Annotated in this window: 72 protein-coding genes, 2 tRNA genes and 1 pseudogene; 25 read left to right on the top strand and 50 right to left on the bottom strand. The window is 56.0% G+C overall.

Annotation, left to right across the window (positions count from 1 at the left end; translation table 11 throughout):
• The 3 genes from ACZM8Y_RS04695 to ACZM8Y_RS04685 form a co-directional block, all read left to right on the top strand.
• The coding region (locus tag ACZM8Y_RS04695; protein WP_489501613.1) for a hypothetical protein at positions 1 to 185 on the top strand (185 nt) is incomplete at its 5' end.
• A gap of 16 nt (positions 186 to 201) precedes the next feature.
• Positions 202 to 495, top strand: coding sequence for a hypothetical protein (locus ACZM8Y_RS04690; RefSeq protein ID WP_487479849.1), 294 nt, complete (start codon positions 202 to 204; stop codon positions 493 to 495).
• Positions 496 to 550: 55 nt separating this feature from the next.
• Positions 551 to 979, top strand: coding sequence for a hypothetical protein (locus tag ACZM8Y_RS04685; RefSeq protein ID WP_482333539.1), 429 nt, complete (start codon positions 551 to 553; stop codon positions 977 to 979).
• Between the two features lie 130 nt (positions 980 to 1,109).
• Here ACZM8Y_RS04685 and ACZM8Y_RS04680 read toward each other — a convergent pair whose 3' ends face one another.
• The 4 genes from ACZM8Y_RS04680 to ACZM8Y_RS04665 are packed head-to-tail and all read right to left on the bottom strand — an operon-like array spanning position 1,110 to position 11,070.
• Complete coding sequence (locus ACZM8Y_RS04680) at positions 1,110 to 6,320, bottom strand: DEAD/DEAH box helicase (RefSeq protein ID WP_482333540.1); 5,211 nt, start codon at positions 6,318 to 6,320, stop codon at positions 1,110 to 1,112.
• Positions 6,313 to 7,350 (bottom strand): hypothetical protein, encoded by a 1,038-nt coding sequence (locus ACZM8Y_RS04675; protein ID WP_487479851.1) that lies wholly within the window; start codon positions 7,348 to 7,350, stop codon positions 6,313 to 6,315. The genes ACZM8Y_RS04680 and ACZM8Y_RS04675 overlap by 8 nt, the downstream gene beginning before the upstream one ends.
• Entirely contained in the window at positions 7,347 to 9,455 is a 2,109-nt protein-coding gene (locus ACZM8Y_RS04670; protein ID WP_482333544.1) for a hypothetical protein, read from the bottom strand. The genes ACZM8Y_RS04675 and ACZM8Y_RS04670 overlap by 4 nt, the downstream gene beginning before the upstream one ends.
• A 22-nt stretch (positions 9,456 to 9,477) precedes the next feature.
• Positions 9,478 to 11,070 (bottom strand): hypothetical protein, encoded by a 1,593-nt coding sequence (locus tag ACZM8Y_RS04665; protein WP_482333546.1) that lies wholly within the window; start codon positions 11,068 to 11,070, stop codon positions 9,478 to 9,480.
• Positions 11,071 to 11,480: 410 nt separating this feature from the next.
• Between ACZM8Y_RS04665 and ACZM8Y_RS04660 the strand changes: the two genes are divergently transcribed.
• Both ACZM8Y_RS04660 and ACZM8Y_RS04655 read left to right on the top strand, forming a co-directional pair.
• Entirely contained in the window at positions 11,481 to 11,795 is a 315-nt protein-coding gene (locus ACZM8Y_RS04660) for a DUF4143 domain-containing protein (RefSeq protein ID WP_482333548.1), read from the top strand.
• 382 nt (positions 11,796 to 12,177) lie between these two features.
• A complete protein-coding gene (locus ACZM8Y_RS04655) occupies positions 12,178 to 12,942 on the top strand; it encodes a Fic family protein (RefSeq protein ID WP_489501610.1) in 765 nt (254 codons plus the stop codon).
• Positions 12,943 to 13,131: 189 nt separating this feature from the next.
• Here ACZM8Y_RS04655 and ACZM8Y_RS04650 read toward each other — a convergent pair whose 3' ends face one another.
• The 5 genes from ACZM8Y_RS04650 to ACZM8Y_RS04630 all read right to left on the bottom strand — a co-directional run bounded on the left by ACZM8Y_RS04650 (position 13,132) and on the right by ACZM8Y_RS04630 (position 20,381).
• Entirely contained in the window at positions 13,132 to 15,885 is a 2,754-nt protein-coding gene (locus tag ACZM8Y_RS04650) for a DUF927 domain-containing protein (RefSeq protein WP_487479852.1), read from the bottom strand.
• Positions 15,886 to 15,935: 50 nt separating this feature from the next.
• Positions 15,936 to 17,765 (bottom strand): AAA family ATPase, encoded by a 1,830-nt coding sequence (locus ACZM8Y_RS04645; protein WP_482334663.1) that lies wholly within the window; start codon positions 17,763 to 17,765, stop codon positions 15,936 to 15,938.
• Positions 17,766 to 18,273: 508 nt separating this feature from the next.
• On the bottom strand, positions 18,274 to 19,968 hold the full coding sequence (locus tag ACZM8Y_RS04640) for a DUF6538 domain-containing protein (RefSeq protein WP_487479853.1): 1,695 nt from the start codon (positions 19,966 to 19,968) through the stop codon (positions 18,274 to 18,276).
• Positions 19,969 to 20,050: 82 nt separating this feature from the next.
• Positions 20,051 to 20,140, bottom strand: a tRNA-Ser gene (locus ACZM8Y_RS04635).
• Between the two features lie 19 nt (positions 20,141 to 20,159).
• Complete coding sequence (locus ACZM8Y_RS04630; RefSeq protein WP_489501608.1) at positions 20,160 to 20,381, bottom strand: hypothetical protein; 222 nt, start codon at positions 20,379 to 20,381, stop codon at positions 20,160 to 20,162.
• An 18-nt stretch (positions 20,382 to 20,399) separates the two neighbouring features.
• On the opposite strand from ACZM8Y_RS04630, the gene ACZM8Y_RS04625 reads away from it, so the two are divergent.
• Positions 20,400 to 22,013: a Na/Pi cotransporter family protein gene (locus ACZM8Y_RS04625; protein ID WP_302552694.1), complete on the top strand. Its 1,614-nt coding sequence runs from the start codon at positions 20,400 to 20,402 to the stop codon at positions 22,011 to 22,013.
• Between the two features lie 1,133 nt (positions 22,014 to 23,146).
• Here the strand turns inward: ACZM8Y_RS04625 and ACZM8Y_RS04620 are convergent.
• The 3 genes from ACZM8Y_RS04620 to ACZM8Y_RS04610 are packed head-to-tail and all read right to left on the bottom strand — an operon-like array spanning position 23,147 to position 28,187.
• Entirely contained in the window at positions 23,147 to 25,450 is a 2,304-nt protein-coding gene (locus ACZM8Y_RS04620) for an FAD-dependent oxidoreductase (protein ID WP_482333297.1), read from the bottom strand.
• An 11-nt stretch (positions 25,451 to 25,461) separates the two neighbouring features.
• Positions 25,462 to 27,093 carry a glutamate synthase-related protein gene (locus tag ACZM8Y_RS04615; protein ID WP_482333299.1) on the bottom strand — a complete coding sequence of 544 codons (1,632 nt, stop codon included), beginning with the start codon at positions 27,091 to 27,093 and terminating at the stop codon, positions 25,462 to 25,464.
• Positions 27,081 to 28,187 carry a class II glutamine amidotransferase domain-containing protein gene (locus tag ACZM8Y_RS04610; protein ID WP_487479854.1) on the bottom strand — a complete coding sequence of 369 codons (1,107 nt, stop codon included), beginning with the start codon at positions 28,185 to 28,187 and terminating at the stop codon, positions 27,081 to 27,083. Before ACZM8Y_RS04610 ends, ACZM8Y_RS04615 begins: the two co-directional genes overlap by 13 nt.
• 504 nt (positions 28,188 to 28,691) lie before the next feature.
• On the opposite strand from ACZM8Y_RS04610, the gene ACZM8Y_RS04605 reads away from it, so the two are divergent.
• Positions 28,692 to 31,364: a mechanosensitive ion channel family protein gene (locus ACZM8Y_RS04605; protein ID WP_482333303.1), complete on the top strand. Its 2,673-nt coding sequence runs from the start codon at positions 28,692 to 28,694 to the stop codon at positions 31,362 to 31,364.
• A 380-nt stretch (positions 31,365 to 31,744) separates the two neighbouring features.
• Positions 31,745 to 31,882, top strand: a complete 138-nt coding sequence (locus ACZM8Y_RS04600; protein WP_489501604.1) for a hypothetical protein — start codon at positions 31,745 to 31,747, stop codon at positions 31,880 to 31,882.
• A 388-nt stretch (positions 31,883 to 32,270) separates the two neighbouring features.
• On the opposite strand, the gene ACZM8Y_RS04595 is transcribed toward ACZM8Y_RS04600, so the two are convergent.
• The 6 genes from ACZM8Y_RS04595 to ACZM8Y_RS04570 form a co-directional block, all read right to left on the bottom strand.
• A complete protein-coding gene (locus tag ACZM8Y_RS04595) occupies positions 32,271 to 33,668 on the bottom strand; it encodes an outer membrane homotrimeric porin (RefSeq protein WP_479858260.1) in 1,398 nt (465 codons plus the stop codon).
• Between the two features lie 158 nt (positions 33,669 to 33,826).
• Positions 33,827 to 34,270, bottom strand: coding sequence for an HMA2 domain-containing protein (locus ACZM8Y_RS04590; protein ID WP_337431532.1), 444 nt, complete (start codon positions 34,268 to 34,270; stop codon positions 33,827 to 33,829).
• Positions 34,267 to 36,369 carry a heavy metal translocating P-type ATPase gene (locus tag ACZM8Y_RS04585; RefSeq protein ID WP_482333306.1) on the bottom strand — a complete coding sequence of 701 codons (2,103 nt, stop codon included), beginning with the start codon at positions 36,367 to 36,369 and terminating at the stop codon, positions 34,267 to 34,269. Before ACZM8Y_RS04585 ends, ACZM8Y_RS04590 begins: the two co-directional genes overlap by 4 nt.
• Before the next feature lie 179 nt (positions 36,370 to 36,548).
• Entirely contained in the window at positions 36,549 to 36,797 is a 249-nt protein-coding gene (locus ACZM8Y_RS04580) for a DUF6110 family protein (protein WP_005029800.1), read from the bottom strand.
• 211 nt (positions 36,798 to 37,008) lie between these two features.
• Positions 37,009 to 39,258, bottom strand: a complete 2,250-nt coding sequence (gene feoB, locus ACZM8Y_RS04575; RefSeq protein WP_302552702.1) for a ferrous iron transport protein B — start codon at positions 39,256 to 39,258, stop codon at positions 37,009 to 37,011.
• Complete coding sequence (locus ACZM8Y_RS04570; protein WP_302552703.1) at positions 39,255 to 39,488, bottom strand: FeoA family protein; 234 nt, start codon at positions 39,486 to 39,488, stop codon at positions 39,255 to 39,257. Before ACZM8Y_RS04570 ends, feoB begins: the two co-directional genes overlap by 4 nt.
• Positions 39,489 to 39,881: 393 nt before the next feature.
• On the opposite strand from ACZM8Y_RS04570, the gene ACZM8Y_RS04565 reads away from it, so the two are divergent.
• Positions 39,882 to 41,255: an MATE family efflux transporter gene (locus ACZM8Y_RS04565; protein ID WP_302552704.1), complete on the top strand. Its 1,374-nt coding sequence runs from the start codon at positions 39,882 to 39,884 to the stop codon at positions 41,253 to 41,255.
• Positions 41,256 to 41,279: 24 nt separating this feature from the next.
• Positions 41,280 to 41,840 (top strand): metal-dependent transcriptional regulator, encoded by a 561-nt coding sequence (locus ACZM8Y_RS04560; RefSeq protein WP_302552705.1) that lies wholly within the window; start codon positions 41,280 to 41,282, stop codon positions 41,838 to 41,840.
• A 462-nt stretch (positions 41,841 to 42,302) separates the two neighbouring features.
• On the opposite strand, the gene ACZM8Y_RS04555 is transcribed toward ACZM8Y_RS04560, so the two are convergent.
• The 18 genes and pseudogenes from ACZM8Y_RS04555 to ACZM8Y_RS04470 all read right to left on the bottom strand — a co-directional run bounded on the left by ACZM8Y_RS04555 (position 42,303) and on the right by ACZM8Y_RS04470 (position 58,326).
• Positions 42,303 to 42,929, bottom strand: coding sequence for a class I SAM-dependent methyltransferase (locus ACZM8Y_RS04555; protein ID WP_482331506.1), 627 nt, complete (start codon positions 42,927 to 42,929; stop codon positions 42,303 to 42,305).
• An 823-nt stretch (positions 42,930 to 43,752) separates the two neighbouring features.
• Positions 43,753 to 44,598: an energy transducer TonB gene (locus ACZM8Y_RS04550; RefSeq protein WP_489501603.1), complete on the bottom strand. Its 846-nt coding sequence runs from the start codon at positions 44,596 to 44,598 to the stop codon at positions 43,753 to 43,755.
• Entirely contained in the window at positions 44,567 to 44,953 is a 387-nt protein-coding gene (locus tag ACZM8Y_RS04545) for an ExbD/TolR family protein (protein ID WP_302552708.1), read from the bottom strand. Before ACZM8Y_RS04545 ends, ACZM8Y_RS04550 begins: the two co-directional genes overlap by 32 nt.
• Complete coding sequence (locus ACZM8Y_RS04540) at positions 44,946 to 45,584, bottom strand: MotA/TolQ/ExbB proton channel family protein (protein WP_302552709.1); 639 nt, start codon at positions 45,582 to 45,584, stop codon at positions 44,946 to 44,948. The genes ACZM8Y_RS04545 and ACZM8Y_RS04540 overlap by 8 nt, the downstream gene beginning before the upstream one ends.
• Positions 45,585 to 45,666: 82 nt before the next feature.
• Positions 45,667 to 46,179: a flavodoxin family protein gene (locus ACZM8Y_RS04535; RefSeq protein ID WP_308771895.1), complete on the bottom strand. Its 513-nt coding sequence runs from the start codon at positions 46,177 to 46,179 to the stop codon at positions 45,667 to 45,669.
• Positions 46,176 to 46,709, bottom strand: a complete 534-nt coding sequence (gene hutX / locus ACZM8Y_RS04530) for a heme utilization cystosolic carrier protein HutX (RefSeq protein WP_302552711.1) — start codon at positions 46,707 to 46,709, stop codon at positions 46,176 to 46,178. Before hutX ends, ACZM8Y_RS04535 begins: the two co-directional genes overlap by 4 nt.
• A gap of 132 nt (positions 46,710 to 46,841) precedes the next feature.
• The gene (locus ACZM8Y_RS04525) at positions 46,842 to 48,245 is read right to left on the bottom strand and encodes an ABC transporter ATP-binding protein (RefSeq protein WP_487479856.1); all 1,404 of its coding nucleotides are present in this window, start codon (positions 48,243 to 48,245) and stop codon (positions 46,842 to 46,844) included.
• Positions 48,245 to 49,027 (bottom strand): energy-coupling factor transporter transmembrane component T family protein, encoded by a 783-nt coding sequence (locus tag ACZM8Y_RS04520; protein ID WP_302552713.1) that lies wholly within the window; start codon positions 49,025 to 49,027, stop codon positions 48,245 to 48,247. The genes ACZM8Y_RS04525 and ACZM8Y_RS04520 overlap by 1 nt, the downstream gene beginning before the upstream one ends.
• Complete coding sequence (locus ACZM8Y_RS04515) at positions 49,005 to 49,556, bottom strand: MptD family putative ECF transporter S component (RefSeq protein ID WP_479859737.1); 552 nt, start codon at positions 49,554 to 49,556, stop codon at positions 49,005 to 49,007. The genes ACZM8Y_RS04520 and ACZM8Y_RS04515 overlap by 23 nt, the downstream gene beginning before the upstream one ends.
• A 136-nt stretch (positions 49,557 to 49,692) precedes the next feature.
• Complete coding sequence (locus ACZM8Y_RS04510; protein WP_489501602.1) at positions 49,693 to 51,444, bottom strand: TonB-dependent receptor; 1,752 nt, start codon at positions 51,442 to 51,444, stop codon at positions 49,693 to 49,695.
• Positions 51,445 to 51,551: 107 nt separating this feature from the next.
• Positions 51,552 to 51,671, bottom strand: a pseudogene (locus tag ACZM8Y_RS04505) (TonB-dependent receptor plug domain-containing protein); the annotation flags it as partial.
• A gap of 167 nt (positions 51,672 to 51,838) precedes the next feature.
• A complete protein-coding gene (gene hutW / locus ACZM8Y_RS04500) occupies positions 51,839 to 53,233 on the bottom strand; it encodes a heme anaerobic degradation radical SAM methyltransferase ChuW/HutW (RefSeq protein WP_489501601.1) in 1,395 nt (464 codons plus the stop codon).
• Between the two features lie 139 nt (positions 53,234 to 53,372).
• Positions 53,373 to 53,834 carry a Fur family transcriptional regulator gene (locus tag ACZM8Y_RS04495; protein WP_302553894.1) on the bottom strand — a complete coding sequence of 154 codons (462 nt, stop codon included), beginning with the start codon at positions 53,832 to 53,834 and terminating at the stop codon, positions 53,373 to 53,375.
• Positions 53,835 to 53,987: 153 nt separating this feature from the next.
• Positions 53,988 to 54,434, bottom strand: a complete 447-nt coding sequence (locus ACZM8Y_RS04490) for a flavodoxin (protein WP_302553895.1) — start codon at positions 54,432 to 54,434, stop codon at positions 53,988 to 53,990.
• A 24-nt stretch (positions 54,435 to 54,458) separates the two neighbouring features.
• Positions 54,459 to 54,890 carry a peptidylprolyl isomerase gene (locus tag ACZM8Y_RS04485; protein ID WP_302553896.1) on the bottom strand — a complete coding sequence of 144 codons (432 nt, stop codon included), beginning with the start codon at positions 54,888 to 54,890 and terminating at the stop codon, positions 54,459 to 54,461.
• Positions 54,887 to 56,110 carry a DUF2325 domain-containing protein gene (locus ACZM8Y_RS04480; RefSeq protein ID WP_487479859.1) on the bottom strand — a complete coding sequence of 408 codons (1,224 nt, stop codon included), beginning with the start codon at positions 56,108 to 56,110 and terminating at the stop codon, positions 54,887 to 54,889. The genes ACZM8Y_RS04485 and ACZM8Y_RS04480 overlap by 4 nt, the downstream gene beginning before the upstream one ends.
• A 401-nt stretch (positions 56,111 to 56,511) precedes the next feature.
• Entirely contained in the window at positions 56,512 to 56,649 is a 138-nt protein-coding gene (locus ACZM8Y_RS04475) for a hypothetical protein (RefSeq protein WP_302553898.1), read from the bottom strand.
• A gap of 222 nt (positions 56,650 to 56,871) precedes the next feature.
• Entirely contained in the window at positions 56,872 to 58,326 is a 1,455-nt protein-coding gene (locus tag ACZM8Y_RS04470; RefSeq protein ID WP_482331538.1) for a diguanylate cyclase domain-containing protein, read from the bottom strand.
• On the opposite strand from ACZM8Y_RS04470, the gene ACZM8Y_RS04465 reads away from it, so the two are divergent.
• The 4 genes from ACZM8Y_RS04465 (at position 58,306) to ACZM8Y_RS04450 (ending at position 63,466) form a co-directional block, all read left to right on the top strand.
• Positions 58,306 to 58,743, top strand: coding sequence for a hypothetical protein (locus tag ACZM8Y_RS04465; RefSeq protein WP_487479860.1), 438 nt, complete (start codon positions 58,306 to 58,308; stop codon positions 58,741 to 58,743). The two genes, ACZM8Y_RS04470 and ACZM8Y_RS04465, sit on opposite strands and share 21 nt — an antisense overlap.
• Positions 58,744 to 58,808: 65 nt before the next feature.
• Positions 58,809 to 60,956 (top strand): polyphosphate kinase 1, encoded by a 2,148-nt coding sequence (ppk1, locus tag ACZM8Y_RS04460; protein ID WP_482331543.1) that lies wholly within the window; start codon positions 58,809 to 58,811, stop codon positions 60,954 to 60,956.
• 27 nt (positions 60,957 to 60,983) lie between these two features.
• Entirely contained in the window at positions 60,984 to 61,877 is an 894-nt protein-coding gene (locus tag ACZM8Y_RS04455; protein WP_482331547.1) for an HD domain-containing protein, read from the top strand.
• Positions 61,856 to 63,466: a Ppx/GppA phosphatase family protein gene (locus tag ACZM8Y_RS04450; protein WP_479860040.1), complete on the top strand. Its 1,611-nt coding sequence runs from the start codon at positions 61,856 to 61,858 to the stop codon at positions 63,464 to 63,466. Before ACZM8Y_RS04455 ends, ACZM8Y_RS04450 begins: the two co-directional genes overlap by 22 nt.
• A 640-nt stretch (positions 63,467 to 64,106) precedes the next feature.
• Here ACZM8Y_RS04450 and mgtA read toward each other — a convergent pair.
• Complete coding sequence (mgtA, locus tag ACZM8Y_RS04445) at positions 64,107 to 66,809, bottom strand: magnesium-translocating P-type ATPase (RefSeq protein ID WP_479859785.1); 2,703 nt, start codon at positions 66,807 to 66,809, stop codon at positions 64,107 to 64,109.
• 1,506 nt (positions 66,810 to 68,315) lie between these two features.
• On the opposite strand from mgtA, the gene ACZM8Y_RS04440 reads away from it, so the two are divergent.
• Complete coding sequence (locus tag ACZM8Y_RS04440; RefSeq protein ID WP_482331560.1) at positions 68,316 to 68,465, top strand: hypothetical protein; 150 nt, start codon at positions 68,316 to 68,318, stop codon at positions 68,463 to 68,465.
• 93 nt (positions 68,466 to 68,558) lie between these two features.
• On the opposite strand, the gene ACZM8Y_RS04435 is transcribed toward ACZM8Y_RS04440, so the two are convergent.
• On the bottom strand, positions 68,559 to 68,846 hold the full coding sequence (locus tag ACZM8Y_RS04435) for a hypothetical protein (RefSeq protein ID WP_489501600.1): 288 nt from the start codon (positions 68,844 to 68,846) through the stop codon (positions 68,559 to 68,561).
• Positions 68,847 to 69,553: 707 nt separating this feature from the next.
• Here ACZM8Y_RS04435 and ACZM8Y_RS04430 point away from each other — a divergent pair.
• The 3 genes from ACZM8Y_RS04430 to ACZM8Y_RS04420 all read left to right on the top strand — a co-directional run bounded on the left by ACZM8Y_RS04430 (position 69,554) and on the right by ACZM8Y_RS04420 (position 72,006).
• Complete coding sequence (locus ACZM8Y_RS04430) at positions 69,554 to 70,324, top strand: helix-turn-helix transcriptional regulator (protein WP_482331570.1); 771 nt, start codon at positions 69,554 to 69,556, stop codon at positions 70,322 to 70,324.
• Positions 70,325 to 70,396: 72 nt separating this feature from the next.
• Positions 70,397 to 71,068 (top strand): B3/B4 domain-containing protein, encoded by a 672-nt coding sequence (locus tag ACZM8Y_RS04425; RefSeq protein ID WP_482331576.1) that lies wholly within the window; start codon positions 70,397 to 70,399, stop codon positions 71,066 to 71,068.
• A 68-nt stretch (positions 71,069 to 71,136) separates the two neighbouring features.
• A complete protein-coding gene (locus ACZM8Y_RS04420; protein WP_479859949.1) occupies positions 71,137 to 72,006 on the top strand; it encodes a DMT family transporter in 870 nt (289 codons plus the stop codon).
• Between the two features lie 1,049 nt (positions 72,007 to 73,055).
• Here ACZM8Y_RS04420 and ACZM8Y_RS04415 read toward each other — a convergent pair.
• From ACZM8Y_RS04415 to ACZM8Y_RS04405, 3 genes are read right to left on the bottom strand one after another with little or no spacing between them, the layout of a single operon-like run.
• Positions 73,056 to 74,906 carry a cytochrome c3 family protein gene (locus ACZM8Y_RS04415; RefSeq protein ID WP_482334485.1) on the bottom strand — a complete coding sequence of 617 codons (1,851 nt, stop codon included), beginning with the start codon at positions 74,904 to 74,906 and terminating at the stop codon, positions 73,056 to 73,058.
• Positions 74,903 to 76,258 carry a c-type cytochrome gene (locus tag ACZM8Y_RS04410; protein WP_482334483.1) on the bottom strand — a complete coding sequence of 452 codons (1,356 nt, stop codon included), beginning with the start codon at positions 76,256 to 76,258 and terminating at the stop codon, positions 74,903 to 74,905. The genes ACZM8Y_RS04415 and ACZM8Y_RS04410 overlap by 4 nt, the downstream gene beginning before the upstream one ends.
• A gap of 1 nt (position 76,259) precedes the next feature.
• On the bottom strand, positions 76,260 to 77,435 hold the full coding sequence (locus ACZM8Y_RS04405; protein WP_482334481.1) for a hypothetical protein: 1,176 nt from the start codon (positions 77,433 to 77,435) through the stop codon (positions 76,260 to 76,262).
• A gap of 326 nt (positions 77,436 to 77,761) precedes the next feature.
• On the opposite strand from ACZM8Y_RS04405, the gene ACZM8Y_RS04400 reads away from it, so the two are divergent.
• Positions 77,762 to 78,073 carry a c-type cytochrome gene (locus ACZM8Y_RS04400; protein WP_479859003.1) on the top strand — a complete coding sequence of 104 codons (312 nt, stop codon included), beginning with the start codon at positions 77,762 to 77,764 and terminating at the stop codon, positions 78,071 to 78,073.
• A gap of 401 nt (positions 78,074 to 78,474) precedes the next feature.
• Here the strand turns inward: ACZM8Y_RS04400 and ACZM8Y_RS04395 are convergent, their stop codons facing one another.
• The 7 genes from ACZM8Y_RS04395 to ACZM8Y_RS04365 all read right to left on the bottom strand — a co-directional run bounded on the left by ACZM8Y_RS04395 (position 78,475) and on the right by ACZM8Y_RS04365 (position 89,402).
• Entirely contained in the window at positions 78,475 to 84,990 is a 6,516-nt protein-coding gene (locus ACZM8Y_RS04395; RefSeq protein ID WP_489501598.1) for a hypothetical protein, read from the bottom strand.
• A gap of 578 nt (positions 84,991 to 85,568) precedes the next feature.
• Positions 85,569 to 85,757: a hypothetical protein gene (locus ACZM8Y_RS04390; RefSeq protein WP_479858575.1), complete on the bottom strand. Its 189-nt coding sequence runs from the start codon at positions 85,755 to 85,757 to the stop codon at positions 85,569 to 85,571.
• 169 nt (positions 85,758 to 85,926) lie between these two features.
• Entirely contained in the window at positions 85,927 to 86,280 is a 354-nt protein-coding gene (rplT, locus tag ACZM8Y_RS04385) for a 50S ribosomal protein L20 (RefSeq protein WP_005030649.1), read from the bottom strand.
• Positions 86,281 to 86,367: 87 nt separating this feature from the next.
• Positions 86,368 to 86,565, bottom strand: a complete 198-nt coding sequence (rpmI, locus tag ACZM8Y_RS04380) for a 50S ribosomal protein L35 (RefSeq protein ID WP_005030647.1) — start codon at positions 86,563 to 86,565, stop codon at positions 86,368 to 86,370.
• A 150-nt stretch (positions 86,566 to 86,715) separates the two neighbouring features.
• The gene (gene infC, locus ACZM8Y_RS04375) at positions 86,716 to 87,300 is read right to left on the bottom strand and encodes a translation initiation factor IF-3 (protein WP_337430933.1); all 585 of its coding nucleotides are present in this window, start codon (positions 87,298 to 87,300) and stop codon (positions 86,716 to 86,718) included.
• Positions 87,287 to 89,227, bottom strand: a complete 1,941-nt coding sequence (thrS, locus tag ACZM8Y_RS04370; RefSeq protein ID WP_479858576.1) for a threonine--tRNA ligase — start codon at positions 89,225 to 89,227, stop codon at positions 87,287 to 87,289. The genes infC and thrS overlap by 14 nt, the downstream gene beginning before the upstream one ends.
• A gap of 99 nt (positions 89,228 to 89,326) precedes the next feature.
• Positions 89,327 to 89,402 (bottom strand) — tRNA-Val (locus ACZM8Y_RS04365).
• A 200-nt stretch (positions 89,403 to 89,602) separates the two neighbouring features.
• On the opposite strand from ACZM8Y_RS04365, the gene ACZM8Y_RS04360 reads away from it, so the two are divergent.
• A complete protein-coding gene (locus tag ACZM8Y_RS04360) occupies positions 89,603 to 89,866 on the top strand; it encodes a hypothetical protein (protein ID WP_302554166.1) in 264 nt (87 codons plus the stop codon).
• Positions 89,867 to 90,110: 244 nt separating this feature from the next.
• On the opposite strand, the gene ACZM8Y_RS04355 is transcribed toward ACZM8Y_RS04360, so the two are convergent.
• Complete coding sequence (locus ACZM8Y_RS04355; RefSeq protein WP_479858577.1) at positions 90,111 to 91,820, bottom strand: GMC family oxidoreductase; 1,710 nt, start codon at positions 91,818 to 91,820, stop codon at positions 90,111 to 90,113.
• 14 nt (positions 91,821 to 91,834) lie between these two features.
• Positions 91,835 to 92,566 carry a gluconate 2-dehydrogenase subunit 3 family protein gene (locus tag ACZM8Y_RS04350; protein ID WP_302554164.1) on the bottom strand — a complete coding sequence of 244 codons (732 nt, stop codon included), beginning with the start codon at positions 92,564 to 92,566 and terminating at the stop codon, positions 91,835 to 91,837.
• 1,377 nt (positions 92,567 to 93,943) lie between these two features.
• Here ACZM8Y_RS04350 and ACZM8Y_RS04345 point away from each other — a divergent pair.
• The 5 genes from ACZM8Y_RS04345 to ACZM8Y_RS04325 all read left to right on the top strand — a co-directional run.
• Positions 93,944 to 95,032 (top strand): tyrosine-type recombinase/integrase, encoded by a 1,089-nt coding sequence (locus ACZM8Y_RS04345; RefSeq protein ID WP_302293624.1) that lies wholly within the window; start codon positions 93,944 to 93,946, stop codon positions 95,030 to 95,032.
• Between the two features lie 67 nt (positions 95,033 to 95,099).
• Complete coding sequence (locus ACZM8Y_RS04340; RefSeq protein ID WP_482333587.1) at positions 95,100 to 96,560, top strand: RNA-binding domain-containing protein; 1,461 nt, start codon at positions 95,100 to 95,102, stop codon at positions 96,558 to 96,560.
• Entirely contained in the window at positions 96,557 to 97,438 is an 882-nt protein-coding gene (locus ACZM8Y_RS04335; RefSeq protein WP_482333585.1) for a hypothetical protein, read from the top strand. The genes ACZM8Y_RS04340 and ACZM8Y_RS04335 overlap by 4 nt, the downstream gene beginning before the upstream one ends.
• 235 nt (positions 97,439 to 97,673) lie before the next feature.
• A complete protein-coding gene (locus ACZM8Y_RS04330) occupies positions 97,674 to 97,883 on the top strand; it encodes a helix-turn-helix transcriptional regulator (RefSeq protein ID WP_072335615.1) in 210 nt (69 codons plus the stop codon).
• Positions 97,883 to 98,877, top strand: a 995-nt coding sequence (locus ACZM8Y_RS04325; protein ID WP_489501597.1) for a toprim domain-containing protein, incomplete at its 3' end; no start/stop codon positions are given. The genes ACZM8Y_RS04330 and ACZM8Y_RS04325, both read left to right, overlap by 1 nt.

The raw sequence follows: 98,877 nt of genomic DNA, 5'->3' as shown, positions 1-98,877 counted from the left end.
GTTTAAGTGAAAAAAGAGAACCTGAATACGACAATGGAATCGTCATTGACAGAAATAAAGAAGATTTCTCTATGAAAAGAGATGTAGCATTTCGCTCTGGAAGCTATCTTGCTAAAACCTTCAGCAAAGATGGCCTTGAGAAACATGCATGGCGATATGGGTATTCAAGGCTTCCTAGGCCATAACAAAAGGAGAAAAATCATGTTTGGAGATGAAGTATTCTTTGAGCAATTGCGTAAGGAACTGCCCCCAGTTTTTACAAGAGAATTTGCTTCAGAGAAGATTGGAAGAATTTTTTCCGCGAAAAGCATGTCGAATGCTGATGCTCTTGGAACTGGTCCTGCTGTGAAAGTTAAGATTGGCAAAAAAATCGGATATGAAAGAGATTCTTTTCTTCAATGGCTACGAGGAAAAATGAAACATGGCGCTCCTGATATAAAAAAAGAAAACACTTTCCATTATATGCCCAATTCAACACCATTCAGAACATTTTGACTTGGACTAGGCGATGGAGTGCTTTTCAAAACCATTTTTACAGGAGAAAATTTCTATGTTTGATGTTTTGAATTCAATTTCTGTTCATGTACTTCAGCTTCCCACCGATAAGAATGGAAGGATTGCAATTGTGTCTGCAAGTATAGTCATGCCAGATGGAAGAATCGTAAGTGATGTTTGTTCCGCATCTCCTCGTTCTCCTTTTGAAAACGAGGATACTCTTGAAATCGCTAAAAACAGGGTTATAAACGTTGTTAAACAAAAAGCTGAACCTATATCCAAAATCATCAAAACATCTCTCAAAATGCCTCTCAGGACGATAAGAATAGATTCCGGGGAGGAGGAGGCAAGCCTGCCAGCCGTAACCAGCTCTCCCTCATTCGCAACAAGGCTCAGGAACAAAGGAAAAATCCCGAAGAGCTTGCTGCTTCCCGTTTGGGCAAACAGTTACAAGACCTCAAGGGATACGAGGCTGATAGCCTGATCAAAGAACTCCTTACCAAACCACGCTAGTCCGACAACAGGGTATCCGAATACCATCGGATACCCTATTTTCTCAACTATCTGCCCAATGCACCATATTGGCAGCACAACCCATTTCGCGTATGCCTGTCTCAAAAAGCCAACATTTCGTTCAAGGCCCGTGGACGAGCGTGTTTCATCTCTGCATCGCTTATACTGATAAGATTCTCCCCACTAGGCCTTGACCACATGGCCGGATAGATCTCCAGCCTTTTTAGTCTGTCGCAGGAGTTCAAAAAGTATTGCTCTCCCTTCTTTTCGAGTCGGAGATGTTCTTCCTCCAGTACGGGTAAAAACGGCCTGAGCAGTTTCTCATAGATATCGTTCCCGAGAGGTTCTGCCCGTTTTCCCGTCATTCCCCAGCGTAGGAGATCAAGGGCGGCAAAACGATCTAGTACTCCGTGAACGTGTCGATTACGGTAGTGTTGTAGACAATGCTGGCAGGCATCATCGCAGGAACACGCCAGCAAGAATGCCTCTGTATCCTTGAGTATCTCCCCCATGCGAGGTGCCAAACCTACAGCATAACCAGCACCACTGGAGAGATTGTCATACAGATACAAATCGACGAAAACGCCCTTCCCATTCTCCCGAATACGATACCCGCTGACAAGTTCCGTAAATTCTATATCCAACTTCTGGCTGACCTGGAGCCGTAGAGCTTCGGATAGTGACTGTGCGGCCCGTTCCAGCCATGGACTCTTTCGACAGGTATCCAGTTTTTGGCTATCCAGTGCACACTCCAGGACAAGCATGTCTGTAATAAAATCATAGCCAATATTTACCTCCATGGTGTCAGTATGCGGACACGGTTTTGAAGAAAACGGCAATAGATAAGGACGTGTCATCTTCTTCAAAGAATCCAAGTGAATCGCAGGAACAGCAGCTCCGCAATCTCGACAGACCACAAATCCCTTATCCCTGCCGTTATTCATCATGATGATGCGTTGGCCTGGGCGGACGGACATGCGGAGACAAGTACACCCGTCTACCTGTTCCATGTTGTCAGCAGGTAATGTTGAATACAACGGCTGTCCTGCCCATGAAAATGTCTCATCAAGTTGAAATACAGAAATATTCTTTGCATTTACGGGAGCAAATCCCCATGGCCGGAGCATGGGACGACCTTCTTCCAACTGCTTTTCGCCGCAGAAAGGACAACGCTTTTCATCGTCGGATGCCAAACCAAACCAGTTGCAACTTGGGCAGCGGACAATGGGTTTCAGATATGTATGATCTTCAAAGAACGGGCGGGCTGGACTGCGCCAATTTTTTTTGTCCCCGCTTATACTTCGTTCACTGTGAAAACTATACAATCCACCAATTTGATAAGTATTTTTGTCAACCACGATGGCTCGCCCCGGGGCATATTCGCTAATGGCAATATCCAGCCCACGGGAGACCTGATAGCAAGGCTTTGCCTTTTCATCCATGATGTTCACACTCACGACATTTTTGGGGAAGGAGTACGTGGGAATGACACCTTCTTCATAAAGAGCATCGAGCATGCTCATGGGTTTCGCGTTCCATCCTTCCGAGACATAGAACTCGGGATGCTTTTGGCATTTTTCACGAAGTAGAGTCAGAGCTTTGTGCAGGTTCTGGTAGAATTCTTCCTTTGCTATCTCAGCTGTCTGATCTAGCAGGATACCACCCCGTACTACAGGCCAGATGTCCAAAAATTCCAAGAAGGTTTCCATGTGGGAATCCATAAACTCCACTACAGGGAACTCATCCAGACCTCCTAGCCCATTTTGTTCAAAATAGCATTGCAGAGAGACCATGGCCAAATGTCGATGCAGTAACCGTGGACTCAGTGTGTCCAGCCACGGACGGCGGGGATCACCTCGAAACATGGGAGAAGGATCGTGAAAGTACAGTGTGTCATGGGGGCCGTTTTCGCAGAAGGTAACAATGGTAGACAACGCGGCCCCACGACGCCCAGCGCGTCCGGCTCGCTGCTGATAATTTTCTCTCAAGGGTGGAATATTGCGCAACCCCACAGCTACGAGAGAACCGATGTCGATACCGACTTCCATGGTGGTCGTGCTGCTCAGGATATCCACTGGGGCGTCCCCCTCTTCAAGAATATCCTGAAAGCGCAATTCATATTCTTCTGTACGTGACCACATGGCGTCACGCTGATCCTTGTATGAGAGTTGGGCCGTGTGCTCTTCCGTATCAATGATGCGAATGGACTTTCCCTCAAGTGCAGCTTTCATCTGGCGTCTCCAGAGCTCCATGGCCTCAAGCTCTTTCGCCTCAAGCGGATGGAGAGAAGGGCTGCCACAGTTGGGGCACTTCTCCCGAAAAGGAAAGGCCGTCAATTCGGAACAGCGGATGCAACGAAACCAGGTATGCTCCAGATCAAAGCCAATACGGACGTGCCTGAGATTGATGTACTTTCGATTTTGGTCCATCACTCCACAGTCGAGAAAATACTCCTCAAGCACATTCCGCCATTTCTTCATAACCGGATCATTTCTTTTCCAACCCATGATGCCCTGTATCGTCCGAGAAAATTTCCAGTTTTCCGGGAGACCACAACCTTGGAAGGGAAGGAGCAATTCTTCCCGAACTTCGTTCCCTATCCGATGTCCCAAGGCCATACTGTCACGGCAGACATCCAGCATCCAAGCATTGAACAGCTCACGAAAGAGCTGTGGAGACACTGTGATTCCAGAATCTTCCAAATCACCCAGAGCGTACTCAAAGCTACGCTGTTCCGGCTCGATCCATGCCATCGCCATATCAGTAATCGTATTGTATCCTCCGCAAAATTGCCTGAGGAATTGAACTTGCATCTGCGGCGGCGCAGATTCGATTTCCAGATCAATCTCTCGTCTCTTCTTGGCCAGACGAGCCGCTTTTTCGCACGCTCTCCAAAAGATCAAGCGATCCGTTCCGCTAAACATGCGTACGTTATGCTGCGCCGCCTCTAAGGCAAAATATCCATATATTTCACTCAATGTATGCGGTTCCTGCTCTTGCGCCATTCGTTGCATAGCCAATGCAAAGAGTTGGCGTGCCGCCATGCTGTCAGAAGCGTCCGACATATCACGGGCCAACTTTGCTGCCCCCTGTCTACTGTCGGAAAAGAGGAGAACCTTACGGCCTTCGTTGGGAAGCTCCAGATTTCCTACCTTATCCGGTACGGGAGGCTGAGCTTCAAACTGAGCTTGAATAAGACTGAAAAAAGAAAAATTGCCACGAGTACTGAATCCTGACAGTTGCCTTGCACCTAATCTGCGTTCACAATGTGGACAACATTGAAACGTCTTCAAATCAGGACGCCCTTTGTCCTCAAAGTCCGAGCAATAGTATATTTTTCTCATGCCCGGTCGATCTTTTTGAGAGTCATCACTACCAATATGAAGAAAACCATTGCGAACATCCAAGTAGCAAGGCGTTGTTTTGTGGTTTCCTGTTGCCTTTGGTGGAATATAGCCCTTGGGAGGGATGTAAAGATGTATTTCTTTTAGGCCCTTATCCATCCATTTTCCGGGAAGACGCCACAAATAGGTACGCCCACGGCGTTGGAATTGTTCTTCAAGGATATACCCTCGAAAAAATAAGGCTCCGCAGCGGCGGTCATTGTACAACTCATAAACCATGCTGCCGCAATGCGGGCAGGAGGCATGACCGCCAGTAAGAAAGACTTCTCCCAAAACGAGTCCGTCTTTCTCGTGGGAATGGGAACACTCTGGATTGGAGCAGGCATACAGCCCCTGTATGCCTCGAAAGAGCATGTGCGCGCGGACAGGGAAAAGGACATTCCCCTCTTTTTGAGCCAACGCAACTATAGCCAAAAGCACGCCTACGTACGGCAAAGATTTCTCTGGAACGCTGTCGGGAAAAAGGCCGGAAGCCAGTTCATGAAAAGAAATGGCTGTCCCTCGGCACAATTTCATGAGTTCACGGAACGGTCGGTACTCTGCCAAATGGTCAAAGAGCCATGCTTTTGCCGAATCAAGTGAAGTGAAAGAAGGCTCTGTCCTGAAGTCCTGCCAGAAGGTATTCAGTGTTTCTATCAATCTCTCCCCTGCCGTCAGCTCTGAAACCTGAAACCGAGCGATATGCTCAATCGGGATATCCATAACAGCTGGAGGCAGTTCCCTTTTTTCGCCAGTAAGGTAACAGAAGCTCTCTCCATCAGAGGCGGAAAGACGACCTGCAAATTCCCGTACAGCCAGACGATCTTCCTCACAAGAATCAGGCATACTCGCCGTGGTCAGGATGAATTGTACCCGTTTACGCGGTATCCCCAGCTTATAAAAAAGACGCCTCAGCAACAAAGCGACTTCTCCGCCCGATGCACCTTTATACATGTGGGCTTCATCAATGACAAAAAGCAGACGATTATTAGGGGAAGCATCCAGCCATTTGCGCGTATCGTCCCAAATATTTCTTTCCCGGGGACGAAACAGAAGGTATTCCAGCATGGAATAGTTGGTGATGAGAATATCCGGACTTGTTGTCTGCATCTCGAAACGAGTGATAAGTTCCGCATCCTCAGGATCTGTCACATGGCGACCGTCCCTAAGGTGGGCTACAAAGGTGGACAGGTCTTTCTTAGCGGGTATTCTTCCCTGCTTCTTCAGACCTTCAAGGTACGGAGATGAGCCATCCTTTCCAATAACACGCGCCAGTGTTTTGGCCAACTCCCGATCTTCTCTCAGACGTGCTTCCGCCCCGGGGTAGGGGGTACGGCCTGTGTACATGCCGAATTGGGGACGACGGGCATTATCATCAGCACATTCCCGGAACAAGTCCACGAAACGGCCTGCCTCATCTCCAAGAAGCCGCCGCAGGCGGCTTATCTGGTCGGATACAAGGGCATTCATAGGATACATGATGATGCAACGTACTCCGCGTTTTTCCCATGTCCGCGGAGAATCGTGCGCTTCCTGAACCAGCTTGGCCATAAGCGGCCACATGAAGCATTCCGTTTTACCAGACCCTGTGCCTGTAGACACAAACAAGTCTTTCCCTGCCACAGCCTGTTCCAGCGCAGTGACTTGATGCCGAAAAGGCTTGGCATAGACACCAAGCCCGGCTTCGGACAATTGAGAAAAAAAAATCTTCATCCAGCCGGGGAGCGAAGCATGGGACAAGCCATCCAATACACTTTCGTAGGCCGGGGAAGACTCTATATAAGGTTCTTGGAATAGGACACCTTCTTGATCAAGTCGTCCCTCCAGAGCCTCCAGCAAGACAGGTATCCTTCGCAGATACTGAGCCGTAATATATTCTTTTAGCGCGATCCTGAGCGATTCATGTGTAGTAAGAATACTTTCAGCCATGAGACTCCTCCAAGAATGTATACCCCAGATAGGTCATGAGAATCTGAAAAGCCCTGAATACAGGACGGGCCATGATACGGAAAAAATACGGATTGTTATCTTGAACCGTATCAGGCCAACTGTATAAACGGAAAAAAGTTTCTTCTGCGGGCGGGAGCAGGTATCCAATTTTCAAGGATACTACAGAGTCACTATTTTTTACGCTGTATGTGATGGGAGGTAATGTCCCCCTCTGGGCGAGCAGAGCAATTGCCAGTGCAAGATACTGTGTCCCAGAATGCCAGAACTCCGGAAGAGTGCGACAAAGAAATTTACTACCGTCATACCGATACAGCGTATATACTTTTTCTACGTCATGCTTTCTTCGTGCAAGAGAAGACACGCCCTTATCAGGACGAGATTTCCAATATTTTCCGTTTATTCTCGACAGCTCCAAAAACTCCCAGTCGTCCATGCTCGCCCTAGACTCTTCTGGAAGAGAATTTTCTAGTCTATCCAAGTCTGCTCCAGATACTATCTTCCGTAGGCCAAACAGAGACGCAACCTCTTCGGGAGAACCATCGGCAGGCATTTCCATATACATACCTGCCCCGCTCATACACCGTGCAGCTCCTAATGGTACCCCACGAAGGAATGTTATTCCAGCCAGCTGTGCCTTCACAAAGGGGGAAGGGGCGGCCCGATATGAAACATGGTAGAAACAACCGCCTTCCTGAAGAAGTTTTCCGAGTAATGCTTCTGGTTTTTTACCAAGAAGTATAGGATGTTGAATAAAATTTTGTATGGATACCTCGATATCTGGGCAGAGTACATAAAACGTCCTGAGTACCTGTTGCATGGTCCCCATGAGATGATTTAAGGATACCGTACCATGTTGCTCTCCTACATCCTGCTCCCAAAGTGCGTCTAATCCTCGTTTAGCGGTAACACTATAGGCAATACGACATTTCCAAGACAAATCATCTTCCGTTATTCCCCTTTTGATAGCCAACTCTTCTGCCATACGTTCAAATACAGAATTGAAGTTCATCGGATATCTCCGATACTTTCCTCAAGAAATGTTCTATCTATCTGCTCGAGGTTCTCTTCATTTTGGATTATTTCCAGAAAGGTATCTTTCCGGCCCAGCGCGATAGCCAGCGAGAAAAGCAGGCAGCCACAACGAAGAAAAGCCTCATTACCTTTTTTCGAGAGAGCACAGACAAAGCCCATAAGTCGGTTAACCTGCATTTCAAGATAAAGATTCCGAGTTAATTTTCTGAGCGGATTTGTCATTCTTCTTATTTCTGTAGCAGAGGAAATCTCTTTATATTCCCCTCCCCTCCGACTACAGAGTATGGCTTCAGGAGCAGCTTTATGATCTATAAAAATATCTAATACCAGAGGCAGAAGGTATTGATACATTCCGGAAGGCTCAAGAGGGAGGTCATCTGCATAGGGATGGACAAAAATCCACATTTTTTCCGTGACAGCCAGTTCAGGAAGAAGATGATCAATCCAGCGGTTCTGAAATGGATGTTTTACAATAATGACCACATCATCACTACCTATAACCTCATCCAGCATGGTGGAATCCCATTCTCCACAGCACTCCAGCACGGCGGCATAACGCCCAGTCATAGTGCAGGATATTGCATTTGCTATGGAAATTCCCTGTGGCCCCGCTAATAGAAGCGGTATCTTGCTTTGAAAGACTCCGTACAAGTATACCGCTAATGCAGAAAGATGCTCTTTGTTTACCCCAGACTGCCTCAAATTTTCTTCCAATTCTTCCAGTTCTTCTTCCGCACTGGTAACTGTCTCCCATTCTACCGGTAAGCGTCCAGGCAGGAAACGGGCCATAGGAATGGGGCGCTCCTCTATGCTGGAAGAAACAGAGGCTGCTACATGATCATGTGTGCCAAACAATGCTAAGTCTGCAAGAAACTTTGCGGTTTCTTCCCGAGCGAGACTGAGTTTCTCCCGTACCAGCTGGAGACTTTCCTGACCCAGCGTTTCGTAATGCTTCGCTTCTTCGCGAATATTGATGAGACGGGCTTCAGCCTTCTTCGTCTCGTTCTGTATTCTAGCCTGTTCAACTTTCTGATTCCTCTGAAATTCTGTGAAATCAGCTTCCAGCTTTTCCTGTTCCTTTTCCAATGTATCCCGTTGTACTTCGAATTCAGCTCGAGCTTGCTCAAGTTTATTCTTTTCTTCATTCAGTTCCTGCTGATGAGCCTGTAGCCACTCTTCGTACAAACGGTCGCTGAGAGATTTATCTCTCTCCAGAAGGCTGCGCAACGCCTCCGTCTCAATATCTTCACCTCGCACATATTTATCAATATGCTCTTTAAAAATCTTCCAGTAGCTGTCAGCTACATCTTTAGAACATTGATACTGGTTTGAAAGTTCTTCAACAAGATCATTTTCTGGCAATGCTTCTATTATACTACGGAATATTTTGTATTCATTACGAGTACCCAGGTTGTGAGTCTTGATAAAATTCCAACTTATCCGATCCTGAAATATCTTTTTTATAGCTTTTTCAGGAGAGCGTATAAAAAAACAGTTGCTATTCTGAGGAAGCTCTAAAAAACGATATAGGCATCGACGAGGAAGCCCCTGCGTCGATTGTGTATAAAAGAGGTCGATTGCCTCGATATCATAACAATGCATTCTAAAAATATTGTCTTTTACACGTACACCGTCTCCCGTTACCTCCAACTGGAAAGGCTCACACAGAACAGCTTGATCACGGGATTCATTGCGGAACAGAATCAAAATGGGGTGATCACATGGTGGTATAGTTATTCCCCCTCGCAGGAGAGCCGCCAATTCCTCTTTTTCCCTGTATCTAAAGCCAGAAAAAACTTCAATCGGCCTCAAAAGCTTTTGGTATTCACTAGCTATCCAATCTTTATCCGTATCTGTGAGGCTTGGGCTTACGCTCCATTTCCATATACCCATGTGTCCTTCAGGCAAGCATGATTCCTTATGAGGATTGTAATAGAGTTTATCCTTATTGGCTCCTTTGAATTCCTTGGAATAGTCTACTTTTGGCGGAACGAGTTTATTCCCTTCAACATCGGCAATACGAGTGATAACCTCCCCACCACGCACCACACAAACTGAAACGAAAGAATCTTCTTCACACATAGTCTTCTCACCGGCTATGCCATCATTTGTTCATCAAGCTCAGGAGCAGGGACAATGCCCTTGCTGAAATAGAGCCCTCTGCCTTCCGCATACGCAACCATGCTCCGGTAGCCCGATAGCTCTGAAAAAAACGAACTGCCTCCGTCAGCGCATGGACTGTCGGCACCTCATCTCCTGTTAGACGCCGCAGACGGCGGCAAAGCAGGACATCGTTCCACAGGCCTTTATTCAGCTCCACTCCGGGACGTGAAGGATTGGGTCGAGCAAACACAACACTACGAATCCGATCCAGCCCCTGAAATATGGTCAGAGTCTGCCCCGTGTTCACTGCTAGTTCCAACTCCTCGCCACCTTTCAATTTCTTTCGATTTACTAGAAAACCATCATGTTCCAACCAAACTTCACCATCAAAAGAAGCGAATATCCTGATTTTTCCTCTTGGAGGAATACCTTTTATCCGATCTTCTTGAAGTATCGTGCCTCGCTGATCTTTAATTGAGACTTCTGGCTGCGGGGCAGTCTGATTCAACTCTCTGCGGATGAAGTAATCGTACCGCAGTATATGGGAAGGGCCTACCTCCAGAAGCTGTTCCATGTGGATTCCGGAAAGCATTTGTTTCCGTGTTCCAGCCATAAAACAAATAATTCGTGCATGCTCATTACCACAATCGAACTTTTTCCCTTCGGGAAAAAGATGAATATTTGAGCCTTCTCCTTCAACAAAAACGAATATGTCATCAGCATTATGATAAATGAGATGCGGAGTTCGCACGAAAGTAGGCCACAAGGGAAAGATACTCGGTGGGTGTCTTGTGAGAGTTGCTCGGACTTGTAAGAAGAAACAGGCCGCTGATCTGTTGAATTGCCGGGCCTTCACTCTGTACAAATTCCACCCGTTCCATCTATGCTCTTGAGGAAAAATATATACTACATGTATATCTTCTGGATTTCCTGTATTAAAATCATTGTCCTTGATAGCCAAAATATATTCACGACCAACCACCACATAGGGAGAAGGTGGCAGTCGTTTTCCTGTCTCAGCATCAAACAAGGTCGGACTCTCTATTCCCTCTACCTGATGAGGCCATAGCGGAGGTAATGCCCTTCCACCCGATATAGAAAGGTTATAACGGGAGTCTGGAACATCTCCCACCCCAAGCCACGTTAACTGGTCAGGGAAAAAACGTTCCGTAATATCATACGAGAATACTTTCGTTATGCTCTGTCCTTTAATATAGAGCATTTGCCCACTGTATTGTTCTAGCTGCTCTATCGATAGCGCCAGTAAACCAAGCTCCAGCCGATATTGCCCCTCAGTCTGTACCAAACGAAGTGGGAGTACTTGTAAATCCCGTTGAAATGACCAGACGTACCGGGCAGAGTCGTACTGCACTGAACGCTCTTCACAGTCTTTATTCAGTGCCGCAGAATCATGCCTAAAGTGCCGAGCCTGTCGTCCTTCCGCCGTAAATGTTACTCTTTCCTTGCATATTTCACAGATAAAAAGACCACTACGCGCCGAGACCTTTTCAGGGTATAAGAGGGTAGCCTCGTCAGGTGTCACGCGTCGATAACCATGCTCTTCCGTCCACATGAGAACATGAGAAAGAGGCATCTCGTATCCTTTGTATTTGTTACAAGACTAATATGTTCACCTGCATAAAAAGAGAAAGCCGTTCTGTTTCACTTATTGGAGGTAGAGCCTATAAGGCAACACTCTATTATAAAAAGAGAGAGAATTATCTATTCCGTAATGGAATATAGATTTTTTGTATAAAAGCCGCAACCCCCCTTTTCTCTACACAATTTTTCACATTTCCGATCTGGCTCGTGTGCAGATGTTCATCTCAATACGGTCAAGAGCTAGCTTTTCATCCTTGAAGTATCAGGTTGATATGGCTTCTTCAATCTTAGCGCAGCAACGTGGACAAGTGGTTGGCAAGACACCGAAGCTCTGTTTTCTGGATACAGGACTAACGCGCTACCTGATAGGATAAACGCCCCGGAGACAGCAAAAGCTGGGCCATGTCTGGGGCCTTATTCGAGACGTGGGTGATGGGTCAGATACTGAAGAATTGGTGGTACGCAGGGCAGGAAGCTCCGCTGTATTTTTATCGTGACAAGGACGGGAAGGAACTTGACGGACTCCTCGTCAGAGACGGCACTCTCTACCCGCTGGAGATCAAGAAAACAGCCTCACCAAGAAGAGACGATATCCGGCATTTCGACACACTGAATCGAATGGGCATGACCGTAGGGCAGGGAAGCGTCATATGCCTGTGTCAGAAAGCTCTTCCCATATCTGACACCGTATGGAGTCTGCCAGCCAGTCAAATCTGATATTCCGTGTCCATCTGGTTCAGCTCTCTTATAGAGAGCTGAACCATCATTTTCCACGGACAGACAAGAAGACAAAAAGAAGCTCAAAAAATATTCATAAAAGTTAATATGTTGTATACGTAATTCTCTCGTTGCATACAGATTTGGCGTGCGTGCGAAATCCTGTGCGTTTTGGACACGTCCAGACTGTCCAAAAGCTCTCGTCCACCGGCAAAAAGAGCGTCCGCACAACGCACCGCACGCACAGCCATTTTTGTAGATTGAGTTCGCAGACCATCTCGGCTACTCTTACGAGAGAGTGCAATAGGGATTTTTCCACGAGTACCAGACTGCCTTGAAGGGCACAAAGGGATGGACGGTAATGTCAGACCTTTTCCAATGCTTGGACGCCATTCCCGAATACAGGCGGGCAGCCTTGCAAGACGCCTTGATTGCTGAGTGGACATGTGCGTCCGCCGGACTTGAAGGAAATACGTTCTCGCTTGGCGACACCGACTTTTTCCTTCGGGAAGGGCTGACCATCGCTGGAAGAACATTCCGCGAGCATTGCGAAATCAAGGGCCATGCGGATGCGCTTAAATGGATGGAACACCTTGTCATCGCCAATACCCCGCTTAGCCAAGAGCACCTGTTCACCCTGCACCGTTTCATACAGACCGAAACCGTTATTGACGCCTATGCTCCCGTTGGCGCTTTCAAGAACGCTCCAAACGGGACGTACAGCCGAGACCATGAGGGAAAAGCCGTTTGGATGGAGTATGCTTCTCCTGAAGACGTGCCTGCGCTTATGGCCCGTTGGTTACACTGCTTCAACGACCAGCAAGTGACGCGGGAAAATGCCCCAGCCGTATATACACGACTGCATATCCCCTTTGTCCACATCCATCCGTTTGCGGAGGGCAATGGACGGCTGGCTCGTCTCATCTCAAACCTCCCTCTCTTGCGGGCAGGGCTTCCCCCCATTATTATTCCTAAAGAACGGAGGCAGGAATACATCACGCTCCTTGCCGAACATCAGCGGGAACGTGGGACACTTGTTTCAGGCTCGGAACTTTTGGACATCACTCCCGCACTACAGAAATTTGAGGGGATGGTCGCTCTGGCATGGGAAAAAACTTGGACAGTGATCGAAAGTTTCTCTAGGTAACCTATTTTTATGCTGTGCGTGCGGTGCGTTGTGCGGACAGCTTTTTCTCTCGACTGGACGGACACTCTGGACAGTCCTGACGTTTCCAAAACGCACAGAACCCCGCACGCATGATAAAAAAGGAGCCCTCCACCTTGAGGAGGACTCCCTTCTTTACTCACCAGAAATTACTATGGATACGATCTACGCTCAACGTTTTGTAACATAATGCGAGCTATGAGGAATCTCGCCCTCCTCCCATCTCTGAGGAACGAAGCAGACACCCCGTTTATTTCGTCCCCCGATCCACTTCGTCTCCATCAACATGCCGTATCTGTTTCGAGCGAGCCAACCAAGCTCCTTGAGTTTTCCCAGCAGGACCTGGCGGTTTACTCCACGGCAAAGTTCATCCCGGAATACGTTGGGCTCCACGAGGAAAATACGTTCCCCATTATCCTCTTCCCAGACATATCCAGCCGGACTAGAGGGCGCATACCCTAACTGTCCGCAGGAATCTAACATACGGAAACGAGTCTCCGCATATTTCTGGAAGAAGGTCTTGATCCGCTCCAGAGCGTTTTCGATCTCCATATCCCCGATTCCTCCGCGCTCCTTGAGCCATGCGGAAAGACCGAATTGGGCCGCACGCGAGGCCGTTCCCTCAGGCCACGGAAGGACACCAAAGCTGATGGCTTTTTCTCCTGCGGCAGCTATCAGTCCGAATCGCTGACACGCACGTTTGACCTGTCCCGAAGCACCTTCTGGGCACATATTCCGAACGAAGTCGGCAATCTTTTTTTCGACGTCAGAGACATGTTCTTCGAGCCCATCGACAAGGCGTTCGAGGAATCCTCGGAGTGGAGTTCCATAAAATTGTCCTGTGGCTCTAACCAGCTGTTGACTGAATATATCACCATCCAATCCATTAGGAATACACGTAAAAATACCTTGTCCAGTTCCTCCGTCCGCCGGGATGTCCAGTACTCGGACGGCCTGTCCAGCCATGACTTGCCCTCGTCCGTCTTCCGCGATCTTGTCCGCAAGCGTCAGTTCCCCCGTAGACATGAAGGACAACCGCCATTCCCGTATGGCCTTGGCGTTTCCATCCTTGTTGGCACGGGCCTTCCCTTGGCCGTTTGCCAACATGTAGGCCACTTCGCTCACGACACGCGAAGAAGCCTGCCCGATTTCATCAAGGCAGAGGAGGTTGTCACAGTGTGTTGCAGCAGTACCCTCAAGGGCATTGTCGGTAGCCCGCCATTGACGGATATAACCATGCTTACCTCCACCACCGCAGACAGAACCTGCCACCTTGAGGGCAGTTGTCTTGCCGCAGGAAGAAGGTCCAAAAAAATGAAGGCCACCACCTTCAAGGCCACAGGGTTCGAGAAGCGGTCCTGTGAAGGCAAAAGCAATTGCCAATTCCAGCAGCGGATTGCCGAGACAGGGAATCGCCACGTTTTTCTGCCAATCTTCGAGAGTTCCAGAAGGCTCAAAAATATCCGATAGCTGTGGGGCCTCTGGGATGAAAAGCTCTCCTTCTGTTCCTCCATAGGCTATGTTCCTGAGGACATACACATCCCCGATCCATCCGAATTTTTTGACCATCCTTGCGAACATCTGTGGAGCTGAATCGTTCAGAAAACGGATGAGAAGACTCCGAGCCGTCTTGTCCGGTGAAATTCGAAGTCCCTGTTCCAACAGCATCTGTCGCACACTGTCTCCATTCCCCCCCAACTCTGCCATACTGAGGATGAGTTGGTGAAGGATGCCATTGGCATCATGGAACCTTACAAGACGTCCCCATGAACCGTTCAGGGGATCTCTCGTCTGGGCAACGACTTCAATCGGAGAAGAGAGCCAAAGCCCCTTTTGGGACAGATCGGTGGGGTCGGAACGAAAATAAAGACCATCCTCCTCAAGAGCAAAAACACCAGCTGTGGATTTGCTCCCCTGTGTCGTTCTGTACAAAAGATACGGACTACTTACACCACAGTTTTTACCGCAATCCCAAATATTCTTGATGGTCGTACATGTCATGGGACTTCTCTCCAGTGCATGACGGATTTTTTTGTTTGTTTCTTCAACGGAATAACTAGAGTAGGAACGGCTATAGCTATGTATGAGTTCACGCCCAACTGGACCAAGAACGGCAAGATTCGTGATCATTGCGTACCACTCTGGTTCCGAAAGCGTTACGGCATCATCCCGACAATGCCTAATAAAGGCACATTCTTTCTCAACCGCCTCAACCCCACGAGTCTGCGTTCGAGAGCGACTTCCCGCATGTACAGCGACCTGACAACGGAGGAACAGTTCCGTCAGGTACTTCGACTGGAGGACAGGGATACGCGGATCAGCCAGTTCCACCTGCCGTGGACGAGCAGTCAAAGCCAGCAAGTCATCCACTGGCATCTCGGTGAGCTCATTCCACAGGACAGGAACTTTGTACCGACCATTCCGACGGCGGATATTTTCGATCCGCAAGAGTTTGCCTTTTCCCATTGGATACATGGACATATCGATGCAACGAGAGAGGGGCATGTGCCCTCCTTCATTGATTTCGTGAACCATCTTCTCATGAATCCAAGGAAGAAATGGATCGCCCTCTTCTCCTCCGAACATCCTCGCCGGAATCAATAGGTGACATCCCTTTCCCCCGGATATCCAATATTGAAGAAAGTGGGAATTTACATCATATTCGCTGCTCAACCACTTTACAAAATAGATCAATTCCATGATGGCTATCTTGGGATCATCCTTGGAATCAAAGTCAAGGATCAGATCACCGAAGCGGGTCGGTTCGGGCTTGCCCTTCTCAGGAGGAGCCGAGAAGCTTACAGTCGAAAAAGCCGTCGCACCAGCTTGAATAGCCGTTGCTCGATCTTCTGGAGTGTTTGGAATGATATGCCATTCACAATGTGGAGGATCAGAATGTCCCCAGAAAATATATTGCCTATCCATAACTATTACCTTTGATCCTGTTGAGGAGGGGCCGGATCCCCTCCAAAAGATTACTTCGACGCCTTAATCTTCTTCATCCGCTCGAATACAGCAGATTTGCTCGCCCCCACTTTCTCGGCAATGGCACGGCATGAGGCTGAAGGATTAGCCTCCAGTTCGCGGCGGATTGCCCCATCAAGTTCGTCTTCTTCCTTTTCCCCCATAGGGGCGACGGGAAGAGCCTTCACGGCCCCCCCTTCCTCCAAACACAGGCCGGGAGTTGGAATGACGAAATACCGAGGCACTAGCTGCTCCGGGCTCAGTCCACGCGCAACCTCAGGCATGATCGTGAGTTCATTCGCGTTCCGCGTGATCTTAAGCTTCAATTCAAGCCCGAGTTCCTTCACGGATGACCCAAACGAAGCTCCACCCCGTGAACTGTGATGAACCAAAATCACTGTCTTCCCTGCAAGATGGAGTGAATCAACCATTTGATTAAGAAGCCCACAGCTTTCCGGTCCCGCCTGAAGCGACGATGGGAACAAGGCATGAAGATTGTCGAGCACGACGACTTCAGCGTCTTTTACTTCCCGGAGGACGAACATTTGCTCCTCCGGTGTCTCCAGCTGTAAGCTTCGCCCCAAAGCGCGGGAAGACAGGACACGGAATCCGGCAGGAATTTGAGTGCCTATGAGGGCAGCTTCCAAGCGAGCCTGGAAATCAGCAATTCCCATCTCGCCGTCAACGTAAAGGACACGATGCCCCTCCGCAGCCATGTGCAGAGCCTCATGGACAATCCAGGTCGTTTTTCCGCTTTTCGCGACGCCGTATACCATCACGCGATCCCCTACCCGAAGGAGTTCGGGAATCAGCCAAATCGGTTCAGAGACAGGGAGGGAAAGGAACTTTTCCAAAGGCAAAGCCTGTTCCTTTTCCGGATCGAGTTTTAGACCGAATTCCCGGTCGGCAAATATGAGGAACGTATCCCGCGATGAAGCTCGATCCTTAAGAATTACACGACCGATGTCGTGCCCCATAGCGATCTGCTTCCGCCAGTCTCCTGTCTCCTTGATCTGAGCTTCAGGCAGGACAAAGCCCACCTGCTGAACTCCGGCTTTTTCAAGTTGTCCCCAAAGAGTATCTGCGATCCGTGCACCATCGGGGGAAGGATGGACGACGATGAGAACCTTGCGCGAGGCGAGCAACCCCCAATCGGCATCCCGAAGAGTCTCCTGTAACCCTCCGGGCCATGTCGTCAGCGGAAACCGAGATGCCAGCCAAGCCGCATTCTTAAGGAGCCAGTCCACATCCTGCTCTGTCGGCAGGATAAAGACCGTGTCGTTTCGATGGGCAAAAAGAGCGTGCACGTTGAACAGAGGGAGTGGAGTCCCCCAAGAGAGCCAATCCCACAGAATCCTATGGAATTCGTCTTCCCACGGGGTGACGGGAAACCGGATTGTATTCCCCTCATCATCTCGTAAATAGGCAACTCCACCGCTTACGCTCTTTCCATCAGGGGTCGTGTACGGAAAGAACGCCTCCAGCCGGAAACCAAGTGGCTCCAAAGGAAGAATATCACCCTCTAGGGGAAAAGGGACAGCGCCAAGACGAACGTAGTTGGCTTTCTCCGAAAAAAGGACTCGTTGCTTCAAATAGAGTTTCAGTCCTAGCCGCCGTGCCATTTCGAGAGGAGCATCGGCCTCAGGAATTCCGTTGGAGGACGCCCATTGCCGAATCAACTCGCTACCAGGGGACCTGTACGGCGAAAACCCCAAGCAACGTATGTCGATCCCGAGCCGGGAGCCCCACTCCCGCCAGTGCAGATCGGCGAGACGATAGACAAAATCTATAGTCCAAGCTTGTTCAAATTTTCGAGTTAAAGCATTATTCACTGTAATCATTTTTCACCTACTATTATGTAATATTTCGAAGTTACACATAAAAACGCTCACGCCTATAAAGCACATGCCTTCCATACCTCCCAAAAGGAAGACCCGTTTAGAATAGTGACTTTCATCGACTCTATTTCACCATCAAAAAAGCTAGATTTTTTGCTTCAATACAAAGGGGGGCTAGAAAACAAAAAAACTTCAATAAGTATAGTGCAATACTTATTGAAGTCCAAAAACAGCCCTAAAAAAGGCTTTGGAATATATTCAAACTTTAATGTCAATTAATTTTAATTACTTACTCTGTGGCATATAGCACCTCCTCAGATAAAATTTCTGTTTTGAATATTATACTCATAGATTTTTATGTCAACCGCATTTCTAAAAAAATAAATTTATATTATTTAAATAGGTTACAACATATTGCTCTTCTTTACGCTGAATAAAAACAGGGTATCCATTCAAAATGGATATATTCTTCAAACATCCAAACCAATCCTATTATCTATCTTGATTATCTCTAATCTAATTCCCAGTGCAAACGGGCTATGACATCGGTCAACAACACCTTCACAGGCCAGTCACCAGCATAGTTCTCCGTTACCCCCATATCCACCATCTCATGCCCAACCACAGCCTGAAGCATGGAAAGGTCCACACGGGCCTCTTTGTGCAGATATTCGATCACCGTATGGCGGAAGCTATGGAAAGCCTTGGTGCTCGGCTCACCATGTTGTCCACCCACTCCCACGGAACGACGATAGCGCGTAAACCAGTGCGTCAAAGCGGAACCGAGCTTCACAGTGGCATGGTTCACGGCGTTTACTCTTTCCTGTAAATCAGGAAAAAGCAGAGTCGACGTGTAGTTTTCCTCCGGCGTTTTCGCCCATCTGGAAGCAACAAACTTCTTCAGTCCGAGTTCATCCCACAAATGGGGATGGACGGGCACCTTGCGGATGCCGGCAGAGCTCTTGACGTGCTTCACATACCCGGAGCCCCCGCTTTCCTCATTGATGGAGAAGCACAGCACTCCATCCACCTTCACGATATCGGAAAGATGAAGCTGGCAAATCTCTTCCAGCCGCATCCCGGAATACAGCGCAATCAACGGAACCCAGAAGCGTGACGGCACACCTTCCGTTGCCTGAACGTATTTTCCCATATCCCCGAAAAGGGCTTTCAGCTCATCTTGTGTGAACGCCTCTCGCTTCACTCCTTTTCGTCTGATGTCCTTGCCGGAAAGAACCTTCGGGAACCCTGAGTTTACGTACTTGGCCTGTACAGCTCCGCGATACTCCAACTCACACCAGTTGACGAAACTCCGCACGTTCGTCTGGCGGACTTCCATCGTCTTCACGCTCAAAAGCCGTTCGATCTGCCCGGAGCGTCCCATATCGGCAAGCTGAAGCCAGCCCTTGCCCGCAAACTGCCTCTGCCCGCAAAGGCGGCAGGGAAGGTGTTTCAGCGTATCAAAGTAGCTTCGGATGTGCTCACGGGAAAGCTCATCCACATGAATATCCCGACCATGTTCCAGTTCCCTCACTATTTCCACGAACTGCCGCACCTGAGGAGGAATGTCCTTGGCGCTTGCGGCTGACCATGTGAGCATCTTGGCCTTTACATAGGCGTCCAGCGCCTCCCTGAGATTGGGGAGTTCCTTTTTCCCTTCCAGTTTGATCCTGCGGCGTGTTGTTTCAGCTGAACGGGTAGGGAGATTGTGTTCGCCTTTAATGGCAGGTGGTTCGTCCTGTATGGATTCTTTGCGAACAGGAACAGCTTTTTCAGAAAACATTTTGACGGAAAGGGTCCCCTTTTGCTCCCTCAGGAAAGAAGGGAGCAAGAGGAGCAGGGAAGCCGGAGACAGGTCTTTTTTCAGTGTGGAATCAAAAAGAAATGTACCCACAGATTTGATGTTTTCTCTTGTGATACCAAATGATTGAATAGTTTCTTCCTGCACGGAATGTATCCGTTCATGGGCAAGATCATCAGCCAAGGCAAAAAAATGTTGGGCAGCAAGCGAGAGCCGCAACGCCTTGGTACGGGCACTACGGCTGTCCAGACCATTCAGAGAACGTCTGATCTCGCGTTGACCAATCAGTGATTGCAGATGGTTGGGAACAAGAATGCGAAAGTAAAGAATACCGCGATGGGTCGTCAGGTAGGAACGGTACCGGGAGTGAGAAGATACCCCGACAAATGGCATGATGAGCTCCAAATGTATCCCTGAACTGTATCCGCAGGAATAAAGCTCATGCCAAAAAGAAAAAACCCACTGTTTCCAGTGGGTTCAAAATTTCTGGCGGAGAGGGGGAGATTCGAACTCCCGGTACCTTTTGAGTACACACGATTTCCAATCGTGCTCCTTCGACCAGCTCGGACACCTCTCCGCGTCGTGCAGGGATGTAACTAGCGAAATTCAGGATGGCTGGCAAGCTTTTTTTTGGGAAAAATCGGCGTTTTTCCCACGCTGCGGACGATATCAACAAATAATACGCGATAAATAAAGGAAATTTTATCATCATGATACTCTAAAAAAATGTCGTTCTCCTTTTTTGAAGTACCGGGTATCCGAATTCGTCGGGAATTCCCTTGACAGTTCATCTTTTCATGGGGCAAGAGTCGAACCAAACTCTAAGGAGCGTCTTCATGTCTGTACAAAGCATCATTCAGCTTCTTGGCGGCGTTGGGCTCTTCCTCTTCGCCATCAAGCTGATCAGTGAGGCCTTACAGCTGATAGCCGGGGACCGATTGCGACAGCTTATCGGAACACTGACCAAAACGCCGATCATGGGCGTGTTGGTGGGTGCCTGCGTCACCATTCTCATCCAAAGCAGCAGCGCCACCACGGTCATGACGGTCAGTTTCGTCGATGCGGGGCTCATGACCCTGACGCAGGCCATCGGCGTCATCATGGGCGCCAACATCGGAACCACGGTTACGGGCCAGATCCTCGCCATCAAGATCCAAGACTACGCCTACCTCTTCATTATTATAGGCGTGCTCCTCTCCTTCTTCGGACGCTCCAAGGTACAGAAGTACGCCGGCAACGGCCTGTTGGGTTTCGGCCTGCTCTTCGTGGGCATGCAGACCATGGAATCCTCCATGAGTTTTCTCCGTAATGAAAAGGAATTGTTCCTCATGTTCAGCTACAACCCGCTTATGGGGGTTCTAGCCGGAACGCTGCTCACCCTCCTTGTCCAGTCCAGCGCCGCTACGGTCGGCCTGACCATCGCCCTTGGGGTGCAGGGCCTCCTGCCCCTCCACGCGGCCATCCCCATCATCCTAGGCGACAATATCGGAACCACCATAACCGCAGTCCTCGCCTCCATCGGCACGGATAGGACAGCCAAACAAGCCTGCGCCGCCCACGTGCTCTTCAATGTCATCGGCGTATGCATTTTCCTCACCATCCTCCCGCTCTACCAAGAGCTGATCGCCATGACGGCGACGGGCATCGCCCACCAAATCGCCAACGCCCATACGTTGTTCAACGTCTTCAACACCATCATTTTCCTGCCCTTCGTCAAGCTGTTCGCGGCGCTTATCCGCAGGCTCCTGCCCGACAAGGCCCACAAGACCGTCGAAGGAGCCCAGTATCTCGATCCCAAGCTCATTGAGGCCACCCCCGGCATCGCCGTGGAAGCGGTCAAGAACGAATGCGCCTACATGGGCTTTTTGGCTATCCATCTTCTTGATTCGGTTCAGGAGGTCTTCTTCAATAATAGGAAAGACCTCATCCCCAAAATCGAAGAGACCGAAACCAAAATCGACCAACTGCATAAGGCCGTCAAAGCCTATGCCGAGGACATCATGCAGGCCGGGATTTCCGACGACGCGGCCCGTGTGCTGACGCTGTATGTCGCCAGCTCCGGGAACATCGAACGCATCGGCGATTACGGCAAGAAGCTCCTTGAGTACTATGCGTACCGCCAGAACAGGCCGAAGGATTTCTCCCCGCAGGCCATGACGGAACTCTCCGGCATGTACGCCGAAGCCCACCACGCCATTGTGACCGCGCTGGACGGCTTCATCAACGACGATCCCGACAAGGCGCGTGAAGTCGCCCCCATCGCCGGGAAGCTGCGCGGCCTTGAAGTCGAGCTTCGGAACCGCCACATCCAGCGTCTGGACAAGCAGGAATGCGACTCCGAAACCGGCCTTGTCTATGTGGATATCCTCGGTATCATTGAGCACATCGGCTATCATTCAAACAATGTCGCCAAGGCCACCATTTCCACCTGTGCGGAAACGAAGGCATAGTGAAAAAACAAGAGGGGGCCTTCTCCCGATCATGAGGCAAACTGTCTGGGGCGTGTCGTTACACTGAATGCAATTATTTGAAATTATTAAAATAATATTTTATGATTTAAAAAATAGTTAATAATTTCAATAAATTATACACAGTTAACGACACAAAACTAGGGCGTGTTCACGTTATGCTGAATTTTTCCCATGATTGAAGAGTGTTGAAGAAGGCTGTGCCATAGAAAACGGTTGGTGCTTTACTTCTTGAAATTCCAAAGAAATAACCAATCCCCCCAATCATGGAGCCTGCCTGCGGAAAAATTGGAGAAAAAGCATCTATTTTTTAGTATATTGATGAAACAAAACAACCAAGTACCATAATAGAGCTTTGAAGAAAAATACAGCATCGCTCAAAAATAAATATAATTATTTATAGAGATTATATTTATTCTCTGTTTGTGTGAACAAGCCTAGGTCGTGTCGTTATTAGATATAATATATTGAAATTATTTAACTATTTTTTCAAACTATAAAAACTATTTTAATAATTTCAAATAGCTATATACAAATAGCGACACACCCTAGGGCGATAACTATCCGTACGCGGGCGCACCAAGCAAGAGTCAGCTTAACGGGGACGTTGGCGTCATTTCGTTTTCTTTCCATTCAAGAAACAGGAATGAACCGAACCTTGCCCTCGTACGGATATGCCACAGAGGAAGCTCATCCCTACAGGATAAACCGTAGCATCCCCCAAAAGAGGGAAAAGTTTCCCTTAGCCCCATAGCCGAGGGGGTTTTCTTGAGAGCAAGAAGCCTTTCCCTGCATCAATCATGGCACAACAGACCTTTTCCCCGTCCTCTCCTGTGGGCAGAGTTCAATAAAAATGAACGTGTTTAAAACGGAGAGAAGGCGTTTTTTAAAGAAGGAGAAACTGTATTCAGAGGCCCTAGGCTATGTTTGTTTCATCTCCACAGTATGATCAAAATAGAGAGACCTTTTCTCTCATTTTTCCGTTGGCGGACTCCACAGTTGGGGCATTTTATTGGTTATTCCCTTGGAATTTTTGATAAATAAAGCATCAACCATTTCCTATGACACAGCCTATTCAAAAAGTTCCTCCCTCCCCAATTTTCCGTGCGTCTTTCCTACTCCAGCGGAACATTGGGATGCATCGTCCAAATGCCGCAGGGACAGACGCCGGAGCAGATGCCGCATCCGATGCACCGATCGGGATCGGAAACATACCGATATGCGCCGCCCGCCAGCGTTTCCCGGCTGATGGCCCCCTCCGGGCAGGATTCCAAGCACATTCTGCAATCCCGGCAGGTTCCGCAACTGACACAGCGGTCAAAATCCCGGTTCGCGGCAGGCAGATCGCCATGAGGACAACGGGCGAAATACGCTGTGCTCAATTGCCCTGAGGGTACCGGCTTCTTCTCGACGGGCGCATAGGCCACACCGCGAAGCGAGGCGTCAACGGCCTCAGCCGCCTTGATTCCCGTTCCGATGGCATCCGCCAGCAATCCGGGTTTGATCACGTCGCCCGCCGCGAACACGTTTTCAAGAAGGCTCATGTCCGCCCCAGGAATGACCCAGTCGCGGAATTTCCGCACGCCTTCAGGCAGGTAGCCCAAATCCGGGGATTCGCCGATGGTGATGATGACCATGTCGCCGGGGATGAGCGTCCCGTCCGCCGTAATGAGCCCGTCATCGGTTATTTCCTTGGTCATCACCGGCCAGAGCAGCTTGCCGCCCAGCGCTTCGATGTGCGCGATTTCATGGGCAAAGGCCGCCGGTTTCTGCACGTCGATGCAGGTCACGCTTTCCGCGCCCATCGCATAGGCCCCGGCTGCGGCATCCATGCCCGCGTTGCCGCAGCCGATGACGATGACATTCCGGCCGACACGAGGGTTCCCGCCCTTGTTGATGGCCTTGAGGAAATCGATGCCCGCCACAATCTTCTCGTGGCCGGGCCACGGGAACACGCGGGGGATATGCCCTCCGGTGGCGACGATCACCGCATCGCTTTCCCGCCGGAGCCGTTGGAACCCGTCCGCGTCAACCCGGCTGCCGGTCACGAAACGCACGCCCATGTCCTCAATGCGCTTCAGTTCCTTTTCCAAAACCTCGTGCGGAAGACGGGCGCGGGGGATGACCTGCTCCAACTTGCCGCCCATGCGGTCGTCGGCTTCGTAGACGGTGACCTCATGCCCCTTCCGGGCAAGCCGCCATGCGGCGCTCAACCCCGCGACCCCGCCGCCGATCACGGCGACCTTTTTCCCGGTACGCCCAGTGGGGCGGGGCAAGGCCACATCAATGGAACAGCGCCCGAGCGCCCCGATTTGGACGGCTTCGTCGATGCCGCCGCGTGTGCACCCTTCCATGCACGGGTTGGGACACACGCCGCCACATACCGAACCGGGGAACGGCGTATAGTCGAGCACCAGCTTGTAGGCTTCCTCCACCTTGCCCGCACGCAGCAGGTTGTACCGTCGCTGTGTGGGGATAGAGGCCGGGCAACGGAACTCACAGGGCGCGGCACAGGCGGCGTTGTCCCACGAGGGGACGCGCTGGCGGTACAGGCCGCGCGCTACGGTGGCGTTCACGGCGAAATCATCACGGCAGACGTCGCTGAAGATGCCGCCCTGTATCCATTCCTTGGCCCGGAACACTTTCATCGGCATGGGATCGGGCCTAGAAGGGTGTTCCCCCAGGGCGAGGGGGTGGATCTTCCGCCACGCGCTCCAATCGCTGAGGACGGCACGCAGTTCCGGCCTGCCCACGGCGGACAAAAATGTTTCCATCCCGGCCTCAAGGTAGGCGACATCATCCGGTTCCAGCCCGGATACGGCGAGATCGTCCGCAACGTCCTCGGAAAGTGCACCACGCACATACACTATGCCACCGACCATGCCCACGCAGGGACGTTCGCCAAGGACGGAAGGAAGCCCTTCGCAATCATAACCGCAGACCACGGCCTTGCCCCCGCCCATGAACTCGAAGGAAAAACTGCCCACATTCTTGAGCACCCACAGTTCCGGGGGCTCATAAAGGGGATCGTGCTTCATGAGCGAACCGGATCGGGCCCCCGCCCTGCCGCCGATATGGATGACGCCCGCCGCCGCGCAGTGCCCGGCGGTGTCGCCCGCATCCCCACGCACGACAATGCGGCCTCCCGCGTTCAGCCAGCCCACATCGGCGGGCGCGGGGCCGTCCACAAGGATTTCCGTATTATCGAGGCACATGGAGCCGACGCGCTGGCCGGGGTTGGTCACACGGAACCGCAGGGCCTTGCCTTCCCTGTTCCACAGCGGGCCGCCGATGTCGTGCTGGCCCGACGCTTCGATTTCAAACGATGTCTCGCCGTTGCCGACCGCTTCCTCAATGGCGAGAAGCAAGTCCTGGGTCGACATGCGGTGCGTCCCCTGCAATGTCTTGATTGTCAACATGTCGCGCCCTCCTAGCACACGTATTGGATGCCGAGCTTATCGGCCACGGCCCTGTCCATCGTCACAAGGGCGTCGGAACGGCCCACCGGCAGCGAACTGTTGCCGATGGGAGCCATCAGTTTGCGCAGTTCGCCGTCCAACGCCAGCATATAATCTACAATATTTTGAGCGCCGCGATCGACGTCCAGCCGATGGACGAGGCGCGGGTCCTGCGTACAGATGCCGGTGGGGCATCTGCCCGTGGAGCAGGCGTTGCAGCGGCCCTGCTCATTGCCCACGCATCCCAGAAGCTGAATGAGAATCTTGCCGAGGAACACGCCGTTCGCGCCGAGGCAGATCATCTTGAAGGCGTCGGCCGCCGCCGTCCCGGTCATGCCGATGCCGCCGCCCGCCCACAACGGGATCTGCCCCTGCAATCCCTGCCGCACGGCGGCGAGGTAGCAGTCGCGCAGCTTGGAAACCACCGGATGCCCCGTATGATCGAGCGAAACCTCATTCGCCGCGCCGGTGCCGCCCTGAATGCCGTCGATGAAGAACCCGCCGCAGATTTTGTACGGATCGCGGAGCAGGTTGTTGTAGACCGATACGGACGTTGCCGAGGCCGCGCACTTGATGGCCACGGGAACGCGGAACCCGAAGGCCGCGTTCAGGGACAAGTGCATCTTCTGGACCGATTCTTCGATGGAATAAAGCCCCTGATGGTTCGGCGGCGAATGCAGGGTCGCCTTTGGGACGCCGCGGATGGCCTGAATGTGCGGGGCCACCTTGGCGGCGGGGAGCAGGCCGCCGTCGCCGGGCTTGGCGCCCTGCCCTATCTTGATCAGGATGCCCGCCGGATCCGCCTTCATGCGGGGCATGGCCTTGATGATGCGGTTCCAGCCGAAATGCCCGGAAGCGATTTGCAGGATCATGTACTTGAGCCGCTCGGATTCCAACAGCTTGACGGGCATACCGCCCTCGCCCGAACTCATGCGCACGGGAAGGCCGCATTGCTCGTTGAGGTAGGCCGTAGCCAGCGCAATGGCCTCCCACGCCCGCGTGGACAGCGCGCCGATGGACATATCGCTGAAAATGACCGGATAAATCCAGTGCAGCGGGGGCGTTTTCCCCTCAAGCCTGAGTTCGCCGCCCTCGGCGCGCAAAGGAAGCTCTCCGGGCAGGAGCACACGCCCGAACGGGGCCAGAATGTCAAAGGTATGCCGCTCGGAATCCAGCGCCGGGTCGGTCATCTGGCTGATGCGGCCCACGACGATGTGATCAAGGGTGCGCTGCGCGTTCAGATTGGTCCGTCCGCCGCGCTTGGTGGGGCCGTTCGTCCGGGCCAGCAGCGCATATCGGCTGTCAGGGTTGCGGACGGGACGGATGGCCTGATTGGGGCACACTTTTTCACACATGCCGCAGCCGACGCACGATTCGCCAAGGCTCGCCTTCTGCCGGATGACGGGACGGGCCAGGTGCTCCCGAACCGGTTCCGGCCGGCTCGCACGGGAGACCGTCAGATCCTGCCTCATAACCGCGACCGCAAGCGCGTTCAAGGTGCACCCCGCCACGCAGCTGCCGCACATGGTGCAGCGCTCAGGCCGATAGTCGATGATCCACCTCAAATCGTTGACGCCAATGTCCTGCGTGGTCACTGATTCCATCTTTGCACCGCCAAATCATTATTGATGAGCACGACTTCCCTCTCGTGGGGATAGATGTCCCGCGAGGCATCCCGATCGGGCAGCACCGCATTCAGCCCGCAGACTTCGGAGGAAATCGCCATGGTCGTCCCGTCGCCGCCCACAACCACAGGGCGCAGCTTTTTGGAGTCGCAGCACGTCATCATGCTTCCGTCAGGGAGCACGGCGATGATCGTGTTGGGGCCGTTGATTTCGAGATGGGCGAGGGATTCGCGGATGAGGCTCAGCACCTTGCGGTCGCCGCGCCGTTCCGCTTCCGCAAAGGGCAGCGGCGTAATGACGTGCTTGAAGTACTTGAGGGGCCACTTCAGTTCGCGCAGCACGTAATGCAGGGTGTAGAGAAAATTCTGCGAGTCCGACTCGAACCCGACGTATCCCCGGTGCAACGACTTCTGGTACTCCGTGTTCTTCGTATAGAACGTGTTTTCCCCGTTGGCGCACAGGGTATAGCCCTGAAGGAAGAACGGATGCGCCGCATACCGGACGATGTCGTAGTTCGTGTTCTGGCGGCACTGGGTCACGATGCTCTTCGCCCGCAGGGGGCCGTCCCCGTCCCACAGCCGGAAATAGGCGGCGATGTCGCGGGGATCGCCGATTTCCTTCAAGGTCAGCACGTCGGGCCAGAAGGAATAGACGAACCCCTGCCCGTCCTTTTCCAGCACCCGGCGCAGGGCAAGCCGCGTGTCGAGCAGGAGTTCCTCACGCTCGGCCTGCGGGCGTCCCCTGTAGGCTTCGGGATACTCGTAGTTACGGAACACATAACAGGGCATGGCCTTGATATCGAGGCCGGGCCGCCGATCCACGTCCGGAAGCCACTCCAACACCTGCTCGAACCCCTGCTCCGCCATATACGCATCGACCATCCGGACGCCGCGCGGCGTGCAGGCCAGCGACAGCAGCGGCTTGTCCTTATGGCCCTCGAACACGCCGTACAGATCCTGCATCACCATGGCATAACCAGAATTGTCATGCCCTTCCTGTTGGGGAAGCATCAAATACAACGCTTTTGCCGGTTCGACCGGCACCTTGCTTTTGATCGCTCCGATTCTGCACATAGCTTCCTCCATCCTCATACGGATTGCCCGCCACGCGCGGCGGGGCTCGTGACGGCGCGCCATCCCGCGTTTCCCGTGCGGGCGGCAACCGCCCGCAGCAATACAAAAAGGCCCTTGGCGGGCCGCTTCCGGCCCGGCGACACACGTGTTATACAAAATTGTTATTTTAAATGTCAAAAGAAAAATATATATCCTGTTTGACGATTCAATGAGCCAATAACATACTTATTTTTAGGTATCAATTCATTCATTCGATTTTTATTCTATTTTTACAAAATTGTAATATTCGTTTTTTTCATCAAAACACCTCCCCAATGCCCCTTTCCTTATATTTCCTTGCCCAGCGAGGCGGCAGCGCGCTCACACGGCATTCCTTCCTGATGGCCCCGCCATACGGCACGAACCGCCCCCTCCCCCGTTCCGCAGGCCAAACGGCCTTGCATGGCCTGACGCTTTGCCGTATGAACGGGAACATCTTTTCGGGCTGATAAAGGATAGAAGACCATGTCCCTACAGCGTTTTTTCACACGATCCACGTTTGGGCGCTTCGCCCTGTTCATGATGGCCGGGCTGCTGTGCGCAAGCCTTTCCGCGCAGCCCCTGCTCGCCGCTTCCGGCAAGGACGCCCCTGCCGCGTCCGGCCAGAAAACGGCTGACGCGCCCTCCGGCAAGGCCGCCGGCAAAGACTCCCTGACGGACAAGGAAAAAGCCAAACTCGAAGCTGAAGAGAAGGCCAAACAGGAAGCCGAGGAAAAGGCCCGCCTTGAGGCCGAAGCCAAAGCCAAGGCCGAAGAGGAGGCCAAGGCCAAGCAGGAGGCCGAAGAAAGGGCGCGTCAGGAGGCTGAGGCCGCGGCAGCCAAGCTTCAGGCGGAGGCCGAAGCCGCCCAGCAGAAAAGCGAGTCCACCGCCTCCGACGACGCCGTGTGGGAAGAAGCGTTCAAGCAGAATCTGGACGAGCTGAACGCGATGGAAATCGAGATCGACGGCTTGGCCGGGAGCCTCAAGGCGATCATCAATCCGCTCCGCAAGAGCCTTCCCGGCATGGAGGAAGCCGCCCAGCGCCTGTTCTCGCTGGCCGGGACGCACAAGCTCGATCCCATCATGCTGGAATCCATCGATCAGCGCGGCGTATTGCAGGCATCGGGCCTGCGCCAGCAGATGCAGCCCGTCCTGACCGCGCAAAACGTGGTCAAGGACAAGATCGCCGCACTGGAACAGATGAAAAGGAGCCTCCCGCCCCTCCCGGAAAAGGGCAGCAAGGAAAAGCTGAACCCCGATCAGCAGCAGACGTGGAAAAACATCAGCCGCATTGGGAACAAGCTCAGCAAAATGGATCAGCGGCTGACGCTCGAACTTTCCTCAGCCACGGATCTGCTCAACAAAATAGAGAAGATGCACACAAGCGTGACCGGCTACCTGCCGAGCCTGTGGCAGACCTATTATTTTTCAGTCCCAAGCCGCTTCTTCGATCCCGTGGCATGGGAGGGGATCACCGAACAGTGGGAAAAGACGCTCCAGAACATGAACCTGCGCATGAGCATTGAAATCCCGCGCAACCCTTCCGCATGGAAGGGCGTGGGGTTGCGTTTCCTCAATGTGCTGCTCCTGGGCTGCGTCGCCGTCTTCTTCGTCAACCGCCGCATGGTCCGTGCCGAAAAGAACGGCACCATGCCCACGGCCGCCCGATCCGGCATCCTGCGCAGCCTTCTGTGGCAGTTCTCCGGCCTCGCCCTAGTCGGGGCCTCCTTCGGAAGCCAAGGCGAACTCTTCCGTGGGCTGCTCGTACTCGGCAGCATCCTCGTCATCGGCGGCGAGATGACCCTCGCATGGGGCATGCGCTGCTTCATCCTCGGCAAAAAGATGGGCCCCACACCGCTCTGGCCCATGTACCTCGCCTCAAGCCTCGGCATCCTGCTCAGCTATCCCAACCTGCCCGGCGGCATCCTCTCCCTAGGCTGGATTGCGGTGGGCCTGCTTTCGCTGTACATCCTCAAGGAGCTGCATGCGGGTGAGCTTCCCGGCATCGAAAACAACCTGCTGCACGTCCACAGGCTGACCGTCTGGCTCAGCATGGCCATCGCCGCCATCGGCTGGCCGCGCATGGCGATCCTCGTGCTCATCCTCGTCGACTGCCTCGCCATCAACACCCAGTTCATCATCGGCCTGCTCCAGATCCTCAACCGTTCCTCAGACGTGCAGGACGGTGAGCAGCACGCCCAGCGCAGCGTGCTCGCCGGCCTCGTCGCGGCCTTCATCGCGCCCATCGTGCTGCTGCTCATCTTGTGCGGCATGGTGCTCTGGGTCATCGCCATGCCCGGCGGGGCGCTGCTCCTGCTGCATTACCTCGGCACCGGCGTGCAGGTCGGCTCCGCCTCGTTCAACATGGTTCATCTTATCCTCATCGTCAGCGTGTTCTACATTACGAGGGCGGCCATCACAGCCTCCCGCTCGTTCCTGAACCGCGTGGCCTCGCAGTCATACAAAATCGACAAAACCCTGATCCCGCCCATGCAGACGGGCATCACCTACGGGCTGTGGACGCTCTTCGCCCTCTTTACCCTGAAGGCCCTTGGTTTCGGGCTGGAAAACCTCGCGGTCATCGCCGGGGGCCTCTCCGTCGGCATCGGCTTCGGTATGCAAACCATCGTCAACAACTTCCTGTCGGGCCTCATCCTGATTTTCAGCCGCACCCTGCACGAAGGCGACGTCATCGACGTGGGCAACCTGCAAGGCATCGTCCGCAAGATCAGCGTCCGCGCGACCACGGTGGAAACATTCGACAACGCCGTCATCTTCGTCCCGAACTCGGAGTTTGTCTCCAACCGCCTGATCAACTGGACGCGCAACGGGCGCATCGTGCGCCGCGAAGTGGCCATCGGCGTGGCCTACGGGACTGATCCCAAGCTCGTGGAACGGCTGCTGGTTGAAGTGGCGCAGTCCGTCCCGCAGATTGTGCGGCGGCCTCAGCCCTTCGTCCTGTTCATGGATTTCGCTGACAGCACGCTGAACTTCGTACTCCGGTATTGGTCGGATATCGGAACCGCCACGGATGCCGCCTCAGCTATCCGCCACCGGATTGTGGAGGTCTTTGCCGAGCACCAGGTGGAAATCGCCTTCCCGCAGCTTGACGTGCACGTCATCCCTCAGGCTCAGCCCCTGTCACGGGTTGAGGGATAAAAACGGTACGGACTCCCGTTACCCACAGCCAATCAAAACAGGCTCTCCCGGCAATCGGGGGAGCCTGTTTTGCCAGCAATCAGCAGCCGTAGGCTCGTCATGGCATGTGGTTGTTTCCTCTCCACAGCACGGTGAACATACAGCCTTTTTCTCCAGCTTTCCCCTTGGCGGAATCCATGGCCAAAGCATTTTGCCGGTTATTCCTTTGGGACTCCAAAAAAACATCAAACATTTTCTATGAAATAGCCTAGCCAAATGGCTGTGCAACAGTAGCTGATTGGCATTCTGTTTCTTGAAATCCCCAACAAAAAACCAATACCATGCCTCGGCCATAGCGTTTTTCAATAGGGCATTCTAAAAAAGAAGGCTTTGTCATAAGCGTGGCTGTTTCATTTCCACAGGATGATGAACATGCAGCCTTTTTCTCCAGCTTTCCCCTTTGCGGAATCCATAGCCAAGGCATTTTATTGGTTCTTCATTTGGAACTTCAAGAGAAAAGCATCAACCATTTTCTATGATACAGCCAAAGAGAATAGCCTAGCGTAGCATTTGATTGATACAGTTTCATATCAATTGATTTCATTGTTTTTTTGGCTGGCGCGTTCCGCGACGGAAAACGCTTTCCTCTGTGCTTTCTTGAATTACAGAAATAAAACATCAATCTTAGCTATAAACAAACCCAAAGAATACTGCATTACACTGTATAAAGATATCAATCATATTTTCTGGCAGATCCATCCAAATCTACAACCCAAAATGGTAATGGCCCTTTTACCTTAACGTCAATGCCGTATTACTTCCTCCGGCAATGAACCCTTCATAGAACGGAAAAGGCCGGGGCTCATTTCTTGGCAATGAGTCCCGGCCTCGCTTCATTCCTGTGGAACTGCTTCCACTAGAAAATGATTAGAACGCATAGTTCAAGTTCAGGCCAACCTTATATGCGGTCTTGTCAACGCCGTTGAGCTTGCTTCCCCAAACATCCTTATCCAGATCAAGACGCACAAGGCCCATTTCAGCCGCCAGCGTCAGGTTCTCGTAAAGCTTGTACTGGGAATCAAAGTTGACTTCCCACGCATGGTCTTTCGTCGTCAGGTAGACATTGCCGCCCTCGATGCCGCCGACCGGGCCGGAAGTGACCATCCGGGTATTGTTGGTACCCGTATAGAAGCCCACCGCCAGCGTATGGGTGAGGTCTTCAAAGAACGAAATGTCGGCAAGGCGGGCGACCACGCCCCACGTTCCGGCAGGGGTGTTGTTGAGCACGGCACCGTCCGAAATCCCATACGCACCATCCCAGCCAAGCGTCGTGGCACCCCAGCCGGGGGACAGCGTGGGCAGGCGTTCCGAACCGTCCATCGTGTCGGAATTGTCGCCGGATCCGTACCACGCAATGAGGCCGGGGGTCACGTAATCGAGTTTGTATTCGGCGATGCCGGAAAGCAGCCAGCCTTCCCGGGTCAAATCCTGCCCGTTGGTCGCCTTGCCCCAATCGGCCTTGCCGTACGCAAAATCAAAGCCGAGACGCAGCGGATCGTAAGTCGTCAGTTCCCCGCCGATGCCAAACCACCATGCCGGGTTGTTCGAGTCCTTGGCTACCAAGGAAACACCATCCTGCCCGTAGGGAAGCAGCCCGTCGATCAGGGATTCCCCGTTTTCGCCCACTTCATGCAGGCTGTTCTTGCCGAGGTTGCCGTACATGCCCCACGGGTTGAGCTGCCAGCCCGCGCCGGCCAACGGGACGCTCAGGCCCACAAAATCCATCGCGTTGCCTACGCCGCGGTCAACCGTGGTGTTGTCGTTTTCCGCGCGCAGCCAGAACAGGGACATCCCGGCCATATCGTTGAACTGATAGGACAGGGTGATGCCCGCACCGTCCGAGTCGTCGCTCCCCATAATGGGATCGCCCGCCACGAAGTTCGGCAGGCTGAACGGCTGCAAGCCCATGCGGACGCGCAGATCCGTCTGGGGCACAACCCAGTCCACATAGGAGTACCGGACTTCGACGACTTTGCCGTCCGTTCCGAGCGCGCCGCCTTCGCTGCTGTTGCCCCAATTGGTGTCCCCGACTTCAAAGAACACCGTACCCTTCAGGGATTCTGACGCGATGATGTCCACCTGCGTGCGCAAACGCTGGCGGGCATGGAACAGATCGTCGGTCTTTTCCTTGGTAAAGCCGACATTGTTCCATTCGGTGTTGAAATCCCATTCTCCTGAAACCTTGATGTCGGCGGCCTGCGCACCCTTGTGCGCCGCGCCGAAAACAAGCCCTGCTGCCAAAAGAAGGACGGCTATTTTCTTCATGTTTCTTCCTGATATGGAGCCTTTGAGGTTCATGGAAAGGGCCGATGGCCCGTTTATGGTTGACCGCCCGCCGGAATGAGGACGCAAAGCATGGCCTCGGCTTGCGACACCGTCGCCAGCCGAGCTTCCCGATGAGCGTGAGAGCCCGTCTTTGAAGGCTACAGGGCCTTTCTATAGGTATAGAGATGGGCGAGGTTGAAGAGGAGGAACAAGCCCCCCGCCACGATGTGCCCGCGTTCCCGTCCGGCAAGGCCGAAAGCGAGGGATGCGGCAAGCGTCGCCAACATGCCCCGGTTCGTGAACCGGATGGCCTTAGCCCTGCTGAAGTGCCGCTTCCGGGGTGCCGCGGCCCCATCTTGGGCGGAGGCGAAATCCGCCCACTGCCCGGCAAGGGCCACTAAGTCTTCCCGGCTGATCTGGGCCGGATCGTATTCCAGCAACAGGGATCCGGTACGGCTGTTCACCGTCACATGCAGCATCCCCGGCAATGAGGCCAGAAAACCGCGAACCTGTTCGGCGTCCTCCGCCCGTTTCAAGGAAGGATGGCGCAGGCGTACCCGCCCATCCACAAAACTCGTAATGTACGATTCGATTTCGCTCATGCCGAGACCTCCTCAAGTTGAGGTTCCGCGCCCGCTTTGAGCATCGGACGCATGGCGTTGAGGGACACGCCCACCGTCGTCAGGTTATGCAGGAGTGCCGAGGGCCCCGGCTGGAGGAAACCGGCCAACCCGGACGCGAGGAACAGGGTATTCAGGGTCATGATCAGGCCGAAGTCCGTACGGATGCGCCGCATGGCGGCCTTGCCCAGATCCACCGCGGTGACGAGCCCGTCAAGACGGCCTTCCGTCAGAACCACATCCGCCACTTCCCGAGCCAGATCCGCACCGTCGCTCAGGGTCACCCCCACGTCGGCGGCGGACAGCGCCGGAGAGTCGTTGATCCCGTCGCCGAGCATGGCCACCGTGTGGCCTTCCGCCTGAAGACTGCGGATCACCGTGGCCTTATCCGTAGGCAACACCTGCGCCCTGTACTCGCTGATGCCCAACCGCTCAGCTACAGCGGCGGCGGTGCGTTCGTCATCCCCGGTGAGCATGACGACACGGATTCCCCGGCCGAGCAGCTTACGGATAACCGAAGCAGCCTCAGGCCGTAACGGATCTTCAATGGCGATGAGCCCGGCCAGTTTCCCATCCACAGCCAAATAGAGGATCGAACGGCCTTCACGGGCCAGGCGTTCGATGTCGTCCCGCATGCCATCCACCGGCACACCCTCGTCGTGGTGGATATAATGGCGGCTCCCAAGCAGCACGCGCTTGCCGTGCAGACGGGAGGCTATGCCGTGCGCCACCACATATTCGACTTCGGTATGTTCTTCCTGATGGTGCAGGCCCTCCTGCTCGGCCTTCCGCACGACGGCCCGGGCGACGGGATGCGGGAAATGCTCCTCAAGACAGGCCGCCGTCCTCAGGATATCGTCCCGTTCGTAGCCTTCGCCGGGGATCACCTCCGCGACACGCGGACGGGATTCCGTAAGAGTACCGGTCTTGTCGAAGACCACGGCGTCAGCCGCCGCCAGAGATTCGAGGAACCGCCCGCCCTTGACGAGGACGCCGCGCCCCACCCCTTCCTTCATGGCGGCAAGCACCGCCAGAGGGGTGGAAAGTTTCAGTGCGCACGAATAGTCGACAAGAAGGACGGAAGCGGCGCGGGCCGGATTGCGGGTGACCAGCCAGACGAGCCCAGCCAGCAGGAAACTGAACGGCACCACCGCATCGGCAAGCCGTTCCGCCTTGCCCTGCACCCCTGCCTTAAGCGCTTCGGAATCCTCAATGAAACGGACGATCTGCCGAAGGCGCGTGCCGTCGCCCACACCCGTGGGCCGGATGGCGATCTCGCCCTCCTCAACCACGGTTCCCGCGTATACCGACGAACCGGGAGAGCGCAGGACGCCGAGCGGCTCTCCGGTCATGGAAGCCTGATTGACCGAGGCCTCGCCTTCAGCCACCACACCGTCCACCGGAATGGCGGAACCCGTGCGGACAATGACCAGATCGTCTTCGCCCAACTCGCTGATGGCGACGTGCATCTCCCGGCCTTCGCGCCGCACCCAGACGGTATCGACATCAAGCGCAAGGCTCTGGGCGAGGGTATCCAGCGACTTCTTGCGCGTCCACGCTTCAAGCGCTTCACCGAAGCCAAGGAGCAGGGTCAGCAAGCGCGCCGTCTTGAAATCGCGGCGCAGCAGGGAAATGCTGATGGCGGCGGCATCAAGGACATCCACGCTGAGGCGTCCGCGGCACAACGCGGCAACCCCTTTGAGGATAAAGGGGACGGAGGCCGCCACCGCCGTAGCCACCCGAATGAGGGCCGGCATAAACGGCCGGATAAAAATATAGCGGAGGAAAGGCCCCCAACTGGGCCTTCCGGCCGGTTCGGGGAGGTTTTCGCCGCACACGGCGACATCCCCGGAAGGCTGTTCCGAAGCGGGCACCGCCAGCAACAGGATCGCGGCCCGCTTCGCTTCCTCGGTGGCATACAAGAGAAGCACGCTCCCCGTGCGGGGATTGACGCGCACCCCTTCGATGCCGTCGACGGCGTCGAGCCTGTCCGCAAGGACCTGCGCCTTGCGGAGGCTGAAACCGGATCGGGCACGCAGACGGACCCGCCCCGGCACATCATGGACAATAAAAAACTGCATGGGAATTCCTTTTTGGAGGAAAGGCGGGGGAAGGCCGCCCGCCTTCCGGGAGCGGCATGAAGCCGTCCCGGAGGCGTAAGAGAGGGGGGGGAGGACGTTGCGCTTCCGTTCCCGGAGTTGCCCCTCTTTCGGGGGAAACCTACCGGGAGCACCGGCTAAACGCCCGCGGGAAACAGAGGCTAGGCCTCTTCCTTCGCTTCCCGGCGCTGTTCCGCCGCGTGGCGGGCTTCGGCCACCATATCGTCCATATTTTCCTTCACGGTTTCCACTTTGGCGAGCACCGCGTCCTTGACGTCCATGCCACGGCTCAGCAGATCAGCGGCCATAGGCTTCAGGTCGAGCTTGCCCTTGCTCACCGCCACCGCGCCGATTGCACCAAGGGCCAAGCCGCCGAGGAAAAACAAGCCGTACTTCATGTTCTCGTTCATAACATTCTCCTTCGATGTGGAATTTCGTTTTTCATCAGGCTCTGTTACAGCATGCGGTTGTTTCATCTCCATAGTGCGATGAAAATACAGCCCTTTTCTCCAGTTTTTCCCTTGGCGGAATCCACGGCTAAGGTATTTTTCCGGTTATTCCTTTGGAATTTCAAGGAAAAAAGCATCAACCATTTTTATAGCACAGCCTTTCAAAAGAGGCCTACAAAGCAGCCATGCAGATCCTATAGGCTGCCGCCGCCACGCCGTACGCAAACACGGTGTTGAATATCATGCTGAACGCAACCCAACCCCAGTTGCCCGCTTCCTGACGGATAACCACGAGGGCCACGAAGCAGGGGGAGTACAGCAACACGAAGAGCATGAGGGACAGCGCCGTCGCCTTATTCCAATTCGGATCCTGCGCAAGGCGTTCCGCCAGCGACGTCGCTTCTTCAGGATCCTGCTCGCCAAGCGAATAGGCCGTGCCGAGCGTGGAAACGATGGCTTCCTTGGCCGCGATGCCGCCAATCAGGGCCACGTCCGTGCGCCAGTCGAAGCCCACGGGCTTGGTCAGGGGTTCGATGGCCATGCCGAGCCGTCCCGCCCACGAGTACTGGAGGGCTTCTTCAGCGAGGGTCGCCTGCACAGCGGCCAGTTCTTCCTCCAGCGGAGCGCGGGCCTCATCCCCTTCGGGCAAGGCGTCCACCTGCTCCTGCAAGGTGGCGATCTGCGCTTCCAGCGGCGCGGCCTGTTCGGGATCCAGCGTCGGGAAGGTCATGCTCGCCCAAATCAGGATGGAGACGGCGACAAGCACAGTCCCTGCCTTCTTGAGATACATCCATGTACGTTCCCAGCAGTGGGTGAGCACGCTGCGCAGGGTGGGGATGCGGTACGGGGGCAGCTCCATGACGAACGGCGTGGATTCGCCGCGGATAATGGTCGAGCGCATGATGCGCGCCATAATGAGCGCGGCGGCCCAACCTGCCAGCGTCAGCAGGAACATGGTGCGGGCGGGGTTTTCGGGGAAGAACACGCCCACCAGCAGCAGGAACACGGGGAGCTTGGCTCCGCACGCCATATAAGGAAGCGTGAGCAGGGTCGCCAGCTTTTCCTTGGGGCTGCGCAGCGTGCGGGTGGCCATGACGCCGGGGATGGCGCAGCCGCCCGCGATGCCGCCCGCAATGATGAACGGCATGACGGAAGCCCCGTGCAGGCCGAAGGCGCGGAACACGCGGTCAAGCATGTAAGCCATACGAGCCATGTAGCCGAAGTCTTCGAGAATCGCAACCAGCGTGAACATAATAACGATAAGCGGCACGAAGCTCATGACACCGCCAAGGCCGTCGATGACGCCGCTGACGATAAGCGACTTGAGGAAGCCGTCGGGCATCAGATTGCTTACGGTTTCGCCAAGCCAGCCGAAGCCTTCCTCGACCCACCCCTGCGGGTACGCGCCGATCACAAAGGTGAGCTGGAACATGGCGTACAACACGGCAAGCATGATGAGGGGGCCGAACAGGGTATTGGTCAGCACCTTATCCAGCTTGTCGGACAGCTCAAGGCGATCCTTGGCCGATTCGCGCCGGACGGCCCCGCTGCGCAGCACCCCGCGGATAAAGCCGTAACGGTAGTCGGCAATGATGGCTTCGGGCGACGTCTGCAAAGTACCCCGAAGATGTTCGGCCACGGTTTCCCGGTCGGCGCGCAGCTGTGCGGCCACATCGGGCATACGCTCCACCTGCTTCAGGATTTCGGAATCGTTTTCCAGTACCTTCAAGGCGATCCAACGGGCAGGATAACGATCCGTCAGCAGCCCCTTCTCGGTAAGGAGCCGCTCCATCTTGGTGAGAACCGGATCGAGATCCGGGCCGTAGGAAATGTTCAGCGGGGCGCTCCCCCGGCGGCCGAAGGCGATGGCTTCGCGCAGGGCGTCCTTGAGGCCCTCGCCGGAACGCGCCACGGTCGCCACAACCGGGATGCCGAGCTGCTTGCCCAGTTCCTTCGTGTCCACGTGGATGCCGGCCTTGCGGGCTTCGTCCATCATGTTGCAGGCCAGCACGACCGGCAGGCCCATTTCCATGATCTGGACGGTAAGGAACAGGTTGCGCTCAAGTGCGGAGGTGTCTACCAGATCCACGACCGCCATGGGTTTTTCCTCGGCCTTTTCAGGCGCGAGCACGGCACGGGTGACGATTTCCTCCTGCGAGTACGCCGTCAGGGAATACGTGCCGGGAAGGTCAACCATCAGGACTTCGACGCCGTCGATGGAAACATAGCCTTCTTTCTTATCGACGGTGACGCCGGGATAGTTCCCCACATGCTGATGGGTTCCGGTGTATTCATTGAACGCCGTGGTTTTTCCACAGTTCGGGTTCCCCGCCAGCGCAATACGAACCTCTTTCAACGCGATGTGCTTCGCCCCGCCGCCGTCCTGACGGCAGTGCGGGCAATCGGCATGGGCCTGACTCATGCGACCTCCACAGTGATATAATCGGCTTCACGGTTCCGCAGGGCCAGCGTGACCCCAAAAAGCCGCAGTGCAACCGGGTCACGCAACGGCGCGCGGCCCACAACTTCCACATCCGTACCGGGGATGAGCCCCATGTCGCGGATACGCCGCCCGAGCTCGCCGTCGGCATTCACGCTGACGATGCTGCCCTTTTGCCCCGCCTGCATCTGGCGCAAACCTATCCTCCGCATACAGTCCTCCAAGATTGATTTTGATTTTCTTTATTAAGAAAACCAGACAACACTCTGCTTCACCAGCGCATGCAGTTTACTGCGTGCGTTACGGTTTTCCGCCGGGGGACTTTCACGGGGTCTGTACCCCCCTGATGCGAGCCCTCCCGGAACGGGGGAAAGATGCCATTCTTGAAAAGTATTGTCAATATAAGTGAGAAAAACTTTCAATTGTATGTCTGCACTTTTCTATAGCATGCGATTTCTGCGCGTTAGAAAACGCAGCAAGGCCATTTCCCCAGCCAAAACAACTTGGAGCGGGCCTTTTTCAGGGAAAAACTTAAAGATTGATTAGTCAAACTTTATTTGACAAATAAGCACTTTTGACCTACTTCCCGGCTTTTGGGGGAATCCATGCTTACAAACGCCGCGCCGAACAATGCCCTGCCAACCGCCCGGGAACTCGTTTCCCTCACCGTGCCACAGCTCGGCATGATGCTGTGCCATCTCGCCGTTTCCATGACGGATCTCTGGGTGGCGGGACGGCTGGACGCATCCGTACAGGCGTCGCTCGGCATCGTTTCACAGGTCTTTACCCTCCTCATGCTGATCACCTCCCTTGCCGGAAGCGGCTGCCTGACGACCATCAGCCAAGCGCTTGGGGCCGGGCTCGAACAGCGCGCCCGCAGGTACGCGGCGTTGATTGCGGGGCTTGCCGGGCTTACGGGCACAGTCATCGCAACGGCAAGCCTTCTATGCCTGCCCCTGACGCTCCGGCTCATGCACGTCTCCCCCGAAATGGAGCCCGTGGTCAGAACCTTTATCATTGCCTATAGCTGCCAACTGCCGTTTTATTACACCCTGATCATGCTGAACTCGGTATTCCGGGCCTACAAGCTGGTTCGCCTCCCGCTCATCGCCATCGCCGTGGTCGCCGTCGGCAATCTCATCGGCAGCGCAGGTTTCGGGCTGGGGCTGTGCGGCCTTCCCAATTACGGATATCAGGGGATCGCGTGGAGCACCTTCGGGGCCGCCCTGCTCGGGCTCGCCTGCAACCTGTGCGCCATCGTCCGGCACGGCATCCTGACACGCGCATCCCTCGCCCCGTGGCGGTGGGCCCGGCGCGCCATGCCCTACCTGTTTAAGGTGGGCGGGCCGTCCGCCCTCGGCGCCTTGGCCGGCCACATGGGGAATCTCGTCATCCTGTCGCTGCTCACGGGGCTGCCCGGCGACATGGTGCCGGTCCTTGCCGGGATGACCCTCGGCTCGCGGGTGGAAAGCTTTCTGACCTTTCCCACGGCGGCGCTGAGCATGACCGTCACCATCCTGAGCGGGCATCTGATCGGTGCGAACAGGCTCGAAGCCCTGTTCCGTTTCGGCCAACGGCTCGCCCTTTCAGCCGCCCTTGCGCTTGGAATCGGCGCGGGGCTGCTGTTCCTGTTCCGGGGGCCGGTGGCGGGGCTGTTGTCCACACAGCCTGAGGTAGTCCGGCAAGCGGCGCAGTTCCTCGTCTTCGCGTGCGCGGGCATACCGCTCAAGACCTATTCCATGCTTGTGAACGGGGCTTTCGCCGGGGCGGGGGCCACACGCGTCTCCTGCAAAGTCAACTGCGTGACCATGTGGGCGTTCCAGCTTCCGCTGGCGTGGGCACTCGGCAACGCCTTCGGAGCGGTCGGCATCTACGCCGCCATGCTCTGTGCGAATGCGGGTTCGGCATTCTGGTACGCACGGCTCTATGCCGGAAAAAAATGGCTTGAATACGGCATGCGAAAGCGTCAGAATGCCTGACGAGCCACAAGAGGAGAATGCGGTATGCCCGAAGAGCGGAATGACGCCAGACAGCTTTCACCTGTGCTGGAAAACTACCTAGAAATCATCTTCTATCAGGAAATCCGGGAAGGCGCGGCCCGTGCCAGTTCCATCGCGGAGGCGGCGGGCGTGTCCCGTTCCACCGTCACCAGCACGCTGAAGGCGCTGAAAAGCATGGGCTATGTAGACTATGAGCCCTACAGCCTCGTCCACCTGACGGAAGCGGGGATGCACATCGGCAGGGACATCGCCCACAGGCATATCGTCATTCAGGAATTTTTCCAGCATATCCTCCAACTGGGGCCGAGCGTCTCCAACGACGTGGCCTGTGAACTGGAGCATGTCATCCCGCCCGACGTCATCCGGCGTTTGGGGCAATTTGTCCTGTACCTGCGGAGCCGCGAGGAGAACTGGAAAAACTGGCAGGAAGACTACAAAGAAATCAGGCTGGAACATATCCAGTCCGCCAATGCGGACAGGGATCTTGTCCGCAACGTGCCGCCCATGCTCGCCATGCGCACCCAGATGATGGGGCAGGACGAGCTGCGGAAAAAGTACCGTTAACAAAGTACCGATAATATGGCTCCACCACGCATGGGGTACGCCCTGCGGGGACACCCTACCGTGCCGTCAATTTACATATAATCATGTGATATTATTTAAAATATTTTTCTGACTTTAAAAATAAGGCTGTGTCCTAGAAAATGGTTGATGCTTTTTTCCTTGAAGTTCCAAAGGAATAACCGGCAAAATGCCTTGGCTATGGATTCCGCTAAAGGGAAAATCTTGAGAAAAAGCCTGCATTTTCACCGTGTTGTTGAGATGAAGCAACCAACACTATGACAGATATAAAAAATAATTAAATAGTTTCAATAGATTATATCTAACTAACAACACATCCCTAAGGCTTCGCGCTTGGCTTTGGCCCCAACACGCGGAAAAGACCCGGAATATTCGTCCGTATGAATATTCCCGTTCTTTTTAGGTTGCTCCCCTGCCCCGCTGTGGTTCTGTCGCCTTGGCCTCTCAGACGGAATCAGGGGCTTTCTTCGCAACGAGGCACAGCGCCCCGTCTTCCCTGATGTCGGCTTTGACGTCGTCAAATCCGGCGGCATGCAGCCATTCCGTCAATGTGTCCGCCGCATACGTCCGCATCCCATCCACAATGGCGCACCACCGGGAATCCCCGGACTCTTCGTTTACGATCAAAAATATGCCAGACGGCCTGAGCACGCGGAACACCTCGGCAAAGGCGGCGGGCACATCCGGCCAGAAATAGACCGTCTCGAAAGCGGTGGCGAGATGGAAGGAACCATCGACATACGGCAGCCGGGAAACATCCCCCTGCCGTACTTCACAGCGCCCGGCGGCGACGGCACCGGCGTTCTTCCGAAGGCTGCTTGCAACGCTCTCGGTAGAAAAATCAATCCCACAGACATGCCCCTGCGGGCAAAGCTTCAGGAACTGCGCCAGATTCGCCCCTCCGCCGCATCCTATATCGAGTACACGGGCATCGGGATCCGGCGACACATGCGCCCGCCCCCACTTTGCCAGCGAAGCGTGCCCCCAGTTCATGGCCCACAGCATAACCCTTCCGGCTGCGCCGTCAGGCTTCCGGGCATTCTGAAAAAACGCACGCAACAAACGGTGCATATACCCTCCTCGTCTATCCGGCTGATCCCGCCCTGCTCCGCATCACATGGAACAAGCCTCGTTTTCGGATACCATCTTTTTCCCAAGGCTGTGCCATAGGAAACGGTTGCCGCTTTCTTTTTTGAAATTCCAAAGGGATAGCCCCAAACGCCTCAGACGCGGAATCCACCAACGGGGGAAACTGAAGGAAAAAGGCTTCCCTTTACCATATGGCGAAGATGGAATAACCCCTATTTTACGAGGCTCGTTATAGTATGTGGTTGTTTCATCTCCACAGTGCGGTGAAAAATAGAGCTTTTTTCCGGTTTTCCCCTTGGCGGGCTCCACAGCTAAGGCATTTTCCGCTTATCCCTTTGGAGTTTCAAGGAAAAAAAGCATCAACCATTTTCTAGAACACAGCCTTTTACAAAGAGCCTTCCCCCAACAGATCGAGGGCGTCCGAAATATTGTGGCTGTGCCATAGGAACCGGTTGATGTTTTATTTTTTGAAATTCCAAAGGCATAACCAATAAAGTTCCCCCATCATGGAGTCCGTCAGCGGAAAAATTGGAGAAAAAGTCTCTCTTTTCAGCATCCTGCTGAAATAAAAAAACCATATGCTATGACAGAGCCAATATTGTCCACGGGCAGAAAACCCGGCACAACAGGGCCCTCCCCCTAGGCGTTGGGGAATCCGGGGGGCCTCCCTTACCAGAGCGAACGCCCCCAATCCGAATACCCCTCAACATTTCCTCATACGGAGCCTTGCGGAACCGACGGCCCATACGCCAAGAGGAGCACCCACATCGAGGCGCTCCGATCCGGCGAGGCAACAGGGGCCTGATCAGGCATCCTTGAGCGAGTAGCGCACCGGCACCAGCACCTGAAAGCCTTTTCCTCCACGAACCGAGGGCACATCAAGGCCGATGAGCTTCTCGCCGAGCCGCTCGGTGGCCGCATCAAGCATGCCGAAACCACTGCCCTTACCGAGTGAGCACGCGCTGACCTTTCCGTCGGCGGAGATCGTCACAAGAAGCTGTACCGTCCCTTCGGCGCCGATGCGCCGCGCCTGCCGGGGATACCGCTTATGGCGATTCAGGGCGTTAAGGATAGTCCCCAGCGCCTTGCTCTTGTCGTCCGGCCGTTCCTCCGTCCCCCCGACCATAGCCGGAGGCGCGACCGCCGTCACGGAGGCTACACCCGTCCCCGGCGTAGCCGAAGGGGGGGCCTCCACCGGTTTGCCCACGGGGGCGGAAGGCGGCACGGGCTTCTGCGGCTGCTGAACCACCGGCCGCTTTTTTTTCACCGGAGGAGCCTTCTTGACCGGTTTCGGCTTCACGGGTTCGGGAGCCACCGTTTTGGGCGCCTCCTGCGGAGGCTTGGGCCGCTCAACGACCGGAGGCGGCACGGGGATGGTCATCTCCGATTCAGGGCTCAACAGCTTGCGCATGGCGTCCGGCTGAACGGGTTTCACCTCCGGCTTCGGCTCAGGGCGGATCACGCGCATCAACATGACGGATGAAGGGGCTTTCGGCGGCGTGAGGAGCTTGACGGAGGGGGTCATCAGGCACACGGCCAAGGCCAGCAGGACAAAGCCTCCGGTCATGCTGCCCGCCATGCTGCGGCTCTTGCGGAATTCCTCCACCCCGTACAGGGGCCTAACGCTCACTTGGCTGCGTGCTGATAACAAAGTGTCCTCCTCTCTTCAGCTTGGCGATGTCTATGACGTCGACAAACGCTTCAAAAGGGGCCTTTTCGTCGACGTACAGATTCAGCAGCGCTTCGGGCCGCGTCTCAAGCACGGCGGTCAACGCCTCTTTCGTCAGTTGCTGATCCTGATAGTGGATAGTCCCGTCGGCCTTTACCGAAATCAACAGTTCCGCGTTCTTGCGGCTGGGTTCCTCGGCGGTCTCCGAGGCCGGAAGCACGATATCCAGCACCGGTTTGCTGAATGTCGTGGTCATAATGAAGAAAATCAGGAGCATGAATATAACGTCGATGACCGGCGTCAAATCGATGCTCGCATCTTCGTCGAAATCATTCATGGCTCGTCCCCCGTGGTTCAGGCCGGGCTTCCCGCTTCGCGCCGCCGCACAGCTCCAACGCACGGTAGCTGTGCTCCACGGCTTCGATATGGAAGCCCTTAAATTTGAGCATCAGATAATAATAGAACATCAGCATGGGGATTGCGACGCACAGGCCCATGATCGTGGTGATGAGCGCTTCCCAAATGCCCGCCGCCAACTGTGCGGCGTTGGGGGCGCTGTTTTCCGCGATTGTACGGAACACCGTCACCATGCCGAGGATGGTTCCGAGCAGACCGAGCAGCGGCGATACCACCGAAATGAGCCTCAGCCAGCACAGGCCTTTCGTGACCTGCTCGAAATTGCGGTGGAACAGGTACGCGACTTCGGCCCGGATGTCCTCGGAGTGGCCCCCGTGGGTCTTCACGATATCGCGGATGATGGCGATCAGCGGATTGTCGCTCTTATCGCATACGTCGCGCATACAGCGGCCTTCCTGATGTTCGATGTCAAGAAAATCCCGCTTAAAGTCGCGCCAAACGAAATGCAGATACAGAAGATTCCGCAGCGCGAGGTACAATCCCGCGCAGCCGACGAAAATCAGCGCAACACCGGCCGGGCCTATGGACGCATAAATTGAGGCAAGATTCATGAGCGTTTCCTGAACACGATGTATGGGCGGCAGAGCCGCCCTTCCGGTTTCGGGGCCGAAGCCCCGTTGATGTTTCTGGCCGTCAGGCCACCTGTCCCGCAAACCCCTTGAAGGCTTCCTGCGCCCGGAGGCAGTCGGCCTCATCGGGATGCTTGGCCGCTTCCTCAAGGCGTGCCTTGCGTTCCGGCGTCATGGGGTGCACGTCGGAAGCCACTTTCTGCATCATGGCGACGATCTTCGGATCGACCTTGCCCTGACACAGGTAGGTGCCGAGCACCTTGTTCCCCCGCTCGGGAGCGTTCACCAGAGCCTCGCCCTGAGCGATGCAGTCCCTGGCGTGATCGGAATCAGGCCATGCGCCCAGCGTGCCGAACAGGGCCACATTCGTGTCGTGCACCGTTTCCAGATAAGCCTTGGCCTGTGCGTCGGGCATGCCTTTGTCCACCCAGTAGCCTACGGCGACCAGATCGTACCCTTCAGGCGCGGGAGCGGACTCCACAGGATGGATCTCACAGCCGGGAAGGACGGCGGCGATGGCTTCGGCGATTTTCCGGGTATTCCCGGTCCGGGACGAATAAACGACAAGAGCTTTCATGACAGTTCCTTTGTGCCCACGGCCTCACGCAATGCGAAGAACGACTCGCGCGCGGCCGGGATGAGTTGACGGTTTTCGCGGCCCACATACACGGAAAACATGACCGTGCCCGCCGCGTTGAAAAACTGTACGGAATGGCTTTCCAAACCCATAAAGGGCAGCGACAGGAAACAGATGTGCCCAAGATCGTCGATCTTGAGATGCCCGCCGAGCCCGCTGCCGCCGGACAGGTTGAAATAACCGTGCCCGTGCCTGCCTTCCGGTATCTTTCCCTTGATTTCGATGACGGTGCCCAAATGCGTCATGATGAAGGTGGCGTTTTCCCATGAGGTCAGAGTCTGCCAGACCGTATCAAAGGCGTCTTTGCCCGCAAAGGCCCGCGCATCATCCGGCAGGGCTTCAGCGACTTCCAGTTCCGAAACGCCGAAGCGTTCCGCAAGGCTTGCCAGCATCACCGGCTTCTTTTCCCGCAGGGCCGTGGCGATGGACTCGCCCAGCGTTTCCGTCTTCTGGCAACACGATGCCGTCATACTTCGTTCTCCCGTTTGGTTTCCGTTTATTCCCATTCCCGCGGCGCTTCGTCTGAAACGCCTCGGAAAAAATGGCTCATGTGGGGCCCCAGAAGGCTTCGCTTCCGGCAGCATTCCCTCCGCACGCACCCGCTATGAGAGAGGCAGCCGCAGCGCCCTAGCGCAGGACAGCCCCATCAGTTCGAGATCATGGGTGATCACAAGGACGCATGCCCCCCTGCCCGCGAGCAGATCCAGCGCGTCGGCGATGCGGCGCATGTTGCGCCCGTCAAGGCCGCTGGTGGGCTCGTCGAGGATGAGCACGTCCGGGCGCTTGGCGAAGGCGCAGGCGATCACAAGCCGCTGCTTTTCGCCGCCGGAAAGCGACTGCGGGTGGCGTTCCGCAAGCCCTTCCAGCGCGAACAGCGACAGCAGGCCGGGCACATCGTCCGCGCCGTATCCCGCCAGCGACAGGCTGACTTCAAGCTCCTGCCGCACCGTCTTCATATGAAGCTGGTGATCCGCGTTCTGGAGCACGATCCCCACTCTCGAAAGCAGCTTCGCCGCCGGGACAGGCTTCCCCGCGATGGCGAACCGCCCTTCCTGCGCGGCGTTCAGGCCGGTAAGCAGGCGGGCGAGCGTGGTCTTGCCCGTGCCGTTGTCCCCGATGAGCGCGGTCACGCCCGCCGGAACCGACACGTCCACACCGTCGAACAGGGCCGGCTTTCCGGGGTACGCGAACCGCAGGCCCGAAACGGCCAGCCCGCCTTCACCCGGCTCCAGCCGTTCCGCCGCACAGTCCGGCAGCGTGCGGCGGGGATCGTCCACACGGGCGGCGCGCAGCCCGCACCGCTCGCGCAGGGCGTCGTCATACAGCAGGCCAAAACCGCCCCGTTCCGCAATCCGGCCTTCCCGCATGACAAGCACGCGATCCGCTATGCCTTCCAGCCAGTACAGCCGATGATCCACCACAAGGATCGCCATGCCCCGCGCTTTCAGTTCAGCGAGCTTGCGGGCCAGATCCTCGGTAGCTTCGGGATCGAGGTTGGCGCTCGGCTCATCAAGGATAAGGGCCCTCGGCCCCTGTGAAAGGATGGAGGCCAGCCCGACCTTCTGTTTCTGCCCTTCGGACAGCTCGTGGATGGAGGAAGACAAGATTGGCCCAAGCCGGAAGGCCCGCGCCGCCTCATCGATCTTGGCGGCGATGTCTTCAGGCGAAACGCCCTGCCATTCATGGGCGAACGCCAGTTCGTCCTCGACATTCAGGGCGAAAAACTGCTGTTCGGGATCCTGAAAAAGCGTCCCGACCTCCCGCGCAATGACGTTGATGGGCCGGGCGTCCGTCGGTTCGCCGCCGATCAGGACACGCCCTTCCAGCGCCCCTTGGAAATAGTGGGGGCACAGGCCGTTGGCGAGGCGCATCAGCGTGGACTTGCCGCAGCCGCTGGCCCCGGTGCACAGCACCAGTTCGCCGGGCCGCACCGAAAACGAAATATCCGAAACCGCCGGGCGCGTCTGGAACGGATACGTGTAGGTCACGTTTTTAAAACGGATCATCAGCGCATCCCCCCTTCCAGCGGAGCCCACCCCACGGCATTCTGGCACAGCACAGCCGCAACGGCCACGAGACAGGCCGCGATCAAAAGCCACGTATCGGACGCCTTCCAGACCAGCTTACGGTAAGGGCGCATCCCCTCGCCGTAGCCGAGGCCCTTGAGTTCGGCGGCGATGCCCAGCTCTTCCGACGTCTTCAGCGAACGGAACAGCAGCGGCGTGAACACCAGCCGGATCATCAGTACAGGATGGCGGAAGGCATTCCACGGGGTCATGCGCCAGCCGCGTATCCGAAGCGTCTCCGAAACCTGTTTGACGTCATGCAAAAACGTGGGGATGAAGCGGATCATCACCGCCGCCGGGAGATACAGGCAAAACGGGAGGTGCAGGCTCTTCAGGGAGGTCAGCAGGCTCTGCACCCGGCAGGAAAAGGCCAGCGGCAGGATCACGTTCAGCATCGTCGCCATGCGCAGGAACGGCACCACCAGCGACACCGCCGAAAACGGGGGCATGGACGGGATCAGCAGGCTCATCCCGAACGCACAGCCCATAGCCAGCAGCGACATGCCGACAAGGACAGCATACCCGATCAGCAGGATGCGGAACCGCCGCATCCCAAGGGCATACACCAGGGACATGCCGAAAAGCACCATCTGCGGCTCAACAGCGGACAGGGCCACCGTAGCCACGGACGCCAGCAGGCTGACGAACATCTTCGCCCGCGTATCCACCGCGTGCAGCCCGCCACCCCAGACGGAACCCTTAGTTACGGACAATGCCTGCATGACGCAGCTCCCGAACGGCGCGGACGCCGGAAAAAAGCCCGCACAGCGATCCCACGTAGCCAATGACCACAATGGGAACGATGACATACAACAAGGCCGGGCTCTCGCGCATGAACAGCCACGAGACGCCCAGTGAAAAAACTTTTGAAGTGAGATCATACACCGCGACGCCCAGCACGGGCGCCCACGGCTTCCGCATCCCACCGGAGCAGGCCATCACAGCCTCGGCGCATCCCGCCGCCAGCAGCATGGCCGGAAGAAGCGTCACGCTGCCGCCAAGCAGAAGCATGCTGATGAGCATGTTCACAAGGACAAACAGGGCCAATGTCCCCGGCTTGCGCACCTTGTAGAGCATGACCACGAGCAGCGTGGTGAAAATGAGGTTCTTGGCGAGCAGGCTCACCGGGTTCATCCCTCCCCCCACCAGCGCGACCAGCAGGGTGGAAAGCTTGGCGGCAGCCGAGAAAACGCCAAGGACGACGAGTTCCTGCGCGCTCCAGTAATGACGGTTGAAAACCTGTGACGGCATCCGTTTTCCTTCCTCTCCTCCGCCTGACGCCGCACGGCCATGCCGTGGGCGTCCGCTGCCGTGCAGCGCGGGAGGAGCTTTTGATAATCTAAATGAAATTCAATTTCAATACAAAAGTACAAACTCTCTCACGAAATCAGAATCTCATCCCAAACTTGATGTTGGCGTGCAGGCCGGGTTCCAAAATGCTGTCGTCCTGACGATACCGCTTGTCGAAGAGGTTCAGGACTTCGGCGGTGACAGAATATTGCTTCTCGTCGCCAAAGTCGAAGCCAAAAGCCACGTTCGCCGTCTGCCAGTTGTTGTAATGGAACGTCTCTTCTTCGGTTGTTTCCTCGATGGAATTCGAGGAGAACCGCCCGTACACGTCGGCGTTGAAGTCCACATTTTCGCTCAGGGCGTGCTTGAAGCGCACACCAGCCCTGCCCGACCATTCGGGTACGCCGGTTTTCCATGTGGTCAGCGTGCCGTAGTCGAACTTGCGCCGCATCCATGTCGCGGAAACATACGGCGTGAGGCCGTTTTCAAAATCATAGCTCGCCGCCAGTTCCACCCCGTGGGTCTTTGCCGACGAGACGTTGACATAGCGCGAGAGTTGCTCCGCCGCATTGATGGTGGAGTTGTAAATGTAGTCGTCCGCATCGGAATAGAAGGCCGCGACGTCTACCGACAGGCCATCGTGGACATACCGCGCCCCGATTTCATAGCTGTTCGAGGTTTCCGGCTTGAGACCGGGGTTCGGCAGGATCGTCCCGCCGCCCATCGCGGACATCACATATTTTTCCTGCAGCGAAGGAGCGCGGAAGCCCTGCGCAAAGGTGGCCCGCAGCGTCAGATCCGGGATGCCCGACCACGTAAGGCCCACGTTGAAGACAGGCCGGGAATTGTTCGAGGAACTTTCCGTACCCACATCATACGGATTCGTACCTTCGGAATTGGTCTTGCTCCCTTCGGCATGTTTCATCTCGGACTGAACCCACGTATACCGCACCCCGTAGCTCAACGTAAAATCGGCGGGCAGAACCGACTCCATCTGTGCATACAGGGCGTTGGTCAGCATGTCACCCTCGTGGTAGGCCGTAGAGGTGTACGGAATGCTTTTTGCCATAGACGCCGCCGCGATCTGCTGCGCAAAAGGAGGCGCACCGTCCAAGATACCGGTGGCAAGGATGCGCTCCACAGAAGTGGAAGCCGCAGCTCTCGTATCGGCCTTCAGTGTATCATAACTGATGTCATATCCGGTGATCAGGTAATGGTTGTCACCGATGGCCCAGTCCATCTGCAACGAAGAACCGAGCTGCTTGTTCCGGTTATCCGCATTGTTGGTGACGACCAGCGGCATCTGTGTAATGACCGGATCCGTGTTCACCTCGTTGGTCATTTCCTTTTCGTTCTCCTGCCAAAACGCATCGAAGCGCACACGGGAAAGCCACGGCGTCACGTTTTTGGCTTCGGCAAAGGCATAGACCTTATCGCGCTGCCACTTGGGAACGTTCACGGCAAAATCTTCATAACCGGGCTCCATGCTTCCGGCATGGATGGAACCTTTGAAGCTGTCCAGCCCGCCGCCGACCGTGAACTTGTCGGAAAAGTCATAACTCAGGAACGCGCTGCCTTCCTTCTGGCGGAAGGAGGTATTCGGCGCTTCGCCGTCAGGGGTGCGCAGGTTCCCCTGATCGCTGTATGAGCCGGACACGCGGTATTTGAATCCGTTCATGCCGCCGAAAGCCGACAGGGATTCGGCAAAACCGTTGGATGCGCCGTTGTAGGCCACGGACGCCTCGCCCTGAATCGGCTTATCACCGCCCTTTTTGGTGATGATGTTGACCACGCCGCCGATGGCTTCCGAGCCATAGAGCACGGACGCGGGGCCCTTGATGACTTCCACGCGCTCCACATTGGACGGATCGACAACAGGGGCGTGCCGTCCATCGACTTGTTTTCCACGAGCTTCTGCCCGTCGATGAGGATCAGCACCCGGTTGGGGCTTTCGCCGCGGATCGATATGCGCTTAAAGCCCTGCCCGCCGGAATTGTTGATTTCTACACCCGGAATGTCCTGCAAAAGCTCGCCGATGGTCCGGGCTGGGGAACGCTTGATGTCCTCGCTCGTCATGACGGAAACGCTCATGGGAACGTCCTGCAATTCCTTTTCCACCCTCGTGGCCGTCACGTACACGTCGTCCGCTTTGATCGGCTCCTCCACGGCATACGCGGGGCACCACGCCGCCAAGCCCAGCGCCGTCAACGGCAAGGCGCGGGCCAGCATCTTCCTTACAAACATCAGTCCTCCAAAGAACGCTTGAGATAATCAAGCAACAGTTGTGAAAGGTTCACCTGCCAGAACTGCCCGGCGAGCGTGAGCACGACAAAGGCCCCGTCCCGTTCGACAAGACCCGCCCGCTCCCATTGCTCAAGCACGGGTTTCCATATTTCGCCCACCGGGATACCATAAGCCGCTTCCAGCCCCGGCATGTCCAGCCAGCCCTGCTCCATCCCCTCGGCGATGGCCTTGAACAGCTTGCCCTGCGGGAACGGGCGGAACAGCATGGCGATGGGCTTGCTTCCGGCCCGGACTTCTTCCTGCCACGCGCGGTAGTCCGACTGGTTCAGGTAGAAGAACCCGTCCAGATTGCCGCCAGCGCCGGGGCCGAACGCCAGACAGTGGGCACGGCCTTTGACGTACAGGTTGTACAGGTTGCGTTCCCGCGACGTCCGGGCCCAGTGGCTGATTGAAAGGCGGCGGAAGAACCCCTTCTGCATGGCCTTTACCCCTGCGGCGAACATGGCCGACTGCATGGGGATGTCGGCCCCGGCGGGAAGCCGGCCGCTCTCAATGGCCTTGGCAAGCGGGGTGTTCCGGTACACGTTGAGCTGGTAACAGTCCGCGCCGTCGAGCTTGAGCGACTGGGCCGTGGCGATGTCCGCCAGCCAGCGATCCATCGTCTGCATGGGGAAGCCGTAGATGAGATCCACGATGACGGCGGCCTGATCATAGCTCTGCAACAGCTCAAGCTGCCGGATCAGCGTATCGCGATCGGACACACGGCCCATCGCCTGCCGGATCTCCGTGTCAAAGCTCTGCACCCCAAGCGAAAAACGGTTCGCACCGCCATCAAAGCAGGCTTCCATCTTGTCAGGGCCGAAATTCGACAGCCGCCCTTCCACCGTGATCTCGCAGTCGTTGGCGAGCGGCAGCACGGCGCGGACTTCCTTCAAAATGCGCCGGAGATCGTCCGCCTGAAGTGCCGTGGGCGTGCCCCCGCCCATATAGACGGCGTGTACCGGCCCGGCATCCTGTCCGGGGCGCCCCCGCCACAGGTGCAGCTCCTGAATGAGCGCGTCGGCGTAGATCCGGCTTTCGTCTTTGCGGTACGCCTTGTTGTAGAAGCCGCAGTACAGGCAGTGCGTCTCGCAAAACGGCACATGGATGTAGGCTACGGTCTTTCCCTTCCTCGGTTGCGCCAGCAGAGGTTCCAGCGTCGCCTCAAAGTCCTGCTTCTCCACGCGCGCACCGCCGAGGCCGGGATGGACGGCGATCTTGCCTTCAAACGCATACGGCAGCGGATCAACCCCTTCCTTGGCGAAGTAGCGCTCGATCCCTTCAACCGGAACGCCCGGCTGCCCTACCCGCTCCTGCTCGGACGGAAGGCTTTTTTCCAATCGGATTTCAGTCATGACCCCTCCGGGTTCTCATCAAAAGTACATTGAACAATATTAAGTTTTACTAGTCGAACTTTCCGGCCGCAGATGTACACACTCCACCCCCGGCCTGTCAACCGTTTTTACCGAAAAATGGAATGCTTTTTATTACAACCTATTTTGAAGAAGATTGCCCGGCGAGGCATTCCGGGCAAATGCCGTACAGGTACAGCCTGTGCTGCGTGGGCGTAAATCCGTACTGGCGGACAAGGCGCTCCTGCAAGGCTTCGATCTTGGGATCGACAACCTCGATGCTCTTGCCGCAACGCTCGCAGATGAGGTGATCATGGTGCCAGTCGCTGGCCTGCTCATACCGGACGACGCCCCCGCCGAAAGAGACTTCCTTGGCAAGCCCGGCCTCACACAACAGCTTCATCGTGCGGTACACCGTGGACTGCCCCACCGTCGGATCATGCCGCTGAACCCGGCCGTACAGATCGTCAATGGTCAGATGCCCCTCCTCCTGAAAAAACACGGAAACGATGGCCCGCCGCTGCTGCGTGTTGTGACAACCTTTTCCGCGCAGGAAGCGCGTAAACATCGTCTCAGGATCAACATGGACTTGTCCGCCTGACATACCCCACCCTTACATAACGGTTCAAAAAAGATTAAAGCGCGGGCCCTGCACTCCGGCCCGCGCTTCAGGCTTAACGGCTGCGGAGTGCCTAACTCGCCCACAGTCTATTATAATTGAATTTCATTTTCAATATATTTGTATAAAAAAATGCGGTTACAGGGCCGCCAACAGCCGGTTGGCCCAATCTTCCACATCACTTTCGTTCGACGAGAGATTGCCGTCGAGCTTCAGGCCTTCCTGAATCTGGATGCCGCCGAGTTCGCTCAAACGCGCCTCGATGACGTCCACCGCCCCGCAAAAATGCTCAAACGAGCTGTCCCCGCTCGCAAAGCACGCGGTCTTGACGCCCTTGACGCCGATACGATCAAAGGCTTCAAACAGCGGCTCGAAATCCGTCTGAAGTTCGACTTCATCAGTCCCCCACGCGGAGCACCCGAACAGCGCGACATCCCGGCCTTCACACAGGCCGTCCGGGGAAACGTCGGCGGCATCCCGGACATCGACGACATGCCCCGCAGCCCGAAGGCGCCCGCCGAGGTATTCGGCAATATCCGCCGTGTTGCCGGTGGTGGACCCGTAAACGATAAGTACATTGCTCATGAAAAAGCTCCACTTGGAAAAAAGTTAATGTTCGTGATTGTGTTCGCCGCGACACCCGCACCCTCCGTGCCCGTGCCCATGCTCATGCCCGTGCCCGTGTTCGCCGTGGCACGTGCAGTGCGCACACTTCCCACAGCATCCGCTTTTTTTCTTGCGGGGCGGCACGATAAGCACACGGCTCCCGGAGGGCGCCATGCTGAACCCGTTTTCGCCCTTAAAGAACAACTGCGACGCCGGAACAGGCGTCTGGCACAAACGCGCCTGCAGCACCTTGCTGCCGAACGGCAACACTTCGCTTACCCCCGCCGTATCGACGAACACTCTGCCGCCGCACCTGTATTCCCTCAAAAAGAGGTTCAGCAGTTCATGGGCGGAGTTGCCGTCAAAAATGCCCTGCACTTTCACATGCAGGTTGTCCTTGTTGTGATGGTAGTTCATCTGAAAATCGGTGCTCATGCACGTTCTCCTTCCTGCCGGGCGGCCTCGTTCCCCAAAAGGCGGGAAATGGTGCTCAGGCTCCCGTTCGGCAACATATAAAACGTCTTGTTGTGCTTCTTCGCCAGATTCTTCACTTTGATGCAGGCGCCGTGGCTGTTGCAGTTCACAGGGCAGAGGATGATGTCCGCACGCCTGAGGCTCCGCTCAAGCTGGCGCGTGCCGCCCTGCAAGGAACCGTTGTGATAATCGAGGACGCCGCCGCCCCCTTCGATAAACTCGCGGTACAGCGACTCCATACGCTCGACGCCGCCAACGATGAGCACCCGCTTGCTGCACAGATCGAAAGAAGGACAGCTCTCGTCGCAGTCCCTGCCGCAACAGGTTCCACAGGAATCAGCGGCTGCGCCAGCCCCCTGCTCGAAACGGGCCCTTCCCTGCTTGAGCAGCGAATTGACCAGTTCTCGCTGGCTCTCGAAACGCTGCGTCAGCGATGCGAGCGCCTCCCGGAGGTTCTCGTTCTCCGCTTCAAGTTCCGGCCCCCTGATTTCCCACAACGCCGTGGACGCCTCATACATGGCGTCCAGTTCGGCTTTCAGGCGGTTGCGTTCATCCCGGAGCGCGGCATTTTCCTGCGCAAGCGCACGCCTGCCTTCTTCCGCCTGTTCCATGCCGCTGCGCGAAGCCGCTTCGCGTTCCTTCAACAGCCGGATGCGGTTGGCCTGCTGCTCGTTCTTGCGTTCCAGTTCGGCGATAAAACGCCGGGTGCGCGTCTGTTCCTCCGCGACGCTGTGCATGGCCATATGAACCGCGCCATAGACCGTGCGGCGGGCTTCATCCGAAAGCTCGCGCGTGGCCGCCGCCCACAAAAACCCCACATACGAACCAATGGAAAATGCCTTCTTCCACTGCGCGAGAAAGTCCTCTTCACTCAAAAGCCGCAGCGGGACGGCCTCGCGTTCGTACTTCCGGCGGAGCAACTGGCTCATCTTCCGGGACAGAGGGTTTTCCGTGGCGGCGGCGTTGACGAACAGCTCATGCATCTCAAACGGCGTGAGTTCGATCGCCGGAAGCGACATTTTCTTCAAGAGATGCTTCTGTTCGGCAAGCGTGATCCCCATACCGACAAGCGGGCATTTAAACAGCTCGTCCGCTTCCCATATGCCATGAACAGCCCGTGAAACAGGCGACGCAACATCCAACGCGGGTTCCGCGTCCGCTGTCTGAGATAACCAACTCATAGCGTTCCTCCATTCCGTTCTGTTGGAAACAGATCTGCCGTATATGAAAATGAAAGTCAAGATCAATAATATATTTTTTCTCTGCTCCCCCCTTTCCTTTTCGGCAAAACAAAAAGGAGGCTGTCCGAAGACGGCCCCCTTACAAAACATAATATACCGTATTTTATAACTATAATAGACAGTTTTCCGGCGCTTCCCCTGTCAGGCCCAATGGCATCTCTGAACCGCTCCCTGAGCAGGCTCCCATTGGAGGCTACCCACGGCAGGCAAGATTCCAGACAAACGCCGGGAGAAAAACCGTACCCCTGCGCCCTTTGACGCCCCCCAAAACCATCAGAACGGCAAAAGGTTACCCCCCCCTCGCATCTTTCCATACAGGGGATACCCATAACAGTCTGCACTTAAGAGGAAACGGCTGATGCCTTTTTCTTGAAGTTCCAAAGGAATAACCAAATAAAATGCCCAGCCATGAAGCCCGCCAGGGGAAAACCCGATAAAAAGCCCGTATTTTCGCCATGCTGCGGAGATGAAACAGCCATATGCTATGGCAGGGCAAATCTTATGGCTGTGTCATAGAAAATGGTTGATGCTTTTCCCCTTGAAGCTCCAAAGGGATAACCGGAAAAATGCCTTGGCCGTGGATCCCGCCAAGGGGAAAACCTGAGAAAAAGGCTGTATTTTCACCGTACTATGGAGATGAAACGACCACAAACGATAACAGAGCCAATCTTATTACCCTTCCCAGATGCAATACGGTGGACTTACACGCCCGTACAACATGACGCCCCATCAGCCGACGGGGACATTCCTGCCCCGCTCCGGCAACGGCGGCGCTTCTTGTGTCCGTACATATCGGCATCGGCCAGCCGCATCAGCGTTTCCAAGGAATGGGCCTCGGAAGGGTACAGCGCCAGCCCCATGCTCACCGTGGGGTTCAGGTCTGTGCCTTCAAAATGGTAGGGTTCGCTTCCGATGGCTTCCAGCATCCGGCGGAACCGCTCCCCGGCAATGCGCCGATCGCTGACGCCGTACAGGATAGCGATGAACTCGTCGCCGCCCAGCCGGATCAGCGTGCCCGCCGTCGACAGGGCGCTCTGGAGCCGTTCCGCGAACCCGTTCAGCAACTGGTCGCCGCAATCATGGCCGTACGTGTCGTTGACCTGCTTGAAGTCGTCCAGATCCATGTAACAGAGCGCAAAGGGCCGCTTCGCCTCCATCGCCTTCTCCAGCTCACGGAACAAGACGCGGCGGTTGGGAAGCCCCGTCAGGGGATCGTGCTCCGACATCAATTCCAGCCGCTTCTTTTGATGGGCAAGATCCACGGCCAAACCCACCACGCATGAGAACAGGATGCTGATGAAGGTGGCGATGCCGAAAGAAGCGTACCGGATGCTCCAGTTCCACCCGCCCTTGGGCGTCACGCTCAGGATCCAGTCCGCATTGGGCAGGTGCACCTTCCTTTCCACGGGCTCGATCAGCGTTTCGGCGGAACGCAGCAGCACAACCCGATCCCCCGTATCGGGGTGGATGCGGGAAAGCTGATACACATAGTTCTGTTTGTCGAGGTATTCGAGTTTCACCGGATCGAGCACGTCCGGAAAGGCGAAGGTCACGCAGATGAGCCCCCAGAACGTCTCCTGCGCCGGAATGTCCCCTTCCGGCTCACCCATGAACACGGGAAGCCTGACCGCCATCGCGTAGCCGCCCTGAATCAGCTCGAACGGGCCGGCAATGGTGGCCCTGCCCGAATCCCGCGCCAGCAGCGCCTCGCGGGAACGCTCGGCATTGGCGAACAAATCGTGCCCGATGGCCTTCTTGTTGCGCTCAAACGGATACACTTTGGCAACGACGCCGCCGGGGGCCAGATTGATGTTGATGGTGCTCGGGTGCATCTTCACCAGCTCTTCGGCGTAGGAATAAAAATCCGGGATCCGGCCCTCCCCCTGCCGCAGCAGGGCTTCCACCAGATAGGCGCTCGAAAAGGCGTTGGCGACGACATATTGGATTTTCGTGGCGTAGCTGTCGACGACGTACCGGGCTTTTTCCCGTTCCTGAAGCACACGGACATGCTCCAGACGGAAGAGGAAAAGATAACTCACCAGCAGGCAGGCCAACAAGACGCCGAGGGCATACAAGACGCTCCGGCAGTTCCCGCCTTCCCGCAATACGCCGGTATCGAACGCCCTTCGTTCTCCGTGCCGTATCAGTCGCTGCATCGTCGCTCCTCACACCCATGTGGGGAAAAGTTCTTCAGGCAGGCAAACATATTCTTTGATTCTGTCATGGCATATGGCTGTTTCATCTCTACAGCGCGGTGGAAATACGGCCTTTTTTCTCCAGTTTTCCCCTTGGCGGAATCCATAGCCAAGGCATTTTGCCGGTTATTCCTTTGGAACTGCAAGGAAAAAAGCATCAATCATCCTCTATGGCGCAGCTTATTCTTTAACTCCCACAAATCACTTCTTTCGGCAAGGATTTCCGAATTGCCGAAAGAGGGCCCGCAGCCGTCGCCCTTCCCCGGCAATTTCCTGCCGAAGAGGGGAAAAACATCCATCAGCCGCGCCGGAATCGGCCCGTATTTTCAACCTTCTTATACTCTGGACTTTTTTCACACAATCGTCATATTGTTGTAACATACTTCCAAGGCCCGCCTGCTACAAGACCTGCATCCATGCCGCCATGCGAAGGAGGAGCGATCGTGGTTTCCAAAGATTCCGAAGGATACCCGGAACAACTGTGCGCTACGGAAGAAATCAGTGAATTGGCCTGTCCCAACCTGTACCTGAACCGGGAAATCAATTGGCTGGACTTTGACGCAAAGGTGCTCGACGAAGCCACGGATACCGGCCTCCCGCTCCTTGAGCAGCTTAAATTCCTTTCCATCTTTTACAACAACCTCGACGAATTCTTTATGGTCCGGGTGGCGAACATCCATCGCCAGTACCGCAGCGGGGCCATATCCTCGTCGCCGGATCGCATGACGCCGGCCAAACAGCTCGCCGAAATCCGGCGCAAGGTTCTTATTCTGGTTTCCCGCGCCCAGGAGCATTGGCGCAAACGGCTGGCCCCGCAGCTGCACGACAAGGGCGTACGCCTGATGCGCTATGCGGACCTCTCGGAAAAGCAGCGCAAATTCCTCGACGGCTATTTCAGGAACGAAATCTACCCTATCCTGACCCCTCAGGCCATCGATCCGGGCCACCCCTTTCCAATGATCTCCAATACCAGCCTCAACTTCATCATCCAACTGCGCAGCCGTGACGGCGTGACCCGGTTCGCGCGCCTGAAGTGCCCCAACAACATCTCCCGCTTCGTCTTCATCCCCCGGAACAAGGAGGCCAAAACCTATGCCTCGCTCGGCTTCAACGCCAACGTCCGTGAAAGCGACATCATCCTGCTGGAGGATCTGATTGCCGAATACCTCGGTTCCCTGTTCCCCGGCAACACTGTCATCAACGCCGGGCTGTTCCGCATCACGCGCAATACCGACGTGGAAATCGAGGAGGACGAAGCCGACGATCTGCTGGAGGCCGTCAAGGATCTGGTGGAACAGCGGCGCTTCGGCGACGTGGTGCGCCTTGAGATAGCCCACGGCACGGCCAAGGAGCTCAGCGCGTTCCTGACCGAACGGCTGGGGATGCAGCCGTTCCAGATTTACCGGGTCAAGGGGCCGCTGGCCTTTTCCGAACTCATGGCCCTTTACGGCGTGGACAGGCCGGGCTTGAAGGAGTCCCCCTTTTACGGACACACGCCGAGCGTATTTCAGGAAGGCGACATCTATGCGCACATCCAGAGCCGGGATATTTTCCTCTTCCATCCCTACGACAGCTTCACCCCGGTTTTGGATTTCATCCGCCGCTCCAGCGAGGATCCCGGCGTCATCGCCATCAAACAGACGCTCTACCGCGTGGGCAACGCTTCGCCCATCGTGAAGGCCCTTATCGAAGCCCGGCGATCCGGCAAGCAGGTCACCGCCGTGGTCGAGCTGAAAGCCCGCTTTGACGAGGAGCGCAACATCACGTGGGCCGAGGAAATGGAAAAGGCGGGCGTCAACGTGGTCTACGGGCTCGTCGGCATGAAGATACACGCCAAGCTCTGCCTTGTGGTTCGGCGCGAACCGGATGGGGTTTCCCGCTACGTGCACATCGGCACCGGCAACTACAACCCCTCCACCGCCAAGATGTACACCGACATGGGGCTGATCACCGCCAACCCGGACATCTGCGCGGACGTGACCGATCTCTTCAACGTCATGACCGGATACGCCCACCGCGAGCAATACAGGGAACTGCTCGTCTCCCCGCTGTCCATGCGCCGCTCCCTGCTGGAGATGATCCAGTGCGAGACAGCCCTGCACCAGCAATACGGAAACGGCGAAATCATTTTCAAATGCAACCAGTTGGTGGATAAGCACGTTATCCGGGCCCTGTACAGGGCTTCTATGGAGGGCGTGCGCGTCCGGCTTCAGGTGCGCGGCATCTGCTGCCTGCGCCCCGGCGTGAAGGGCATCAGCGACAACATCGAGGTGACCTCCATCGTCGGGCGTTTTCTGGAACACGCCCGCGTCTACTGGTTCAACGCCAATGGGGAAGGCCGCCTTTATATCGGCAGCGCCGACATCATGCCCCGTAACCTTGACCGGCGCATTGAAGTGCTTGTCCCCATCCGCGATCCCGGATTGCGGGCGTGCCTGCGCAACGATATTTTGGAAACACACCTCCGCGACAACCAGCAGACATGGCGGCTTCAGGAAGACGGTACCTATTGCCGCATCAAGCCCGGCAAGGAAGAACAGCCCGTCAACGCACAGGAAACCATGATGCGCCGCAGCCGGGAGTGTGCCTGATCCTCAAACGTCCAAAAGGAAAAAATCATGACCATACATACGAAAGACCAGTTGCAGGAGCCTCAGGCGGCCCCGGAGAAGCGGCCCGCAAGGACGGCGAAAACCGTTCCCGCCGGAAAGCCGCAGCCCAAACCGGCCCCTAGGGCCGGCAGGAAGCCGAAACCCGTTCAGCCTGAGCCCGCAAAACAGAAATCCGCCCCGAAACCCGCAGCCGCAGCGGAAGCCGTGGCCGCCCCAAAAGCCTATGCCTCCGCCCCGGCCCTGTCCGCCCCCTGCTCCGAACCGTGCCCGGAAGCCTGTTCCGCCCCTGCCGCCGAAGCGGTGGAACGCGGCGGGGAAACGCCCCTCACCACGGCGGTCATGCCCGAATCGCCGGTCATGGCCGATTCGCTGACGCATGGGCAGCGTGTAGCCGCCATCGCCGCGACCCTGTTTCAGGATCTCGCCGAGCTCCACGGGCTCGACGACGTCTGGGGGCACAGGCTCCACCTCGCGGCGCAGCTGCACGACATCGGGTTCGCCGAAGGCCGCAAGGGGCACCATAAAATCAGTATGCGCCTCATTGAGGAAGATCTCAGCCTGAACATCCACGAGGACGACCGCCCGTGGGTCGCCCTGCTCGCCCGCTACCACCGCAAGGCATGGCCCTCGCGTCGGCACGCCCGTTTCGACGCCCTGAAAAAAAGCGACCGGAAGGCGCTGCGCAAGGCGGCGTCCCTGCTCCGCATTGCGGACGCGCTCGACTACACCCACACGGGCGTCGTCGGGAACCTTGCCGTCGCCGTCAAAAAGCACAAGGTCATCATCGCCGTCCAGTGCTCAGGAGACTGTTCCGCGGAAATGGAGCGCGTCATCAAAAAGGGCGATCTGTTTATGCACGTCTTTGGACGGGAGCTGGAATGCGTATGCCAGGAGAACTAGGCCGGACGGAAAAAGTCATCGGCATCATTGATCTCGGCAGCAACTCGGTGCGCCTGCTGCTCGTCCGCGTCCATGCGGACGGTTCCACGACGATCCTGAACCAAGTCAAGCACATGGTTCGCCTCGGAGAAGGCGGGTTCACCCACAGCCGCCTTCAGGAAGAAACGATGGCCCGCACCATTGCTGTGCTGCGCGGGCTGGCGGAAATGTGCGCGGTCTATGGGACGACGGAAATCATCGCCATCGCCACGGCTGCCGTGCGCGACGCCGTCAACGGCCCCGAATTTATCCGCCGCGTGCAGGAAAAGACCGGGATAGACTTCACGGCCGTATCGGGCCGCGAAGAGGCGCGCCTCATCTACCTCGGCGTTTCCAGCGGGCTGGAGCAGAGCAAAAGCCTCCGGCTGTTCATCGACATCGGCGGCGGCAGCACCGAGCTCATCGTGGGCGATTCGCAGTCTTATGCGAACCTCGATTCGCTCAAGCTCGGCTGCGTGCGCCTGACCAACCTGTTTTTTGAGGACAACAAAGGGCCGGTTTCCGCCTATACCTACGCGGCGCTGCAACGCTACGTCCGCAACGAGGCCCTGCACTCCTTCCAGCGCATCGCGGGGTTCGAGATCCCCGAAGCCGTCGCCAGTTCGGGCACGGCCCAGAACCTCGCGGAAATCGCCGCCGCGCTGGAGCAGCAGGACGCCGCGCGCACGGGCAGGGCTTCCACGGCTTCCAAGCATGTCCTCAGCTATGACGGCCTGCGCCGCGCCGTCAAGGAACTGTGTTCCCGCACCCTTGAGGAACGCAAATCCATGCCGGGCATCAATCCCAACCGGGCCGACGTGATCATTGCGGGCGCGGCCATCCTCCAGACCATCATGGAGGAACAGGGATTCGAGAGCGTGGCCATCAGCAACCGCAACCTGCAAAACGGCATCCTCGTCGACTACCTCATGCGGACGCATCCCCAGAAGGCAGGCGCCCGCCTCTCCACCCGCGAGGAAAGCGTCCTCCAGCTTGCACGGTTCTGCCGCTTCGAGGAGAAACATTCCCGGCACATCGCGAAGCTGGCCCTTGAGCTGTTCGACAGCGCGCGGGCCATCGGGCTGCACGACGCCCCGCCCGTATCGCGCGAGCTGCTGTACTATGCCGCCCTGCTGCACGACATCGGGATCTTCATTTCCTTTGCGAACCACAACGCGCACAGCCACTATCTGATCCGCAACACGGAGCTGCTCGGCTTCACGGAACGCGAAATCGAGCTCATAGCGGCGCTGGCGTTCTTCCACCGCAAGCGGCCCTCCAAGAAAATACCGCTGTTCCTCCAGCTTGATGAAGGCATCCGGGAAGAGGTGCGCCTGCTGTCCCTGTTCCTGACACTTGCGGAGCGCATGGACAAAAGCCACCGCCAGATCATCCGTTCGGCCCGTTTCGGGCGCACGCCGGGCGGGGAACTGGAGCTGTGCCTCCACGCTTCCGAGGCCTGCCCCATCGAAATCGAAGAGATCGGGCGCAGCCAAAAGCTGATCAAGAAGGCCTTCCACACGCATTTTACGCTTTGCCCCTGTCTCGAAAACGGGACGCCTATTGTTTAAAAAGCCGGGGGAATGAATATACCGGGGGAGGGGAGAGGAAACCCTTCTGGAGAAGGGCTTTCCTCTCCCCTCCCCCGCGCCCCCTCCTCTCTCCTTCCCAAGACTTTTGACGAGTGGGGAGGCGGCGCGGAGGGAGTTCGTCCCGGCTAAGGCTGGGAGGGATTCCTCCGCACCGCCAGCCGTTTTTTCTTGGGCTCTGTCTAGGCCATGTCGTCAATTATATATAATATATTGAAATCATTAAAATCATTATTCAAGTTTAAAAATTATTCAATGATTTTAATTAATTATATATAAAAGACGGCACGGCCTAGTATATGGTCTTTTTATTTGGCTCTATTATAGTTTTCTGTTATAGTTTATGGTTGTTTCATCTCCACAGTGCGGTGAAAATACGGCCTTTTTCTCCGGTTTTTCCCTTGGCGGGAGCCACGGCTAAGGCATTTTTCCGGTTATCCCTTTGGAGCTTCAAGGAAAAAGCATCAACCATTTTCTATAACACAGCCTTTTATTTTCACAATGTATAGACTTTTTTTCTGATTTTCCCGCTGATGGCTCCATGATTGGGGCATTTTATTGGTTATTCCTTTGGAATTTCAAGAAAGAAAGCACCAACCGTTTCCTGCGGCACAGCCTTTTCTTACAACAATTCTCCGTACTTTTTGATGAATATGCCCTTAAGGGTCGTCGTCAGCAGCATGTAGGCCGCAAGCGTGGCGAACAGCCACGGGAAGAACGCGCCCGGAAGCGGCATCATGTCGAGGGCCTCACCCACGGGCGTAAACGGGATGCACGTTCCCGCCAAAATGCCGAGCGAAGTCAGCCCCGTCACCTGCCACGAGGCCCGGCTGCGCAGGAACGGAACCTTGGGCGTACGCAGCATATGGAGCACCAGCGTCTGCGTCCACAGCGATTCCACGAACCACCCCGCCTGAAAGAGGCTCACGAACAGGAGTTGTGTGCCCGCGTCCAGCGTCTCATACGTCCCCCCGAACACCAACGGGCAGATGTAGGTATACAGCAGAACGAACGTCGTGATGTCGAATACCGAACTGGCGGGCCCGAACCAGATCATAAACCGGCTGATCGATGAGGCGTCCCATGTTTTAGGCTGCTTCAGGAAATCCGCATCGACGTTGTCCCACGGCATGGCCGTGCACGAAATGTCGTAGATGAGGTTCAGCACGAGGATCTGCAACGGGGCCAGCGGCAGGAACGGCAGAAACGCGCTCGCCGCCAATACCGAGAACATATTGCCGAAATTGGAACTTGCCGTCATCTTGATGTACTTGATGATGTTGGCGTAGATCCTGCGGCCCTCGATCGCGCCCTGCTCCAGCACCATCAGATCCTTTTCCAGCAAAATGATGTCGGCGGATTCGCGGGCGATGTCCACGGCGGAGTCCACCGAAATCCCCACGTCCGAAGCCTTCATCGCCGCCGCGTCATTGATGCCGTCGCCCATGAAGCCCACGGTATGCCCGTTCTCGCGCAGACACGTCACAATGCGCGCCTTCTGCTGCGGGGTCAGCTTGGCGAAAATGTCCGTACGCTCCGCCGCCGCGCGCAACGCCGCGTCATCCATCGCCTCCACATCCGAACCGAGCAGCAGGGAATGGGACCGCAACCCCACCTGCCCACACACGCTGCGCGTCACCGCGTCGTTGTCCCCGGTCAGCACCTTGACCGCGACCCCGTATTCCTTCAGCGCGGCTACGGCAGCCGCCGCGGAATCCTTCGGGGGATCAAGGAAGGCAAGATACCCGATGAGCACCATGTCCGACTCGTCCGCCACGGAAAACGCCCCGGCGACCATCGGATTCGTCTTGTGGGCCACGGCGATGACGCGCAGCCCGGCCTCGTTGTACCGCCGCACCGTGGCGAGGATCTCCTCGCCCAACGCGCTGGTGAGCGGCTCCACATTCCCCTTGTATTCCGCGTAGCTGCAAATGGAGAGCATTTCCTCCACCGCGCCTTTGGTGATGATCTGCGTCTTGCCTGCCTTATCCGCCACAACCACGCTCATGCGCCGCCGGGTAAAATCAAACGGGATTTCGTCCACCTTCCGGTAGTCCTGCCACAGCGGGAGCATGTTCGTCTCGTAGGCGTGATCCACGATGGCCTCGTCCATCAGGTTGCGGAGGCCGGTCTGGTGATAGCTGTTCAGGAAGGCGTGACGCAGGACGCGCTCATCCACATTGCCGTGCACGTCGAGCGGATATTCCAGCACGATGCGATCCTGCGTCAGTGTCCCGGTCTTGTCCGTGCACAGGATGTTCATGGCCCCAAGATTCTGGATCGCATTGAGATGTTTGACGATGACCTTTTTCCGGGACATGGCGACCGCACCCTTGGCGAGGTTGGCGGACACGATCATGGGCAGCATTTCCGGGGTTAGGCCCACAGCCACGGACAGCGCGAACAACGCGGCCTGTACCCAGTCGCCTTTCGTAAAGCCGTTGAGGAAGAGCACCACCGGAACCATGCCCACCATGAACCGGATGAGCACCCACGATACGGCGTTCACGCCCTTCTCGAAATTCGTGCGGACGCGCGTTTCCGCGACGCGCCGGGCCAAAGCCCCGAACAGCGTATCCTTGCCCACGGCGATGACGAGGGCCAGAGCCGAACCGCTGACCACCGTACTGCCCATGAACGCGAGATTGTTGCATTCCAGCGGATTGCCGCCCGTCTGCGGATGCGCGGCGGCCCACTTTTCCATCGGTTCGCTCTCGCCGGTCAGAGACGACTGGCTGACGAAAAGATCTTTGGTTTCGACGATGCGCACATCGGCGGGGATCATGTCGCCCGCGGCGAGCCGGATCACATCGCCCACAACGAGCTCCGAAATCGGGCGTTCCCGGCTCTCGCCGTCACGCATGACCGCAATGGTGGTTTTGACCATCGCCTGCAGGCGTTCCGCCGCATTGCCTGAGCGCACTTCCTGCACAAACCGCAGGGCGCCGCTGATGAAAACCATGATGCCGACGATGAGAACGGCGGTGAGATCACGATCCTCCGGCTCGACGATGACGTAGTCGGTGACGAAGGAAATGGCTGCCAAAACGATGAGAACGACGGTAAACGGGTTGATGAAGGCCTTGAACAGACGCTTCAGGATGGAGTCCGCCTTTTTGCGGGCAATCTCGTTCCGTCCGAACAGCGCCCGCATGATGTCGGGCCGGGGCTGTCCTTGGAGCGTCGTTTCGTAGGCTGCAAAGACCTCTTGCGGCGTCTGGCGGGCCGCCTCAAGAAGACGGGCGGACGCGGGGCGGGCGGCCAGTTCGCGGACTCCCTGCGTGACGTTCAGATCCTTTTCCGTTTCGTGCTGCTTTTTGATCATAGCTTCAACCTCATGAATGCTTTGCGGATCAGGCGGGAACCGATCCGGCGATGGCTCAGAATCGCGGCTGCAAGGCAGCCTTTCCACACGCTGGGAGCGGACGCCGCACGAGCGGCGGGGTTCCCGGCGAACAACCTGCGGCAACAGGCAATGTCCACAACACACCTCCGATGTTGTCATTGATAAAATGAAGCGGCGACGGAGCGCAGCCTCATGCAACGCTGAGTGAGAAGCCCTGAAAAGGGCACGGCAAGAGACGAACGGCGGTTAACGGCCGCGTTCGTGAGGAGAAAGGCGCAATCCGAAGAGGGTGCGCCGCGAGAAGGACGGGCGAGGGGAGAAAGCCCCGGCCATACGGAGACAGCCGAAAGGTGCAAGTAAAGACGCCGGAAGCTTGGATTCCCGGAAAAAACAGACAAGGGCACGCGAGACGCCGCTCGTATGCAAAGACGAGAAGAAGGACATAGAAACCTCCTGAGCCGCCGGGGGTGCGCCCCGGACTCGTCAGAAGGTCAGGAGAAGCACGCCGGCAGCGGTTGCTGTGGCACTATCAGTTGAAGGGCGACTGTGACTACTGTCGGGCGACATGCTTTTCCTCCTTGGCGAGATAAGGAAATACCGCTTTCGCAGTTTCCGGTGCGATCCCTAAACAACTCTCCCGTGAAAGTCAACGCATGATATCCGGAGACATTCGCCTTTTCGATGATTTTCTAAAAAATTCATTTTGAATTTCATATAGTTGAAATGCAGCTTCCATTACAAAAGCGAATATCTCTATGCGACCGTGCAGATTCAAGGCGGCATCTGGAGCGGCAAACGGGCTTTTCCGGTTTTAGTGCGGAACAATATGATTTCAATTACTGTCTTCCCCGAATTCCGGCATGTACGGACAGGAAAGGCCCTGCCATAGCATGTGGTTGTTTTATCTCCGCAACATTGTGAGAATACAGGCTTTTATCCGGTTTTCCCCTTGGTGGGATCCACAGCCAAGGCATTTTGCTGGTTATTCCTCTGAAACTTCGAGGAAAAAAGCATCAACCATTTTCTATGGCACAGCCAAAAGCCGCCGCTTCCAAGGCGGCGCAAACCGCCGGAGGAACTCTATGACCATAACTATGGACACGTTCAGGCAGCATCCATCTGCAAGAAAAACAAGCCATCCATTTCCTCCCCTACGTGGGGGACTGTTACGCCGACCCGCGTACCTCATGCTCGGTGAAGCCAACCGCGGCACGGCTTCGGACGGAGCCGACAGGACATACACTGACGGGCCTCGTGCGCCGAGCGTTCCGGGACGCCGCCGGAGGCAACGGCAACCACTGAATCCGCACTGTCCGCAACATCTCCGTCATGCTCACAGGGAACACCTCTACGCGGGCCCAACGCGGTATGGGATACCGTGGCTTACGGTGTGTTCGTCCAGCACATGGAAACGGAAGCGCACCGCAACCGCCCCCCTCTGCCACACCTGAAGAAATCACGCTCGGACGCGGGGCGTTCCTTGCCATGCTCGACGTCCTGAAGCCCGATCTTGTGATCGTCCGGGACCTGACCTTGTTCAAACAGCTCTGGCTGTCCTCTGAAAACGGCATCACCATGCTTGCTCCCGGCCTCTGCCCATACGTCCTCAGAAGTCGCCCGGATGTCCGCATCTGATACTGCCACCATCCGCGGGATTTCCAGCCATGTTTCCGCCATGCTCACCGGGAACGCTTACGGAGGGCCCAACGCGGTATGGGATACCGTGGCTTACGGCGTGTTTGTCCAACACATGCAAACGGAAGCGTACCGCAACCGCTCCCCCACGCCACGCCGGAAGAAATCGCGTTCGGACACGAGGCGTTCCTTGCCATGCTTGACGCCCTGAAGCCCGATTTCATGCCCGTCCGGGGCCTGACCTTGTTCAAACAACTCTGGCTGTCCTCTGAAAACGGCATCACCATGCTTGATCCCGGCCTCTGCCCATACGTCCTCAGAAGTCGCCCGGATGTCCGTATCTGCTACTATCCCCCGTCCCGTCGCGGGATTTCCAGCCATGTTTCCGAATGTCGGAAAGGAGAGGCCGTCCGAAAACGGCATATCCGCTGCTCCCCTCCCGGCCTTATTCAGGCCCCTGCATACATCCGGGTGCCGCCTCCCGGATGGGGAAACATTTGCCTTTTTGATGTGATTAAAAGAGATCATCTGTCATTTAAACTTGTTACGGCTTCATTTCCATTGGAGGAATAAATGTCCCGGATGGGGCCCGGCCTTGTAAGCCCAGAGGCTTTGGGCTTATAAGATACCATATGCGCCGCACGGACAACCCGTTGCGGAAAACGGCGCATCTTTTTCGGAGGGCTGTGCCATAAAAATGGCCGATGATTTTTTCCTTGAAATTCCAAGGGAATAACCAACAAAATGTCTTGGCTATGGGCTCCGCCAATGGGAAAGCTGGAGAAAAAGGCTGTATTCACCGCGCTGTCACAATGAAACAACCATATACGAGGTCGTGTGTCATTTATATGTAACTATTTAAAATTATTGGAAATAATATTTTTATAATTCGAAAAATAGTTAAATACTTTCATAGATTATATCTCATTAACGACACGACCTATGACAGAGCCTTTCGGAGACATTCGCCTTTTCCATGATTTTTGAAAAAATTCATTCTGAGTTTCAATATAACAATATAATTAGAATGTGTATTTTCATTGTAAAAGCTAATATCTCCTTTTTCGGCATTCAGTATGAGGCGGGCCATGTCCATCCGGATCGATTTTTTGAGCTATGAGGGGGAACGCAGCAACGAACGGCATCCCCACGCGCAGTTCGTCCTGCCCATCGCCGGTGAACTGGAAATCTCCATCGGCGGCGCGGAAGGCAGGCTTTCCCCCTCCTGCGCGGCGTTCGTCGCGCCCGGCGTCCCGCATTCGCAGTTGGCGACCGTCTCGAATGCCTTCCTTATCGTCAACTGCGATCTTGCCGAATGCGGCGTCCCTGCGGCGGAACGACTGGCGGAACAAATCTTTCTTCCCGTTTCCGAAGCCACCCGCCACCTGATCGGATTCGCGGAGCTGTCCAGAGACCGCTTTTCACAGCCGGGTACCACGCAATGCTGGATGCCCCTGCTCCTCAATTCCTTCCTTGAACGCCCGCTATGCCGCCCTTCCCGGCTCGCCGCACTGGAAAGGCTGATCGATGCCCACCCCGGCGCGCCGTGGACTGTGGGCGAAATGGCCCGGCGCATCGGCATCAGCCCAAGCAGGCTGCACGCGCTGTCCCGTTCCGAATGGGGCCTCAGCCCGCAGGCATGGCTGGCGGAACGCCGCATCAGCCATGTGCGGAAATGGCTGGCGGAATCGGATCTGCCGATTGCGGAGCTGGCGCTGCGGGCCGGGTATGCCGATCAAAGCGCGCTCACCCGCGCCATGCAGCGTCTGACCGGCCTGACGCCCGCCGCCTATCGGAGGCAAACGCGATTGGGACAAAAAAACAGGAGCCCGGAACAAGACTCCCGGCCCCACCCATGATATTGTCCGTTCCGGCATGAGGGCGAGGCGGCCGTTTCGCCCTCGGCAATCACCATTGCACAAGGAGCGGATATGTCGGCCCTCAACATCACCATCGATCCATCCATCAAAAACGCGTGGCCCGAAGCGCGGCTGGGCTGCCTCACCTACACGGCGGACGTGCTCGCCCGCGAGGACGCGCTCTGGACGTGCCTCGAAAACGAGGTTGCCCCTTACCTCAAAACCATGCTGGAAACCACGCCGCTGGCCCAGATCCCCAACCTCGACGAATCCCGAAAGGCGTACAAGGCGTTCGGCAAAGACCCCGGACGGTTCCGCGTCTCGTCCGAATCGCTGTACCGCCGGGTGCGTCAGGGAAAGGCCCTCTACCAGATCAACAGCGTCGTGGACGCCAACAACCTTGTCTCGCTCGAAACCGGCTTCTCCCTCGGCTCTTACGACACGGCCCGTATCGGTGCGGACATCGTTTTCCGTCTGGGCAAAGCCGGGGAAGCGTATCCGGGCATCGGCAAGGACGACATCGCCCTTGAAAACATGCCCCTGCTCGCGGACGGGCAAGGCGCTTTCGGAAGCCCCACCAGCGACTCCACCCGCGCCATGATCACACCGGAAACCCGCTCCTGCCTGACGGTCCTGTTCTCCTTCTCCGCCAGAGCCCGGCTTGAAGACGCCCTGGCCTTGGCCCTCAGGCGTTTCGGCCAGTATGCGCACCCCTCGGACGCGGAATCCTTCATCATAGAATAGCATCAGGTTCGGGGCAGGACGCGGCCAAACGCCGCGCGGCACCGCCGGCCCTCTGGAGGAAACCGTTTATGGCAAAGGATTCAAAGCAGATGACGGGCTATCTGTATGTGCTCGCCGCCGCCGTCCTGTGGTCGCTCATCGGCCCTTTTTCCAAAATCTGCATGGAGGAAGGCCTTGCGCCGCTGGAGGTGGCTTTCTGGCGCGCCCTGCTCGGCGGCGTCTGCTTTTTCGCCCAAACGGGCATCCGCGGCGGGGCGCGCATCCCCTTGAAGCACGCGCTGTTCTTCTGCGTCTTCGGGGTGTTGAGCATCAGCGTGTTTTTCAGTTCGCTGCAAATCTCCATCCAGCTGAGCGGGGCGGCCACGGCGATGGTGCTGTTGTACACGGCCCCCGCATGGGTGGCGGTGTTCTCCCGCATCCTGTTCCACGAAAGCTTCTCCTCCCGCAAGGGGATCGCGCTGGCGCTGGCCCTCTTCGGAACGGCGCTGGTATGCTTCTCCGGCGGGAGCCTGAACGCCGAACCGTCCGTGCTCGGCATCGTCTGCGGGCTGATATCCGGCCTCTGCTACGCCTCGCATTTCCCATTCTATGTCTGGTGGCAGCCCCGTTACTCCACCGCGACCCTGTACGCCTACATGCTGCTCGGCGGCGCGCTGGCCCTCTTCCCCTTCGTGGATTTCGCCCCCACCCGTTCGTGGACGGCATGGGCCAACCTGCTGGCCCTCGGCGTGGTCACGAACTACGGGGCCTACCTCGCCTACGGGCGGAGCCTCCAGATCATCAACCAAGTCAAGGCCGCCATCATCGGGAACATCGAACCCGTACTGGCGACATTCTGGGTCTGGCTGTTCTGGAACGAAAACTTTTCCGCCTACGGCTGGGCGGGCAGTGCGCTGGTCATTTCGGCGGTATTCCTGCTGACGGCGGATCGAAGCTGAAACGGTTCTTCCCACGTTATGCGAAACGGTATGTCCGTCCAACATGCCGTTTTTTGTACCCAGTGCTAGGTCGTGTCGTCATTTTATATATAATTATTTTAAATTATTAAAATAATTTTGGCTCTGTCATAGTACATGGTTGTTTTGTTTCAGCAATATACTAAAAATATATGTTTTTTCTCCAAATTTCCGCTGGTGGGAGCTGTGATTGAGGGATTTTATTGGTTATTTCTTTGGAATTTCAAGGAAATAAAGCATCAACCATTTTCTATGACACAGCCATAATTTTTGCAGTTAAAAAATAATCAAATAATTTCAATATATTATATAATTAATAACACGACCTAATATATTTTATTAAAAAGGCTGTATCCTAGAAAATGGTTGATGCTTTTTCCCTTAACGTTTCAAAAGAATAACCAGCCAAATGCCTTAGCCATAGAGCCCGCCAATGGGAAAGCTGGATAAAAAGGCTGTATTTTCACTGCACTATGGCGATGAAACAACCACATGCCATGGCAGAGCCATTGAAAATGGATGGCTCTGCCATAGCGATGTGTCCGCTTCATCTCCTCCATATGGTGAAAATACGGCCTTTTCTCCAACTTTTCCGTTGGTGGACTCCATGACTGAGGCATATTGCTGATTATCCCTCTGGAACTTCAGGAAAGCATCAATCATTTCTATGGCACAGCCTTGAAAGCCCATTCTGCCGAAAATGCCATTTCATATGGCCCCACACGGGGTCGCCTCCCTCCCCGCGTGTCCCCGCGCTTTCGAGGCAAAGGTTGAAGGAGTCCGACATCAAATTGCCCCGTGCGTGCGCCGTACTGGGATCAGCCGTACGATGCCCAATATCTGTAAAGGGTCTCCCCGTGCTCAGGGTTGCCGAACAGCTTGCTAGCCACAATCCGAGCGAACCGCGCATGTGCGCCCGTGCTGGGGTTGCCTCTCTGCCCCCCCTTACAGCCAAGGGCACCCCCCGGCATGGATGTAGTCCCCAAATGAAACGCCTATACGAAATCACCATCACCATCCGTGCGGGAATGCTATTGCGCCGCTGCGCCGGAACTCCCCGCTTCCGCCTCATGCGCCCATAAAGGCGAAGGTGCCTGATGGCAGGCCTTGCAGTCCGTGGGCCCCGCCGGTTTGCCCGCCGCAAGCGATTCGGTATGGCAGGCGATACAGCTCGGATACGGGCCATGAAACGCGTTATAGAAATAAAAAGGGTTCAATGCAGGCTTGGCGTCCTTGCCGGTGCGCAGCATGGCGGTCAGGCCGTCATGGCAGCCGGAACGTGTGCACAGCAGGGGCTTGCCGTCCTCATACCCCGTGTGGTGGCAGGTCGTGCAATTGATCAGCGGCGTGTGCGCCTGATGGGAGAACCGCACTGCGGGCATGGTCTGCCGTGCTCCGGAAGGTGCATGGATTTCCCTCTCGCTCCACCGCACCAAAGGATGGTGTGCCGAAAAGCCCATAGGCTGACCGTGGCACAACGCGCAGTTGCCGTAGCTCCCAAGCGTGGCCGCCTGCTGCTGGTATTGGAGGGGCGGGAGGTTGTCGAGGTTTTCGGCAAGCGGGTTGGCCGACGGATATACGGCATGCGGCGCGCCGTGGCAGACGATGCAGCGCACCATAAGCATATCGTCGCGGCGTCTGCTGAAAAGGCCGGACGCCCCCTCGTCTCTGGGCGTCCATTTGTTGAAGGCCGACGCGGTGAGCAGGTTGGGCTTTTCCGAAAAATTGTGGCAACCGGTACAGTCCGGTTCCTGTACCCAAGGCAGCCGCCCCTTGATCTTGTCCAAAGGAGCCTCGCGCGGCGTGATGCCGGACATGAGCTTGACGGCCTGAGGCAGCCCAGCCTCCTGTTCGGCCTTGAGCAAGGCCAGAGTATGATCTTCCATGAACCCGTGGCAGCGCACGCAGGAAAGCCCGCGATCCACATGGAAATCGCGGGCGAACAGACGGCGCGGGGCGTTTTTCGGATCATCCCCCGTGCGGCCCAGATCCACATGACAGGTCTTGCAGGCGTCAGCGCCCCTGTCGGCCAGGTAGGTGGCGTGCCAGCCGTGGATGGCGGCGGAAACGCTGAGTTCCGGCCCACTCTTCCCTTCACCCGCCTTCCCGTCCTTCAGGCCGACATGACAGGAACGGCAGGCAATGACCTCACCTTTCGCGTGCTGTTCCATAAAGCGGGTGGACTGATGCCGATCATGCACTTCCAAAATGGCTGTCCCGGCGTTCGCGTGGCACCGGGCACAGCCGAAGCCGGGAGAAACAGCCAGCACGGCGGCGCTTTCAGCCAGGAGTTTCCCGGTCTTTTCGTCTTTGGCGCGCAGCGTGATCACCGGATAGGGGTCAAGCACACCGTCGGTATTGACGGCGCTCACGGGAATCGACGCCGCGAAAAAAGAATCCTCCGCAACAGCCATCCGCCCCTGACGCGCTGCGGCATCTTTCGCCAGCCCCGCTTTCGGGCTCAGCTCCCATGTTACGTCAACGCCCTGAGTCACGACTTCGGGAATGGGCGGCCCACGTTTGATAAGCTGGGCATTGAGCTGCGGCTCCGAATAGGAAAGAGTCCAGACATCGTTCGGCGCGGACGTCTGATAAAACCCCTGTAGCCCAGCCCCCGTCAACACGTACTCTTGAGACGCCGTGAAAGGCATATCGGGGGCAGCCAACGAACCCTTGGCGGGGAGGTTGTCCAGTACCGTGCCGGGATCACGTTGCGCGACGGCCGGAACGGATGCGGGTAAGGTTTCGGCCTTTTTCTCGATTGGGGACACGGAAAAAAGAACCCAGCCCAGCCAGATCAGAAACAAAGCCAGTGCAGCCAGCCAAGCTGCCAAGGCCCACGCTCCATAAGACGTTGACGAGGATGACGCGTGCTTGTTCATTGTGCCTCCGGGGAAGGAAAGGTCTGGCGCGGGGCGCCCATACGCTGAAGATAGTCCGCCAGAGCCCGGCGATCTTCAAAGCTGCCGGCAAAGGACGGCATGTAGCCGAGCCGGGTCCCCTGCCCCTGAAGCTGCGCCTCAAGGCCATACCGGGTCAGACGCCGCACCCGTGGGATGATGTCGATGCGCGGCCCGCCCAAGCCGTGGCAGACATTGCATTGCAGGGCGAACAGCATGGAGCCTTTGCCCAGCCCGTCGGCAAGAGGCGCTTCGAGCTTCAGGGAACCGCTTTCGACGGCATCAAGCGTCCGTACCCAGCCGGACACCGAGGCTATGCCCCCCGCCTTGGCCCGCGCATCTTGCACAACGCTCATCCCATTGGAATACATATAGCTTTCGGCCACCCAAGGACGGCGTGCGGTTTCGCGTACCCATTCAAAACTGCCCACCAAAAGCAGCCCCGAACACAGGATGACGATACCCAAAGGCTTGCGGAGGCGCTCGGCCCGCACAAAGGCCACCACCCCGGCCAGGAAGACCGCGGGCAGCATCCAGCCGTATGTGATGAGGAAAGGATGGATATCGGAAGTCCGGTTCAGAATGGCTTCCTGCCGATCCGGCGGCAGCGCCATGAAATACCACACGGAACCGCCCAGCAGCAGAAAGAAGGGAAGGATGATCCACAGGCCGCTCCCCCTCACCGCGATACGCCGGGCTTCGGCCGAAGCGATGCGAGGGGCGGTGAACAGGGCGAACATGCCCGCCAGAATCAGGCAGATGCCCAGACGTACAACCACACTCGGCCAATAGGTGGGATTGAAGAAGCCGAGCCATACGTTTCCGGTGGACAGCCCCTGTCCGGGAGTCAGCATGAACGTGATGATGCCGTTGATCAGCACGAGCGAGAGGAAGCCCGCGCAGGCATAGACGATGCCTATGCGCATATGGGCCTCCGGGCTCATCCGCCCGTTACGGCTCCAAGCATAGGTAGAGTAATAGGCCAGCAGGGAAACCACTTCGAGCAGGAAAAGCCCCCACTCCGCGGCCCAAAAAAAGACGAAATTATGGATCAGCATGGACGTGGCCCCAGGGTTCACCACGCTCATGGTAAACCAGATGCCCACGCCGCTGAGCCCGCCGAAAACCATGGTCAGGAGCAAAAAGAAATGCGTATGGCGCTCCAGCCATTGCAAAATCTCCGGGGCCCCGTCCCGGTGGGCCTTCCGCTCCATCCACACCAGATAGATCCCTCCGCCCACGGCGAACTGGGCCACGAAGACGTGCAGCACGGAAACGATGCCGATAATCAGCCCTGAACCAATGCCGACGAAATGCCAGACGGGGAATTCCATGTCATCCCTCCCGGATTTCCGAGCTTTCACTGCGGTTCAAGGCCTGAAAAAGCACACGGCCCAGCCAGACAAGGATGGCGATGACCAAAGCCGTAACTACCAGAAAGAGGCCCAGGGCGGCGGTCTGCCCGTGCGGCATCGCCAAAGCGGTGGGGGCCGGGGACGCCGCGCCGCCGTAGGGCTGAAGCAGGGCGTCGCGCACCATGCCGCGCACGCAGACCATGACCAGAATGACGCCAAGGGCGGCGGCGCCGGCAAGCTTGAGCCTGCCCTGCCGGGCAAGGACGAGGGCGATGCACAGCCCGGACACGGCCAGCATCAGGGCCGCCGTGGACAGGGCATCCCCTCCCAGAAAAAGGCTGCGCACATCCGGGGGCAATGCGGACAGGAACAGCAGCCCCACCGGAACCTGCGCCAAGGAAGCGTAGAAAAACCAATCCAGCCCCCGACGGAAACGGCGCTCGGCCTCTTCCCTGCTGGATTCCGGGGCCCGCTTGCCCCACTGGGCGCGCCAGGCCATCGTCAGGCCGCCTACAGCCAAAGAAGCCAGCAGGATATGCAGATAACGCGGGAACAAAGTGGGATCGCCCGTATTCAAGAGGCGGCCGTGCGGCTCGGAAAACCACCGGAACCAGAAATCCGGGCGCAGCATCAGGGTACTGGCGTTACTCAACAAAAAGGCCGTCAGCAAAAGCAGCAGGGCCGACAGGATCAAGGGCAGCTTCCTCCGCATCGGCCCGACCGCTTCACCGCTCACGTAAAGCCCATAATACGCCATCATGGCGAATACGGCGACAAACATCCACCACACGGCCATGAGTAGAATGCCGGGATACAGGAAATGCCCGTAGAGCACCTGCAAAAAGAGAAAAGGCGCAACGCCGAAGTTCACGGCAAGCGCCAGCACCTTGGGCATGAAGGCCATCCCGCCCTTGCTGTCCGAAGCCGAAGCCAGCCGATCGACGGCCGACAGGATTACCGAACCCAGAAGCACGTTGACCAACACCAAATGTACAAAAAAAGTCAGCAGTAAAAGTATGCTCAAAAACCCGGACGGTACCGGCAGCGTCATCGGGGGAGAAAGCAGGCGCGATGCCTCAGGGGAAGCGTAAGCGGCCCCAGCCCCCAAAAGCGTGACAAGGGCCATGCCGACAATGCCTATCCGTTTTTTGCTCATGCGTCGTTCCTTTCGTATCCCAAGTCCAGAGGAAAACCGGCTTCAGACCTATACGGTTGACGCTACCCGCCCCTCGCCTCCTTTTCCATTATAGATGAAGAAATGCCGTGAGACTCATACCCCGCAGGCAGACGCGGGCGAACCTCCTCCCCCTAAGAGGCAAAAACGCAGCTCACACGGGGATGAACCATGTTATCATGGTGCTTTCATTCCTATGCGGCTACTCAACGGGATAGGAATATGATGACTATCCCCAAACACGTTTCTTGAGCCACGCCCCCGCAAGGGGCCGTACGGTTCAACAGTAAAAAGGCAGGAGGAATACAATGAAAAAGGTATTGATTGTCTTTTCAGCCGTGATGCTTCTCGCTTCCTTCAGCGTCGCGTTTGCCGACGGCGATGCGGCCAACCTCTTCAAAACCTACTGTCAGGGGTGCCACGGCGCTGACGGCGGCCGCGTCCCCGCCAAGGGCATCCCCCCCATCAAGGGCCAGAGCGCCGCCGATCTGCTCAAGAAACTTGAAGGATACAAGGCCGGCTCCTTTGGCGCCCAACGCAAGCTGGTTATGGAAAACGTCGTCAAGCAACTTTCGGGCGAACAACTGAAAAGCCTCGCCGACTATGGTTCCACGCTGTAGCTGAACGTCCTCCCCAGATCTTCTGAAAAGCGTTCCGCAGAAGGCGTCCCTGACGTTTCCCGTAAGGGGCACAGCGGGACGCCTTCTCAGTATTCACCCTTCCGGGCGGCTTTCTCGCTTCCCTATAAAGGGGTACGGCTATCTAGTTAAAATTATTGACTCTGTCATAGTACATGGTTGTTTTGTTTCAGCAATATACTGAAAGTATATGCTTTTTCTCCAATCATTCCGCTGGTGGGCTCCGTGATTGGGGGATTTCATTGGTTATTTCTTTGGAATTTCAAGGAAATAAAGCATCAATCGTTTTCTATGACACAACCAAATTATTTAACTATTTTTCACGTCACAAAAAGATTATTTTAAATAATTTCAAATAATTATATGCAAAATGACGACACGACCTAGAACTTGCAGGTGAAGCTCACATTCACGCCATGCCCCGTCTTATGCTCCGAAGCGCGGAGGCCGTAATCAAGGCCCAACGATACGTCATCCTTTTGCATTTCGAGCCCGAACGTACCATCAAAGGCGACGCTGTCCACCATCCGGGACTTGATCGCATCGGAAGCCGCAACGCCCGGCACGCGGGCCTTGGTCTTCGCCTTGAGCCCGCCCACAGCGGGCACTGCGGAAAGGTCGGCCCTCGGCTTCACCGTCCAGCCGAATGATGTTTCAAAGCCGCGGCCGAAGCTCACGCCGATCGGGAATGCCCAGAACTCCTGCGTATCGCGTCCCACACGGAACACGTCATGATCGTCGATTCGAGACGTAAATCCGTCCGTATGCAGATTGTAGTAGCGTACCCCGACATGCGGCGTCACGTCGGCCCAATCCACTTCAAACCGGTATTCGCCACGCAGGCCCGCCGTCAGCACGCCCGTACCCACATCGGCCCTGAGCTGGCCGAGCCGCATGGTTGTGGGCAGCTCCTGCTTCACCTCGTTCCTGTTGGCGGAATAACCGAGATCGCCCACAATATTGAACCGCTCCCGCGACCAGCTTCCGTACAGGTTCACGCCCCAGAAATCAAAATCATTCTTGGTCGCGTTGAAGTCCCCACGGGAACGGGCCGTGCCGCTTCCGGCGTTCAGGGCCAAGCCGCCCCGGAAATCGCCCAAAGAGCAGTCGCCGCCGAAGACGATGCCGCCGAAGTCGGCATTGTAGCCGCCATCAAGAGCTCCTGCGCCAAAATTGCGCGCGTGTTCCGCCCCATACAGGGCATTGATCCAGAGGTTCAGCCCGTCCTTACGGATGGCCCCTTCACGCGTGGCGGTCATATGCGCGAGCGACGCGTGATCCTGAACCGCCCGGATGGGAGCATCCGCCGCCGCGAGAGCCATCCCCCGCACGCCTCCGGCCACGGCGATCTGCGCCGCACCGTCAACGGTACGTACCGTGTCCGCCTTGGACAGAGCGTTTTCGTTGACCGCCCGCGAGAGGAACCGGATGCCCATATTGCCGCTTTCGGTGTCGTTCAGGCCCTTGCCCCAGATGGCATCCATCGTATTGACGAGGGAAAGCCTCCGGAAAACATCGGACGAGCGCCGGGCTGTGGCCCGTACCTTCATCGAACCGTCGTCCGCCTTGCCCAGCACGAGCCCAAGGAGATTGTCCGGCGTGTACAGGTTGTCCCCGCTCCACCCCTGCACATTATTGACCGAGAAGCCGGATGTGATTGTATATTCGCCCTGCGTAATATGCTCCATGAGCAGCTTGGCGCCCGCATCCACGTTCAGCGTCCCGCCTTGAGCGGTCAACGCCGAAGCGCCATTGAGCCCCCTTCCGTCAACGAACAGCAAGGAGCCGTCCGCGAACGCCGCCGTATTCGGAGTCAATACCGGAGCGCTGGTCTTGGTTCCGTCCACCATCACCGCACCCAATGCGCCGTTCAACGCCTGCGGCTTCCGAATGGCCAACGCAGCGGTTATGCCGCCCCGCCCCCACTTGAGGCCGGATCTGCCGAAAGCGTCCCGCGTCCAACCGTTATCCGTGTCGCCCAGCACGAGCAGGGAATTCTGCCCCGCCGTGAGCAAGCCATCTATCTCATTGTTTACAAAGGTGAAGACGCCGTACGACGCATCGGCCAACGTATCGTTGCCCTTCCACGCGGGATCGAGAAATACCCTGCCTCCCCGCAACTGAACCTGACGTGCGGCCACTCTACCGGCATTCCCTTGATCGCCGATATTGATCTGCACATCGGAGGATGTGGTCAAAACGTCCGCCGCCAGCGTTCCCACAATGTTAATATCTCCCTTGGAGGCCGTGACGGACGAAGAATCCACCGTGCCGGAGACATTCAGGGCACCTCCGAAAAGCTCGACGGAAGAGGAAGTCAGCCTGCCGGAAACATTCGTCCGCCCATCGGCCTGACGTACCGTCGATTGGAGATGCGCCCCCTCGGCAATGTTGATCGTGCCGCCGTTGTTGTTCACCCCGGCGACATCCCATGTGCCGGTGGCTTCATTGGCCTCACCCGTGATGACGTGCGTTCCCGCACGGACATTGACGGTGCCCGCCGCGGCTATTTGTATGTTTCCCGACAGCGTGCCGCCGGAATCCATGACCGGCGTGCCGAGGTTCAGCACACCGGATGCCCCTTCGCCCGTACCTCCCACACGGATATTGACGGGATTTCCCCCCGCCGTGACCAAAGGCGTGTCGGAGGCCCCCCCGACCAGCGTCAGATAACGGCCGCCCACCACGGAAATATTCCGGCCGGAGGAACCAAGATCTATATTCTTCCCGCCAATGCTGCCGATTAACGAATCCGCCTTGCCGTCCTCCGCACCCGCGCCGACAATAAAATCCTTGCCCGACCCCGAACCTGTGCCGGTAACGATGGTCACATTGCCAAGAACAATGTTGTTGGCGTGATTTTTGTTCAATTCGTCAACGGAAACCCTTCCCGTATGCTCTTCATCAGGCTTCGGTTCAGGGGCGGGGGGAACCGGATCGGGCTCCACAGGGGGAGTCGGCTCCGGATCAGGTTCCACATATCCTGTCCCGATAAATGTGATCTCCTTCCCAAAGGTGGAACCGGCCCCCTCACCCTCGTCCACGGTATCGGCACCCAGCGAGTCAGCCGCCGCCTGAGCGTACTTCAGGTTGTACAAAGCGTCATTGAACGCTATCAACCCGGATTCAAAACTCCAGTTGCCGTCGCTCAGCTTCACGGAGCCGGGATCCCTGTTATCGCCTTCCGCATTCAAGCCGTTTGTGAAAATCTGTCCCGTTCCGGTTTCCAAGGTGCCGCCCGCAAGGATCAGCCTACCGCCAGCGGCGCTGCCCCCTTCGCCTTGGGCAGCAAAGGAAAACTCCGGCATTTTCAATCTGCCGCCCGTAACAGTCACCGTATTCTTGATAAGCCATCTCCGGGCAACTTCCGTGCACCCGCCCGCAAAAACAGCCGTTCCCAGAAAACCATCCATCGAGGCCCTGAACAGCAATGTACCGCCGCCCGCCTTCTTCAGAGATGGCGTAGCCGTTTGGGACAACAGCGCGTCATCAAAGACGGCCCGGCCCTCTCCTGTGATGTCCAGGCTGGAACCGTCACCCATGAAGATCGCGCTTGAGCCCGTGGAATCCGTATTCCCGCTGAACAGGATCTCCTGCCCCGCACCGGGGTTGAGGGTGACGGCACAGGTGTTGTAAATGGCCCCGCCAAGCCCGCTGGCCGTATTTCCGGTGAAACGAGCCCCTCCGTTGAAGACAAGGGCCCCCGCACTCGCGGCGTTGCCGTCCTTATCCACGGAAAAACCGTTATAAACGGCGCCGCCGTCCTCCGCCCTGTTCCCAGAAAAAACGGCTCCGTCGGCAAACGTCAGGTGGTGCACGTTGAATACGGCCCCGCCGCTGTCGGCGGCGTTTTCAATAAAGGAAGCCTTGCCCAAAGAAGCTGTCCCTTCATTATAAAGCCCTCCGCCAACTCCAGCCGTATTTTTGGAAAACGTGGATTTCGCCGCCATATTCAACGTATTCAGGTTGCAAACGGCACCCCCGAACTTGCCGGCCGTGTTTTCGGCAAAAATGGCCGGCCCGCTGAAGGAGACGTCGCCTTCGTTGATGAGCGCCCCACCGTGGCTTCCCGCGCTGTTTTGAGTGAACGTCGCCGCTCCCAATGCCGCCTTGGCAGGCAACTGAGGGCTCCAGTCGCATACGGCTATGGCACCGCCCGTGGACTTGGAGGCATTTCCCGTAAACACAGCACCGTCATCAATACTCAGCTCCCCCGACTGCACTTCGATGGCCCCGCCGTTCCCACCGGAACCCAGCAGTTCAACGCTGTTGCCCTTGAAAAGGGCGTTCTTCCCGATGTACACATACTTCACGCGGCGTGCGCCGAACGCATAGTCGGGATCCGTGAGGTAACCGTCATAATCGTCAACCACATTCAGCGCGCCGCCCCTGCGCCCCTTGTTGCCCTCAAAGACAACATTGTCACCGATCGTGGTAAACGACTCGCTGTAAAGGCCGCCGCCGGATCCTCCCGTACAGTTGATGAAACTGACGTTGTTTCCTATTTCCACAATGCCGTGCGCGGTTCTGACGGCACCGCCGGCACCGTCGCCTGCACTTTCCGTATTCCTGAACCGTACGCCGTCACCGATGCTCAACTTTGCGGAACTCTTCCAGTTATCGGCAAAATACCCCATATCGAAGAAAATAGCCGGGCCAAAGGAAACGGGGCCTTCGTATCTGTCGCCCGAAGATGTCCTCAAGCCGTCAAAGGCAATATTCCTGATGGAAACAGTCCCGGAATCCATCCCCTTGAACCACAGGCCGGGGTAGGCTCCGCTTACCGTATGCCCGCTGCCGTCGATGAGCAGCGAGCGCCCTATAGGTGTGGTTCCCTGTAAGCGCTTGGATAAAACGATGTCGCTTCCCAGCTTGATGCTGTCGATGCCGGTATCCAGAACGGCCTTTTGCAGCGTTTCAAAGCTGTCAGGAGCCCCAAGGGGCCATTCGACAAGCGTTCCAGTGAATGTGATCTCTCTGGAGGAACCCGAATCGAATACGTTGTCCGCCGCGGCATTGCCGGCCCCCAGCAGGTCGGCTGCCGCCTGAGCGTACGCCATGTTGTACTTGGCGTCATCAAACGCGATCACTCCTGAATCGAATTCCCAATTGCGGTCACTCAGCTTCACCGCGCCGGGTTCCTTCACCCCCCCGTCCGCATTCAGGGCGTTTGTGAAGACCTGCCCCGTTCCCGTTTTCAGCGTACCGCCCGCAAGGGTAAGCTTCCCCGTCTTCAGGAAGGACAAGGCAGGAGCGGCAAGTACGCCACCCATCACGGCTACCTGCGCCCCGCCAAAATACCCGGCCATCCCTTCGCTCAAGAACGTCGTTCCGCCCTTTTGATTGAACATTCCTCTAAAATTGGAAATATCGCCATAGAATGCGAGGGAGCCTGCATTCTCCTTATTGATCGTGCCGGAGGCCCCGGCAACGCTCCCCCTCACCTGCGAATCCGCGTTTTCCTTCGTGGCGGGGACATTGATCGGCGTAGGGTTATAGGCAAAGGTCACGGAAGCGCCGACCTTCTCCCCAGCCCCGATCCCCATGACGATCGCCCTATCCGCATTTATGGCAACAGGCCCATCAAAGCGGACGTCTGCAAAAACATCCTCATTGCCTCCCCCCTCAGCAAAGACGCCCGTGCCTCCCGTTATATTGATCCGCCGTCCCGTGAGGGAAACGGTTCCCCCCTGATTATTGATGCCATAGCCCGAAGAATCCAGCGTTACGGTCTTTCCCTCGGCGCCGAGGGAAAGAACCGGGCAGATACCGGCTTGGGTCGGATAATCATAACGGTATGTCGTATAAAGGGCGCTGCCGGATGCGCTCCCCGCAACCACAACCTCGACATCCCCAAGAAAGCCCATCTCAGCTTTGCCGGAAGCGGCGATCCCCTTTGCCTCAAAGGGGGCATTGGCAGCCAAGCGCAACGAGACAGGGCCAGAAACGGCCATTTTGCCTGAGTCATTTGAGATGCCAAGTACGGAGGCGAAAGAACCCTGCCCTGTCTGCGTTGCCGTCAGATTAAGATTTCCGGCAAGCTGCACATCGGAGGAGCTCGCCGTAAGCTGGATACCCGTTATAGCCTTGTTTCCCTCCACTACAATATCCAGATCCGTATCGGCACTTGTTTTGACCGTACCATCAGCACAATTGATGCCCACGCTGTTGGAATCCGTATTCCTTGACTCAATCAATACAGACTTACTAGAGAAACCAATCATCCCCCCATACTTGACGAAGGCCCCATTCGCATTGTTCCCCGTAGACGCTTTCGCCCGCAATATCGTCCTGTCCCCTCCAAAAAACAGATTTCCTCCTGACGCCGCAGCAGCAAAGGAAGCATACCCATTGGAGCCATTCATTACGGCTTCGGCTTCACCCGCAATATCCCCTGAAAGAGCCAACGTCCCTTTGCCTTCACTCAAAAAAGCACATACGCCCAACAGCTTTCCGCCGCCCACCATCGAGAAGGTTCCCGTCCCCGCAAAAGAACCGGAACTTCCCGAACCTGCCACATGGAAAGCCGATGCGTATTGATCATAGTCAGAATAATCCCTTAGATAGATCCCGCCAGCATTTCCAACAGCCATCGAACTGCCGTCGGGGATGGAAACGTCAAGTTGCCCTTGCCCCGACACATTGATGAGATGCCGCAGTGCAGGATCGGCCGACCGGAGGCGTATATCCCCACCGCCAACAATATGCCGGGCATCCCCCGATAAGGCTATCGGGGAAATGTCGCCAGATACGTCCTCCGCGCCGGCACCCCCCGCGTTTCCCGCGACAAGCATGCCGGCCACCGCTAATGACCCGAATACGTTCATCACGCGACACTTCCGCAGGACGGCACGGTACCTGCTGGCTAGGTTCCCGATGGCTCCTCTTGATAAGGTCATGATTACATCCTCCTCAGGATGGATTTACTCTTTACCGCGTTAGAGGTGATTGCTTGTTCCTCAATGAAAAGAGCCCACGCCAAGAGGCACGGGCTTTTCACCAAATAGAATCGGACACATAGCTAAAGAGAGAGAGAGAGAGAGAGAGAGAGAGAGAGAGAGAGAGAAGGCAACAACGGTTTCGGTTTGTCCTCATTTGTGCCTCCCCTTATTTTGCCGAAAGTTTTGAATGCATCATATGCCTACATATTTTTCTTTACAATATTCAGCACAATAAAAGTGAATAGGTATGAAAAGTTTATTGAAACGAAAATACGCTATATAAACAAGATCAGCTTATGAATCCCATTATGCTATACTTAATAAAACGATTCCATTTTTATAAAATAAAAAGGCACGAACATATAAATATTCACGCCTTTTTTCCAAAATTTCTTTTGCCAAAAAAGTAAAAATATTTTTTAATTTCCTTTGACCCTGTCATGGCATGTGGCTGTTTTACCTCTACACATGATGAAAATACAAATTTTTTCTCCAGTTCTCCATTGGCGGGCTTCATGGCTGAGACAGCTTATTGATTATCCTTTTGGAGCTTTCAAGAATTTTTCAGCCATTTCTAGAGCATAGCCTAAAAAAATATCTTTTTCAGCATGATACGATAAAAATACTTTTATCCCCACCTCCACCCTGCGCTTGCTCCCACCTTTCTGCCAGCCCCTTATGCAATCCAGCACATCGAACGGACGGAGTGTTTCCCGATTTTCCATAAGCGTTTTCCAAGGAAACAAAAAAGGGCCGAACCCATAACGAGTCCGGCCCTTGCCGTGTCAATCAAGATGGTTCCCGTGAAAGATCCATCACATCGAGCTTTATACTGTAGAGCAAAGGACGAATCCTCTGCTTTGCTTCCTTGCTTGGTTCGCCTGAAACGCCGCCTTAGGCGAGCTTCGTCTTGGCCAGTTCGACCAACTTGGCGAAATCTTCCTTCTGGCGAACGGCGAGATCGGCCAGAACCTTGCGGTTCAGAGCCACGCCAGCCTGAGCCAAGCCGAACATCAGCTTGGAGTAGGACAGGCCGTTTTCACGGGCGCCGGCGTTGATGCGCAGGATCCACAGCTTGCGGAATTCGCGCTTGCGCTGCTTGCGGCCCACAAAGGCGTACGCAAGCGAACGTTCGACAGCTTCGCGGGCAGTACGGTACAAACGGCTGCGGCCTCCGCGGAAGCCTTTAGCCATATCCAAATATTTCTTGTGCCTACGGTGGGCAGCAAGACCTCTCTTCACGCGCATGGAATTATCCTCCGATGCTTATTGGGAACCCGGCGAGGCGGAGATCATGCCAGCCGAGCACAGAAAAAAGGGTACTATCCGCTACGCTTAGGCGTAGGGCATCATCCGACGAACAGCTTTCACGTTGGTGGCATCCACCAAAGCGCCCTGCCCCAAACGCATCTTGCGCTTGGCATCCTTCTTGGTGAGGATGTGACGCAGGTTCTGTCTGCGACGTTTGAACTTGCCGGTGCCAGTGGTGGAAAACCGCTTGGCGGCACAACGTCTGGTCTTCATCTTAGGCATGGTCAACTCCTGATTTGAGGATCAATCTCACGGGGAATCCTATGGGGCACGGCACCCCACGCCTCCACGTCCGAAGACGTGAAGGCGCATGATGTCCTATTTGGACGCCGTTGGCAAGTGCTCGCAGGGGCGTGACCGCGAAAAAATCCGCTAATCTTCCTGAGCCGGAGCTTCCTGGGCGCCGCCCTTCTTGGCCACTGGCGTCAGCAGCATCTGAAGGGTACGGCCTTCCGCTCTCGGTTCCTGCTCGACCTTGCCCACGTCCTTGGTGTCGGCAATAACACGTTCGAGGATGCTCAGCCCGCGATCCTTATGGACGATTTCACGCCCGCGGAAGAAAACCGTCACTTTAACGCGGTCTCCATCCTCAAGGAATCGCTTGATATGCCGAACCTTGGTATCGAAATCGTGGTCGTCGGTCTTGGGACGAACCTTGATTTCCTTGATCTGCACCACGGTCTGGCGTTTCTTGGCCTCTTGCTTCTTTTTCTGCGTCTCGTACTTGAACTTGCCGTAGTCCATCACACGACAGACCGGCGGGTCGGCCGTAGCGGCGACTTCCACCAGATCAAGACCGTGTTCCTTGGCCATGGCAATGGCTTCATTACGGCCCAGAATACCAAGCTGTTCCCCTTCGGGGCCGATTACCCGCAGTTCACGGGCACGAATCTGTTCGTTCCGGCGCACGCCGTCTTGGGGTACATCCCGACGAGGCTTTGCATTAAGAGAAGCGATAGCTCATCCCTCCACGTTTGAACGGTTCCGCGCAGTCTTCCTGCACCAAGGCCGCCACTTCGTCCAACGACTTCACGCCCAGATTTTCTCCGGTGCGCAGACGGACGTTGACGCTGCGGGCTTCCACTTCCTTGTCGCCGACGACGAGGATATACGGAACCTTGGCAAGCTGGGCCTCACGAACTTTGAAGCCCAGTTTTTCGTTGCGCGTATCAACTTCCGCACGGATGCCCTGCTTCATCAAAGCCTCACAGGCTTCTTCCGCAAAGGCGTTCTGTGCGTCGGTAACTGTCAATATCTTGGCCTGCACGGGAGCGAGCCAAGTGGGGAATGCCCCGGCGTAATGCTCGGTAAGCACCCCGATAAAACGTTCCAGCGACCCCAGAATGGCGCGATGCACCATAACCGGGCGATGCCGCTCGCCATCCTGCCCCACATATTCCAGCTCGAAGCGTTCCGGCAACGTAAAGTCGCACTGGATGGTGGAGAGCTGCCATTCGCGGCCGATGGCGTCCGTCACCTTCACGTCGATCTTCGGGCCGTAGAAGGCACCGTCCCCGGCGTTGATGGTGTAGGACAGGTTCGCACGTTCCACAGCCTTGATTAAGGCGTTGGTGGCAAGTTCCCAAGCCTCGTCGGAACCGATGGCCTTCGCGGGCTTAGTGGAAATGACCACGCGGTACTGGAAGCCGAACAACGCCATCAGGTCGCGAACCAGCGCGATGACGCCGATGATTTCATCTTCCAGCTGCTCAGGCGTGCAGATGATATGCGCGTCGTCCTGCGTGAACTGGCGCACGCGCAGCAGGCCGTGCAGCACGCCGGACTTTTCGTGGCGGTGCACGACGCCGAGCTCGAAATACCTTTGCGGCAGTTCACGATAACTGCGCAGATGCGCATTGTAAATGAGCATGTGCGAAACGCAGTTCATGGGCTTGATGCCGTACATATCGCCTTCAATCTCCGTGAAATACATATTTTCACGGTAGTTGGCGTAATGGCCGGACTGTTCCCACAGCTCACGGCGCAGAATCTGCGGGCCCTGCACAAGCTGATAGCCGCGCTTGATATGTTCGCGGCGCAGGAAATCTTCAAGGATCGTGCGGAGCAGCATCCCCTTGGGCAGCCAGAAGACCATACCGGCGGCCACATCCTCATGGAACGCGAACAGATCGAGCTCCTTGCCGAGCTTGCGGTGGTCGCGGCGCTTGGCTTCCTCGATGCGGTTCAGGTATTCCTTGAGATCCTTGGCGTCGGCAAAGGCCGTTGCGTAGATGCGGGAAAGCATACGGTTCTTTTCGTCGCCGCGCCAGTATGCCCCGGCAACGGACAACAGCTTGAACGCCTTCACGAACCCGGCATTCGGGATGTGCGGCCCACGGCACAGGTCAACGAAATCGCCGTTCCTGTAGAGGGTAATGCTTCCGTCCTCAAGCCCCTCGATCAGCTCAACTTTGTAGGGCTCGCCCATATCGCTGAACAGTTTGACGGCGTCGGCCTTGGAAATATCCATGCGCTCGAACGGAACCGCGGCATCAATGATGCGCTGCATTTCCGCTTCGATGGCTTCAAACTGATCGGGTGAAAACGGGGTCTCCACATCGAAATCGTAGTAAAAGCCGTTTTCGATGGAAGGCCCGATGGTCACCTTGGCGGCGGGGAACAGCTTTTTGACGGCCGCAGCCATGACGTGCGCGGCGGAATGGCGGATGAGGCTCAAGCCTTCCGGGGTATCGGCGGTAACGGGAGTCAGGGTGAGAGTCTCAGCAGCAGTGGGGACAGGCGCAGTCAGATCCAGAAGCGTATCGCCGGCCTTGCAGGCAATCGCGGCCTTGAAGCGTTTTCCGCTCAACCCCTCTTTCAGAGCATCCGCACAGGACGCCCCGTCGGAGACCTCAACCATTTTTCCTTCTACCGAGACTTGCATGACAGCACCTTTTTGTTGGCTTCGGAGCTCATCCGAAAACAATAACAACGAGAAAAAAACAGGGAAGGAGGTGAACCTCCCTCCCTGTTCGGAGTCTTATGGTAGGCACGAGCAGACTTGAACTGCTGACCCCTTCCGTGTCAAGGAAGTGCTCTGCCACCTGAGCTACGCGCCTTCAACGTGATGCGAGAACTGCTTCTACGCATGTTCCCCCTTTCCGTCAAGCGTTTTTTTGGCTTTCTTTCAAAAATCTTTTTTTCCAGAGCCCGCACTTGCCTAACCCATTCAATCCTTTTATATTTGGCATCAGAAAAATTTCGGATCTCCGCCCACAGCACATGCGGGGATCATCCATCCCCAACAGGAATACCTATAATGTCAGCCCATTACCCTACCGACAAGGGCGTCGCCGCCCGCGTGGAAGAGCTTCTCCGCGAACAGCTTCTTGAGCTTGGGGAAGACCCGGCAACCCTCGCCCCTCACCTCATCATGCAAAACATGCAGTGCGAGGTCTACCCCGACGACTCCATGGTGTACGTCTGGAAGGACATCCCGATCCTCCGCGTCGTCCCCGAACGTACCGATACGGGCGTCATGTGGCGCATGTTCACCCGCGACGAGGGCGAACCGTTACAGTAGCAGGAAGGGCGGAACCTGTTCCGCCCTTTTCCTATGCCGAAAGGCCCCCTTCTTTTTGGCTGTGCCATAGAAAATGGTTGATGCCTTTTTCCTTGAAGTTCCAAGGGAATAGCCGACAAAATGCCTCAACCACGAAGCCCGCCAAGGGGAAAACTGGAGAAAAAGGCCGCATGTTTACCGCGCTCTGGAGATGAAACAGCCACATGCTATGACGGGCCTTCTTTTTAAAGGGCTCCCTTTCCCGCTAGACGAGGCTTCCGCCCTTCTTGGAATACTTCAGGATGCCCTCGGCGCAGCGGTATCCCAGGGCGCCCACCGTGCCTGTGGGATTACAGCCGCCGTTATGCGGGAAATTACCCGCACCCACCACAAACAGGTTCTCGGCGTCCCAGTGCTGCAGGTAGGCGTTCACCACGCTGTCTTCCGGGCTCTTGCCCATGACGGTTCCGCCCGTGTTGTGTGTGGTCTGGTACGGTACGATATTGTAATCCTTGGGGGTTGGTTTGGACACGACCGCCTTCGGGTTCATCGCTCTGGCCACTTCTTCGATTTTCTTAGAGATGAAATCGAAAAGGGCGCGATCCTGATCGGTGAAATTGTAGGTCATCCGCAAAAGGGGCAGCCCGTAGGCATCCTTGTAGGTCTTATCCAGAGAAAGATAGTTGCCCTTGCAGGCGATGGACGCGCCCTGTGCCCCGATGCCCAGGGAACGGTTGAAGTTGTACGCGGCGGACTTTTTGAACTCGGAACCCCATGTGCGCGTGCCCGGAAGGGCAGCGTTGCTCTCAATAGGGCGTTTGCCGGTCTGCGTCAGCGAAATGACGCCGCCGTGGATGAACTTGAGATCGGAGTGATCGAAGTTGTCGGCGTTGAAGTCGTCATAGCATATGCCGAGCGCGCCAGCCCCGGCGAAGAGGTTCATGGGTTCTTCAAAAAAGAGCGTCGCGCCGGGCGTAATCTGATAGCAATAGCCCCTGCCCAACGTGCCCTGACCCGTTTTCGGATCGTACTGCTTGCCGATCTTGGAAACCATGAGCAGTTTGGCGTTGTTCATCACAAAGCTTGACAGCACCACCACGTCGGCGGGCTGGATGAACTCCTCCAGCGTCAGCGTGTCGATATAGCGGACGCCGGTGACCTTGTTTCCCTTCTTCAAAATTTCCACCACATTGGCATTGCAGCGGATTTCGCAGTTGCCCGTTTTTTCGGCCACGGGGATGAACGTATTGTTGGGTTCCGCCTTGGCGTCATACTCGCAGCCGAAGCGCTCGCAGAACCCGCAGTACATGCACGGGTTGTGCGTGATGCCGTCCGGCGTGGTATAGGGTTCGGAAGCGATGGCGGCCGGGATCATATACGGATGGCAGCCCACCTGCTTCGCCGCCGCCTCGAACTTGGACAAAACGGGCGTTTTCACCAGAGGGGGCATGGCATACGGCTTGGAGCGCCTGCCGCCGAAATACCCCGGCTCTCCGGCAACGCCGAGAGCCATCTCGAACGCCGTGTAATACGGCTCCATCTCGTCGTAGGTGAGGGGGTAATTTTGCAGGATATACTCCTTGCCCAGCTTGTTTTTGCCGTACCGCTCATCCGTCATGGTCTTTATCTGGAAGTCATAGGGCGAAAAACGGAAATTCATGCCGTTCCAGTGCACGCCCGCACCGCCAAGGCCGTCGCCGAGCAGGAAAGAACCGAGCCTGCGCATGGGCAAGGCCCGCATTTCTTCCGTATTGCGGAACGTAATCGTCTCTTTGGACAGATCCTGCATGAGCCCGTAGTTGACGGCATAACGCCATTCATCGTGGATATCCTGAAAGTCCTCCACGCCCCTGCGGTCGCCGCGCTCAAGCCCCACAACGGAAAGCCCGGCTTTGGCGCACTCGGCAAGGGTGATGCCCCCAGCGAAGCCTACTCCCACAGCAACCACATCCACCTTTTTCAATTCTTTGGCCATGTCGTTCTCCTTAATCACTCCATGCTGGACAGGGACACGGGGGGCACCTTCTCAAAGGTTTCGCTGGTCATAAGGTACGTATAGGCCATCTGAGCCCCTGGGTACTCCTTCATGCGCCAGCCATCCATATTGTTGTTGCCGTTGTACAGCGGGTCGGCATACGCACCCGCTAGGACGGCACCTTTCAATAGGGAGAAGAAGTAGTCGGAGGTGAACCCCTGTGTGGGAAGCTTCCCTGCCTCGCAGTCCGTAAGGATCTGATCCTGCTCCGCCCCGCTCAATTGGGGGAAATCCTTTTTGAAGCGCTCCCGTGCGGCGTTGTTCAGCGCCAAGATGCCCTGCCTGAAGAGATCACGGCGCACAAGCGGCGTCTGATAGCCTTGGGTAGGGGCCCCCTTGAAGTGCGGCCCGGCGATGTATTCCCTCGCGTTGTAGCCGTAGGCGCCCGCAAGCTGGTTGTCGATAAAATAGGGGACGGCCAGCTCTTTGGCCCCGGGGCCAAGCTCGTCTTTGGGAAAAATCCGTTCGGCGGCATCCGACAGGGTGGAAAAGTCCAGCTCGTTAGTGAAGAACATCCGGGCACGGTTCAGCGGATTGGACGCAGCCGCGGCATGCCCCGAATGGGAGCTTCCGCCCTGCTCCGCCGCTACGGAAACGGTCGAAAGCCCCAGTGCCGCCGCAGCGCCTGTAACGAGGCCGGTGTACTGCAAAAACCTGCGTCTGCTGATATCTTTTTCATCAGGCATAAGAACGCCCTCCTTTTCCTCCGACGCTAAGGTTTCCACAAAAATATAACTATGATTTTCAGATGTTGCGTGAATTCATATCCAACAGGCATATCACGCGGCAATCCATTGAAAATCGACGCGCTGTGCGGCTGTCCGCGTGCAGTTCCGGAGGAATCCCCTTTAACTTTATAACCCCACGCTATCCCCGGACAGGGGCGTCCAAGTCATGGAATGAAAAGCTGCGAACAGATCAAATAAACGGACGGCCTCAATACGGAACCGCCCGTTTCATTGATCCTGTCATCCTGTGCCCGATTAGACGTTACTTTTGTTATAGATGGAACGCCAAAGGCCATTTTCTATGCTGAATACTGCCGTGCTCCCAAGCATTCAACCAGCATACCCACACAAAAGGATTCAAACCGCGTGCCGAAAGCCCTGCCGTACCCAATTGCCCGCCTTATCCCATTCGGTCTCAGCGGTACATCAAAAACGAACCCGTATGAATAAACAAGGCTTTGTCACAGGATATGGTTGTTTTATCTCATTAATATAGTTATTATATGACTTTATTCAGTTTTTTCACTCACGGAATCCATGACTAAGGCATTCTATTGGTTATTTTCCTTTGGGCTCAAAAAAATAAAATATCAATCTTTTCTTTATGATACGGCCATAAATAAAAAGGCTGTGTCATAGAAAATGGCTGTTGCTTTTTTCTTTAAAGTTCCAAAGGAATAACCAACAAAGTGCCTTAACTATGGATTCAGCCAACGGAAAGCGAATAAAAATGACGTATTTTCACAATGTTACAGATACAAAACAACCACATCCTAATAGAGCCAATAAAAAAGGCTCTGTTATAGCATGTGGTTGTTTCATCTCCACAATGCGGTCAAAACACAGCCTTTTTCTCCGGTTTTCCCCTTGGCGGGATCCACGGCTAAGGCATTTTATCGGTTAATCCTTTGGAACTTTAAAGAAAAAAGCATCAACCAATTTCTATAACACAGCCTAAAAAAAGCCCCCCCCGCCTAGCGGCGGGTTTTCTCCATACAAAAAAGCCCTTATGGAAATTCCATAAGGGCCTAAATTTCTGGTTGCGGGGGCAGGATTTGAACCTACGACCTTCGGGTTATGAGCCCTTTTTGACAGAACTTGAAAGAGTTAGACACAGCTGGATAGACTTTGATTTATTTTTATTCTCAATAAGTTATCAAAAATAAGACTTTGCCGCGCATTGACTTGAATGGTTAGAAATTGACGGTGTGGTTAGAAATAGGTTAGAAAAATTTTGCCGGTTAAAACCTGCTCCCGCGTATGAACCACAACCCAAGGCAGTTCATGGCTACCCAAAAACGGCGATACCACCCAAAAAAATGGGCTGGCGTTTATGTGTACGAAACGTCAGAAATGTATAATGGCGCGCCTGACCTGTGTTTCTACATCACGTTTAAATCCGGCCGCCGCCTCATCTGGGAAAAGGTAGGCAAAATTTCCGAAGGATACGGGCCGGACGTGGCGGCGGAAATTCGCGCTGATCGGATAAAGGCCATCAGACATGGCGAAGAAGTCAAAACCGCCAAAGAACTCCGCCGCGAACAGGCGGAGAAAGACAAGCCCTTTGCCGAAATTGCGGATGCATATTTTGACATCAAGGGGCCGACCCTCAAAGGGTTGACCACGGATCGCAACCGTTACCTCAAACACCTCAAACCGCTGTTCGGCAAACGAAGCGTCTCGGAAATCACGCCCCAGATGGTGGAGGAGCTGCGCAAATCCCTGAGCGAACGCAAACCGGCCACTCTCTGGAATACTCTTGAGCTTCTGCGGCGCATCATCAATTTTGGCGTCAAGACCAACCGCTGCCCCAATCTTGCCTTTCAGATCGAAATGCCCGTTAAGGACAATGAGGTTATTGAGCATCTGACGCCGGAAGAAACTCGCCGCTTTCTGGATTGCGCCCGCACATGGCCAGCCCGCGATGTGGGCAATATGCTCCTGCTGGCCTTTTTTACCGGTATGCGGCGCGGGGAGATGTTCAAACTGCAAGATGAGGACGTGGCCTTTGACCTCAAGCTCATTCGTTTGCGCGATCCCAAGGGCAGAAAAACCCTCTCCATCGGCATGAGTTCCCTAGTGGAAGAACTGTTACAAGAACAAATGGCATGGCGTGACGAACATTTTCCCGGCAGCCCCTATGTTTTCCCCGGCAAAAACGGCGAGATGCGCAAAGACTGCACAGCGGTTGACCGCTTCCGCAAGGCGGCGGGCCTGCCGCCCAAGTTCCGGCCCTTCCACGGGCTGCGGCATCACTTTGCCGTAAGCCTCGCCAACAGCGGCAAATTCAGCATGGACATGATCTCGGAAATGCTGACACACAAAAATGTGGATTTCACCAAAAAGAAGTATGCCCAATTCCTGCCGGAGACCTTGGCCGCTGCCAGCAACGCGGCGGCGGACATTCTCTCCGGCCAACGGTAGCTTTTGCGGCTGTTCCGATTATCGTGTACACATGGTGAGGAAAAAGATAGTATTGTAAGGAGCAGGCATGGCATTCACACTTCAAACGCTCAGGGAACAGGCCGCCGCAGGCGAGGACAGCACACGCCAGTTCAAGTCCCGAATCGACAATGCGGATTCTCTGGCTGCGGAAATGGCCGCCTTCGCCAATGCCAACGGCGGCGTCATATTTATCGGCGTGCAGGATGATGGAACACTGTCCGGTATAACATCCCGAGAATTGCATGATGCGAACCAGTTGATCGGCAACGCCGCCAGCCAGCATGTCCGCAGCCCGCTTGTGGTGCAGACGCAGAACATTCTTCTTGAAAATGGAAATGTGGTTATCGCCCTGACCGTTCCTGCAGGAATGGACAAACCCTACTTTGACAGGAAAGGCGTTATCTGGCTGAAAGCCGGGGCGGACAAGCGACGTATCAATTCAAAAGAGGAACTGCGCCGTCTTTTTCAGTATACCAGCCAATTCCATGCCGATGAATTGCCCACAAAGGCGGGCATTAACAAACTGGACAAGCTGCTGTTCCGGGATTTTTTGAAAAAGCGGTATGACAGTGACTTCCCGGATATCCACGCAGAACAACTGCGCCTGCTGCAAAATCTGAACCTCGCCGCTGGCGATGGAAATCTCAATCTGGCCGGAGTGCTGCTTTTTGCCGAACAGCCGGAGCTGATTTTTCCGCAGTTCGTGGCAAAAGGCGTCCGCTTTCCGGGAATTGCCGTTCATGCCGACAGCTACGATGACACCGAAGATTTTGAAGGCCCGTTGAGCAGACTTTTCAAGGATGCCCTGGCTTTTGTCATGCGCAACCTGCACAAGGTACAGGGCAAGAATGGCGTCAACTCACCGGGCACGCCGGAAATACCGGAACAGGTTTTTGAGGAACTGCTGGTCAACGCCCTTGTACACAGGGATTATCTTGTCAGCGCGCCCATCCGCATTTTCATTTTTGATGACCGCGTGGAAATCATCAGCCCCGGCACGTTGCCGAACAATCTGACCATAGCCAATATCAAAGCCGGCAATTCCAATATCCGCAACCCTATCCTGATTTCTTACGCCGCCAAGGGGCTTTTGCCCTACCACGGCATCGGCTCCGGCATTCTGCGCGCTCTTAAGGCATGGCCAGATATTGATTTTGAAGACGATCGGGAGAGTTCGCTGTTCAAGGCCATTGTACGCAGAACCCACCGACCTGCGGAAAACACTGGGGTACTTGCACCAGAACTTGCATCAAAAACACAAAATTTGCACCAGAAACAAGGGCTTTCTGATGCAACTCTGCGCGATATTGCACCGGGAATTGCACCAGAACTTTTTGCGCTCCTTGAGCGTATCTCCGCCAATCCGCGCATAACCACAACCGAACTCGCTACTGTTCTAAACGTGAGCCGACGCACGATTCTTTACAGAACAACCATGCTCAAGGAAAAGGGCATCTTGCGCCGCATCGGTCCCAGCAAGGGCGGACAATGGGAGATTCTCCCATGAAGTTTGTTCCCAACGGTTCGATTATCAAATTTCTGCTGATTGCTGTTCTGAGCTGTGGCCTTGCCTTTCTCGTGGCATGGCTGACGACCATGTTTACCGTTATTAAACTTACGCAAGGAGTTTCACTTGCAGGAGTAGCGCTGATACTGCTCTGGTGCGTCGTGATCGGCGGGGCCGCTGTTTGGAGCATCTGCGCCTTTTGTGCGCTTTATGTGGGAACATGGCGCAAACATCACGTTGATCACGCAATCCGTCTGAGTGAAGCCATGCTCATGCTGCATGCTTCCACGAACCATGAACAGTTGGAAGCGCTTCGCCATTATCGTATCCGGGTGTTCAAAAGTCATGAAGCAATCCCGGCGGGAGGAAAGCTCGGCGTGGATTGCCGCGAAGTTTCCAACTTTCTTTCTCCCATGCTCTTTGGGTTCAATAAGTTTTTTGCTCTCGGCTCGCCCGAATATTGTTGCGATGCCACACAACTTTCCGCGATTGTGGAGGAAAATCAGACGCGCTGGTGTGGCGAAAGCAGTGTAGCTCCAAGCTGTGATGCCGCAAAACTCAACAGGGAGATTGAAGAGCTGAAAAAGAAATACAAGGAAATGACGGAGAAATATACCAGCACAGCGGGACGAGAAGGCAAATTAAAAAACGAAATTGAACAAATGGAAGCACATATACACATTCTTGTCACATTAGCAAATAAGGTTACCAGAGAATTCACCCACCCACTCGCCAAACACGAAATCACGCGCCAATACAAGGAAATTGGCAAGACGTTGGGGGTTGAAAACGCTCCGGGCAATTACATAGAAATTTTTCGCAGGGCAATGCCGAAAGAGTATATCAACCACGGCGGAGCGCCTATTCAAAATCCCTGAAAGGCAAGAAACCTGACCTGCTCAGGTTCGCAACCCTCAACTTGTCCCCGTTATAACATAGTAAAATAACATAAAAATTATCAACCTCCCTTTCTTAGGCCTAAGAAAGGGAGGTTTTGTTTCGCCTTTGCTAACACCCCGTCTGTTCAGCGTTTTCCTCTGGGCATAGGGTGTGTTCTCTCCAGATGCTTCTGGATGGATTCACACACTTCAGCCTGAATACAGGGAGATGCTGATGGCGACCAAAAAATTATCACCACAAGAAGTTGCCGACATGTACGGCGTGAAGACATGCACACTGGCCCGCTGGCGCTGTAAAAAAGTTGGCCCGCGCTACGCCAAGCTCGGCAGCCGTGTCATGTACGACATAGAAGACCTTGAAGACTGGTTTGCGTCACGCTGCGTCCATACCAGAGATTCCGCCCCTCAATTGAGGAAGCGATAATGAGCGCCGACATTCTGCACAGTTTTGCCGAGTGTCTGCGTGCAGCGGGGCTGGAGATCGAGGTCGTGCAGGCCGACGGCCTCCTGCACCGCTGTGGCACAGCGGACCGGCCCCATCGCAAGGACGGCGCGTACAAGGCGTTTCTGGATACTCCGGCCTCCATCTGGTGGAAAAACTGGCGCACCGGCGATGAAGGTACATGGACATACAAGCCAGAAAAAGAACTGACCGCCGCCGAACGGGATGCCCTGCGTGAACGCATCCGGGCCATCAAAGCGCACAAGGAAACCGAGCAGAACCGCCGCTGGCAGGCCGCCGCCAAACTGGCCGCGAGCATCTGGAACTGTTCCCGAAACGCCGGGGACGACCATCCCTACCTGCAACGGAAGGGAGTCCCGGCCATCGGATTGCGCCGGACAAAAGACGGGCGTCTGATTATCCCTGTTCTGAACCAGTCCGGCAGGATACAAAGTCTGCAATTCATCCTGCCGGAACAAACTGCCGAGGGTACGGACAAGTTCTTTCTCAAGGGAGGACGCACGGCGGGAGGCTTCTTTTCCTTTTCCACCGAAGACAGGAAGAAAGACGGTCCCCTGCTGATTGCCGAGGGGTATGCTACAGCGATCAGTCTTCATCTGGCGACCGGTTATGCATGTCTTGTGGCCTTCAACGCCGGGAATCTGAAAGCCGTGGCCGTCATGGCCAGAGAGAGGTATGCAAAGCGTGAAATCATCCTCTGTGCCGATAACGACACGGAGACACAAGGGAATCCCGGCAAGAAGATGGCCTCTCTGGCGGCTCAGGCCGTGGGCGGCAAGCTGGCCGTCTGCCCGGTTCATGAAGGCAAGGCGACGGACTTCAACGACCTGCACCGGCTGCGTTCTCTTGAGGCTGTCCGGGCCGTTGTGGAAGAAGCGCGAAAGCGGGATGACGACTGCCCCATGCCGGAAGGCTTTTTTCTGGTGAAGGAAGGCAGACGCGCCGGGCTGTACAA

This window comes from Bilophila sp., assembly GCF_057864385.1.
The sequence above is the reverse complement of the archived record's forward strand: the minus strand, read 5'-3'. Positions and strand labels throughout refer to the sequence as shown.

Excerpts from the sequence above, each read along its gene's own strand:
- hutX (WP_302552711.1), bottom strand. The coding sequence starts at position 46,709 with ATGACGGCATCGTGTTGCCAGAAGACGGAAACGCTGGGCGAGTCCATC.
- ACZM8Y_RS04360 (WP_302554166.1), top strand. The coding sequence starts at position 89,603 with ATGTCAGCCCATTACCCTACCGACAAGGGCGTCGCCGCCCGCGTGGAA.
- ACZM8Y_RS04425 (WP_482331576.1), top strand. The coding sequence starts at position 70,397 with ATGTCGGCCCTCAACATCACCATCGATCCATCCATCAAAAACGCGTGG.
- ACZM8Y_RS04680 (WP_482333540.1), bottom strand. The coding sequence starts at position 6,320 with ATGGCTGAAAGTATTCTTACTACACATGAATCGCTCAGGATCGCGCTA.
- ACZM8Y_RS04620 (WP_482333297.1), bottom strand. The coding sequence starts at position 25,450 with ATGTTGACAATCAAGACATTGCAGGGGACGCACCGCATGTCGACCCAG.
- ACZM8Y_RS04545 (WP_302552708.1), bottom strand. The coding sequence starts at position 44,953 with ATGAATGATTTCGACGAAGATGCGAGCATCGATTTGACGCCGGTCATC.
- ACZM8Y_RS04690 (WP_487479849.1), top strand. The coding sequence starts at position 202 with ATGTTTGGAGATGAAGTATTCTTTGAGCAATTGCGTAAGGAACTGCCC.
- ACZM8Y_RS04660 (WP_482333548.1), top strand. The coding sequence starts at position 11,481 with ATGTCTGGGGCCTTATTCGAGACGTGGGTGATGGGTCAGATACTGAAG.
- ACZM8Y_RS04615 (WP_482333299.1), bottom strand. The coding sequence starts at position 27,093 with ATGGAATCAGTGACCACGCAGGACATTGGCGTCAACGATTTGAGGTGG.
- feoB (WP_302552702.1), bottom strand. The coding sequence starts at position 39,258 with ATGAGTCAGGCCCATGCCGATTGCCCGCACTGCCGTCAGGACGGCGGC.
- rpmI (WP_005030647.1), bottom strand. The coding sequence starts at position 86,565 with ATGCCTAAGATGAAGACCAGACGTTGTGCCGCCAAGCGGTTTTCCACC.
- ACZM8Y_RS04685 (WP_482333539.1), top strand. The coding sequence starts at position 551 with ATGTTTGATGTTTTGAATTCAATTTCTGTTCATGTACTTCAGCTTCCC.
- ACZM8Y_RS04390 (WP_479858575.1), bottom strand. The coding sequence starts at position 85,757 with ATGGAAAATCGGGAAACACTCCGTCCGTTCGATGTGCTGGATTGCATA.
- ACZM8Y_RS04565 (WP_302552704.1), top strand. The coding sequence starts at position 39,882 with ATGCTTACAAACGCCGCGCCGAACAATGCCCTGCCAACCGCCCGGGAA.
- rplT (WP_005030649.1), bottom strand. The coding sequence starts at position 86,280 with ATGCGCGTGAAGAGAGGTCTTGCTGCCCACCGTAGGCACAAGAAATAT.
- ACZM8Y_RS04485 (WP_302553896.1), bottom strand. The coding sequence starts at position 54,890 with ATGAGCACCGATTTTCAGATGAACTACCATCACAACAAGGACAACCTG.
- ACZM8Y_RS04650 (WP_487479852.1), bottom strand. The coding sequence starts at position 15,885 with ATGGATAGGCAATATATTTTCTGGGGACATTCTGATCCTCCACATTGT.
- ACZM8Y_RS04455 (WP_482331547.1), top strand. The coding sequence starts at position 60,984 with ATGACCATACATACGAAAGACCAGTTGCAGGAGCCTCAGGCGGCCCCG.
- ACZM8Y_RS04355 (WP_479858577.1), bottom strand. The coding sequence starts at position 91,820 with ATGGCCAAAGAATTGAAAAAGGTGGATGTGGTTGCTGTGGGAGTAGGC.
- hutW (WP_489501601.1), bottom strand. The coding sequence starts at position 53,233 with ATGACTGAAATCCGATTGGAAAAAAGCCTTCCGTCCGAGCAGGAGCGG.
- ACZM8Y_RS04580 (WP_005029800.1), bottom strand. The coding sequence starts at position 36,797 with ATGAACGAGAACATGAAGTACGGCTTGTTTTTCCTCGGCGGCTTGGCC.
- ACZM8Y_RS04470 (WP_482331538.1), bottom strand. The coding sequence starts at position 58,326 with ATGCAGCGACTGATACGGCACGGAGAACGAAGGGCGTTCGATACCGGC.
- ACZM8Y_RS04400 (WP_479859003.1), top strand. The coding sequence starts at position 77,762 with ATGAAAAAGGTATTGATTGTCTTTTCAGCCGTGATGCTTCTCGCTTCC.
- ACZM8Y_RS04495 (WP_302553894.1), bottom strand. The coding sequence starts at position 53,834 with ATGTCAGGCGGACAAGTCCATGTTGATCCTGAGACGATGTTTACGCGC.
- ACZM8Y_RS04535 (WP_308771895.1), bottom strand. The coding sequence starts at position 46,179 with ATGAAAGCTCTTGTCGTTTATTCGTCCCGGACCGGGAATACCCGGAAA.
- ACZM8Y_RS04480 (WP_487479859.1), bottom strand. The coding sequence starts at position 56,110 with ATGAGTTGGTTATCTCAGACAGCGGACGCGGAACCCGCGTTGGATGTT.
- ACZM8Y_RS04335 (WP_482333585.1), top strand. The coding sequence starts at position 96,557 with ATGAAGTTTGTTCCCAACGGTTCGATTATCAAATTTCTGCTGATTGCT.
- ACZM8Y_RS04475 (WP_302553898.1), bottom strand. The coding sequence starts at position 56,649 with ATGGCTGTTTCATCTCCGCAGCATGGCGAAAATACGGGCTTTTTATCG.
- ACZM8Y_RS04350 (WP_302554164.1), bottom strand. The coding sequence starts at position 92,566 with ATGCCTGATGAAAAAGATATCAGCAGACGCAGGTTTTTGCAGTACACC.
- ACZM8Y_RS04570 (WP_302552703.1), bottom strand. The coding sequence starts at position 39,488 with ATGCGGAGGATAGGTTTGCGCCAGATGCAGGCGGGGCAAAAGGGCAGC.
- ACZM8Y_RS04605 (WP_482333303.1), top strand. The coding sequence starts at position 28,692 with ATGTCCCTACAGCGTTTTTTCACACGATCCACGTTTGGGCGCTTCGCC.
- ACZM8Y_RS04410 (WP_482334483.1), bottom strand. The coding sequence starts at position 76,258 with ATGGAATTCCCCGTCTGGCATTTCGTCGGCATTGGTTCAGGGCTGATT.
- ACZM8Y_RS04415 (WP_482334485.1), bottom strand. The coding sequence starts at position 74,906 with ATGAACAAGCACGCGTCATCCTCGTCAACGTCTTATGGAGCGTGGGCC.
- ACZM8Y_RS04670 (WP_482333544.1), bottom strand. The coding sequence starts at position 9,455 with ATGTGTGAAGAAGATTCTTTCGTTTCAGTTTGTGTGGTGCGTGGTGGG.
- ACZM8Y_RS04525 (WP_487479856.1), bottom strand. The coding sequence starts at position 48,245 with ATGATCCGTTTTAAAAACGTGACCTACACGTATCCGTTCCAGACGCGC.
- ACZM8Y_RS04610 (WP_487479854.1), bottom strand. The coding sequence starts at position 28,187 with ATGTGCAGAATCGGAGCGATCAAAAGCAAGGTGCCGGTCGAACCGGCA.
- ACZM8Y_RS04420 (WP_479859949.1), top strand. The coding sequence starts at position 71,137 with ATGGCAAAGGATTCAAAGCAGATGACGGGCTATCTGTATGTGCTCGCC.
- ACZM8Y_RS04555 (WP_482331506.1), bottom strand. The coding sequence starts at position 42,929 with ATGCACCGTTTGTTGCGTGCGTTTTTTCAGAATGCCCGGAAGCCTGAC.
- ACZM8Y_RS04405 (WP_482334481.1), bottom strand. The coding sequence starts at position 77,435 with ATGAGCAAAAAACGGATAGGCATTGTCGGCATGGCCCTTGTCACGCTT.
- ACZM8Y_RS04435 (WP_489501600.1), bottom strand. The coding sequence starts at position 68,846 with ATGGCTGGAAATCCCGCGACGGGACGGGGGATAGTAGCAGATACGGAC.
- ACZM8Y_RS04560 (WP_302552705.1), top strand. The coding sequence starts at position 41,280 with ATGCCCGAAGAGCGGAATGACGCCAGACAGCTTTCACCTGTGCTGGAA.
- ACZM8Y_RS04675 (WP_487479851.1), bottom strand. The coding sequence starts at position 7,350 with ATGAACTTCAATTCTGTATTTGAACGTATGGCAGAAGAGTTGGCTATC.
- ACZM8Y_RS04395 (WP_489501598.1), bottom strand. The coding sequence starts at position 84,990 with ATGACCTTATCAAGAGGAGCCATCGGGAACCTAGCCAGCAGGTACCGT.
- ACZM8Y_RS04450 (WP_479860040.1), top strand. The coding sequence starts at position 61,856 with ATGCGTATGCCAGGAGAACTAGGCCGGACGGAAAAAGTCATCGGCATC.
- ACZM8Y_RS04585 (WP_482333306.1), bottom strand. The coding sequence starts at position 36,369 with ATGCAGTTTTTTATTGTCCATGATGTGCCGGGGCGGGTCCGTCTGCGT.
- ACZM8Y_RS04520 (WP_302552713.1), bottom strand. The coding sequence starts at position 49,027 with ATGCAGGCATTGTCCGTAACTAAGGGTTCCGTCTGGGGTGGCGGGCTG.
- ACZM8Y_RS04515 (WP_479859737.1), bottom strand. The coding sequence starts at position 49,556 with ATGCCGTCACAGGTTTTCAACCGTCATTACTGGAGCGCGCAGGAACTC.
- ACZM8Y_RS04430 (WP_482331570.1), top strand. The coding sequence starts at position 69,554 with ATGTCCATCCGGATCGATTTTTTGAGCTATGAGGGGGAACGCAGCAAC.
- ACZM8Y_RS04490 (WP_302553895.1), bottom strand. The coding sequence starts at position 54,434 with ATGAGCAATGTACTTATCGTTTACGGGTCCACCACCGGCAACACGGCG.
- ACZM8Y_RS04330 (WP_072335615.1), top strand. The coding sequence starts at position 97,674 with ATGGCGACCAAAAAATTATCACCACAAGAAGTTGCCGACATGTACGGC.
- thrS (WP_479858576.1), bottom strand. The coding sequence starts at position 89,227 with ATGCAAGTCTCGGTAGAAGGAAAAATGGTTGAGGTCTCCGACGGGGCG.
- ACZM8Y_RS04625 (WP_302552694.1), top strand. The coding sequence starts at position 20,400 with ATGTCTGTACAAAGCATCATTCAGCTTCTTGGCGGCGTTGGGCTCTTC.
- ACZM8Y_RS04590 (WP_337431532.1), bottom strand. The coding sequence starts at position 34,270 with ATGAGCGAAATCGAATCGTACATTACGAGTTTTGTGGATGGGCGGGTA.
- ACZM8Y_RS04665 (WP_482333546.1), bottom strand. The coding sequence starts at position 11,070 with ATGCCTCTTTCTCATGTTCTCATGTGGACGGAAGAGCATGGTTATCGA.
- ACZM8Y_RS04440 (WP_482331560.1), top strand. The coding sequence starts at position 68,316 with ATGCTCGACGTCCTGAAGCCCGATCTTGTGATCGTCCGGGACCTGACC.
- mgtA (WP_479859785.1), bottom strand. The coding sequence starts at position 66,809 with ATGATCAAAAAGCAGCACGAAACGGAAAAGGATCTGAACGTCACGCAG.
- ACZM8Y_RS04645 (WP_482334663.1), bottom strand. The coding sequence starts at position 17,765 with ATGATTACAGTGAATAATGCTTTAACTCGAAAATTTGAACAAGCTTGG.
- ACZM8Y_RS04340 (WP_482333587.1), top strand. The coding sequence starts at position 95,100 with ATGGCATTCACACTTCAAACGCTCAGGGAACAGGCCGCCGCAGGCGAG.
- ACZM8Y_RS04540 (WP_302552709.1), bottom strand. The coding sequence starts at position 45,584 with ATGAATCTTGCCTCAATTTATGCGTCCATAGGCCCGGCCGGTGTTGCG.
- ACZM8Y_RS04595 (WP_479858260.1), bottom strand. The coding sequence starts at position 33,668 with ATGAAGAAAATAGCCGTCCTTCTTTTGGCAGCAGGGCTTGTTTTCGGC.